The organism is Jeongeupia sp. USM3, assembly GCF_001808185.1.
Classification (GTDB): domain Bacteria; phylum Pseudomonadota; class Gammaproteobacteria; order Burkholderiales; family Chitinibacteraceae; genus Jeongeupia.
In genome coordinates this window covers 2,921,251-3,035,811 of the sequence record NZ_CP017668.1, presented here as the reverse complement: position 1 = coordinate 3,035,811, position 114,561 = coordinate 2,921,251, and the positions used below count along the sequence as shown (strand labels likewise).

The following is a 114,561-nucleotide window of genomic DNA, read 5'->3' as shown; positions in this document are numbered from 1 at the left end:
CTTCCTTGAAAGCGATGGAGCCGGCGAGTTCGAACGCGATCTGCGACGAGTCGACGTCGTGGTACGAGCCGAAGGTCAGGCGAACCTTGACGTCAACGACCGGGAAGCCCGCGAGCACGCCAGCCTTCAGCGTACCCTGGATGCCCTTGTCGACCGACGGGATGAATTCGCGCGGAATCACGCCACCCTTGATTTCGTCGACGAACGAGTAGCCATTGCCCTCGCCTGCCGGCTCAACGGTGATCACGCAATGACCGTACTGGCCCTTGCCGCCCGACTGCTTGGCGTGCTTGCCTTCGACATCTTCCGCGATGCGGGTGATGGTTTCACGGTAAGCCACTTGCGGGGCGCCGACGTTGGCTTCGACACCGAATTCGCGACGCATGCGGTCGACCAGAATTTCCAAGTGCAGTTCGCCCATACCCGAAATGATGGTCTGGCCCGACTCTTCATCGGTACGCACGCGGAACGACGGGTCTTCCTTGGCCAGGCGGTTCAGGGCAACGCCCATCTTTTCCTGGTCGGCCTTGGTCTTCGGTTCGACGGCAACGTGAATCACCGGCTCCGGGAAGACCATGCGCTCGAGGATGATCGGCGCATCAAGGGCACACAGGGTTTCGCCGGTGGTCACGTCCTTCAGGCCGATCGCAGCAGCGATGTCACCCGCGTGAACCTCGTCGATTTCCTTACGGTCGTTGGCGTGCATCTGCACGATACGGCCGATCCGTTCCTTCTTGTCCTTGACCGAGTTCAGCACCGAGTCGCCCTGCTTCACGACGCCCGAGTAGACGCGGAAGAAGGTCAGCTGGCCGACGTACGGGTCGTTCATCAGCTTGAACGCGAGTGACGAGAACGGCGCGCTGTCCGAAGCCTCGCGCGAGGTCGGCTGCTCCTTGTCGTCGGTACCTGCAACCGGCGGGATGTCGACCGGCGACGGCAGGAACTCGATGACGGCGTCGAGCATGCGCTGCACGCCCTTGTTCTTGAACGCGGTACCGCACAGCATCGGCTGGATTTCGCACGCCAGCGTACGCTGACGGATGGCGCCCTTGATCTCGTCCTCGGTGAGGTCACCCTCTTCGAGGTACTTGTTCATCAGCTCTTCCGACGCTTCCGCAGCGGATTCGACCATCTTCTCGCGCCATTCCTGGGCAACGGCCTTCAGGTCGTCCGGGATGTCGCGATATTCGAACTTCATACCCTGCGACGCTTCGTCCCAGAAGATGGCCTGCATCTTCAGGAGGTCGACGACGCCCTGGAAGTTGTCTTCTGCGCCGATAGGCACAACGACCGGCACCGGATTCGCCTTCAGACGGGTCTTCATCTGCTCGACGACGCGGAAGAAGTTGGCACCCTGACGGTCCATCTTGTTCACGAAGGCCAGACGCGGAACCTTGTACTTGTTGGCCTGACGCCAGACGGTTTCCGACTGTGGCTGAACGCCACCGACCGCGCAGTACACCATGCACGCGCCGTCAAGCACACGCATCGAGCGCTCGACTTCAATCGTGAAGTCGACGTGCCCCGGGGTGTCGATGATGTTGAAGCGGTGTTCCGGGAACTGCAGGCCCATGCCCTTCCAGAAGGTCGTGGTAGCCGCCGAGGTAATGGTGATCCCGCGTTCCTGCTCCTGCTCCATCCAGTCCATGGTGGCAGCGCCGTCATGCACTTCACCGATCTTGTGGTTGACACCGGTGTAGAACAGGATGCGTTCGGTCGTCGTCGTTTTACCGGCGTCGATGTGAGCGGAGATACCGATATTACGGTAGCGCTCAATGGGGGTAGTACGTGCCACGGTAGTTTCCTTAAACGGATTGCCGCATTAGAAGCGGAAGTGAGCAAAGGCCTTGTTGGCTTCGGCCATGCGGTGCACTTCGTCACGCTTCTTCATTGCGCCGCCACGACCTTCGGCCGCATCGAGCAGCTCACCGGCCAGACGCAGATCCATCGACTTCTCACCACGCTTGCGGGCGGCATCACGCAGCCAGCGCATCGCCAATGCCAAACGACGGCTGGGGCGGACTTCGACCGGAACCTGGTAGTTAGCGCCACCGACACGGCGGCTCTTCACTTCGACGATCGGCTTGGCGTTGCCGATGGCGGTCGTGAACACTTCGAGCGCGCTCTTGCCGGTCTTCTTTTCGATTTGTTCGAATGCACCGTAAACGATACGTTCTGCAACGGCCTTCTTGCCGTCGATCATGACCACGTTCATGAACTTGGTCAGCTCCTGCGAACCGAACTTCGGATCCGGCAGGACGTCGCGCTTCGGTACTTCTCTGCGTCTTGGCATGATTCTCTATCCTAAATATGACATTCAGTCGGGATTTTCGATCCCACGGCCGCCCAGCGGGACGACCACTTACTCGACGGTCTCGCCTGCGCGATACACCGCCGCCTGCATCCGAAATTACTTCGGACGCTTCGCGCCGTACTTCGAGCGCGACTGCTTGCGATCCTTGACGCCTGCGGTGTCAAGCGAACCGCGCACGGTGTGGTAACGCACACCCGGCAAGTCCTTCACACGACCGCCGCGGATCAGCACAACGCTGTGTTCCTGCAGGTTGTGGCCTTCACCGCCGATGTACGAAATGACTTCGAAACCGTTGGTCAGGCGAACCTTGCACACTTTACGCAGCGCGGAGTTCGGCTTCTTCGGGGTGGTGGTGTACACGCGAGTGCACACGCCACGTTTTTGAGGGCAGGATTCGAGCGCGGGAACCTTGCTCTTCACCACTTCCTTCTCGCGGCCCTTGCGGACCAGCTGGTTGATGGTTGGCATTGATTACATCCTTCGAGTTAATCACCCCTTGCGGGGCCCCACTTCGGGCGGCAGAACGGTCTGCCGCCACCGGACGTCGCGATTTGCGACGCCCAAATGAAGCCGGCGACGCGCGGAAAATCCGAGCGTCGCCAGATTGGACTTGAGATTCTAAGAAAATCAAGCCCTTGTCGTCAAGTCAGACACCGGCGCTCAGAGCGTTTCCTCGCTCTGCGCGGCTTCGAGTGCCTCGAACGCCTGGTCCAGACCCTGGGCCTGACGCTTGCGCGAACGGTGATACGCCAGACCAGTGCCGGCCGGGATCAGACGGCCGACGATGACGTTTTCCTTCAGACCGCGCAGATCGTCGACCTTACCCATGATGGCGGCTTCGGTCAGAACGCGCGTGGTTTCCTGGAACGACGCGGCCGAGATGAACGAGTCGGTCGACAGCGAGGCCTTGGTGATGCCGAGCAGCACGTTGTCGTAACCGGCCGGCTGCTTGCCGGCGGCGACCATTTCGTCATTCTTCGTCAGCACTTCGGCACGCTCGACCTGTTCGCCCGGAATGAAGCCGGTGTCGCCGTTGCTGGTGATGACTACGCGACGCAGCATCTGGCGAACGATCACCTCGATGTGCTTGTCGTTGATCTTCACGCCCTGCAGACGGTAGACCTCCTGAACTTCCTGGACGACGTAGCGCGCCAGCGCTTCGATGCCCTGCAGACGCAGGATGTCGTGCGGATCGATCGGGCCGTCGACGATGGTTTCGCCGCGGTTGACGACCTGGCCGTCGTGGACCATCACGTGCTTTTCCTTCGGGATCAGATACTCGTGACCCAGTCCTTCCAGATCGGTGATGATCAGGCGCTGCTTGCCCTTGGTGTCCTTGCCGAACGACACGGTACCGGTCACCTCGGCCAGCATGCCGGCATCCTTCGGCGAACGGGCTTCGAACAGCTCGGCCACGCGCGGCAGACCACCGGTAATGTCGCGGGTCTTGGCCGATTCCTGCGGAATCCGCGCCAGCACGTCGCCCTTGCCGACCGACTGGCCGTCCTTGACGGTAATGATCGCACCCGGCTGGAAGCCGATGGTGACCGGCGTATCGGTGCCGGCCAGCTTCACTTCCTTGCCCTGTTCGTCGAGCAGCTTCACCAGCGGACGGACGCCCTTGGCGCCGGCCTTGGTCTTCGGGTTGATCACGACGAGGGTCGACAGGCCGGTCACGTCGTCGACCTGCTTGACGACGGTCATGCCTTCCTCGACGTTCTCGAAGCGCACCTGGCCTTCGTACTCGGTGATGATCGGGCGGGTGTGCGGATCCCACGTACCCAGCACGGTACCGGCCTTGATGGTGTCGCCGTCCTTGACGGCCAGCGTCGCACCGTACGGCACCTTGTGGCGCTCGCGCTCGCGGCCCTGGTCGTCGAGCACCAGCACTTCGGCCGAGCGGGTGATGACGATCAGCTCGCCCTTGTTGTTGGCGACGTAGCGCATCGTCGAGGTGAACGCGATGCGGCCGTTCGACTTCGATTCGACCTGGCTCGCAGCGGCGGCTCGCGACGCGGCACCACCGATGTGGAAGGTACGCATCGTCAGCTGGGTACCCGGCTCGCCGATCGACTGTGCGGCGATCACGCCGACAGCTTCGCCGGCGTTGACGCGGTGACCGCGGCCGAGGTCGCGGCCGTAGCACGATGCGCACAGGCCGTAGCGGGTTTCGCACGTCAGCGGCGTACGCACCTTGACCTCGTCGACACCGATCTCGTCGATGCGGTCGACAATGTCTTCGGTCAGCAGCGTGCCGGCTTCGAACACGGTCTCCTGGCTGCTCGGATCGACGATGTCGATCGCGGCAACACGGCCGAGAATCCGGTCGCGCAGCGCTTCGATCACGTCACCGCCCTGCACCACGGCCTTCATGGTCACGCCGTTCTTGGTATAGCAATCGTCCTCGATCACGACCAGATCCTGCGTCACATCGACCAGACGGCGGGTCAGGTAACCCGAGTTCGCGGTCTTCAGCGCCGTATCCGCCAGACCCTTACGGGCACCGTGGGTCGAGATGAAGTAGTCGAGAACGGTCAGGCCTTCGCGGAAGTTCGCCTTGATCGGCGTCTCGATGATCGAGCCGTCCGGCTTGGCCATCAGGCCCCGCATACCGGCGAGCTGACGGATCTGCGCTGCGGAACCCCGCGCGCCCGAGTCGGCCATCATGTAGATCGAGTTGAACGAGTCCTGCATCAGGTCCTTGCCATTCTCGTCCTTGACGATCTTGCCGTCGGCGTCGAGCACCGGCTGCTTGCCGAGGTTGGCCATCATCGCCTTGGCGATGTCTTCACCGGCACGGCCCCAGATGTCGACGACCTTGTTGTAGCGTTCGCCCTGGGTCACCAGACCCGAGTTGTACTGCTGTTCGACGTCGCGCACTTCGGCGTTGGCGGCAGCCAGCAGTTCGGCCTTGGCAGCCGGCACCAGCATGTCGTCGACGCAGATCGAGATCCCGCCGCGGGTCGAGTAGGCAAAACCGGTGTACATCAGCTGGTCGGCGAACACGACAGTGTCCTTCAGGCCGCAGCTGCGGAACGAGGCGTTGATCAGCTTGCCGATTTCCTTCTTCTTCAGCGCCTTGTCGATGTGGCTGAAGTCGAGGCCCTTGGGCAGGATTTCCGACAGGATCGCGCGGCCGACGGTGGTGTTGCGACGCACCGACTTGACCTGCCACTCGCCGTTCTCGTCCTTGACCCACTCGTTCAGGCGGACCGAGACGCGCGTCTGCAGCGTGACGAACTTGTTGGCGTAGGCGCGCAGCGCTTCCTTGACGTCGGTGAACGCCATGCCTTCGCCCTTGGCGCGCACGGCGTCACGGGTCATGTAGTACAGACCCAGGACGATATCCTGCGACGGCACGATGATCGGCTCGCCGTTGGCCGGCGACAGCACGTTGTTCGACGCCAGCATCAGCGTGCGGGCTTCCATCTGCGCTTCGAGCGACAGCGGCACGTGAACGGCCATCTGGTCACCGTCGAAGTCGGCGTTGAACGCCGCGCAGACCAGCGGGTGCAGCTGGATCGCCTTGCCTTCGATCAGCACCGGCTCGAACGCCTGGATGCCCAGACGGTGCAGCGTCGGCGCACGGTTCAGGAGGATCGGATGTTCGCGGATCACGTCTTCGAGGATGTCCCAGACGACGGCTTCCTGCGATTCAACCATCTTCTTCGCGGCCTTGATCGTGGTCGCGAGGCCCAGCACTTCGAGCTTGTGGAAGATGAACGGCTTGAACAGCTCCAGCGCCATCAGCTTCGGCAGGCCGCACTGATGCAGACGCAGGTAAGGACCGACGGTAATGACCGAACGACCCGAGTAGTCGACGCGCTTACCCAGCAAGTTCTGACGGAAACGACCGCCCTTGCCCTTGATCATGTCGGCGAGCGATTTCAGCGGACGCTTGTTGGCACCGGTCATCGCCTTGCCGCGACGGCCGTTGTCCAGCAGCGAGTCGACCGACTCCTGCAGCATGCGCTTTTCGTTGCGGACAATGATTTCCGGCGCGCGCAGCTCGAGCAGACGCTTGAGACGGTTGTTCCGGTTGATGACGCGACGATACAGGTCGTTCAGGTCCGACGTGGCGAAACGGCCACCGTCCAGCGGCACCAGCGGACGCAGTTCCGGCGGCAGCACCGGCAGCACTTCCATGACCATCCATTCCGGCTTGATGCCGGACTTCTGGAAGGCCTCGAGCACCTTCAGGCGCTTGGCGATCTTCTTGATCTTGGTGTCGGACGAGGTCGACTCGAGCTCCGAACGCAGCTTGCTGATTTCGTTGTCGCTGTCGAGGTTCTTCAGCAGCTCGCGCACGGCCTCGGCGCCCATCAGCGCTACGAACTCGTCGCCGTATTCGTCGAGCTTGTTGTAATAGTCTTCTTCGGTCAGCAGCTGGCCGCGGTTCAGCGGGGTCATGCCAGGCTCGACCACGATGAAGGCTTCGAAGTACAGCACGCGTTCGATGTCGCGCAGCGGGATGTCGAGCACCATGCCCAGACGCGACGGCAGCGACTTCAGGAACCAGATGTGCGCAACCGGCGACGCCAGTTCGATGTGGCCCATGCGCTCGCGACGCACTTTGGACAGCGTGACTTCAACGCCGCACTTTTCGCAGATCACGCCGCGATGCTTGAGGCGCTTGTACTTGCCGCACAGGCATTCGTAGTCCTTGATCGGCCCGAAAATGCGCGCGCAGAACAGACCGTCGCGTTCCGGCTTGAACGTGCGGTAGTTGATCGTTTCCGGCTTCTTCACTTCGCCGAACGACCACGAACGAATCTTCTCGGGCGATGCGAGCCCGATCTTGATCGCGTCAAATTCTTCGTCTTGCGCGACCTGCTTGAAGAGTTCGAGTAAGCCTTTCATTCATTTAGCTCCTGTGAGGGTGAGGCGTTCGGTACGAGGCGGCCCGGGGCCGCCCCTCCTCACACAATCACTCGGTTTCCAGATCGATATCGATACCCAGCGAACGGATTTCCTTCACCAGCACATTGAAGGATTCCGGCATGCCGGCGTCGATCCGGTGATCGCCCTTGACGATGTTCTCGTAGACCTTGGTCCGGCCGTTCACATCGTCCGACTTCACCGTCAGCATTTCCTGCAGCGTGTACGCCGCGCCGTACGCTTCGAGTGCCCAGACTTCCATTTCACCGAAACGCTGGCCACCGAACTGCGCCTTACCGCCCAGCGGCTGCTGGGTGACGAGCGAGTACGGGCCGGTCGAACGCGCGTGCATCTTGTCGTCGACAAGGTGATGCAGCTTCAGGTAGTGCATCACGCCAACGGTGACCTTGCGCTCGAACGGCTCGCCGGTGCGGCCGTCGAACAGCTGCATCTGCGTCTTGCTGCTGTTGAAGTCGAGCAGCTGGGTACGTGCGTCGTCACTCGGGTAGGCCAGATCCAGCATCTGATGGATCTCGGTCTCCTTGGCGCCGTCGAATACCGGGCTGGCGAACGTCATGCCGCGGCGCAGGCCGTTGGCGAGCTGGACCACTTCGTCTTCCGACAGGCCGGCGATGTCTTCCTGCTTGCCGGCGCAGTTGTAGATCTGGTCGAGGTACTGGCGCATTTCGGCGATATTGCGCTGTTCGCGCAGCATCGCGTCGATACGCTGGCCGATGCCTTTCGCGGCCCAGCCGAGGTGGACTTCGAGAATCTGGCCGATGTTCATCCGCGACGGCACGCCCAGCGGGTTCAGCACGATGTCGACGGTCGAACCGTCGGCCATGTACGGCAGGTCTTCCACCGGCAGGATCTTCGAGACCACGCCCTTGTTACCGTGACGGCCGGCCATCTTGTCGCCCGGCTGCAGGCGGCGCTTCACCGCAACGTAGACCTTGACCATCTTGATCACGCCCGGCGGCAGTTCGTCGCCCTGGGTCAGCTTGCGCTTCTTGTCTTCGAACTTGAGGTCGAAGTCGCCCTTCATCTGGGCGATCAGGTCCTTCATCGCTTCGAGCTGGCGTGCGCTTTCCTCGTCGGCCAGACGGATGTCGAACCAGTCGTGCTTGGACGGCAGATCGGCCAGGTAGTCGTGGCTGATCTCGGTGCCCTTGGCCAGACGCTTCGGACCGCCGTTGGCGACCTTGCCGACGATCATCCGTTCGATCCGCTCGAACAGGTCGTTCTCGACGATGCGCAGCTGGTCGTTCAGGTCGGTACGGTGACGGCGCAGCTGCTCGTCGATGATCGACTGGGCGCGCTTGTCGCGCTCGACGCCTTCGCGGGTGAACACCTGCACGTCGATGACGGTGCCGGTCATGCCCGACGGCACGCGCAGCGAGGTGTCCTTCACGTCGGACGCCTTCTCGCCGAAGATCGCCCGCAGCAGCTTCTCTTCCGGGGTCAGCTGGGTTTCGCCCTTCGGCGTCACCTTGCCGACGAGGACGTCACCGGCCTCGACTTCGGCGCCGATGTAGACCACGCCCGACTCGTCCAGACGGCCGAGCATGCGCTCGGACAGGTTCGAGATGTCGCGGGTGATTTCTTCCGGACCGAGCTTGGTGTCCCGCGCCATCACCGACAATTCTTCGATGTGGATCGAGGTGTAGCGGTCTTCGGCGACGACCTTCTCGGAGATCAGGATCGAGTCTTCGAAGTTGTAGCCGTTCCACGGCATGAAGGCGATGGTCATGTTCTGACCGAGCGCCATTTCGCCGAGGTCGGTCGATGCGCCGTCGGCCACCACGTCACCCTTGGTGATGCGGTCGCCGCGCTTGAGCACCGGACGCTGGTTGATGTTGGTGTTCTGGTTCGAACGGGTGAACTTGACGAGGTTGTAGATGTCCACGCCGGTTTCGCCCGGCAGGGTCTCGTCGTCGTTCACGCGCACCACGACGCGGTTGGCATCGACATAGTCGACGATGCCGCCGCGCAGCGCGGCCACGGCCGTACCCGAGTCGACCGCGCAGGTGCGCTCGATACCGGTACCGACGAACGGCTTCTCGGCGCGCAGCACCGGCACCGCCTGACGCTGCATGTTGGCGCCCATCAGCGCGCGGTTCGCGTCGTCGTGCTCGAGGAACGGGATCAGCGAGGCGGCAACCGACACGATCTGGCTCGGCGCCACGTCCATGTACTGGACGCGGTCCGGCGTCGCGATGATGGTTTCACCGTGTTCGCGGCAGGTGACCATTTCGTCGGTCAGGCGGCCTTCGTCGTCGGTCTGCGCATTGGCCTGCGCAATCACGTACTTGCCTTCCTCGATCGCCGACAGGTAGTCGATCTCGTTGGTGGCCTTGCCGTCGATGACCTTGCGGTACGGCGTCTCGAGGAAGCCGTAGTCGTTGGTGCGGGCGTAGCACGACAGCGAGTTGATCAGGCCGATGTTCGGGCCTTCCGGCGTTTCGATCGGGCAGACGCGGCCGTAGTGGGTCGGGTGCACGTCGCGGACTTCGAAGCCGGCGCGCTCGCGCGTCAGACCGCCCGGGCCAAGGGCCGACACGCGGCGCTTGTGGGTGATTTCCGACAGCGGGTTGGTCTGGTCCATGAACTGCGACAGCTGCGACGAACCGAAGAATTCCTTGATCGCGGCCGACACCGGCTTGGCATTGATCAGGTCGTGCGGCATCAGGTTGTCGGATTCGGCTTGCGACAGACGTTCCTTGACCGCGCGCTCGACGCGCACCAGACCGGCACGGAACTGGTTCTCGGCCAGTTCGCCGACCGAACGGACGCGACGGTTGCCGAGGTGATCGATGTCGTCGACATCGCCGCGGCCGTTGCGCAGCTCGACCAGGATGCTGATGACGGCGAGGATGTCGTCGACCGACAGCACGCCCGGGCCTTCGAGGCCCATCTCGCCGACGCGCGCGTAGAACTGGTGCATCCAGCCCGGCGTCTTCTCGTCGCGCGGCGCAAGGTAGGCGCGGCTGTTGAACTTCATCCGGCCGACGGCCGACAGGTCGTAGCGGTCTTCGGAGAAGAACAGGCCGTTGAACAGTGCCTGGACCGAATCTTCGGTCGGCGGCTCGCCCGGACGCATCATGCGGTAGATCGCGACGCGTGCGGCGTACTCGTCGGCAACGTCGTCCGAACGCAGGCTTTGCGAGATGAACGCGCCCTGATCCAGATCGTTGACGTAAAGCACCTTCATCTCGGTCACGCCGGCGATGTCGAGCTTGGCCGCGAGGTCTTCGGTGATCTCTTCGTTGGCACGCGCCAGCACTTCACCGGTTTCCGGATGGACGACGGCGTGCGCGAGCAGACGGCCGTAGAGGAAATCGGCCGGCACCGGCAGCGCGGTAATGCCCGCAGCCTGGATGTCGCGGATGGTCTTGGCGGTGATGCGCTTGTCTTTCTGCGCCAGCACCTTGCCGTCGCTGGCGACGATGTCGAACTTGGCGACTTCGCCCTTCAGGCGCTCCGGCACCAGCGACATCTGCAGGCCGTCCTCACCGATGGTGAAGGTATCGGTGTCGTAGAAGCGCTCGAGGATTTCCTCCGGCGTGAAGCCCAGTGCCTTCAGCAGCACCGAGACCGGCATCTTGCGGCGACGGTCGATCCGGAAGAACAGCAGGTCCTTCGGGTCGAACTCGAAGTCGAGCCACGAACCGCGGTACGGAATGATCCGGGCCGAGAACAGCAGCTTGCCCGAGCTGTGGGTCTTGCCCTTGTCGTGCTCGAAGAACACGCCCGGCGAGCGGTGCAGCTGCGAGACGATCACGCGTTCGGTGCCGTTGATCACGAACGAGCCGTTGCGGGTCATCAGCGGAATTTCGCCGAAGTAGACGTCCTGTTCCTTGACTTCCTTCACCGTCGGCTTGGCCGCTTCACGGTCCATGATCACCAGGCGCACGCGCGCGCGCAGCGGCGCGGCAAAGGTGATGCCGCGCTGCTGACACTCGATCACGTCGAAGGGCGGATCGCCGAGCACGTAGTGGACGAACTCGAGGCGTGCATTGCCGTTGTGCGACTCGATCGGGAAAATCGAGCTGAACGCAGCCTGCAGGCCGTTGGTATTCCGCTCCGCGACCGGCACGCCCAGCTGCAGGAACTCGGTGTACGAGTTGATCTGGGTCGCAAGGAGAAAAGGAACGTCAAGAACGCTCGCCCGCTTCGCAAAACTCTTACGAATGCGTTTCTTCTCTGTGAACGAGTAATTCATACTCAAAAGCTCTCCATGGATTGGGGCGCAAAAGACAAACCGCAAAGCGCTCCGGGAACATTTTTCCGGTTTGTCATCTGTGGAGCGAAACCGTCAGGAACATCCTTCAGGTCTAGCTTACAGAACGGCAGTCAAACAAACGCAAAATGGCAGGCGGATTCCTCCGCCTGCCTATTTCGAGCAATCGCGAAAGCGATTACTTCATCTCGGCAGTAGCACCTGCTTCGACCAGCTTCTTGACCATGGCTTCAGCGTCAGCCTTGGCAATGCCTTCCTTCAGCGGCTTCGGCGCGCCGTCGACCAGGTCCTTGGCTTCCTTCAGACCCAGGCCGGTCACTTCGCGAACGACCTTGATCACGCCGACCTTGTTGGCGCCAGCGCCGGTCAGGATCACGTCGAACTCGGTCTTCTCTTCTGCAGCAGCAGCGCCAGCACCAGCAGCCGGGCCAGCAACGGCAACGGCAGCAGCCGAAACGCCGAACTTCTCTTCGAACGCCTTCACCAGGTCGTTCAGTTCCATCACGGTCAAGCCAGCAACGGCTTCGAGGATATCGTCTTTGGACAGAGCCATTTGTAAATACTCCTGAAAATCTTTTCGAAAGGGTAAGGAATCGGGAAGCGGTTACGCTTCGGCCGGAACAGCTTCGGCCGCAGCCGGTTCGCCGGCTTGCTTCTTCTCTGCCAGCGCGGCAAGGCCACGGGCGAAGCCAGCCACCGGGGCTTGCATGACGTAGAGCAGCTTCGACAGCAGCTCTTCGCGGCTCGGGATCGACGCCAGCGCGGCAACGCCGGCCTGGTCCATCACCTGACCTTCATACGAACCCGCCTTGATGACGATCTTCTCGTCCTTCTTGGCAAACGTGTTCAGCACCTTGGCTGCAGCAACCGGGTCTTCGGAAATACCGTAAACCAGCGGACCGACCATATGGTCGGCCAGGCCGGCGAACGGCGTACCTTCGACCGCACGGCGTGCCAGCGTGTTCTTCAGAACACGCAGGTATACGCCGGACTCGCGCGCTTGCTTGCGCAACAGAGTCATGCTGGCAACCCCGACACCCCGATACTCGGCAACGACGATGGTCTGAGCGCTGGCAACTACTGCCGAGATCTCAGCTACGACGGCCTTTTTGTCTTCGAGATTGAGACTCAAGGTCTACCTCCATTACGAGATGTTTGGCATGGCAGAGCCACACCTCCCAACGGCGACCTTTCCTTCAGGAAACCCGCGGCGAACGCCACGGGCCAAATCCAGATTGGGTACACCGTCTGCGTAGGCTACCGGCGAACCGGCGATTAAGCGTCGAAACGCGCCTACGGTCTTGGACTACCCTGCCCCGGCGCTAGCGCCGGAACAGGCCCAAAATTGCTTACTGCGCCAGCGAGCCAGCGTCGACGCGAACGCCAACACCCATCGTGCTCGAGACGGCAACCTTCTTCAGGTACACACCCTTGCTCGAAGCCGGCTTGGCCTTTTGCAGCGCTTCGATCAGCGCAACCAGGTTGACCTTCAGGTCCGCAGCTTCGAACGACGCACGACCGATGGTTGCGTGGATGATGCCGCCCTTGTCGGTACGGTACTGGACCTGACCGGCCTTGGCGTTCTTCACGGCCTCGGCAACGTTCGGGGTCACGGTACCGACCTTCGGGTTCGGCATCAGGCCGCGCGGGCCGAGGATCTGGCCGAGCTGACCGACGATGCGCATTGCGTCCGGCGAAGCGATCACGACGTCGAAGTCGAGATTGCCGGCCTTGATCTGTTCGGCGAGGTCTTCGAAACCGACGACTTCAGCACCAGCAGCCTTGGCGGCTTCTGCGTTTGCGCCCTGGGCGAACACAGCAACGCGCACCGACTTGCCGGTACCCTTCGGCAACACGACCGAGCCGCGAACCACTTGGTCCGACTTGCGCGCGTCGACGCCGAGGTTGACCGACACGTCGATCGACTCGTTGAACTTGGCGGTAGCGGCACCCTTGACCAGCGCGAGCGCTTCGTCAACGGCGTACAGCTTGTTGCGATCGACCGAAGCCTTCAGGGCGGCGAGACGCTTGGAAACCTTAGCCATTTACACGCCCTCCACTTCGAGACCCATCGAGCGAGCCGAACCGGCGATGATGCGCACGGCAGCATCGAGGTCGGCAGCGGTCAGGTCAGCCTGCTTGGTCTTCACGATTTCTTCGAGTTGCGCACGGCTCACCTTGCCGACCTTGTCGGTATGCGGACGAGCGGAACCCTTCTGGATGCCGGCAGCCTTCTTCAGCAGAATGGTTGCGGGCGGCGACTTCATCACGAAGGTGAAGGACTTGTCCGCGAAAGCGGTGATCACAACCGGAATCGGCAGACCCGGCTCGATGCCCTGGGTCTGGGCGTTGAACGCCTTGCAGAATTCCATGATATTCAGGCCGCGCTGACCAAGTGCCGGGCCGATAGGCGGCGACGGGTTGGCTTTACCAGCGGGCACTTGCAGCTTGATGTAGCCGACAATCTTCTTTGCCACGATTTAACTCCTGAAATGGGTCAAGCGCGGACACTCGTCCGCTCCCCTGCAACACACCGGACCGAGGTCCGGCCTTAAAACCAGATCAGACCTTCTCGACCTGGGAAAAATCCACATCGACCGGCGTGGCGCGACCGAAGATCAGCACCGACACCTTGAGACGACTCTTGTCGTAATCGACATCCTCGACCGTGGCATTGAAATCCGCGAACGGACCATCGGTCACGCGCAGGACTTCGCCCACCTCGAACAGCACCTTCGGGCGCGGCTTTTCCACACCTTCCTGCATCTGCTGCATGATCGCATCGACTTCGCGCTGCGAAATCGGCGACGGCCGGTTGCCGACGCCACCGATGAAACCGGTCACTTTCGGGGTCGACTTGACCAAGTGCCAGGTGTCGTCGGCCATTTCCATCTCGACGAGCACATACCCCGGGAAGAACTTGCGCTCGGTCAGCGCCTTGCGGCCCGCCTTGATCTCGACCACTTCTTCAACCGGCACGAGAATCTGCCCGAACATGTGCTGCATGCCCGCGCGCTCGATACGCTCTTTCAGCGCCTTCTGCACGCTCTTCTCGAACCCCGAGTACGCATGCACGACGTACCAACGCATTCCCATGTATGACTCCGCTAACCTACTTATCCGCGCCCGAGGACCAGGTCGTAGAACACCCAGGCCAAGCCCGAGTCGACCGCCCACATAAAGAGAGCCAGCACACCCACGAACAGGAAGACGATACCGGTGAGCTGCCAGGTCTCCTTGCGGGACGGCCAGACCACCTTTTGCGCCTCCTTGACCGAGTCGCGCGCATAGTCGACAAACTGTCGCCCAAGCGCAGAAAACCAGAGCATCGCCCCGGCCATTGCCAAACCCAGCACCACGCACAGCACGCGCAGCACACCTTGGTCGGCCGGCACCATGTAGTAACCGGCGATACCTACGACCACGAGCAGCAGCGCTGCCACGACCTTGATTTTGTCGACGCTTTCCATAATCCTGATTCGGACAGCAAATAAAACAGAGCCGTTTCCCTGCGGAAACGGCTCTGATTCTAGACCGTGGCAGGCGAGGAGGGTCTCGAACCCCCAACCCCCGGTTTTGGAGACCGGTGCTCTACCAATTGAGCTACTCGCCTACGGGGAAACACGGCACTTTATCAGTGCCGCGCCTTTATGTAAATACTTATTCGATGATCTTGGCAACGACGCCGGCGCCGACGGTACGACCGCCTTCACGGATGGCGAAACGCAGACCTTGTTCCATGGCGATCGGCGCGATCAGCGACACAACGACTTCAACGTTGTCGCCCGGCATCACCATTTCGATACCAGCCGGCAGCTCGACCGCACCGGTCACGTCGGTGGTACGGAAGTAGAACTGCGGACGGTAGCCGTTGAAGAACGGGGTGTGACGACCGCCCTCTTCCTTGCTCAGCACGTAGACCGAACCTTCGAACTTGGTGTGCGGGGTGATCGAACCCGGCTTGGCCAGCACCTGGCCACGCTCGACGTCTTCACGCTTAGTGCCGCGCAGCAGCGCACCGATGTTGTCGCCGGCTTGACCCTGGTCCAGCAGCTTGCGGAACATTTCCACGCCGGTGCAGGTGGTCTTGACGGTCGGACGGATACCGACGATTTCGATTTCTTCGCCAACCTTGACGATGCCGCGCTCGACACGACCGGTCACGACGGTACCGCGACCCGAGATCGAGAACACGTCTTCAACCGGCATCAGGAAGGCACCGTCGACGGCACGTTCCGGCGTCGGGATGTACGAATCCAGTGCGTCGGCCAGACGGAAGATGGCCGGCTCGCCGTATTCCGATTGGTCACCTTCCAGCGCCAGACGGGCCGAACCGGTGATGATCGGGCAGTCGTCGCCCGGGAAGTCGTACTTCGACAGCAGTTCGCGAACTTCCATCTCCACCAGCTCGAGCAGCTCGGCGTCGTCCACCAGGTCGGCCTTGTTCAGGAAGACGATGATGTACGGCACGCCAACCTGGCGCGACAGCAGGATGTGTTCACGGGTTTGCGGCATCGGGCCGTCAGCGGCCGAGCAGACCAGGATCGCGCCGTCCATCTGCGCAGCACCGGTGATCATGTTCTTGACGTAGTCGGCGTGACCCGGGCAGTCGACGTGTGCGTAGTGACGTGCTTCGGTTTCGTATTCGACGTGCGCGGTGTTGATCGTGATACCGCGGGCCTTTTCTTCCGGCGCGCTGTCGATCTGCGAGTAGTCTTTGGCTTCGCCGCCAAACTTCTTCGACAGGATGGTGGTGATCGCTGCGGTCAGCGTGGTCTTGCCATGGTCAACGTGACCGATGGTGCCGACGTTGACGTGCGGCTTCGTCCGCTCGAACTTACCTTTAGCCATGATATTTCCTTACCGGGATTTGAGAATGAAATATACAAGCGTGATTGGAGCTGATGGTGGGAATTGAACCCACGACCTCTCCCTTACCAAGGGAGTGCTCTACCCCTGAGCTACATCAGCATCAAACTTTTTGGAGCGGGTGAAGGGAATCGAACCCTCGTCATAAGCTTGGAAGGCTTCTGCTCTACCATTGAGCTACACCCGCCGGGAACTAAGCCACACTACGCAAACAACGACTCTTCACAACCGCACTACTGTATCTGGTGGTGGGGGCTGGATTCGAACCAGCGTACTCAGAGAGGGCAGATTTACAGTCTGCTGCCTTTAACCACTCGGCCACCCCACCGGATGAGCTGCGCATTATGGGTCACGAACAGAACCCTGTCAAACACGGGGACAACAAAAAACCCACAAAGATGCACACCCCGTTGAAATGAAAAGCTATTTTCATGACCAATCCGCGCCCGACTTCTTCGACCGCGGGGGGCAAACGCTTCTGGATGGGCCGCGCCGGGGGCTAAATTGCGGCGAGGTACACCCGCCCGCCCTGCGACCGGAGGCGGCCAGGCCGTGGTCGCGCCCCACATCGGAGGCACCGGCCAGAGCCGGGCGGCACTATCCCGCCAAAGCGCTGTATGGAGAGATGCCGGCGACCCCGTTCCGACGCATACGCGGCGCAGAACGGCGAGTGGATCATCGAAGGCATGAGCGGCGTGACTAGCAAAGTACAGCAACACGAGCGCGATTCTCGTCAGGCGCGCAAAGCGGCCCGTACAGATACCCTACCCCTTTATCAGTTTATTTTTTCGAAAGGTGTTGACGCCTCACGATCGATAGTGTTTAATTCGCTTCCTCGGTTGGCCAGTTAGCTCAGTTGGTAGAGCAGCGGATTGAAAATCCGCGTGTCCGTGGTTCGATTCCGCGACTGGCCACCAAGATTTCAAAAAGCCGCTTCTCACGAAGCGGCTTTTTCGTTTCCGGCTCAGCGTGCCATTTCCCAGCGGTATTGTCTCAGCGCAATCCGCCCTTCCGCATCGAAGGCGACGCCTTCTGCCTCAAGCAGATAGCGCTGCAATTCATCACTGCCGTCCAGCCCTCGCCGGCTGATCCGGCCTTCGTGGTTGACGATGCGATGCCACGGCACCTCGTTGCCCGGCTCCCGCAGCGCAACACCGACCTGGCGCGAATGACGCGGGAAGCCCGCCAGCCGGGCGATATCGCCGTAGGTGGCGACCCGCCCTTCGGGTACCGCGGCGACCACATCGAGCATCCGCGCGCGAATGGTCGCTGCGTTCACGCTTTCCATCCTTGCCCCCAATGAAAAAAGGCCGGCTGATGAGCCGACCTTCCTGTTCTACCCGGTCACTTGCGCTCGACCTGGGCCACGTCGCGTACCGCGCCGGTATCGGCGCTGGTGGTCATCGCCGCATAGGCACGCAGCGCCAGGCTGACATAGCGCTCGCGGCCGAGCGGCTTCCAGGCGTCCTTGCCGCGCGCCTCCATCGCGGCGCGGCGGCGCGCCAGTTCCTCGTCGCTGACCGCGAGGTGGATGCTGCGGTTCGGGATGTCGATCTCGATGGTATCGCCCTCCTCCGCCAGGCCGATCGCACCGCCTTCGGCCGCCTCGGGGCTGACGTGACCGATCGACAGGCCGGACGTGCCGCCCGAGAAGCGGCCGTCGGTCAGCAACGCACATTCCTTGCCCAGGCCCTTGGACTTCAGGTACGAGGTCGGATAGAGCATTTCCTGCATGCCCGGGCCGCCCTTGGGACCTTCGTAGCGGATCAGCACCAGATCGCCGGCGACGATCTGGTCGGCGAGGATGCCGGCAACCGCGTCGTCCTGGCTTTCGAAAATGCGTACCCGGCCGGTGAACTTGAGGATGCTGTCGTCGACGCCGGCGGTCTTCACGATGCAGCCGCGCTCGGCGATGTTGCCGTACAGCACGGCAAGGCCGCCATCCTGGCTGTAGGCGTTTTCCTTGTTGCGGATGCAGCCGCCGGCACGGTCGAGATCCAGCTCCGGGTAACGCATGCTCTGGCTGAACGCCACCGTCGTGGCGATCCCGCCCGGTGCGGCGCGGTAGAACAGCCGCGCGGCGCTGTCCTCGCCATTGGTGATCACATCCCACTGTGCCAGGCCTTCGCCGAGCGTTCGGGCGTGGACCGTCGGCACGTCGCGGTTGATCAGTCCGGCGCGGTCGAGCTCGGACAGGATGCCGACCACGCCGCCGGCACGGTGGACGTCTTCCATATGATATTTCTGCGTCGCCGGTGCGACCTTGGCGAGGCAGGGCACGCGACGGCTGATCCGGTCGATGTCGGTCATCTTGAAATCGACCCCGGCCTCGTTGGCCGCGGCCAGCAGGTGCAGCACGGTATTGGTCGACCCGCCCATCGCGACGTCGAGGCTCATCGCGTTCTCGAATGCCTGATAGCTGGCGATCGAGCGCGGCAGCACGCTCTCGTCGTCCTGTTCGTAATAGCGCTTGGCCAGCTCGACGATGGTGCGGCCGGCCTGCAGGAACAGCTGCTTGCGGTCGGCATGCGTCGCCAGCATCGAGCCGTTGCCCGGCAGCGACAGCCCCAGCGCTTCGGTCAGGCAGTTCATCGAGTTGGCGGTGAACATGCCCGAGCACGAGCCACAGGTCGGGCAGGCGCTGCGTTCAACCGCGGCGACTTCTTCGTCCGACACCTTGTCGTTGGCGGCCTCGACCATCGCGTCGACGAGGTCGAGCTTGCGGATTTCGCCGTGCCAGTTGACCTTGCCGGCCTCCATCGGACCGCCGGAAACGAAGATCACCGGGATGTTCAGCCGCAGCGCGGCCATCAGCATCCCCGGGGTGATCTTGTCGCAGTTCGAGATACAGACGATCGCGTCGGCGCAGTGCGCGTTGACCATGTATTCGACCGAATCGGCGATCAGGTCACGGCTCGGCAGGCTGTAGAGCATGCCGCCGTGGCCCATGGCGATGCCGTCGTCGACGGCGATCGTGTTGAATTCCTTGGCGATGCCGCCGGCCTTCTCGATCTCGCGCGCCACCATCTGGCCGAGGTTGTGCAGATGCACATGGCCGGGGACGAACTGGGTGAACGAGTTGGCGATGGCGATGATCGGCTTGCCGAAGTCGCCGTCCTTCATGCCGGTGGCGCGCCACAAGGCGCGTGCGCCGGCCATGTTGCGACCGTGGGTCGAGGTATGGGAACGATATTGGGGCATGGTGGGCTAACCTGCAGCGAACGGTTGGGTACCCGCCGATTCTAACGAATTTCGTTCGCCACGACTTCACCCCGGCGACAAGCCGTGTTGTCCCGCATTGCAGAACGGTGGCGCAAAGTTCCCGCGCACGAATCCCGCACCGGACGGCATGGGACGCAGACTATAATCGTGGCCGTTCTCAAACGTGGATGCGTTTCATGCTGATTCACCCGCAACTCAACCCGGTCGCGTTTTCGATCGGCTCCTTCGGCGTGCACTGGTACGGGCTGATGTATCTGTTCGGCTTCATGCTGTTCCTGCTGCTCGGCCGCATGCGCATTCGCAACGGCAATCCGCCGGGCTGGAAGGCCGAGGAAATGGACGACCTGCTGTTCTACGGCGTGCTCGGCGTGATCCTCGGCGGCCGGCTCGGTTATGTCCTGTTCTACAAGCCGGGTTTCTATCTCGCGAACCCGCTCGACATCCTCAAGGTCTGGGAAGGCGGCATGTCGTTCCACGGCGGTTTTCTCGGCGTGCTGTTCGCGATGATCTGGTTTGCCCGCAAGACCCACCGGCGCTTCTTCGAAGTTGCCGACTTCGTCGCGCCACTGGTGCCGATCGGCCTCGCTTTCGGCCGGCTCGGCAACTTCATCAATGGCGAACTGTGGGGCCGGGTCACTGCGCCGACGAACGTCTGGGCGATGGGCTTTCCGAGCGCCCGCGCCGAGGACCTGCGCGTCGCCGCGGACAACCCGCAGTGGCAGGAATGGCTGGCGCAGTACGGCATGCTGCCGCGTCATGCATCGCAGCTGTACGAAATGGTGCTCGAGGGCATCGTGCTGTTCGCGCTGCTGTGGTGGTACTCGGCCAGGCCGCGCCACCGCGGCCAGGTGTCGGCGCTGTTCCTGCTCGGCTACGGCGGTTTCCGCTTCATTGCCGAATTCGCCCGCGAGCCGGACGATTTCCTCGGCCTGCTCGCCGGCCAGCTGTCGATGGGCCAGTGGCTGAGCCTGCCGATGATCATTGCCGGCGGCGTGCTGTTCTGGCTGGCATCGAACCGGCCGGCCGAGGCCCCCAAGGCCTGACCCGCTCCAGCACCAGCAACAAAGGGCAGCCTTCGCTGCCCTTTTTCACGGCCGCAGCATTCGCTATCCGCCGGACAGGCGCTCGAGCGAGACCGCCAGCTCGTTGATCCGCAGCTTGGTCTCGTCGACCAGGCCGCCGATTTCGCGCGCCGAATCGGCCGAACGCGTCGCCAGATTGCGCACCTCGTCGGCAACGACAGCAAAGCCACGGCCTGCCTCGCCGGCCCGTGCCGCCTCGATCGCCGCGTTCAGCGACAGCAGATTGGTCTGCGCGGCGATGCCGTCGATCACCGCGACGATCTGGCCGATCTGGTTGCTCGACGTCAGCACCGCGCCCATTGCCGCATCGGTGGTATCGCGCGCCTGCCGCGTGACCGTGACGTCCTTGACGAAGGCCGTGTAGGCGATCTTGCCGTCGAGCCGGATTTTCGACAGCGACAGCTGCCCCCAGATCTTCGCGCCGTCCTTGCGCTCGATGCACACCTCGCGGCTGGTGCCGACGATCTTGTCCTGCCCGGTCTGGCGGTTGGCGTTGACGTAGCCGTCGTGGTTCGACTGGATTGCCTGCGGTACGAGCTTCTTGACGTTCTGGCCGATTGCCTCGGCACGCCCGTAACCCCAGAGCTTTTCCGCCGCGGCGTTGAACGAGGTGACGTTGTTGTGCTCGTCGATCGTCACCACCGCGTCGAGCGCCTGCTCGAGCGTCTGGTTCATCATCTCGCGCGCCTCGCGCTCGCGGGTGATGTCCTTGACGAAGGCGGTGTAGCTGATCTGGTCGCCCGAACGCACCTTGGACAGCGACAGCGTCGCCCAGACCTTGCTGCCGTCGCGGCGCTCGATGCACACCTCGCGCCGCGTACCGACGATCTTGTCCTGACCGGTCACCCGGTTGGCATTGACATAGTGATCATGGTTGGCCTGGATGCCCTGCGGCACCAGCATCTTGACGTTCTGGCCGATCACTTCGTTGCGGCGCAGATTCCACAGCGCCTCGGCCGCGGCGTTGAAAAAGGTGACGTTGTTGGCCGCGTCGATCGTCACCACCGCGTCGAGCGCCTGTTCGAGCGTCTGGTTGATCACCTCGCGCGCTTCGCGCTCGCGGGTCACGTCCTTGACGAAAGCGGTGTAGATGATCTTGTCATCCAGCCTGACCTTGGACAGCGACAGGCTGCCCCAGACCTTGCTGCCGTCCTTGCGCTCGACCTGCACCTCGCGGCTGGTGCCGACGATCTTGTCCTGCCCGGTATGGCGGTTGGCGTCGACGTAGCCGTCATGGCCCGCCTGGATGCCGCGCGGCACCAGCATCTTGACGTTCTGGCCGACGACTTCGCCACGGCTGTAGCCCCAGAACTGTTCGGCGGCGCGGTTGAAGAAGGTGACGAGGTTGTTCTCGTCGATCGTCACCACCGCATCGAGCGCCTGTTCAAGCGTCTGCGCGATGACCTCGCGGCTGCTGCGCTCGGCGGAGACGTCCCGGACGAAGGCGGTACAGGCGACACTGCCGGGCAGGCGCGACAGCGACACGGCGACCCAGCGCCTGCGGCCATCCTTGCATTCGATCTGAGATTCGTCGACGGCGCCATGCCGGCCCGCCGGGTCGTCGAGCTGCGACAGCAGCATCCGCCCCGGCCGCCCCAGCACCTCGTCGGGGCGGTAGCCCCACAGCCGTTCGGCCGCGGCGTTGTACAGGCCGATGCAACCGGCGGCGTCGATGCTGACAACGGCGTCGGCGGCCAGCTCGAGTGCCTGGCGGCTCTGCGTATCGACGCCGCCCAGCCTGAGCCAGCCCAGCATCGTGCGCAGCGAGCCGCGCGAACGGGAAGCGGAATGCATAAGGTCCCTCCTCACATAAAACGTACAGAGTAAGATTTATGAATGATTGGCTTAAAACTCACTCTAGCAAGCGAGGGAGATGCCGCAACGGCGGCGTCGGGCAAATCCGCTCAACGTGGCAAGGCATCGCACAGACGGGAACTCGGAGACCGGGATCGACTCCGTTGATTCATCACCCCATCCAACTGGCACAAGGAGACGCCATGACCGACGCCTACACCCTCTGGCTCCTGCTCGCCACGGCGCTGATCCTGATCGGCCTGGCCGGCAGCCTGCTGCCGATGCTGCCCGGCACACCGTTCGTTTTCGGCGGGATGCTGCTCGCGGCCTGGGCCGACGGCTTCAACCGGATCGGTTGGGTGACGCTGGGCGTGCTCGGCGCGCTGCTGCTGCTGGCGATCCTGCTCGACTTCGTCGCCGGCGCGCTCGGCGCCAAGCGGGTCGGTGCCAGCCCGCAGGCGGTATGGGGGTCGATGATCGGTGCGGTGCTGGGGATAGCCGGCGGGGTGATCGGGCTGATCATCGGGCCGTTCGTCGGCGCGGCACTCGGCGAATACCTGGCCCGACGCGACGCCATTCAGGCCGGCAGGGTCGGCCTGGCCACGTGGATCGGCCTGCTGATCGCCGCCGTCGCCAAGGTCGCGATCGCGCTGGCGATGCTCGGCGTTTTCGCGATTGCCTGGTTCTGGTGAGACAGCGGGCTATGCTGAAACGAGATGACAGACGAGGATCAGCCCCATGTCCGACTCACGCGATCAAGAGGCCGAATGCTGGCTGCCGCGCCGGCACGCCGAACGCCGCCACCGCCAGCCCGTCCAGCCGCCCTATCTCACCGAGGACGGCCTGGTGCTGGCCGACCTGCGCGAAGGACCGCGCAGGCAAGGCGAGCGGGGCTCAGAACCACCGCTTCCGGCGGAAGAAGACGATTAGTCCGCCCGCCACGACGGCCATCATCCCCAGCGCGCCGAAGTAGCCCCAGCGCCAGCGCAGCTCGGGCATCACGTCGAAATTCATGCCGTAGATGCCGGCGATCAGCGTCAGCGGCATGAACAGCGTCGTGATCACCGTGAGCATGCGCATCTGCAGGTTCATCCGGTGCGACTGCAGCGACAGGTAGGAATCCTGCAGGTTGCCGACCAGTTCGCGCAGCGCTTCGGTGCTTTCGATCAGCTGCACCGTGTGGTCGTAGACGTCGCGCAGATAGAGCTGGGTTTCCTCGCGGAAGAAGTCGGCGTCGTCGCGCTGCAGCACGTTGATCACCTCGCGCAGCGGCCACAGCCCGCGCTTGATGCCAAGCATGCTGCGCCGCAGCTCCTGAATATCGGTCAGATGGTCGGGCACCGGACCGGCGGCGATCTGGTCGTCGACGAGCTCGATCCGGTCGCCGATGGTTTCGAGCACGCTGAAGTAGCGGTCAACCAGCTTGTCGAGCAGCGAATAGACCAGATAGTCGGCGCCGAGCTTGCGGACCTGCGACTGCGCGTTCTTCAGGCTGTCGCGGATGCTGCTGAACGTGCCGGTCGGCTGCTCCTGGAAGGTCAGCACGTAGCCGCGCCCAACGACGATGCTGACCTGCTCGCTGCAGAGCATGCCGTCGGCGTCGACGCTCGCCAGCCGGGCAACGATGAACAGATAGCCCGGATAGACCTCGACCTTGGGTCGCTGCTCGGTGTGGACGATGTCCTCCATCGTCAGCGGGTGCAGGCCGAAACGCTTGCCGACGAACTTGAGCAGCTCGAGATTGGCGAGTCCGTGCAGGTTGAGCCAGAAGGTCTGGTGCGTGCGCTCGAAGACCTTGCCTTCCTCGAGCGAGGTGAAGCGGGTTTCGATGAAGTCGTTGTCGTCGGGGCCAAACTCGATCAGCGTCGCCAGCGTGTCTTCGGGACGGCGCGGGCCGACATACTGCATCGTTCCCGGGTGGCTGCCCGCCTTGTCGGCGCGCAGGTGCTGCCTCAGCTTGTTCTTGCGATGATGAACCGCGGCTTTTGCCATTGGCGGGTTTCCTCGTCGAGTGCGAATGCGGTCAGCGGATTGGCCGACAGCCAGGCGTGATCGATGTCGAGCCGGAAGCCGTCGTCCTGCGGGCACAGGCGCAGCGTCTCCGGCCAGTGCGTCTTGCGGCCGCGGCAGAACAGCACCGCCAGCCGCAGCGCGAGGATCTCCGCCCAGTCCGCCTGCCTGCGCGCGGCGCCGTCGAGCTTGGCGAGGCTGCCGCGCTGGACCAGCGCCAGTTGCGCCAGCCGGGCCTGCTCGCTGCGCGAAAAGCCCTGCATGTCGGCATGCTGCAGGATGTAGGCGGCGTGCTTGTGGTAGCCGACATGGGCGATCAGCCGGCCGATTTCGTGCAGCCGCGCCGCGTGCGACAGCGCGCGGGCGCGGTCGTCGTTGCCGTCGTGCAGTTGCCGGAACAGCAGCGCGGCCAGTTCGGCGACCCGGGAAGCCTGGGCGACATCGATATGGTAACGGCGCTGGAACGCACCGACGGTGCGCTCGCGCACGTCGAGCAGGCCGCGCCGGTCCATCAGGTCGTAGAGCACGCCGTCGCGCAGCGCGCCCTGGGTGATCGCCATCCGTTCGATGCCGAGCATGCCGAACACCGCATTGATGATCGCGAAACCGCCCGCCAGCACCGGTCGGCGGTCGGCGCGCAGCCCCTTGAGGTCGACCGCGTCGACGTGGCCGGCGTCGAGCAGGATCTGCCGCAGCCGGTCCAGCCCGTCTCGGCTGATGCCCGACTGCGTCAGGCCGTTGAGTTCGAGCACGTCGGCAATCGAGCGCGACGTGCCCGAGGTGCCGATCGCGTTGTTCCAGTGTTCCGGCGCGAACTGGCCGGCGACCGGCTCGAGCAGCTCGCGCGCGGCCAGCTCGGCGGCCTGCAGCGCGGCCTCGGTGATCCTGCCGTCGGGAAAGAAACGCTGGCTCCAGCTCACGCAGCCGACGAGCACGCTTTCCATCGTCTGCGGCTGGAATTGCCGGCCAATGATCAGCTCGGTCGATCCGCCGCCGATGTCGACGATCAGCCTGGCCTTGCGGCTGCCCGGCAGGCTGTGCGCCGCGCCGATATAGATCAGCCTGGCCTCTTCCAGGCCGGCGACGATCTCGACCGGAAAGCCGAGCGCGGCCTCGGCCAGCGGCTGGAAGGCGTCGATGTTCGCGGCGATGCGGAAAGTGTTGGTCGCAACGATGCGTACCTGCCCGGGCGCGAGCCCGGCCAGCGCCTTGCCGAAACGCCCCAGTGCCGACAGCGCTTCGTGCTGGATCTCCGGGCTCAGTCGCCCCGCCGCGTCGAGCCCGCCGGCAAGGCGCACCGTTTCCTTCAGCGTGGTCAGCGGCACCAGCGTGCCGTCCTGCACGCGGGCGATCTGCAGCCGGAAACTGTTGGAGCCGAGGTCAACGGCGGCGATCAGCGTAGCGTCGTTCATGGTCGGGACAGTCGGTTGGAAGACTCAACGGTACCGCGGTCTGCCGGGATGCGCCAAGCCGGCGTATTCCCGGGTCCGCGGCGCGGACGTGAAAACGCCCCGGCGAGCGGGGCGTTGCGGTCGGGTGCGCTGCTTACTCTTCGCGCTTAGCGTGGACGACGCTGTCGACCTCTTCCTGGCTCTTGTGGCGGACGTCCTGCCCCTTGACGAGGAAGATCACCTGCTCGGCGATATTGACCGCGAGATCGCCGATGCGCTCGATCGCCTTGGCGATCCACAGGATGTCCAGCGTCAGGGTGATCTGGCGCGGGTCTTCCATCATGATCGTGATCAGCAGCCGTTGCAGCGCCCGGTACTCGGTATCGAGCTGGCTGTCGTCGCGGATCACTTCCGACGCCGGGATGGCATCAAGGCGGGCGAAGGCGTCGAGCGCCTTGCTGAGCATGTCGAGCGCGTCTTCGGCGATATGGTCGAGCTCGGCGAAACGCGGCACCTGCAGCTTGCCGGCATCGTAGATGTTCTTGGCGCGGACACAGATGCGCGCGGCCTTGTCGCCGATGCGCTCGAGGTCCTCGACCGACTTGATCACCGTCATCACCATGCGCAGGTCGGTCGCCGCCGGCTGGCGGCGCGCGATCATGTGGATGCACATGTCGTCGAGCTGCACGTGCATCGCGTTGACCTTCTCTTCCTGCTCGATCACCTTGTTGATGATGGCGACATTGCCGGTCGACAGCGCTTCCATCGCCAGGCGCACCTGGTCTTCGACCAGACCGGCCATGCCGAGCACGCTCGAGCGGATCGCCTCGAGTTCGGCGTCGAATTGTTTGGAAATGTGTTCGGACATCATGGGCGCTCCAGCGGACAGACCCCGGATCATCGCAGAGTCTTGTTAATTTTTTGTTTCAAGTCGTCCGGGGCAGTCGGTCACGGCCTCACTTGTAGGTCTTGACGCCGTCCTCGGTACCGAGCAGCAGCACGTCGGCGCGGCGGCGCGCGAACAGGCCATTGGTGACCACACCGACGATCTGGTTGATTTCGGACTCCAGTTTAGCCGCTTCGGCGATGCGCAGCCCGTGCACGTCGAGGATGACGTTGCCGTTGTCGGTCACCACGCCCTCGCGGTAGGCCGGGTGGCCGCCGAGCTTGACCAGCTCGCGCGCGACGTACGAGCGCGCCATCGGGATCACCTCGACCGGCAGCGGGAAGTTGCCGAGCACGCCGACGTACTTGCTGGCATCGGCAATGCAGACGAACTGCTCGGCGACGGCCGAGACGATCTTCTCGCGCGTCAGCGCGGCGCCGCCGCCCTTGATCATCTGCAGCTGGTGGTTGATCTCGTCGGCGCCATCGACGTAGACCGGCAGGCTGTCGACGGTGTTGAGGTCGTAGACCGGGATGTTGTGCTTCTTCAGCCGGGCGATGCTCGCTTCGCTCGACGACACGGCGCCGCGGATCCGGCCCTTGATCTCGGCCAGCGCGTCGATGAAGTAGTTGGCGGTCGAGCCGGTGCCGACGCCGACGATGCAGTCGTCGGGCACGTAGGCGATCGCGGCGCGGCCGACGGCTTCTTTCAGTTCGTTCTGGGTCATCTCACAGCTCCTTGGGCGGTAGTTCGAATCTGTCCGGAATTCTAAACGCAAATGGCATCGGCCCTTTGCCCGGAATCAAGCGCTCACGCCAGCGAGGCGATGTAGTCGCGCACGCCGGACAGCAGCATCTCGACGGCGATCGCCGTCAGCACCAGGCCCATCAGCCGCTCGAACGCCGTGGTCACGCGCTCGCCGAGCACCTGGCCGATCTTCTCCGAGAAGCCGAGCACCAGGGCGCAGACGCCCATCGTCAGCGCCAGCGCACCGATCCACTCCCATAGCCGCTCCGGCGCGCGCGACACCAGCAGCAGCACCGTCGCCAGCGCCGACGGCCCGGCGAGCAGCGGGATCGCCAGCGGCACGATAAAGGGCTCGCCGCCCTTGATGTCGCCGAACACGCCGTCCGGGTGCGGAAACACCATGCGCAACGCGATCAGGAACAGGATCACGCCGCCGGCGATGCCGAGCGAGGTCTGCGACAGATGCATCAGCGCGAGGAACTGCCGGCCGGTGAGCATGAAGACCAGCAGCACGACGAAGGCGACCGACACCTCGCGGACGATCATCCGGACGCGCCGCTGCCGCGGCACCTGCTTGAGCATGGCAACGAACAGCGGAATGCTGCCCAGCGGGTCGGTGACCAGCAGCAGCAGCACGAAGGCGGACGCGAAGGACCAGGATTCCATCGGCCCATTATGCGCGGCGGCCTGCACGCTCGCGAGTCGGGAGTTGCAGCAACCCACTTGGCAAATAGTTGCACAAAACAACACTATCGAATACAAGGGTGTCGGGCTAAGCTGTGCCCTGTACGAACCGGAACGCGTAAAACCATGACCACAAGGACGATGCGATGAAGCCAATCCGAACCGCTGCAGCGCTGCTGCTGGCCGCATGCGCCGGCAGCGCACTGGCCGCCGATGCCGGTACCGCCAAGGCGGTCGACCCGCAGGCGGTCAAGGCACTCGAGACCATGGGCAACTACCTGCGCAGCCTGCCCCGCTTTGCCCTCCGTGCCGACACCACCACCGACTATGTCGACGACAGCGGCCAGGCGCTGCAGTTTGCCCGTCAGGCCGAGATGCAGATGGTGCGGCCGAACAAGCTCAAGGCCAGCGTCAGCGGCGAGCAGGGCGCACGGACGATGTACTACGACGGCAAGACCTTCACGCTCTACGGCAGCCAGCACAACTTCTACGCGAGCGCGGCGGCGCCGAAGACGATCGGCGAGCTGGTCGGCGACATTGCCGACAAGTACGGCATCGAAACGCCGCTGGCCGACCTGTTCTACTGGGGCAGCGACCCCAATCAGGGCAAGGACCTGACCGCCGCGCGTGTCATCGGCGACGAACGCATCGGCGGTCTGAGCTGCGCCCACTACGCGTTCCGCAAGCCCGGCACCGACTGGCAGGTGTGGATTCGCAAGGGCGCGCAGCCGCTGCCGTGCAAGCTGGTGATCACCGCGACCGACATCGAAGCCCGGCCGCAACACACGGTGCGCTTCAACTGGCAGACGCAGCCGGCCTTCGGCAACGAGGTCTTCACCTTCACGCCGCCCAAGGGTGCCAAGCGGATCGACTTCGCCCGCAACGAGGCGTCGAAGCCGGCGTCGGCCAAACAATAAGGAGACCCCACCATGCGCAAGTTCAAAGCCACGCTGGCACTGGCGGCCGCAGCCTCGATGCTGCTGGCATCGCTTCCGGCCCAGGCCTGGGTTGCCGGCCGCACCGCCGTCGGCCCGAACGGCGGCGTCTATCACGCTGCCGCGGCCGGGGCGCCACGCCCCTACTATCCGCCGCCACGGCCGTACTACCCGCCGCCGCCACGCTATGACCACCCGATCGCCGCTGCGGCAGTCGGGACCGCGGCGGTGGTTACCACGGCGGCGGTCACGTCAGCCGTCATCGGCAGCATCGTCCACTCGGTGCCGCCGAGCTGCGTCGCCACCATCGTCGGCGGCGTCACCTACCAGCAGTGCGGCAGCACGTGGTACCAGCCGCAGTACGCCGGCACCTCGGTGCAGTACGTGGTGGTCAATCCGCCGCGCTGAGGCGCTGCCAGTACGAAAAGGGCTGCCCGCGGGCAGCCCTTTTTTTCGTCCGGACGATCAGTCGATCGGCTGGCGGTACGAGAACACCGGCAGCCGCCAGCCGCGGTAGATCGCGCAAAGCCGGATCACCAGGCCGAGCGCGAACGACATCAGCACATTGACGTCGTGCTGGACCTTGAGCTCGCCGAGGCCGAGATAGCTGAGCGCGACCAGCAGCGACACGCTGGCGTACAGCTCGTGGCGGAACACCACCGGCACGCGCGAGCAGAGGATGTCGCGCAGCACGCCGCCGGCGATGCCGGTGGTCATTCCGGCCATGATCACCACGGTCGGGTGGTAGCTCATCTTCAGCGCGACCTCGCAGCCGATCAGCGTGAAGGCGATCAGCCCGAGCGCGTCGAGGATCAGGAAGATTTTGCCGAGGTGGTGCATGAAGCGCGCGACCAGCACCGTGAACAGCCCGGCCGACAGCACCAGCCAGATGTATTCGGGGTGCTGGGTCCAGCCGATCGGATAATGGCCGAGCACGATGTCGCGGACGGTGCCGCCGCCGAGCGCGGTCAGGAAGGCGATGACCAGCACGCCGAAGAGGTCCATGTTGCGCCGGCCGGCGGCGAGCGCGCCGGTCATGGCTTCGGCGGTGATGGCGATGAGGTAGATGGTGGACAGCATGGGGGCTCCGCAAGTGTTTGCGGCCTCTCCCCTTGTCCTTTTACCTGAGAGTTTGGCGCGGCGGACCGCGCATTGCCCCTTCGGTGGACCGGCGTTGCCGGCCTCTCTCCAATTGGCCTGATACTGGCTTCGCGGTTCGTTTGCCTGAGCGATTCTGGGAGCTTGCGCCTTCGGCGGACCCGCGACCGGTACTCAGGCCGGGCCACTCTCCCGCGAAGCCGCGGATTATCCCGACCGCACCGGCCACGGTCAACGGCAGCATGCGGGCCGCAGGTGTCGCGCGCATGCCTCGCATCGCACGCTGAAGGCAATCTGAAAGCCGGAGGGCGTTACGATGGCGTGTCAGATTAGTTACGGTTTTAACCATGCCGGCCACCCCGCTGCCGATCACCCCGGCCACGCTGTTCCGCACCTTCGCCCGGATGGGGCTGATCGGCTTCGGCGGCGTGCTGCCGTGGGCACGGCGAGTGCTGGTCGACGAACGCGGCTGGCTCGACGATGCCGAGTTCGCCGACCTGCTCAGCACCGGCCAGATCCTGCCGGGCCCCAACATCGTCAATCTGGCGATGATGTTCGGCTACCGCCACGCCGGCCTCAGGGGAGCGCTGAGCGCGTCGTTCGGGCTGATCGGCCCGCCGGGGCTGATCGTGCTGGCGCTCGGCCTCGGCTACCGGCACGTCGCCGGCATTCCGGCGATCCAGGGCGCGCTGCACGGAATGACCGCGGTCGCCGCCGGACTGATCATCCTCACCGCCATCAAGCTGGCGCGCACGCAACAGGGGCTCGGCCTGGCGTGGCTGACCGGTGGCGCGGCCTTCGTCGCCGTTGCGCTGCTGCGCTGGCCGCTGCTGCCGGTGCTGGCGGTGCTGATTCCGCTGTCGCTGCTGATCTGCCTGATCGGAGCGCGCCGATGACGCTGCTCCTGCCGCTGTTCGGCCACTTCGCCCAGCTGTCGCTGATTGCCTTCGGCGGTGCCAGCGCGGTGCTGCCCGACATGCATCGCGTGCTCGTCACCGAGCAGCACTGGCTGAGCGAATCGGCCTTTACCGCCAGCTACACGATCGCGCAGGTCGCCCCGGGGCCGAACCTGCTGTTCGTGCTGCTGTTCGGGCTGCAGATCGCCGGCCTGCCCGGCGCACTGGTGGCACTGCTGGCGATGTGCCTGCCGTCGTCGCTGATCGCACTGGCGGTCGAACACTACGGCCACCGCCACCGCGAGCACCGATGGCACCGGCTGATCCGCCGCGCGCTAGCGCCGCTGACGATCGCGCTGACGCTGGCGACCGGCGTCCTGCTGCTCTCGACCGGCAGCGGCAACCTGCGCATGGCGCTGCTGGCCGGGCTGACGGTGATCGTCGGGCTGAGGACCAAGCTCAACCCGCTGTGGCTGATCGCCGCCGGCGCGGTGCTCGGCGCCTTCGGCTGGATGTGAAAAAGCCCCGCATTGCGGGGCATTGACGCTTGGCGTCGCTAATGAAACCCAGTGAAACTGGTGCTGGCAAGGCACGCGAAACGCAGACAGTACAAGCAAGTACGGCAAGTACGGCAAGTGAACGCAACGCCGCCAGCAGGGTTTTGTTGGCGGTGCCTACTGCGGACGCTGTGCGGCCAGCTCGCCTTCTGCCACGAAGGCGTCGACTTCCTTGGCGCCGCTGATCATCCGCGCCAGCAGCGGCGCGGTAACGATCATCAGCACGGCGATCACGCCGGTGACGATGCCGATCTTCATGAACACGTCGCTGTAGACCGCCAGCGACTGCTGCGCGTTGCTGACGTCGCCATGCACCGCGGTCAGGCCGGCGACCATGCCGCTGACTGCCGACGCCGCCGCGGTGGTGAGGAACCACGCGCCCATGATGAAGCCCATCAGCCGTTCCGGCACCAGCTGCGCGACCATCGCCAGACCGAGGCCCGAAATCAGCAGCTCGCCGATGCTCTGCAGCGCGTAGCTCAGCACCAGCCAGTTGGCCGACACCAGACCATGCTCGTTGGCAAAGCGCGCACCGAAGGGCAGCGCCAGGAAGGCCAGCGAGCACAGCACCATGCCGATCGCGAACTTGTGCGGCATCGGCAGCCTGTCGCCGAGCTTGTTGTACGCCATCGCCAGGATCGGACTGGCGATCATGATCCAGAACGGGTTCAGTGCCTGGAACTGCTCGGGCTGGACCGCGAAGCCCAGCAGGCTGTGCTCGGTGTTGTTGATCGCGAAGAAGTTCAGCGACGTCGGCATCTGGTTGTAGAGCACGAAGAAGATCACCGCTTCGACCATCAGCACGAAGGCGACGATCATCTTGCTGCGCGCCGCGCCCTGCAGCGCGAAGGTTTCCTTCATGAAGATCGCAACGATGCCGATCGAGATCGCGGCCAGACCGTAGTTGGCGACGGTCGGGTGCTTGAGCAGCCACGATGCGGCCAGACAGACCGCGACGATGCCGACGATCACGTAAGCGAGGTACTTGAGGTTGAGCGGCTTGAAGTCCGGCTCCGAGCCGTACTGGGCGACCATCTTCTTGCACAGCAGGAAGTTGGCGATGGTGATCAGCATGCCGACGACCGACAGCGAGAACGCCACGCCCCAGCCGAACTCCTTGGCCAGCCACGGCGTCGCCAGCATCGAGAAGAACGAGCCGATGTTGATCGCCATGTAGTACATCGTGAACGCGCCGTCGATGCGCGGGTCGTCCTTGTCGTAGAGCTTGGACAGCAGCGACCCCGGGTTGGCCTTGAACAGGCCGTTACCGACGGCGACCGTGCCCATGCCGAGATAGACCCACGAAACCTGGTGATTCGAGAACGCGATCATCGCGTAGCCGACCGCCAGCGTGATCGCGCCGAGGATGATGGTCCGCTTGGTGCCGAGCACCTTGTCGCCGAGCCAGCCGCCGACGGCGATCAGGCCGTAGACAAGCGCGACAAAGGACGAGAACAGCGTGAACGAATCGGCCTCGTGCAGGCCGAGCATCTTGACGAGGTACACCGCCATGATGCCCTGCAGGCCGTAGTAACCGAACCGTTCCCACAGTTCGATCGAAAATATCAGGTAAAACGCCTTGGGTTGGCTCAGGGAAGAATTGCCGGCCACGGTTTGCCTCCAGGTTTGATTGGCCCATCCGGGGGGATAACAGCGGCACCGCGGCAAACGCGGTGCAACTCCGGGCACGGGGCTGGAGCAGTTATCGATCTCGAACTTGATGGGTATTGATCAAGGGTGCAGGGTTGCCGTGTTGGCCGTCCCCGGTGCCGGCAGCAGACATCGCTCGTGACAATGCTTGCTGATCGACAACCTTTTTTTACCGTCATCCCGTCATCATGTAACCGCAAATAGTTCCGCTACGGCCCTTGCGATTGCTTGCGCTGGATCAAGTCTGGTGGCGGTCTGCCGGTGCAATCGGCATCACGCCACGGCGAAACGGCGCCGGTAGACCGACGGCGCGACGCCGACCACCCGTCGGAAATGCGCCCGCAGGCTTTCGACCGAGCCGAAGCCGCTGGCGGCCGCCAGCCTTTCGAGGCCGGTCTCGCCGCTTTCCGGCTGGCCGGGAGCGGTGCCGATACAGCGCCTGCGATTGCGCACCGCTCTGAGCTTGCGCTCGGGACGATGGCGTTCGGCCGCATGTTTTGCCGGCGGCGGCGCTAGAATAAGGGTAACGCCCTACTCCTTCCGGCAAAGCCTGTGGCCCTGCTCCAGACCCTCAACGACATCGAACGCATCGTCTTCAGCGACCCGACCACCGCCAAGCGCCAGTGCGCGCCGGTGCTGGTGCGCGCCCGCGACGAGCACGACGTCGAAGCACTGGTCCGTGCCGCGACGATGCTCTCGCTGATCGAGGACCAGCTCGGCGAGCGCAACGAAGGCAGCGTGCTGCTCGCCGAAGCGCTGGCGTGCTGCCAGATGTACGGGCTCCGCCATCTCGAGCCGGCGGTACAGGAACGGCTCGGGCGCGACCACTACACCGGCGGCGACTACCGGCTGGCGCTGCAGCACTGGGCGCAGTGCGTGCGGCTCTGCGACGGCGAGACCCGGCATGTGCATACGCTGGCGCTGGCGCTGATCGGCCTCGGCCAGGTGTGCAGTGCCTACGGCGGGCTCGACGAGGCGGTGACCTTCCACCGCGCGGCCGACCGCCAGCTCGAATCGAGCGACGACGTGCACCTGATCGCCAAGGTGAAAATCAGCCTGGGCTGGGACCTGCATGTGCTGGGCCGCGAGGAAGAAGCCCGGCACATTCTCGTCCAGGCGCTGGATCTGTGCCGGGCCCGGCAGTTCAGCCACTTCCAGGCCGAGCTGCTGTTGCGGCTGGCCCAGGTCGACATCGAGCAAGGCGACGCCGAGGCGGCCGAGCAGAAGCTCGAGGAAGCGCTGTCGCTGCTGGTTTTCACGCCGTCGCACTGGTGCGAGACGCAGGTGCTGGGGCTGCTGGCGCAACTGCGCCACCAGCACGGCCGGCCCGATCTGGCGATCAGCATGATCCAGCGTGCGCTGCACATCGCCGAGGTCGACGGCATGCGCCATGTCGAGGCGAGGCTGCTGGCCGACCTGATCGTTTATGCCGGGGCCGACGGCAATACCGCTCTCGCCGAGGTGCAGCAGCGCCGGCTCGCGGCATTGCAGGCCTCGCTCGACGACGCCATCGGCAGCGGCGACGTGCCCGACCTCAGCCTGCTGCGCGACCTGCTCACCCTCTACGCCTGAGCGCCGAACCGCAGCACCGGGCCGTGCGGGCCTTTCGCACGCCCCGCCTTCATCAAAAAAAAACCCCGCAGCGTTGCGGGGATTTTGCGGCCGGGCCGGGGTTTACCAGACGCCCAGATACTCGAGGATGCCTTCCGCAGCCTGACGGCCTTCGTACACGGCACGCACCACCAGATCGGCACCGCGGACCTGGTCGCCGCCGGCGAAGATCTTCGGGTTGCTGGTCTGGTGCTTGTACGTTTGCTTGAGCGGCGCGACGGTACGGCTCCAGTCGTCGACCTTGATGCCTTGCGCGTCGAACCAGCTCGCCGCCTCGGCCTGGAAACCGAACGCGACGATGACATGGTCGCAGTCGAGCACGCGCTCGGAACCGGCGACGATCTCGGGCTTGCGACGACCCTTCTCGTCCGGTGCGCCAAGCGCGGTGGTCACGAGCTTGAGGCCCAGGCTGCCGTCGGCGTTCTGCTGGATGCCGACCGGCTGGCTGTTCCACTGGAACTCGACGCCCTCTTCCTTGGCGTTGGCGACTTCGCGCTTCGAACCCGGCATATTGGCTTCGTCGCGACGGTAGGCGCAGATCACCGACTCGGCGCCCTGGCGGATGCTGGTGCGGTTGCAGTCCATTGCGGTGTCGCCGCCGCCGAGCACGACGACGCGCTTGCCGGCCATGCTCTGGTACGCCTCGCCGTCCGGCAGGGTGCCCATGCTGTTGCGCACGTTGTTGATCAGGAACGGCAGCGCTTCCATCACGCCCGGCAGCGCTTCGCCGTCGAAACCGCCCTTCATGTACTTGTACGCGCCCATGCCCATGAACACGGCGTCGTAGTCGCGCAGCAGCTCGTCGATGCTCACGTCACGGCCGATCTCGGTATTCAGGCGGAACTCGACGCCCATGCCTTCCATGATCTCGCGGCGGGTGGCGACAACTTCCTTCTCGAGCTTGAACTCAGGAATGCCGAAGGTCAGCAGGCCGCCGATTTCCTCGTAGCGGTCGAACACCACCGGCTTGACGCCGTTGCGCACCAGGATGTCGGCACAGCCGAGGCCGGCCGGGCCGGCGCCGATGACGGCGACCTTCCTATCGGTCCAGACCCGGCCCGACATGTCGGGACGCCAGCCGGCCTTGTACGCTTCGTCGGTGATGTACTTCTCGACCGAGCCGATCGACACCGCACCGAAACCGCCCTGGTTCAGCGTGCACGCGCCTTCGCACAGGCGGTCCTGCGGGCAGACACGGCCGCAGATTTCCGGCAGCGAGTTGGTCTTGTGCGAGAGCTCGGCCGCCTCGAACAGCTTGCCCTCGTTGACCAGCTTGAGCCAGTCGGGGATGTAGTTGTGGACCGGACACTCCCACTCGCAATACGGGTTGCCGCAGGACAGGCAGCGGCCGGCCTGCTCGGCCGCGTCGCCCTGGTTCAGCGCCTGGTAGATTTCCTTGAACACGATCTTGCGCTTGTCGGCGGGGACTTTCTCGCCGGGGTTGCGCGCCACGTTCATGAACTGGAATACGTCGGACATTGTGGATTTCCTAATGCATCGCATGCATCGCCGGGCGGGCACCGCCCGCCCCGGCGCTGTCAGTCTTTCAGCAGATCGTCGAGCTTGGCGACCTTGGGCTTGACCAGCCAGAAGTAGTCGGTCGCTTCGTCGAAGTTCGCCAGCAGCTCTTTCGCCTTCGACGAATCCGTCAGCGCGACGTGCTGGTTCAGCTTCTCGCGCAGGAACGCGCGGACCGCGCCGTAGGCTTCGCCGTTGATCAGGTTGATGTCGATCAGCTCGTTGTTGTAGCGGTAGGCGAACTTCTCGCCGCGGTCGTAAACGAGCGCGAAGCCGCCGGTCATGCCGGCACCGAAGTTGTAGCCGGTCTCGCCGAGCACGATCACCGCGCCGCCGGTCATGTATTCGCAGCCGTGGTCGCCCACGCCCTCGACGACCGCCGTCGCACCCGAGTTGCGCACGGCAAACCGCTCGCCGCCACGGCCCGCGGCGAAGAATTCGCCGCCGGTTGCGCCGTACAGGCAGGTGTTGCCGACGATCACGCCCTCGTCCGACTTGAAGCCGCTGCCCTTGGGCGGGTAGACGACGAGCTTGCCGCCGGCCATGCCCTTGCCGGTGTAATCGTTGGCATCGCCTTCCACCTCGATCGTCAGGCCCCTGGCGTTCCAGACGCCCAGACTCTGGCCGGCCGAACCGTTGAGCTTGATGTGCAGGCAGTCATCCGGCAGGCCGTCGGCGCCGTGGGCCTTGGCGATCTCGCCGGACAGCCGCGCGCCGATCGAGCGGTTGACGTTGCGCACGTCGTACTCGAAGCGCTGCGCGGTCTTCGCCTTGATGCCGGCGAGCGCGTCGACGACCATCTGCTCGGCCAGCTCGCCCTTGTCGAACGACGGGTTGCTGTCCTCGACGCAGAAACGCGGCTCGGTCGCCGGGATCGCGCCCTGGCTCAGCAGCACGTCGAGCTTGAGCTTCTGCTGCCGTTCGGTGGCGCCGGCGGCGACGTCGAGCAGGTCGGTGCGGCCGATCAGCTCTTCCATCGTCCGGATGCCGAGCTTCGCCATCCATTCGCGCGTTTCCATCGCGATGAAGGTGAAATAGTTGACGACCATATCCGGCAGGCCGGTGAAGTACTTCGAACGCAGCTTGATTTCCTGCGTCGCGACACCGGTCGCGCAGTTGTTCAGGTGGCAGATCCGCAAGTACTTGCAGCCGAGCGCGACCATCGGGCCGGTGCCGAAGCCGAAGCTTTCGGCGCCCATCATCGCGGCCTTGATCACGTCGAGGCCGGTCTTCAGGCCACCGTCGGCCTGAACGCGGACGCGGCCGCGCAGACCGTTGGCACGCAGCACCTGCTGCGCTTCGGTCAGGCCGAGCTCGAACGGCGAACCGGCGTACTTGACCGACGCCAGCGGCGACGCACCGGTGCCGCCGTCGTAGCCCGAGATCGTGATCAGGTCGGCATAGGCCTTGGCCACACCGGCGGCAATCGTGCCGACGCCCGGTTCGGCGACGAGCTTCACCGACACCAGCGCATCCGGGTTGACCTGCTTCAGGTCGAAAATCAGCTGTGCCAGGTCTTCGATCGAGTAGATGTCGTGGTGCGGCGGCGGCGAGATCAGGCTGATGCCCGGCTTCGAGCAGCGCAGCTTGGCAATCAGCGGGCTGACCTTGTCACCCGGCAGCTGGCCGCCTTCGCCCGGTTTGGCACCCTGCGCGACCTTGATCTGCAGCACTTCGGCATTGACGAGGTAATGCGGCGTGACGCCGAAACGGCCCGACGCGACCTGCTTGATCTTGGACATCTTCATCGTGCCGTAGCGCGATGCATCCTCGCCGCCTTCGCCCGAGTTCGAGCGGCCGCCGAGGCGGTTCATGCCTTCGGCCAGCGCCTCGTGCGCTTCCGGGCTCAGGGCGCCGAGCGACATGCCGGCCGAGTCGAAGCGCTTGAGGATGGCTTCGACCGATTCGACCTCGTCGACGGCGATCGCCTTGGCGGTATCGAGCTTCAGCGACATCAGGTCGCGCAGCATCGCCACCGGGCGGTTGTTCACCAGCTCGGCGTACTTGGTGTACTCCTTGTACTCGCCGCCCTGCACCGCCTTCTGCAGCTGCATCACCACGTCCGGGTTGTAGGCGTGGTATTCCTCGCCGAACACGTACTTGAGCAGGCCGCCCTGCGCCAGCGGGCGCATCGGGTTGAACGCGAGCTTGTTGAGCTTGAGCTGGTCGGCCTCGAAGTCGGCGAAGTCGGCGCCGCCGATCCGCGACACGGTGCCCTTGAGACACAGGCCGACGACTTCCTCGCCGATGCCGACGCCTTCGAACAGCTGCGAGCCGCGGTAGGACGCGATCGTCGAGATCCCCATCTTCGAGAGGATCTTCATCAGACCCTTGTTGATGCCCTTGCGGAAGTTGTTGGTCGCCTTGGCGAGCGGGCCATCGACCTGGCCGAGATCGACCAGCTCGATGATGGTCTGGTACGCGAGGTACGGGAACACCGCGGTCGCGCCATAGCCGATCAGGCAGGCGAAGTGGTGCGGGTCGCGCGCGGTCGCGGTCTCGACGATGATGTTGGTCTTGCAGCGCAGGCCGGCCTCGACCAGCGCGTGGTTGACCGCGCCGGTGGCGAACAGCGCCGGGATCGGCAACCTGCCTTTGGCGATGTTCTTGTCCGACAGCACGACGATGACGGTGCCGTCATCGTTCACCGACCTCAGCACCGCAGCCTGCAGCGCTTCGATCGCAGCCTTCAGCGTCGTTTCGCCGGCGACGAAGCTCAGGTCGAACGTCGCCGACTTGTAGAACGGATCGGTCTGGCTGGTCAGCGTGTCGAACTTGTCGGAGGAGAGCACCGGCGAGCGCACTTCGAGCCGGCGCGCATTGTCTTCGGTTTCGACAAACAGGTTGCGCTCGGGGCCGAACACGGTGTTCAGCGACATCACGATCGCTTCGCGGATCGGGTCGATCGGCGGGTTGGTCACCTGCGCGAACTGCTGGCGCAGGTAGTCGAACGGCGAGCGGACCTTTTCGCTCAGTACGGCCATCGGCGTGTCGTCGCCCATCGAGCCGATCGCTTCGGCACCGTCGCTGGCGAGCACGCGCACGATCGCGTCACGCTCTTCGAACGTCAGCTGGAACTGTTTCTGGAACGTCAGCCGCGTTTGCGCATCCATCGCCGGCAGCACGCCCTTGTCGTCGGCGATCTCGAGCTGCTGCGCGTGGTGCTTGATCCACTCGCGGTAGGGCTTGGCGGCCTTGAGGCGGTTGTCGATGGTCTCGGTGTCGAGGAAATCACCGGTCGCAAGGTCGACGGCAACGATCTGGCCCGGTTTGACCCGGCCCTTCTTCACCACGTCCTCGGGCTTGTAGTTCCAGACGCCGATTTCCGACGCGATCGTCAGGTGGCGGTCCTTGGTGATCACGTAGCGCGCCGGGCGCAGGCCGTTGCGGTCGAGCGCGCAGCCGGCGTAGCGGCCGTCGGTCCAGACGAGGCCGGCCGGGCCGTCCCACGGCTCCATGTGCATCGAGTTGTATTCGTAGAACGCGCGCAGGTCGCGGTCGTTCGAGTCGACGTTCTGCCACGCCGGCGGCACCAGCATCCGGAAGGCGCGGAAGATGTCGACGCCGCCCATCATCAGGCCTTCGAGCATGTTGTCGAGGCTCATCGAGTCCGAACCGTTGGTCTGGACGATCGGGCGAACCGAGTCCATGTCCAGGTGTTCGGAATCCATGATCGCTTCGCGCGCCTTGGCCCACAGCCGGTTGCCGGCAACGGTATTGATTTCGCCGTTGTGCGCAAGGAAGCGGAACGGCTGCGCCAGCTTCCACTGCGGCCAGGTATTGGTCGAGAAGCGCTGGTGGTAGACCGCCAGCGACGATTCGAAGCGCTCGTCCTTCAGGTCGAGGTAGAACACCGGCAGGTTGTCCGGTGTCACCAGCCCCTTGTACGACAGCACGTGCGGATTCAGCGTCGGGATGTAGAACGAGGCGTCGGCCGCATTGGCCTTCTCGGCCAGACGGCGCGCCTGGTAGAGCTTGCGCTCGAAAACCTTGCCGTCGAGCCCGGCCGGCGCATTGACGAACACTTGTTTGATCGTCGGCAAGGTACGCAGCGCGTATTCGCCGCATGCTTCGATATCGACCGGCACGTCGCGGAAGCCGGCAACGATCAGCCCCTGGCCTTCGAGCGCGTTGCGCAGATTCGACAGCGACGCTGCGCCGAGCGCGGCATCATTGGCGTGAAACACGATACCGGCAGCATACTGCTCGGCAAGGGTCAGGCCGATCTCGGCAGCAACGGTGCGCAGGAAACCGTCCGGCTTGCGGAACAGCAGGCCGCAACCGTCACCGGACTTGCCGTCGGCGGCAACGGCGCCACGGTGGGTCAGACAGGCCAGCGAAGAGATCGCGGTCTGCACCAGCCAGTGGCTGGGCTTGTCGTCCATCTGGGCGATCAGACCGAAACCGCAACTATCCTGCTCGAATCGAGGATGGTAGAGGGTACCCCCCAACCAGCTTTGTCTATCCATGACACTACCCTTGAGTAAGCCGCACAACACAAGCGAAAAGGCGTCAATTTTAATCAGGGATTAGGGTTAACCACAACTTGAGTGAATAGACGGCGGATTCTGCTGCGTAGTTCTCGCATATTCTTTCGGTAATTCTGCCTTGCAATGGCAAACAATTACTTTGCGTGTAATTTTATTTGCCGAATTCATGACCAATGCATGGCTGCAATGCCAATAAAAAACCCCGCCTGAGCGGGGTTTTTTATTGGCCGATGCCGGATCAGCGCGGCAGCAGCGAGCTGCCCATCAGGAAGGCATCGACCTCGCGTGCCGCCTGACGCCCTTCACGGATCGCCCACACCACCAGCGACTGGCCACGGCGGACGTCGCCGGCGGCAAAGACCTTGGCGACGTTGGTCGCGTAGCAACCTTCGCCATCGGTTGTCGCCTTGGTGTTGCCGCGGCCGTCGCGCTCGACGCCGAAGCCCTCGAGGATGCTCGCAACCGGATTGGTGAAGCCCATCGCCAGGAAGACGAGATCGGCCTTGATCTCGAATTCGCTGCCGGCGACTTCGACCAGCTTGCCGTCCTGCCATTCGACACGGACGGCCTTGATCGCGGTGAGCTTGCCGTTTTCGCCGACGAATTCCTTGGTCATCACGGCGAAATCGCGTTCGACGCCTTCTTCGTGGCTCGACGACGTGCGCAGCTTGAGCGGCCAGTACGGCCACGTCATTGCCTTGTTTTCCTGCTCCGGCGGCATCGGCATCACTTCGAGCTGCGTCACCGCAACGGCGCCGTGACGGTTCGACGTGCCGACGCAGTCCGAACCGGTGTCACCGCCGCCGATCACGACGACGTGCTTGCCCGTCGCCGAAATCGGGTTGGCGCCGTCACCGGCGACGGTCTTGTTCTGCGGAATCAGGAACTCGAGCGCGTAATGCACGCCGGCGAGCTCGCGCCCCGGCACCGGCAGGTCGCGCGGTACTTCGGCGCCACCGGCGAGGATCACCGCGTCGAACTCGGCCTTGAGCTGGTCCGGCGTCACCACGGTCTTGGCGTCGTTGATGATGCCGGCCGGCAGCTTGCCGTCGACCGCGACGATGGTCGAGGTGCGGAAGCTCACGCCTTCGGCTTCGAGCTGGCCCATCCGGCGGTCGATCACGCTCTTGTCGAGCTTGAAGTCGGGAATGCCGTAGCGCAGCAGGCCGCCGACGCGATCGTTCTTTTCGAACACGGTCACCGCATGACCGGCACGCGCCAGCTGCTGCGCGGCAGCGAGTCCGGCCGGGCCCGAGCCGACGACGGCCACAAGCTTGCCGGTCTTCACCGGCGCGATCTGCGGCTTGATCCAGCCCTCTTCCCAGCCCTTGTCGACGATGTAGCGCTCGATCGACTTGATGCCGACCGGATCGGCGTTGATGCCGAGCGTACAGGCCGCTTCGCACGGCGCCGGGCAGATGCGGCCGGTGAACTCGGGGAAGTTGTTGGTCGAGTGCAGCACCGCCAGCGCGTCCTGCCAGTTGCCGCGGAACACGAGGTCATTCCAGTCCGGAATGACGTTGTTGACCGGGCAGCCGTTGTTGCAGAACGGAATGCCGCAGTCCATGCAGCGCGCGCCTTGCGTCTTCGCCGCGTCGTCGACCAGACGCGCGACGAATTCGCGGTAGTGGGTCACGCGCTCGGCAACCGGCGCATAGCTTTCCGAGACGCGCTCGAATTCGAGAAACCCTGTGGGCTTGCCCATTTATGCAATCTCCTTCTGCTGCTCTGCCTTCGCGGCGGCCAGTTCCTTGAGCGCGCGGCGGTATTCGTTCGGATAGACCTTGATGAAGCGGGCACGGCTCGCGTCCCAGTCGGCCAGGATGGCCTTGGCCCGGTTGCTGCCGGTCAGTGCGGCATGACGTTCGACCAGCGACTTGAGCTGGGTTTCGTCGGCCAGATCGCGGTGACGCGGCTCGTCCGCCGATTGCTCGCCGGCCGGCAGGACCGCTTCGAGCGCGACCTGCGCCATATTGCAGCGGTCGGCAAAACCGCCGTCCTCGTCGAAGACATAGGCGATGCCGCCCGACATGCCGGCGGCGAAGTTGCGGCCGGTGTTGCCGAGCACGACGACGGTGCCGCCGGTCATGTATTCGCAACCGTGGTCGCCGACGCCTTCGACGACGGCGGTCGCACCCGAGTTGCGCACGGCAAAGCGTTCGCCGCCGACACCGGCGAGGAAGGCCTCGCCATCGGTCGCGCCGTACATCACGGTGTTGCCGACGATGATGTTGGCCGCGGTATCGCAAACGAAACCGGCGGCCGGGCGCACGATGATCCGCCCACCCGACAGGCCCTTGCCGACGTAGTCGTTGCCTTCGCCGACCAGCTCGAAGGTGATGCCCTTGGCGAGGAAGGCCGCGAAGCTCTGGCCGGCCGTGCCGTTCAGGCGAACGTTGATCGTGTCGTCCGGCAGGCCGGCGTTGCCATAGCGGCGCGCGACCTCGCCCGACAGCATCGCGCCGACGGTCCGGTTGACGTTGATGATCGACGTCTCGATCGCCACCTTGGCGCCGGTGTCGAGCGCGGTCTGCGCCTTGGCGACCAGCACGTTGTCGAGCGACTTCTCGAGGCCGTGGTCCTGCACGTCGACGTGCAGGCGCGGCTCGGCAGCGTCGACCGCCGGCAGGTGGAACACCTTGCTGAAGTCCAGACCCTGCGCCTTCCAGTGTTCGATGCCGGCGCGCTTGTCCAGCAGGTCGGCACGGCCGATCAGTTCGTCGAAACGACGCACGCCGAGGCTGGCCATCAGCTCGCGCACCTCTTCGGCAACGAAGAAGAAGTAGTTGACCACGTGCTCGGGCTGGCCGGTAAAGCGGCGGCGCAGCTCCGGGTCTTGCGTCGCGACGCCGACCGGGCAGGTGTTCAGGTGGCACTTGCGCATCATGATGCAGCCTTCGACGACCAGCGGCGCGGTCGCGAAGCCGAACTCGTCGGCGCCGAGCAGCGCGCCGATGACAACGTCGCGGCCGGTCTTCATCTGGCCGTCGACCTGGACGCGGACACGGCCGCGCAGGCGGTTCAGCACCAGCGTCTGCTGGGTCTCGGCCAGGCCGAGTTCCCACGACGAACCGGCATGCTTGATCGACGATTGCGGGCTGGCACCGGTGCCGCCGTCATGGCCGGCGATCACCAGATGGTCGGCCTTGGCCTTGGTCACGCCGGCGGCAACGGTGCCGACGCCGACTTCCGAGACGAGCTTGACCGAGATCGACGCCTGCGCATTGACGTTCTTCAGGTCGTGGATCAGCTGCGCCAGATCCTCGATCGAGTAGATGTCGTGGTGCGGCGGCGGCGAGATCAGCCCGACGCCCGGCACCGAGTGGCGCAGGAAGCCGATGTATTCGGACACCTTGTGGCCCGGCAGCTGGCCGCCTTCGCCCGGCTTGGCGCCCTGCGCCATCTTGATCTGGATCTGGTCGGCGTTGACGAGGTATTCGGCGGTGACGCCGAATCGGCCCGACGCGACCTGCTTGATCGCCGAGCGCAGGCTGTCGCCTTCCTTGAAGGTGTAGTCGCGCTCGATCCGGCTCTTGCCGATCACTTCGGACAGCGTCTGGCCGGCCTTGAGCGGGATGAAGCGCTTGGCATCCTCACCGCCTTCGCCGGTATTGCTCTTGCCGCCGATCCGGTTCATCGCCAGTGCCAGCGTGCTGTGCGCTTCGGTCGAGATCGAGCCAAGGCTCATCGCGCCGGTGGCGAAACGCTTGACGATCTCCTTGGCCGACTCGACTTCGTCGAGCGGCACCGGCGCACCGACCGGCCTGATTTCGAACAGGCCACGCAGCGTCAGGTGCCGCTTGGTCTGGTCGTTGATCAGCGCCGCGTATTCCTTGTACGTCGAATACTGGCCCGAGCGCGTGGCGTGCTGCAGCTTGGCGATCGAGTCCGGCGTCCACAGGTGGTCTTCGCCACGGATGCGGAACGCGTAGTCGCCGCCGGCGTCGAGTGCGTCGGCGAGCACCGGGTCGGTGGAGAACGCAGCGGTGTGCAATTTGAGCGCTTCTTCGGCGACTTCGAACAGGCCGATGCCTTCGACGTTCGAGCTGGTGCCGGTGAAGTACTTGTCGACCAGCGCCTTCTGCAGGCCGACCGCTTCGAAGATCTGCGCACCGGTGTACGACATGTAGGTCGAGATGCCCATCTTGGACATCACCTTCATCAGGCCCTTGCCGACCGCCTTGATGAAATGCTTCTGGTAACGGCTCGCGAGTTCGGCATCACCGCCCGCGAAATCGGCCAGCGTGGCCATCGCCAGATACGGGTGGACCGCTTCGGCACCGAAACCGCCGAGCAGTGCGAAATGGTGCGTTTCGCGCGCCGAACCGGTTTCGACGACGAGGCCGGTGCTGGTGCGCAGGCCCTGCTTGACCAGATGCTGGTGCACCGCCGACGTCGCCAGCAGCGCCGGAATCGCGACATTGGCCGCGTCGAGCTTGCGGTCCGACACGATCAGGATGTTGGCGCCGCCCTTGACCGCGTCTTCGGCTTCGGCCGCGAGCGACGCAAGGCGTGCCTCGATGCCGGCCTTGCCCCACGCCGCCGGGTAACAGATGTTCAGCTCGTGCGAACGGAACTTGCCGCCGGTGTACTTGCCGATGTGGCGGATCTTCTCGATGTCGGTCGCCGACAGCACCGGCTGCGACACTTCGAGGCGGATCGGCGGGTTGATGTCGGCCGGGTTCAAGAGGTTCGGCTTCGGGCCGATGAACGACACCAGCGACATCACCAGGTCTTCGCGGATCGGGTCGATCGGCGGATTGGTCACCTGGGCGAACAGCTGGCGGAAATAGTTGTACAGCGGCTTGGCCTTGCCCGAGAGCACGGTCAGCGCCGAGTCGTTGCCCATCGAGCCGGTGGCTTCTTCGCCGTTCTCGGCCATCGGTTTGAGGATGACCTTGATGTCTTCCTGCGTGTAGCCGAAGGCCTGCTGGCAGTCGAGCAGGCTGCTACAGGGCGACTTCGGTGCCTCGAGCGCGTCCTGCACCTCGTCGAGCTTGATGCGGATCTTGTCGACCCACTCGCGGTACGGCTTGGCGTTGGCGAGGCCGTCCTTGATTTCCTTGTCGTCGATGATGCGGCCCTGTTCCATGTCGATCAGGAACATCTTGCCCGGCTGCAGACGCCACTTCTGCGCAATGCGCTCGTCAGCGATCGGCAGCACGCCCGATTCGGACGCCATCACGACGAGGTCGTCCTTGGTCACGAGGTAACGCGCCGGGCGCAGGCCGTTGCGGTCCAGCGTCGCGCCGATCTGGCGGCCGTCGGTGAATGCCACGGCGGCCGGGCCGTCCCACGGTTCCATCATTGCGGCGTGGTATTCGTAGAAACCGCGGCGGTTTTCGCCCATCAGCGTGTGCTTTTCCCACGCTTCCGGAATCATCATCATCACCGCCTGCGCGAGCGAGTAGCCGCCCATCACCAGCAGTTCGAGCGCGTTGTCGAACGACGCCGAGTCGGACTGTCCCGGGTAGATCAGCGGCCAGACCTTGTTCAGGCTGTCGCCGAGCACCGGCGAGCTGATTGCGCCTTCGCGCGCACGGATCCAGTTGACGTTGCCGCGTACGGTGTTGATTTCACCGTTGTGCGCGATCATCCGGAACGGATGCGCCAGATCCCATGTCGGGAAGGTATTGGTCGAGAAACGCTGGTGGACCAGCGCCAGCGCCGAGACGCAGCGTGCATCGGCGAGGTCGTGGTAGTAGACGCCGACCTGGTCGGCGAGCAGCAGGCCCTTGTAGTTGACGGTGCGCGCCGAGAACGACGGCACGTAGAACTCGTGGCCGTGAGTCAGCTTCAGGCGGCGGATCGCATGGCTGGCGTCCTTGCGGATCACGTAGAGCTTGCGTTCGAGCGCGTCGGTAACCAGAACGTCCGGACCGCGGCCGATGAAAATCTGCCGGATCACCGGCTCCTTGGCCTTGACCGCCGGCGACATCGGCATCGTCGCGTTGACCGGGACGTCACGCCAGCCAAGGACGACCTGGCCTTCGGCGCGCGTCGCACGTTCGATTTCTTCCTGACAGGCTGCACGCGACGCGGCTTCCTGCGGCAGGAACACCATGCCGACGCCGTATTCGCCGACCGGTGGCAGTACCACGCCCTGCTTTGCCATTTCCTCGCGATAGAGCACGTCCGGAATCTGGATCAGGATGCCCGCGCCGTCGCCGGCGAGCGCGTCGGCACCGACGGCGCCGCGGTGGTCGAGGTTCTTCAGGATCAGCAAACCCTGCTCGACGATCGAATGACTCTTCTGCCCCTTCACATGGGCGATAAAGCCGACGCCACAGGCGTCGTGTTCATTGGCAGGGTCGTACAGCCCCTGCTGCTCGGGCTTTGCCGGGTCCATCACGCTCGTTTCCTTTCCAGCGCACGCTGGCCTAATGCGATAAATGAATGCAATCCGCGAAAAAAAAGCCGGCCACAGGCCAGCTTTTCGAGGTGTTCGGGCAGTTTGCGGGACCATGTCTTGTGGACTGGCGCGGCGCGCGCATCGGGTAGGGCCGACATCTGCACATTCCGCCGGGGGCAAGGGCTGCACCGACCACAAACCGGTACTAATTGGCTTGGTCGGATGATCGAGTGTGCCAGAAAAAAACGGCGCTGCATTGTTTGAAACGCAAAAAACTTAATGTAGGTCAGTAGCTTGTGACTACAAGTACCCTGGGGTGGCGTCGAGCCTTGCCCGGTACGCCCGCAATGCAGCATCGCCGAACGGCACGAAGTGCACTTCGGCCACGCTGCCGTGCCCGGCGCACGCCGTCACCGTGGTCACGGCGATGTCGACCGCCGCGTCGAGCGGATAGCCGTAGACGCCGCAACTGATCGCCGGAAACGCGATGCTGGCGATGCCGTTGGCCGCCGCCAGTTTCAGGCTTTCGCGATAGCAGCTCGCCAGCAGCGCCGCCTCGCCGTGACCGCCGCCACGCCAGACCGGGCCGACGGTGTGGATCACGAATCGCGCCGGCAGCCCATGGCCGCCGGTGATCCGCGCCTGCCCGGTCGGGCAGCCTTTCAAACTCCGGCATTCGGCCAGCAGGCCCGGACCTGCGGCACGATGGATCGCGCCATCGCCGCCGAGCAGCGATTCGTTTGCCGCGTTGACGATGGCATCGATGGCCAGCGTGGTGATGTCGCCCGGCGTGATCCGCAGTTTCATGGTCATTCTCCTGCCCTTACCGAGCGGGCGATGCCCCGCCCAGCCAGTCGCGCACCGGCAGGAAGTCGCTCAGCAGGCGCGCCTCTTCGGAGCCCGCCGGCGGTTGCCAGTCGTAGCGCCACTTGGCCGACGGCGGCATCGAGCAGAGGATGGACTCGGTGCGGCCGCCCGACTGCAGCCCGAACAGCGTGCCGCGGTCCCAGACGAGGTTGAACTCGACGTAGCGACCGCGCCGGTAGGCCTGCCAGTCGCGCTCGCGCTCGCCCCAGGCCAGTTCACGCCGGCGCTCGACGATGGTCGTGTACGCCGGCAGGAAGGCGTCGCCGACGGCGCGGATCATCGCGAAGCCGCCGTCGAAACCGAGCTCGGTCAGATCATCGAAGAAGATGCCGCCGATGCCGCGCGCCTCGTTGCGGTGTTTGAGGAGGAAGTAGCGGTCGCACCACGCCTTGAACTTCGGGTGGTACGCGTCGCCGAACGGTGCCAGCGCATCGCGGCACGTGGCGTGGAAGTGGACGGCGTCGTCCTCGAAGCCGTAGTAAGGCGTGAGGTCCATCCCGCCACCGAACCAATAGACATCGTCGACGCCGTCGGCGTAGGCACGGAAGAAACGCACATTCAGGTGCACGGTCGGCACGTACGGGTTCTTCGGGTGCAGCACCAGCGATACGCCCATCGCCTCCCAGCTTCGACCGGCGAGTTCGGGCCGGTGTGCGGTCGCCGAGGCCGGCATCGCGTCGCCGAGCACGTGCGAGAACAGCACGCCGCCGCGCTCGAACAGCGCCGAATCCTCGATCACCCGGCTGACACCGCCGCCGCCGGCCTGCCGTTCCCAGCGGTCGGCGATGAAGGTGCCGCCGTCGTAGGCTTCGAGGGTGGCGACGATGTTCTGCTGCAAGGAAAGGAGGTAGTCCTTGACGGCGATCGGGTTCATGCGGGTTCCGGTGACAATGGCAATGCCCCGAATGATACGCCTGTGCCGCCGCGGCTTTGCATGCCGGCACCATGCAAAACGGCCCGGTACACGGGCCGTTTACGACGGTCGCTCGCCTCGGTAGGCGAACGGGCCAAGCGTTCACGCCCGATGCAGGGGAACATCCATCAACGTGGAGTCCATGAGGACGCACCGAAGGAAGTGCCCTTAGGTTACGCCCCGAAGGCAGCACCCTTGCGGGGCTCCGGGCACCGGTCGAGGACGCGCAGTCGGCTAACGAGCTTGAGCTCAGTGCTGGTGCATCGTCTCGGCCTTGGCCCCCATCGCCTCGACCTTGATGTCGACCTTGACGTTGCCGGCGCGCTTGAACCTGAGCGTCAGCGGGAACTTGTCGCCCTCCCTCAGCGGCGCCGCGAGCTTGAACAGCATCACATGGTAGCCGCCGGGCTTGAGCTCGACCTCTCCCCTGGCCGGAATGTCGATCGCGGTCACGGCGTTCATTTTCATCACGCCGTTGTCGAGCTTCATCTGATGCAGTTCGGCCGTGGCCGCCGCAGCGGTCTCGACGCCGACGAGCTGGTCGGCGGCATCGCCGCTGTTCTTCACCAGCAGGAACACGCCGCCGCTTTGTGCGCCGGGCGGCGTTGCACGCGCCCACGGGTGGTGGATGAACAGGTCGCCGGCCTTGTATTCGTGCGCGTTGGCGGTCAGCGACAGCGCGGCCAGGGCAAGGCCGCAGCAGAAATTGCGAAGGGAAATCATCGTTGGGTCCTGGGTAGTCAAAGGGAGACGGCTCGGGAAATCGCCTCCTCCGGCGGATCGCGTGCGCACCAGGCCGGCGCATCGCTGCCGCAGCCCGGGCGGTGGCATGCGGCGACCTCGACCGGGCGATGCGGCATCGGCGGCACGCTCGCCGGCGTCGCCGGCAAGGCGGCCGGCATGCAGCACGGTGCATCGTGGCAGTCCGGCGCGTCGCCGGCCGGCACCGTGCCCGCCACCGTGCAGACGACGGGCTTGGCCGCCGCCGCATAGACGGCCGGCAATCCTCGCCCGGTCAGCGCAAGGCAGAACAGCAGCAGCGTCAGCAGGCGAACGCGCATCGGGGCCCGGTCGGAACGAGAATGGGACGGATTGTACGGACGAGTGCCGGCAACAAAAAGGCCAGGCTTAGGTGCCTGGCCTTGGTGCATGCATCGCACAGCGTGCTCTGAATCAGATATCGGTAATATTTACCGGAACCGCAAGAAATGACCGCCGGTCGGTGCCGACCGGCATTTACGCCATCTGCGCCGGCGTGCTGTGTTTGACGCTGACGATGCGGTTGGCTTCGTTGACGAAGACCAGCGACGGCTCGTGCTTCTTCAGCTCGGCCTCGTCGTAACGGGCGAAGGTTGCGATGATCAAGAGGTCGCCGACCTGCGCCTGGCGCGCCGCCGAACCGTTAACCGAGATGATGCCCGAACCGCGCGCGGCCCTGATCGCGTAGGTCGCCAGACGCGCGCCGTTGGTGACGTTCCAGATCTCGATTTCTTCGTATTCAAGGATGTTTGCCGCGTCCAGCAGATCCTCGTCGATCGCACACGAACCCTCGTAATTGAGTTCCGAGTGCGTCGTCGTGACGCGGTGGATCTTGGACTTGAGCATCGAACGTTGCATGGCGAACCTCGGCCTGACCGAAACGGGTAAACAGGGCTCAGGATTATAGACCTCGTACCCGGCAATCCAAGCGGTATTTTCGCCGAGCGGCCGGTTTGATGCCCAAGCCCGCCCTGCTACGACCTTTCCCACTGCCGATCGCTCCCCGCAGCCGAAAAAAAACCGGGCACAAGGCCCGGCCAACGAGTGCTCCGGTGTACTGACGGATCAGTAGAAGCTGTACTTGATGTTGCTGTCGCGGTTCTCCCAGATCGGCGCCGATAGCGGCTGCAGCGCCATCGTCGCCAGCGCTGATTTCGTCGCCGCCTCGACCGGGATGCCCCAGCGCTCGAAGAAACCGGTCAGGTCGTAACCGGCGGCACGACTGGCCTCGATCACGAAAGACTGTTTCTTCGCCGCATCGGTCGTTGGCCGCTGCGCCGCCGGCATGTTGCGGTATTGGGTACCGAGCCGGGCGTAGAAGTCGCGGCCGAACGCCAGGTCGAGCTGCCAGAACATCGTCGCCCGCACGAACAGGTCGGACTGCGCGGCGAAATCGCGGCTCGGCTGCGCCAGGTAGGCGAAGGTCTTGGTCCATGTGCCCTGCGTTTCGTAGCGCGAAGGCTGGCCGAGCGCGCGCTGCACATAGGACGACGACAGGTTGACCGTCACCTCGGTCTGGTCGGCCCAGGTCATCGCCGACATCTGGTACTGGTGCCCGAGTTCGTGCCAGGACCCCCAGCCACCGGTCCTGAGCATTTTCGGGTTGAGGACCGCGCCGATCGCGCCGTCGTCGGACGCGCTTGCCATCCGGTACTGCCACGAATACATCCAGCCGTCGTACGGCGGCAGCTCGACAAAGTGGAAACGGTGCGGCGTCGGGTTGTGCGGCCAGGCGTTGCCCAGCTTGATGCCGTACTGCTCGTCCTCGAGATCGACGATCCGGTCCCACAGCTGGAGCAGCGCCACCGGGTCGTCGACGTGCTGCTTCGCCTTGGCCAGCGTCGCCGTCAGCATCGTCCGCCTGCCGACGAGCTCGGCGTACGGCGCGTTGCCGTAGCTGGCGAGCATCTGCGTCCAGTCGGCTGCGCTGTGCTGGCCGAGCACGAAGCGCGGCATCACCCGGCCGCCGGAGACGATCTCGACATTCATCTCGCCACCGGTCGGCTCGTTGAACACCGAGACGTAGACGGCACCGGTCTTCGTCGCGGTGATCGTCGTCGAGCCGGTGGCCAGCTTCACCTTCTGGTCGCTGTCGTAGTTCCAGCTGTCGTCGTCGATTGAGTGAATCCAGATCTCCGGCGCGCGGTTCGGCGCGGCGCCGGTGACGTAGTAACTGACGACGAGTACGTCTCCCGGCTGAACCCAGTATCCGGTCGACTGGAACGGCGTGTGGTTGAACGAGCGCAACTGCGCCGAACGCAGCTTGCCGATGTCGCCCGGCTGCTCGAGCAGCAGCTTGCGCGCCGGAACAAGGCTGCCGGCCGGGGTTGAAGCTGGCGTTGGAGCCGGTGTCGGTGTCGGTGTCGGTGTCGGTGCCGGCGTTGGCGTTGGCGTTGGCGTTGGCGTTGGCGTTGGCGTTGGCGTTGGCGTTGGCGTTGGCGTTGGTGCGGGCGTCGGCGTTGTCGAGCCGACCGGCAGCCAGACCTTGCCCGAGCCGGCGGCGCCGGAACTGGTTGCCGGACTGTCGCCGCGCGTCCACCACTGGTTCTCGTAGACCTTGCCGTTGAAGCTGACCCGCTGTCCCGGGGTGTCGTAGGTTCTGGCCGCATCCCAGGCCGGGTACTGTCCGGCCGGCGTCGGAGCCGGAGCCGCTCCGGCGATTTCCCACGGCCCCCATTGCTCGGCGCCCGGCGTGTTGCCCCGCGTCCACCACTTGGCGCGCCAGGTCTTGCCGGCGTAGTCGGCGGTGTCACCGGCCACGTAGACCTGGCTGTCGCTCCACGCCGCGGCCCATGCCGGCGACGTCAGCGCCAGCATCAGTGTTGCCGCGATCGTCCGCTTCGTCCTCATCCCGCCCGCCCTTGATCGTTGTGGTCGTCCCCGTCGGGAAACGGAGGCAGGCGATTCTTGCTTCAAAGGAATGGCAAGGCAATCGTCAGAATGGCTTAAATATCATCAAAGCAACATATTCTAATGGATCGTGTTTCTGGCAAGAGGGCGGCCCCGTCATCCGTCCGCCCGGCGCCGCCGGTTGTCGTCTTGCAGCCGCAGCGAGCCCGCATGCCGGGCATGAAAAAACCGGCCTCCCGGGCCGGTTTTTTCATGCGGGGCGACTCAGGCCGCGCGGTAGACGAGGCACCCGTCCAGCAGGAACTCGCCCGGCGCAACGCGGTTGCCAAGCTCGACACGCTCGAAATTGAGCTGCGCGCCGTCGACGACGACCCAAGCCGGGATCGGCTTGTCGCCGTAGCGGCCGACGAGCTCGTCGGCGCGGACGACGTTGCGGTGCTCGACCCGGTGATGGGGCGCCGGCGGCGCCTCGTTCTCGGCCTGCAGCCGCTCGGGCTGCGGGCGTTCGGGGGCCGACGCCGGGTTCAGCTCGCCGGCCTGCGTCGGCAGGTTGCGCAGGTAGAGGCCGAACGCCCACGCCGGAATGATCACGCGCCGGACGCGCTTGCTGTTGTCGACGACGCAGGCAATGCCGAACGAATCGCCGCACTTGGGGCAGCGTGCCGTTGCGGCGATCGCCAGATGGTCCTCGACCAGCCGGGCCGCGCCTTCCATGTCGCGCGCCTGCAGCATGTTGCCGCAGCGCACGCACGGTTTGGAGAATTGCTTGACCTGCTCGCCGTTGCGGAAGCGCACCGGCAGCAGTTCATCGAGTTTTCGTTTGGGCAACATGGTCGGACCTTACATCGTCGCCAGTCGGCATTCGACGGTCAGTTCAAGGAAATCGATCGCCAGCCTCTGCAGTTTGACCGTCGATCCGGCCGGCAATTCCGGCAGCCCCGGCACGCGCATCACCAGCGGCAGGCCGTCGATGCGAACAAGGTTTTCCTTGATCAGCGTCGCGGAGAGTTCGGTCAGGTTCTCCTGTTCAAGGTAGCGCAGGCACCAGTAGCGTTCCATCTTGTCCTGAAACTCGCCGTATGCGGCGTAGGCGGTGTCGAACGCGCCGATCGCGCCGAACAGCTCGGCGTCGTTCCTGGCGAAGCGCGGCGTTTCGCCCCGGATCATCGCAACGATCTGCGACTGGTTGACGAAGTCGACCGCGCGCCTGAGCGGCGAACTCGACCACGCGTAGCAGTCGACGCCGAGGCCGACGTGCGGGCCGAACTGTGTCGTCATCCGTACCCGGCCCTGCCCCTGCACGCGGTAGATCGCGGCGATCTCGGCCTTGTGCAGGTCCATCCCCCAGGTGCTGTTGACGAAGATCATCAGTTCGGCAACGAGCTTGTCCATCGGTGCGCCGCGTTTGCGCGGCAGGATGCGGACCTTCTTCGCGCCGTCGGCAAGTCGGTCGACATAGAAGCTGTAGTCGAGCCTGACCGGTGCGTTCGGGTCTTCCGCCTTGCCGCGGCGCGCCTCGAGCGCATTCGCGAGTTGCCAGAGGAAGTTGAGTTCGCGCTTGTACGGGTAGTCGCCGCCGTCCTGGCCGGCGGTGTCCTCGTTGAAGTGCGCTTCGATCTGGTCGTGCCGCAGGTTGGCGACGATCGGCACGCGCTCGACGACCGATCGGTGACCGACGACGTCGAAGCCCGGGGTCAGCTCGACGTACATGCTCACCGCCGGGCGCGCACTGCCGGTTTCGAGCGTGAACACGTCGACCGCCGAGTCCGGCAGCATGGTGATCTTGTCGCCGGGAAAGTACACCGTCGACAGCCGCTCGAACACCTGCGCGTCGAGCGGGCTGCCGGGCGCGATGCCGAGCACCGGCGCGGCGATGTGGATGCCAACCTGCCAGTTGCCGTTGGCCAGCGCCCTGATGCTGAATGCGTCGTCGATTTCGGTCGTCGTCACGTCGTCGATCGAGAACGCCTCGACCGCGGCAACCGGCAGCTCGTCGGGTGCGGCGACACCTGCGTCGGTGACGCCGTCGCGGCCCTTGGGGAAGTATTCGAGCTCGAAGCCGTCGAGGAAGTACTGCTCGATGTCGGCGATCGCGCCGACGCGTTCGAGCAGCCGCAATACGCTGGTCTGCTGCGCGTCGGCCGCGGCGGCCAGCGCCTTGTACTCGAGGCCGTTCTTGTCCGGCCGGTGGATCAGCCGCTTCAGCCCCGCGCCGAACGCCTCGGGCAGCGTGCCGGCTTCGAGCTCGGCCTGCCACGCGGCCATCTGCTCGGCCTCGCGCTTCTTGCGCTCGATGCCGGCCAGCGCGGCCTTGACGTTCTCTTCCGGCGCGGCCTTGTAGCGGCCGCGGCCCTTCTTGTAGAAGTACATCGGCGCCTGGGCGATGCGGATCAGCGCCGCCGCCTGCTGCTGCGGCGACGGGCCGGCGCCGAAGTATTCGGCGGCGATGTCCTCGAAACCGAATTCGTCGGCACCGCAGACTTCCCACAGGAAATCGACGTCGATCTCGGCGGCGAGCGCTTCGGCCTCGGCCAGCAGCGCGGCCGGGTCGGGCCGCTCGAACTTCAGCAGCACGTTGGCCGCCTTGATCTTGCCGCGCTTGCCGCGCACGTCCTCGATCATGAAGCTGGCGGCCTGCGCCTCCTTCACCGTGGCGACCTTGAAGCCGCCATCCTCATCATAAAAAACGTGCATACACCGCGCAGCCCGAACAAAACGGCCGATTATACAGCAGCGGCATGGCCGGGCGCGGATGAAACCGTTTGCAAATCAAGGCCCGGGGCCTGTCGTCGCGCATGTCGCGACCGCGTTCGGGGCAGTTCGGGACGGCGTGCGCAAAACCGGTCACGCCGCGCTGCGCGCACCGCAAGCAGGCGACACCGCGCGGCGCCGGAAATGTCCCGAACCCGCAGGGCCGGGCCGAAAAGAGACCGTCCGCTGCGTTGCGCACCCTGGCAATAACTTGTTACTACTAGCCTCGCAAGGGCATGTCGCGCGCTTGTGACCGCCATCCCCTTGCGGGGTGCTGGCCTTTTTCGGCACGGCACAGCCGCGAAATGCGTGACGACGGGGCCTGCGCATCATCGGAGGCGGCTCGCTGTATCATGGCCGTCCAATGCGACAAACCGGTACAACCGTGAACGACGAGCAGCGAAAACCCACCATTTCCGACGTTGCCCGGCTCGCCGGCGTTTCGCGCGCGGTTGCGTCGCGCGCGCTGGCGAGCGAACCGCGGCCGGTCGCCGCCGACAAGCGCCAGCGCGTGCTCGACGCCGCGCGCCAGCTCGGCTTCAAGCCCAATCTGCTCGCGCGCAGCCTGACGACGCGTTCGGTCAACCTCGTCGCCATCGTCGTCAACCACATCCACGACCTGAGCGACCTCGACCTGTTCGACCTGCTGCTTTCCGAGATCCAGGGGCTGGGCAAGCAGGTGATCCTGCTGCGGGTCGGCTCGGTCGACCGGGTCGAGGACTTCCTGCGCAGCGGCATCGCCTGGCATGTCGACGCGGTACTGGTGTTCTCCGACTTTGCCGACGCAGCCACGGTGCGCCGGATGTTCGATACCCGGCTGACGCTGATGCTCAACGGCCGCGGCGACGCCGACTCGCCGGCGGTGCTCACCGACGACGCCTGCGGCATTGCCGAAGCGGTCGCCGACGCGGCGGCCAAGGGCGTGCGCGACGTGGTGCTGGTGACCGGCCGCGCGACGTCGAGCGTCGAGGCCGCGCGGATCGCCAGCTACCACGCCGCGTTCGCCTGCCACGGCCTGCGGTTGCTGCAGACGCTGCAGGGCGACTATTCGTACGAGAGCGGCCACGCCGCCGCACCGGCGCTGTTCGACGCCGGCGAACCGGACGCGGTGTTCTGCACCGCCGACGCGATGGCGATGGGCATCCTCGACGTCCACCGCGCGTCCTTCGCCGACGGCCGGCCGGCGCGGTTCCGGCTCTACGGTTTCGACGACCTGTCGCTGACGCGCTTCGACGCCTATCCGGTCGCGTCGATCGGCTACGCCAAGCGCGATTATGTGCGTGAAATCCTGCAGATACTGAGCGAGCCCGAGCGCTTCCGCCCCGGCATGCCGCCGGTGCGCGTACCAACGCGCTTCGTGCCGCGCAGCAGCGCCGGCTGAGCCGGCCGATGAAAAAAGCCGCGCAATGCGCGGCTTTGTCGTGTGCGGCGGACCGGCTTATTTCGCGTCGGTCAGCGACGGCGGGTTGGCACTCTTGCCCCACCACTTCTTGTAGTTGGCCGCGTAAGCGCCGGACTTGACGTAGTCGTCGACGAAGCCGTTGATGAAGCCGAGGAACTTCGCGTCGCCCTTGGCGATGCCGATGCCGATCGGGTCGTTCGAGTACAACCCCGGCAGCGTCACCAGCGCGTTGTTCTTGGTCGCCAGATAGTCGAGCAGCGACGAATCCTCGATGCCGGCTTCGACGCGCTTCTGTTGCAGCAGCAACACGCCTTCGGGCGCGAAATTGTCGGTGTAGACGAGCTTGGCGCCCGGGACTTCGCGCTTGATGAACGTTTCGCCGGTGCTGCCGCGGCCGACGACGATGCTCTTGCCGCTCAGGCCCTTCAGGTCCTTGATGCCGGCGCTTTTCTGCACGATCAGCCGCAGCCCGGCGCGGTTGTACGGGTGCGAGAAGTCGATCGCCTTGGCGCGCTCGGGCGTGATCGAGACGTTGGCGACGACGAGGTCGAGCTGGCCCGACATCAGCATCGAGATCCGCGCGTCACCGGAGACGTCGGTGAACTCGGGCTTCACGCCGAGCTTGGCGGCGATCTTGTTGGCGACGTCGACATCGTAGCCGACCGGGTTGTTGCGGGCGTCGCGAAAGCCCACGGGCTCGCCGCCGAGCGACACGCCGATGCGCACGGTGCCGCGCGCCTTGATGTCCTCGAGTTTGCCGGCGACGGCCGAGGCTGCGGTGAAGGTCATCCCGGCCGCGAGGGCCAGAACGGTGAAGCCGGAGAAGAGACGTTTTTTCATGGTGTTTCCCTGTCAGCGATCGGTTGAGGTTTGAAGTCTGAACGGAAGACTAAGGACCTGCTTCAGCAGGCGGCTGCACCGGTTCGTTTCCGCACGAAGCAAGGGCGCCCCGCTGGAAGCCCCCTTGGGGGAGACCGCAGTGGACACGAAGTCCATGAGGATCCCGAGCATCGAACGGGGACGAAATACGCAGGCGCGGCCGCCCAGCAGGTTCAGGCACGCAATGCCGTGCGCAGCTCCGGCTGCGCCATCGACGGTTCCCACAGCCAGTACTTGATGTCGCCCTGGCAACGGAAATTGACCACCCGGTGGTCGCCACTGGCGTCGATCGCGTGGATCACGACGCCGGCAAGGAAACCCGTGGTGAGTTCGGACAGCTCTTCGACGGCAAGCGCGACCGCATCTTCGAGCGAGCGGCCGAGCTTCATCGCCAGCACGATGCTGCGCGCGGTACTGCAGCGTACTGTCATTTCGCCGGTATGGGTACACGCGGCGGCGCCGTAACGGCTGTCGGCGTAGAAGCCGGCACCGGCGATCGGCGAATCGCCCAGGCGGCCCGGGTATTTCCACGCCCAGCCCGATGTCGACGTCGCGCTGTGGATGCCCTGCGCACTGTCGCGGCAAAGGAACACCGTGGTGTCGCGGACGCGCTCGGGGTCGGTGATGGTTCGGGACAGCGGGATCAGCGGCACGTCGGGGAAACGCGCGATGTCGGCGCCGAGTTCCTGCTCCAGCCTCTCCCACCAGACGCGCTTGCTGTCGTCGAGCAGCGTCTCTTCCGGAGAGAAACCGGTTTCAATCGCAAACCGCTTTGCCCCTTCGCCGGTGAGCATCACGTGCGGCAGCCGCTGCATCACCTGCTGCGCGACCGCGCACGCCGGCAGGATGTCGGGCAGCGCGCCGACGGCACCGACGTCGCGGGTCGTGCCGTCCATCACCGCGGCGTCGAACTCCATCCGCCCCAGCATGTTCGGCCAGCCGCCGTAGCCGACGCTGCGCACGCCGGCTTCGCGTTCGACCCTGCCGATGCCGGCAACCATGGCGTCGAGTCCGTGCGCGCCCTGTTTCAGCAGCTCGACCGAGGTGGCAAAGCCGGGCCAGGCTTCGGAATTGGCCAGCAGAATCATCGTGTCATCCCTTGCTCATATTGGAGAGAAACTGCCGGACGCGCGGGTTCGCCAGCCCGCCGTCGTCGGCGAAAAATTCGGCGGTCGGCAGGTCGACCAGCAGGCGGCCTTTTTCCAGAAACACCACGCGGCTCGAGATCGTCCGCGCGAACTCGACTTCGTGGGTGACGAAAACCATGGTCGTACCCTCGTCGGCCAGCCGCGCGAGGATGCGCAGCACTTCGGCCGTCATTTCCGGGTCGAGCGCGCTGGTGACTTCGTCGAGCAGCAGATAGCTCGGGTTCACCGCAAGCGCCCGGGCGATGCCGACACGCTGGCGCTGGCCGCCGGACAGTTGGGCCGGATAGGCATCGGCACGCTCGCTGAGGCCGACCGAGGCCAGCAGCGCGCGCGCATCGGCTTCGGCTTTTGCCTTCGGCACCTTGAGCACTTCGACCGGCGCGAGCATCAGGTTCTGCACCGCGGTCATGTGCGGATAGAGGTTGAAGAGCTGGAACACCGTCGCCGAGCGCTTGCGCGCCTCGGCCAGCTCCTTCGGCCGCGAGACGTCGAAACCGTCGACGGTGATACCGCCGCCGTCGAGCCTCTCCAGCCCGTTGATGCAGCGGAGCAGCGTCGACTTGCCCGAGCCGGACGAGCCGAGGATGGACACCACTTCGCCCTTCTCGACCGTCAGGTCGATATGGTCGAGCACGGTGACGCCGTTGAATACCTTGCGTACACCTTCGATCTTGATCATGTCACAGCCCTTTCCAGTCGCTGTGGGCGCGCAAGCGGGCCTCCAGCTTGCCGCCCAGCCGCGCAATCAGCTTGGCGCACAGGTAGTAGAGCACGCCGACCGCCGTCCAGACGATGAACGGTTCGAGCGTGCGCAGATTGAGGATGTTGCCGATCTTGGTCAGGTCGACGACGCCGATCACCGACACCAGCGACGTAACCTGCAGCTGGTTCACCGCCAGGCCGATCAGCGGGCCGATGGCGAAGGCGGTCGCCTGCGGCGAGACCACGCGGCGCAGCGTCTGCCAGCGGCTCAGCCCGAACACCCGCGCCGCCTCGATCTGGTCGCGGCCGACCGACTCGATCGCCGACACCGCGATCACGTAGATGAACGCCGCGGTATTGCCCGACAGCGTGATCACCGCCGCCTGCACCGGTGTGACGTTGATCTGCGCCAGCACCGGCAGGCCGAAGAACACCAGGAAGAGCTGCACCAGCACCGGCGAGTTCTTCAGCGTCTCGGCAACCAGCGTCACCAGCTGCATCAGCACCGGAATCCGGTAGAAGCGCACCGTCGCCCACGCGACGCCGAGCACCAGCCCGATCGCCGAAGTGGCGAGGAAGACCAGCACCGACACCGACAGGCCCTGAGCGAGCAGGACGAGGTCGTACCAGGTAAAGCTGCCGTATTGCATCAGGACACGACCTCCACGATGTCGCGGTTCAGCCGCCGGTGCAGCGCGCCGATCGCCAGCGACACGCTCCAGGTCAGCGCGGCGTAGACGACGAGCAGCACGAAATAGACCTCGAACGGCCGGAAGGTATCGGACGCGACGATCTTGGCCGAGCCGGTCAGCTCGTTCAGGGTGATCGTCGACAGGATCGACGAGGTCAGGATCAGGTTGACCAGCACCGCGCCGAGCGGACGGATCGACGTGCGCAGCGCGACCGGCATGACGATCTTCAGGAAGACGGTGCGCTTGTGAAGGCCGAACACCTGCGCGGCCTCGATCACGCCCGGGTCGATCGCGAGGATGCCCGAGCGGATCACGTTCGACGTGAACGCACCGCCGGCGATCGACAGCGCGACCACGCCGGTGGTGAAGGCGTCGATGTAGAGGCCGAGCACCGGCAGGCCGAAGTAGAAGAAGAACATCTGCACGATGAACGGCACGTTGCGGAAGATGTCGACATAGATGTCGGCCGCCCGCCGCAACGGTTTGGACGCCGACGTCGACGCCATCGCCACCAGCGCGCCGGTGACGACGCTGCCGACCAGCGCCAGCGCACAGGCCTGCGCCGTCAGCACGGCCCCGTCGCGCAGCACGTCCAGGTGCGGAAGCAGCACCGAAAGGTCAAACTGCATTGGTCTGAACCCGAAAGTGAAATCGGTTTCAATTTAGTGAACGATGCGTCCCAGCGTCAATACCCCCAGCATATTTGCGACAGCGGGATTTGCCCAGCGCCGGCTGCGCGCGCGGCGGCCGGGTGAAAAAAAACCGCCGCGAATGCGGCGGTTTGTCTCCGTGATGGTGGTGATCAGAAACCGGCGAGGACAATCTTGCCGATGGTCTGCCCGGCCTCGAGCGTCGCGTGTGCGCGCCTGAGGTTGGCGGCGCTGATCGCGCCGTAATGCGCACCGACCGTCGTGCGCAGCGTGCCGGCGTCGACCAGCTTCGCCACCTCGGCCAGCAGCTCATGCTGCTTGATCATGTCCGGCGTCTGGTACATCGCCCGGGTGAACATGAACTCCCAGACGAAGGTCGCGCTCTTGGACTTCAGCAGGTTCAGGTCGAGCAGGGTCGCGTTCTCGACGATGCTGACGATCCTGCCCTGCGGCGCGATCACCTGCGCCATCGTCGCGAAGTGCTGGTCGGTATCGTTGAAGCACAGGATGAAATCGACCGTATCGTGGCCGAGCGCCCGGAGCTGCGCGGCGATGTCGCCACGGTGGTCGACCGTCGCGTCGGCGCCGAGCGCGGTCACCCAGTCGCGCGATTCGGGCCGCGACGCGGTCGCGATCACCGTCAGCCCGACGAGCGCCTTGGCGAGCTGGATCGCGATCGAGCCGACGCCGCCGGCGCCGCCGATGATCAGCGCGGTCCTGCCCTTGTCCTCGCCGTTGCGGCCGACGCCGAGCCGGTCGAACAGCGCCTCCCACGCGGTGATCACCGTCAGCGGCAGGGCGGCGGCATCGGCGGCGTTCAGCGTGGCCGGGCGGACAGCGGCAATGCGTTCGTCGACGAGCTGGTATTCGGCATTGCAGCCGGGCCGGGTGATGTCGCCGGCGTAGTACACCGGGTCGCCGACGCTGAACAGCGTCACGTCCGGGCCGACGGCCTCGACCACGCCGGCGGCGTCCCAGCCGAGCACGCGCGGGCTGGCCTCGACCTTGTCCTTCGGCGCACGGACCTTGGTGTCGACCGGGTTGACGGCGATCGCCTCGATTTTCACCAGCAGGTCACGACCGGTGGCGACCGGCTTGGGCAGATCGACGTCGAGCAGCGCATCGGCATCGGTGATCGGCAGGTAACGGTCCAGGGCAACGGCTTTCATGCGGGTTCTCCAGTTTCGGCAAATGTCGGGGCATCGGCGTCACAGGCGGCGGCTCGTTGCTACGCGCCCTGCGTGAAACGGCTGATGCCTCGCTGCGACGCCAGTCGACCGATTCCAGCCGGCATCATGCGCGCGCTTTTCCAATGGAAAAACCCCATAATCTTCAAAACATTTTCAATGTTTTGTTGAAAACAAGGAGGCCGCAATGGCCAGCGATTTACCCGGCTGGGACTGGTTTCTGCGCATCGTCGAACGCGGCTCGCTCTCGGGCGCCGCGCGCGACCTCAACCAGACGCCGGCGGCGCTGTCGGTGGCGCTCAAAAGGCTGGAGGCCCAGCTCGGCGCACGGCTCTTCCTGCGCAGCACGCGGCAGCTGTCGCTGACCGCCGAGGGCGAGATCTGGTACCGCAGCGCGCTGGCGGCGCAGCAGGCGCTCGACGCCGGCCGCGACGCGCTCGCCGCGCATCGTGGCGAGCTGGCCGGGCCGTTGCGCATCTCGGCGCCGTCGGATTTCGGCCGCCGCTTCGTGTTCGACTGGCTCGACGAATTCTGCGCCATGCACCCGGCGGTGGTGCCGCACCTGCGGCTGTCCGACCGGGTCGACGACCTCGTCGCCGGCTCGATCGACCTCGCCTTCCGGGCCGGCACGCAGCAGGACGGCAGCGTGATCGCCACGCCGCTGGCACCGGACAGCCGCCGGGTGCTCGTCGCCAGCCCCGCCTACTGGGCGCGCCACGGCATGCCGGACACCCCGGCCGATCTGGCCCGCCACCGCTGCCTTGCGTTCAGCATCCGCGACAGCGCCCACGTCGTCTGGCGCTTCTGCCTAGCCGACGGCGGCGACACAAGCGTGCCGATCCGGCCGGCGCGCTACGCCAACGACGGCGCGGTCGTGCGCGAATGGGCGCTGCGCGGCGACGGCGTCGCGTACAAATCGGCGCTCGACGTCGCCGACGATCTGGCCGCCGGCCGGCTGGTCGCGGCGCTGCCGGACTGGCTCGGCGAGCCGACGCCGCTCTATCTGGTCCGCCCGGGCGGGCGGCAGCCGACGCCGCGGGTCCGCGCCTTCCACGACTTCTGCCTCGGCCGGCCGCTGCCGCCCTGACACCGGACACGAAAAACCCGCCGGGCGGCGGGTTGGAGGCTTGGGGCGGCGAATGCCCCGGGGGCACTGCCTGCGGGGCGTTGCAAGCCGCTTACTTGATGATCTCGACCAGCTTGACGTCGATGTCCTCGAAGCCGGTGAGCTTGCTGCGGTCGACCTTGCCGGACAGGCGCACCTTCATCTGCGGCGTGATGTCCTGCGCCGGCCACTTGTCGTGGTCGATCTCGACCTTGATCGTGCCGGTGTTGTCGCGGAACTCGTACTGGTCGTTACCCAGCGACTTGACCACGTAACCTTCGAGCACCACCGGCACGTCGTCGGCGGCCTTGGCCGCGCCGGCCGCGGTCGTCATCAGCGGCGCGCTGTTCGGGCCGACGAAGGCGGCGGCGGCGAAACCGGTGCTCAGCGCCAGTGCGCCGGCGAGAATGATTTTCTTCATGGTCGCTCCTTGTTATTGAGCCGCATTCGACCGGAAACCGCCCAGCCCGGTTCCGGCAACTATTTACGATCGTGCCAAGCGTGGCTAATGCCCCAAGGGCACTTCCTGCCGGTCGGAAACCCGGTGAAACGGTGCTGGGCGCGCAAGACGCAGCCAGCAGGATAGTCGCTCTACGATGCCTGACGCAGCGTCACCAGCTCCTCGGCCGCACTCGGGTGCAGCGCCATCGTCATGTCGAACTGCGCCTTGGTCGCACCGGCGGTCTGCGCCACGCCGGCAAGCTGGATCATCTCGGCCGCGGCATCGCCGAGCACGTGCACGCCGACGACGCGGTCGGTCGCGCCGTCGACGAGCAGCTTCATCAGCATCCGGTCGTCGCCGTCGGCGAACGCCGAGCGCATCGTCCTGAACCCGGTGCGGAACACCCTGAGCTGCGGATAACGCTCGCGCGCCGCCGCCTCGGGCAGGCCGACGGTGCCGAGTTCGGGCGTCGAGAACACCGCGGTCGGGATGAGGTCGTAGTCGATCGGCTGCGGCACGCCGCCGAACTCGCGGTCGGCGAACGCATGGCCCTCGCGGATCGCCACCGGCGTCAGGTTGACGCGGTCGGTGACATCGCCGACGGCGAACACCGACGGCACGCTGGTCCGCGACTCGCCATCGACGAGGATCGCACCGGACTGGGCCAGCGCGACGCCGGCCTCGGCCAGCCCGAGCCCGCCGGTATACGGCCGGCGGCCGGTGCACAGCATCACCACGTCGGCGTGCGCGATGCTGCCGTCGGACAGCGTCACCGCCAGCCCGCTTTCATCGCTGTCGCGGACGATGCGCTTCACCGTCGCGCCGAGCCGCAGCCCGATGCCCTGCCGGCCGTAGGCGCTCGCCAGCGCGTCGGCGAGTTCGGTGTCGAAACCGCGCAGCACCCGCTCGCCGCGGTGGACCAGCGTCGTCTCGCTGCCGAGGCCGGCAAAGATGCCGGCGAACTCGACCGCGATGTAGCCGCCGCCGACGATGACGATGCGCCGCGGCAGCGCGCGCAGGTGGAAGGCTTCGTCCGAGGTGATCGCCAGCTCCTGCCCTTCGAACGCTGGACCGCGGTAGGGGCGCCCGCCGCTGGCGATCAGGATCTTGCCGGCGCGGATGCGCGTACCGTCGGCAAGCCGCACGGTGTGCGCGTCGTCGAGCACCGCGCGCTGCGCATGGATCGCGACGCCGGCCTTGTCGAGATTGCGCCGGTAGACCGCCTCGAGCCGGGCGATCTCGCGGTCCTTGTTGGCGATCAGCGTCGCCCAGTCGAACGCCGTTTCGCCGACCCGCCAGCCGAATGCCGCCGCCTCGTCGAAATCGCCGCGGTAGCGGCTGGCGTAAACGAGCAGCTTTTTCGGCACGCAACCGCGGTTGACGCAGGTGCCGCCGAAGTTCGCCTCTTCGGCAATCGCCACTCTCGCGCCGTATCCGGCGGCTATCCGCGCCGCGCGCACGCCTCCCGAACCGCCACCGATCACGAACAGATCCACTTCGTTCATTGCTTCAGCCATTTCCTCTCCTGATGCCACCCGGCTCAACCCTTGAAACCGACCTTCAGATGCGACCCGTCGCAGAACGGTTTGTTCGCCGATGCGCCGCAGCGGCACAGCGCGGTGCGCGGCCCGTCACAGATCTGCTCATCGCCGTTGGCCAGCCGCAGCGTCACCGGACCGTGCACCAGCAGCGGCCCGTCGGGCTGCAGCGCGATACAGGGGATGTCCGGCTTCGGCGCATCGGCGGCAGGATGGCGCTCGTCGACAAGACTCAGCGCGCCCGACGGGCACTCGCCCACCTGCCTCACGACGTCGGCGCTCGCCGCCGCGTTGATGCGGATCCACGGCCGGCTCTTCGGATCGAACACCGCCGGCAGGCCGTGGAAACAGCGCTTCGAATGAATGCATTTCTCCGGCTGCCACAGGATCGTGACGTCGCCGTTGCTGTAGCGTTTGCCTTGTCCGCTCATCGCTCTTCTCCCGAGAGGTCGTCATTCAAATCTAGGCGACGTCGATCGTGCACGGCAAAACGGCCCGCGAGGCGGGCCGTTCCTTACTCTCCAAGCTGAGCCAGCAGCTCGGCCTGTTGCTCGTTGACGAGCGCCTGCGTCAGCTCGTCGAGGTCGCCGTCCATGATCGCGTCGAGCTTGTACAGCGTCAGGTTGATCCGGTGGTCGGTCATCCGCCCCTGCGGGAAGTTGTAGGTGCGGATGCGCTCGCTGCGGTCGCCCGAGCCGATCAGGCTCTTGCGCTCGGCGGCTTCCTTGCTCTGGCGCTCGCGGTCCTGCACGTCCTTGATCCGCGCCGCCAGCACCGCCAGCGCGCGCGCCTTGTTCTTGTGCTGCGAACGGTCGTCCTGGCACTCGACGACGATGCCGGTCGGCAGGTGGGTGACGCGCACCGCCGAGTCGGTCTTGTTGATGTGCTGGCCGCCGGCACCGCTGGCGCGGAAGGTGTCGATGCGCAGGTCGGCCGGGTTGATGTCGACCTCGCCGACCTCGTCGGCCTCGGGCATCACCGCAACGGTGCACGCGCTGGTGTGGATGCGGCCCTGGGTTTCGGTTGCCGGCACGCGCTGGACGCGGTGGCCGCCCGACTCGAACTTGAGCCGCGAATACGCGCCGAAGCCGGCGATGCGCGCGATCACTTCCTTGTAGCCGCCAAGGTCGGATTCGCTGGCCGAGACGATCTCGACCTGCCAGCGCTGGCGTTCGGCGTAGCGCGTGTACATCCGGAACAGGTCGGCGGCGAACAGCGCCGACTCGTCGCCGCCGGTGCCGGCGCGGATTTCGAGGAAAAGGTTGCGCTCGTCGTTCGGGTCCTTGGGCAACAACGCCTTCTGCAGCTCGGTTTCAAGCTCGGCGATGCGCGCCTTGCCCGAGGCGATTTCGTCCTCGGCCATTTCCTTCATGTCCGGGTCGGACAGCATGTCCTCGGCCGCCGCGATGTCGGCCTCGGTGGCGCGGAAGGCGTTGAACAGCGCTACCACCGGCTCGAGCTCGGCGTGTTCGCGCGTCAGCTTGCGGTAGCGGTCCATGTCGCGCGTCGCGTCTTCGGACGCGAGCAGCGCGCCCACTTCTTCGAGCCGGTCGCACAGTTGCGAGAGTTTGGTCTGGATCGACGGTTTCATGTCTGGTCGGGTAGGCGGAACAGCCGCCGCGTACAGGCGGCCAGCGGTTCCTGGTCTTGGGGAGATGCGGCGTTCAGGCTCGCGAGCGGCGCATGCAGGATTTTGGCGGCAACCTGTTCGGCCAGGCGCTCGAGCACGTCGTCGACGTCGTCGCCGGCGGCCAGGCGTTTCTTTGCCCGCGCCAGTTCGTTGCGGGCGATCCGGTCGGCGTGGTCCTTGAGCTCGCGGATCGTCGGCACCAGCGCGCGCGTCGCCTGCCACTGCTTGAAGGCGGCCACGCCTTCGGCGACCAGCGCCTCGGCCGCATCGACTTCGGCGGTGCGCGAGGCCAGCCCCTGGCGGACGACTTCGGACAGGTCGTCGACGGTATACAGATAGGCGTCGGCCAGATCGCCGACCTCGGCCTCGACGTCGCGCGGCACGGCGAGGTCGACGAAGAAGATCGGCTTGCGGCGGCGCGCCTTCAGCGCCCGCTCGACCATGCCCTTGCCGATCAGCGGCAGCGGCGCGGCGGTCGAACTGACGACGATGTCGAATTCGGCCAGCCGCACGCCGATGTCGGTCAGCAGCATCGCCTCGCCGCCATACTGCGCCGCCAGCGTCTCGCCGCGCTCGAGCGTGCGGTTGGCGATGACGATGCCGCGCGGCTTGTGCGCGGCGAAGTGCGCGGCGCACAGCTCGATCATTTCGCCGGCGCCGACGAAGAGCACCTTGCATTCGGACACGCTGGTGTAGATCCGTTCGGCGAGCCGGACCGACGCCGCGGCCATCGACACCGACGACGCGCCGATCTTCGTTTCGGTACGCACGTCCTTGGCGACCTGGAACGCGCGCTGGAACAGCCCGTTGAGCAGCACGCCCAGGCTGCCGGCGCTGCGCGCGGCGCGTTCGGCGTCCTTGAGCTGGCCGAGGATCTGCGTTTCGCCGACGACCATCGAATCGAGGCCGCAGGCGACGCGGAAGGCGTGGCGCACGGCGTCGTCGTGCTCGTAGCGGTACAGGTGGGCGGCGATGTCGTCGACGCTGCGGCCGCGGCTGGCGGCAAGCCAGCCGAGTACCGCGTCGACGTCGCGCGCATTGCAGTACAGCTCGGTCCGATTACAGGTCGAGACGATCGCGGCTTCCTGCACGCCGCGCACCTGCGTCAGCTCGGCCAGCGCCTTGGGCAGCTCGGCGTCGCCGAAGGCCAGCCGCTCGCGGACCGCCAACGGCGCGGTCTGGTGATTGAGGCCAAGGACAAGCAGATTCATTGAGGCTGGCGGGGCACGATCGGATGCGAACCCGTCATTTTAGCGCGCGGGCCCGGTCCCGTCTTGCATGCGGGCAAGATTGCCAAACGGCAACAGCCCGGTTCCAGCCGTCGCAGCCGGACGGCACGCAGGCTGCCACCACCTAGCATGGGGACATCGCGTGTTCCGAGAGCCGGACGATGACCGAAACCCTGCGCCTGCTGCTGCTCTACCCCCATCTGCTCGCCTGTTGCGTTGCGATCGGCGCCACCGTGCTCGCCGACCTGAAGATCATGGGCCGCCGCACCGGCGCCGGCGACCGGGCCTTGCTGCAGCTCGTCAGCCGCACGGTGCTGGTCGCGCTGGCGCTGCTGTGGGGGACCGGGCTGGCGATCATCCTGCTCGATTTCGGCCACTGGCCGGGCTGGGCCGAACTGGCCGCGCACCCCAAGCTCGCCAGCAAGCTGATCGTCGTCATGGTGCTGACGCTCAACGGCGCGGCGCTGCACCATTACGCGCTGCCGCGGCTGCTGCCGGCCGTACCGGCGCCGCTTGGCCGTGGCCAGCGGCTGCGGCTGGCGTGCATCGGCGGCGTCTCGGCGGCATCGTGGGGTTTCGCCGCCTTCCTCGGCATCGCCCGGCCGCTCGCGGGCAAGCTCGGCACCGGCGCCTTCCTCGGCCTCTACCTCGCCGCGCTGCTGATCGCGCTCGGCGTCGGCCTGTGGTCGGCACCGCGGGTTCGCGCGCTGCCGCTGTGAACCGCGCTCAGAAGCCGAGTGCCCGCGCGCCCTGGTAGAACACGAAGGACAGCACCCACGCCAGCAGCAGCGACCAGACGACCGAGAATGCGGTGAAACCCGCGCTTTTCGATTCCTTCTTCATCGCCGCGATCGTCGCAACGCAGGGCACGTAGGTCAGCGCGAACAGCATGAAGCTGTACGCCGAGACCGGATCGAACGAATGGGCGAGGTGCGTGGCGAGCTGCGCGCCGTCGACGCCGACGATCACCGCCAGCCCGCCGAGCACGACCTCCTTGGCCACAAAGCCGAACAGCAGCGCAATCGACAGCTCGGCCCGGATGCCGATCGGCGACAGCACCGGCTGGAAGAAATTGCCGACGACTTCGGCATAGCTGTGTTGCGGGCTCGGGTAGTTGGTCAGCAGCCAGACGGCGATGACGCCGAACACGATCATCGTCGTCGCGAGCTTCAGGAAGGAGCGGCACTCGTTCCAGCCGCGGAAAACGATGTGCTTGAACACCGGCAGCCGGTAAGGCGGCAGCTCGAGCGCGAACGGCTCGCGCGACGGGAAGTACCGGCGGAACAGCAAGGCGGTGCCAAGCGCGATGAGGATGCTGACAAAGTACAGCGACAGCAGTACCCACGGTGCCTGGCGCGGGCCGAACAGCGCGCCGGCGAAGAACAGGAATATCTGCAGCCGCGCCGAACACAGCGAGAACGGAATCGTCAGCATCGTCAGCAGCCGCGCCTTGTGGTCGCGGATCACCCGCGTGCCCATCAGCGCCGGCACATTGCAGCCGAAGCCCATCATCAGCATCACGAAACCGCGGCCGTCGAGGCCGACGCGCGCCATGATGCCGTCCATCATGAAGGCCGCGCGGGCGAAGTAGCCCGAGTCCTCGATCACCGCCATCAGGCAGAAGAACACGAAGATCAGCGGCGCGAACGTCAGCACCGTGGTCACGCCGTCCCAGATCCCGCTGAGGATCAGCCCGGACAGGAAGTCGGGCAGGCCGGACGTCAGCGGCACCAGCCAGGCGTCCCTGACGCTGCCGAGCAGCGCCTCGAAGCCGTCCTGCAGCGGCGTGCCGATCGCGTAGGTGAGCTGGAACAGCAGCGCCATCATCACCACGAACAGCGGCAGCCCGGCGAGCGGGTGCAGCAGCCAGCCGTCGAGCTTCTGCGTCGGGCCCGGCGGCAAGGTCGGTGGACGATGCACCGTACGCGCATACAGCGCTGCCTCGGCGTCGCGGCTGGCGTCGGCCGGCCTCAGGCTGGCGAAATCGAGCCGGGACGCCTCGCCGTTGAGACTGGTGGCCAGCAGCGCCTTGAGGCCGTCGACACCGTGACCGTACTTGGCGCTGATCTTCAGTACCGGGCTGCCGAGCGCCTCGGCCAGCGCGTCGGTGTCGATGTCGAAACCGCCGCGCTTGGCCTCGTCGGCCATGTTCAGCGCGACGATCAGCTTCGCGCCGACCGATTTGAGCTGCAGCGCCAGCGCCAGTTGCCGGTCGAGCTGGGTCGCGTTGAGCACCAGCAGCACCGCGTCGAGCCCGGTGTCGGCGAGGAAGCGCTGCGCGACCTGCTCGTCCTCGGCACCGCCGGTCAGGTCGTAGACCCCCGGCAGGTCGACGAGCTGCACCATGCTGCCACCGAGCAGCACCCGGTGGCTGGCCAGCTCGACCGTCAGCCCCGGCCAGTTGGCAACGCGGGCGTTGCCGCCGGTGATCCGGTTGAACAGCGTGGACTTGCCGGTGTTCGGCATCCCGACGAGGGCGACGCGCCTCATGTCGCATCCCCCAGCGCTGCCACCGCCCGCGACGGCGCAACGGCCGCGGCCGACGGTTCGATGACCTCGATCAGCGCCGCCTCGGCCCGGCGCAGCATGAACTCGGTGCCGCCAACCTTCAGTTGCAGCGGGCCGCCGAGCCAGCCACGGCGGATCACCTCGACGTCGCGCCCCGGGCGCAGCCCGAGTGCGGCCAGCCTTTGCGCCAGTTCGGCCGAGGTGCCGACCGCCTTCACGCGCGCCGGCTGTTGCGCTTGCAGTTGAGCGAGATTCAGGATCACGGCGTGCCTCGGCATCGAAAGGAGAATGATTCCGAATTATCCGCCGCAAGTCGGTCAATTGGTTGATGATCATCAACTTTCACGGTGCCATTTTTTACGGCAGCACCGGACCGTGGCGCCGGCTGGCGGCCGTCACGACGGCGCGAATCGCATAGAATGCGACCCGACCCGATCCGCCCTTCAGCCCATGCTCGCCTTCACCCTGCCCGTCGCGCTCGTCCTCGTCCTCGCCGCCACCCGGCTCGGCGGTGTCCTTGCACGCGCCTGCGGCCAGCCGGCAGTCATCGGCGAAATCGCCGCGGGCATGCTGCTCGGGCCGACGCTGCTGACCGGCGCGTTGCCGGCACTCGGTACGCTCGCGTTCACGCCGGAAACGGTTTCGCTGATCGGCAGGATCGGCGATGTCGGCGCGGTGCTGTTCCTGTTCCTGCTCGGCGCCGAGTTCGACCTGGCCGCCTTGCGCCATCGTCCGCGCGCGGTGCTGCTGGCGAGCAAGCTCGGCATGGCGCTGCCGGTCGCGCTCGGTGGTCTGGCCGCGTGGGCTGCGTCGCACTGGCTGGCCGCACCGCTGCCGGCGATGTCGCTCGCCTTCATCGCGCTGGCCAGCGGCATGACGGCGCTGCCGGTGCTCGCGCGCATCGTCACCGAACGCGGTCTGGCCGGCACCGTGATCGGCAACCAGGCGATCGCCTGCGCGGTGCTGACCGACGCGCTGAGCTGGGCGCTGCTCGCCGCGCTGGTTTTCGCGTGGCTGCCGCAGCACGGCGCCCACGGCCCGGCACAGCTGGCCGCCGCCGCCGTCTACGCCGTCGCGCTGTTCGGCCCGCTGCGTCGCCGGCTCGCCGCCATGGCGCCGGCGCTGGCAGCCGGGCGCGCGGCCGCCCTGCTCGAGGTGCCGCTGTATGTCGCCGCATCGGCGGCCACCAGTGCCTGGCTGGGGCTGCACGCGCTGCTCGGCGCCTTCGCCGTCGGTCTGCTGCTGCCGCGCAACCCGCAAATCGTTGTACGATTGCAACAGCTGTTGTCGGCGCCGTGCCGCTGGCTGCTGCCGTGCTTTTTCGCCGCGATCGGCCTGTCGACCGACCTTGGCGTGCTGCTGGCCGGCGGGCTCTGGTGGCTGGCGCTGCTGATGACCGCGGTGGCGGTGATCGGCAAGGTCGGCGGCTGCCTCGCCGCCGGCGCCCTGAGCCGGATGCCGCGCCACGACGCGTGGATGCTCGGCATCCTGATGAACACGCGCGGGATGATGGAGCTGGTCGTCCTCAACCTCGGCCGCCAGCTCGGCCTGATCGCCGAACCGTATTTCTCGGCGATGCTGCTGATGGCCATTGCGACGACGGTGATGACGTCGCCATGGCTGCGGGCCATCGAGAAAAAAGAAAGCCTGCTGAAAGCGTAAGCCACCCGCCGCCGGCATGGCCGCGCGTTGAGCATCGTCACCGCGCCGCGATACCATAGAAATCCTTATTTTGCTTACGAATGCCATGTCCACTCCGCCCGCCACCGCACTGCACTTCAGCCTGAAGCAGTGGTCGGCGTGGGCGCCGGGTCTGGAGTCGCGCAATGCCTGGCTGGCCTGGGACGGCAAGCCGCCCGGCGGCGAGACGGCGCCGAAGGTCGAGGCGATGCCGGCGATGCTGCGCCGCCGCGCCGACCGGCTTGGCAAGATGGCGCTCGAAGCGCTCTATGCGCCCGAGATCGCTTACCACGGCCAGCCGCTGATCCACGCCAGCCGCCACGGCGAAGCAACGCGCACCGTGCCGCTGCTGCAATCGCTGGCCGCCGAAGGCAAGGTGTCGCCGCAGGCGTTCAGCATGGCCGTGCACAACGCCACCGCCGGGCTGTTCACGATCGCGACGAGGACGCATACACCGGTTTCGGCGATTGCCGCGGGCGCCGAGACCGCGCTGGCCGGTCTGGTCGAGGCGTGCAGCCAGCTCGCCGACGGCGCCGCCTCGGTGCTGCTGTGCTACAGCGACGAGCCGCTGCCCGCGCTGTACCGGCGCTACGCCGACGCGCCCGAAGCGCCGTTCGCGATGGCGCTCGACCTCGTACCCGGCGACGACTTCCGGCTCGAGCCGGGCCACGCCGGCGGCCGCGACGCAACGCCGCTCGAGCTGCTGCACTTTTTCCTGAGCGGCGCCGCTGTGCTGCCGCTCGCCGTGCGCGGTGGCTGGACCGTCGTCCGTTCCGGGGAAGCCGCCTGATGAATCTCGACCGCGCGTGGCGGATCGCCGCCACCGGCTTCTGCTTTGCCGTGTTCGGCCTCGGCGGGCTCGTCATCCTCTGCGTGCTGCTGCCGCTGCTGCAGCTGGTACCGGGCAAAACCCGGCGGCTGCACGCTGCCAAGAACACGCTGCATTACGGCATGCGGCTCTTCACCGGACTGATGGCCTTCGTCGGCGTGATCAGCTACGAGGTCCGCGGCGGCGAGAAGCTGCGCCGCAACGGGCTGTTCGTGCTCGCCAATCACCCGTCGCTGATCGACGTCGTGCTGCTGATGTCGCTGGTGCGCCGGCCGGACTGCGTCGTCAAGGCGGCGCTGTGGGACAATCCCTTCACCTGCGGCCCGGTGCGTTTCGCCGGCTTCATCAGCAATGCCGGCGGCCCGGGCGTCGTCGACGACTGCGTCGCGTCGGTCCGCGCCGGCAACAACCTGATCGTGTTTCCCGAAGGCACGCGCAGCGTGCCGGGCCGGCCGCTCGCGCTGCAGCGCGGTGCGGCCAACATCGCCGTACGCGGCCCGCTGGCCATCACGCCCGTGGTCATCTCGGTGTCCGAGCCGATGCTGACCAAGGGCAGCAAGTGGTACCGTGTGCCGCAACGCAAACCGCATTTCATCCTGACGGTGCACGATGACGTGCACCCCGAACGGCTGTTCGACCACGAACCCGCACTGGCCGCGCGCCGGCTGACCGACTGGCTGGCGCAGTTCTTTTCACGGAGTTAGTACCGCATGTCCGACCTGGCTGCTGAAATCAAGGCGCTCATCATCGAGAGCCTCAACCTCGAAGACCTGACCCCGGGCGACATCGACACCGATGCGCCGCTGTTCGTCGAAGGCCTCGGCCTCGATTCGATCGACGCGCTCGAACTCGGCGTTGCGCTGCAAAAGCGCTACGGCCTGTCGCTGTCGGCCGAATCCGAGGAAACCCGCAAACACTTCGGCTCGGTCGCGAGCCTCGCCGCCTTCGTCGCGGCCAACCGCAGCAAGTAAGGCCACGCCATGCAAAAGCAGGACATCTACGACTGGATCGCCAAGACCCTCGAAGAAACCTTCGAGATTGCCCCCGAGCGCATTTCGCTCGACGCCCGGCTCTACGACGACCTCGACATCGACAGCATCGACGCGGTCGACCTGATCGTGAAGCTGCAGAAGCACACCGGCAAGCGCATGCAGCCCGACGCGTTCAAGAGCGTCCGTACCGTCGGCGATGTCGTCGACGCGGTGCACGCGCTGCTCGAGGCCTGAATGAAGCAGGAAGCCTGATGAACCGGGTGTTCGGCCTCGCCGCCGGCGTGGCGCTGCCGCTGCTGTTCTGGCTGTGCCAGTGGCAGGGCTGGCCGTTCTGGCTCGCCGGCCTCGTGCTGCTGCCGCTGGCCGTTGTCGGCCTGGGCCGCCTCGGACCGGCTGGCGGGGCGAGGCGCTCGGGGCTGATCGGCCCGGCCACCGGCCGCTGGCTCGGGCTCGCCGCCGCGCTGCTCGGCGTTGCCGCGCTCGTCTCGCGCTCGGCACTGCCGCTGACCTTCTACCCGGTCCTCGTCAATGCCGTGCTGTTCGCCGTTTTCGCCGCCAGCCTCGTCAGGCCGCCACCGGTGATCGAGCGGCTGGCGCGGCTGACCACGCCCGACCTGCCCCCCGAAGGCGTCGCCTACACCCGGCGCGTCACCCGGGTCTGGGCCGGCTTCTTCGTGCTCAACGGCGGCATCGCGCTGTGGACGACGACCCAGCCGCACGCCACCTGGGCGCTCTACAACGGCCTGATCGCCTATGTGCTGATCGGCACGCTCGGCGCCGGCGAGTACCTCGTCCGCCGTGTGGTCATGCATCGTCATGGAATTCGCAATGCCTGATTCTTGGCCGGGCCCGTGGCCCCTGGTCGATCACGCCGCCGGGCCGGCCGTCATCGCCTGGCGTGGCGATGCGCCGATCACCGGTGCAACGCTGCTCGCCGACGTCGCCGCCGCAGCGCGGGCCGTTGCGGCGCTCAACGCACCGCAGGTGGTCGTGTTCGACAGCGACAGCTACCGCTTTGCCGTCTGGCTGCTCGCCGCCTGGCAGGCCGGCCTCGCCGTCACGGTGCCCGGCGACGCGCTGCCGGCAACGCGCGCCGCGCTGCCCATGCCGTGGATCGGCGACATCGCCGCGGCAGCGCTGTCCACTTGGCCCGCGGCTGCACCGGCCGGCCGGACCGCCGCCGCGCCGCGCGGCACACCGTCGCTGCAGGTGTTCACGTCGGGATCGACCGGCCAGCCCTGCGCGATCACCAAGACCATTGCCCAGTTGCGCAACGAGACCGATGCGCTCGAAGCGGCGTTCGGCGCGCGCATCCCGAAGGGCGCGCGCATCGTCGCGACCGTGCCGCACCAGCACCTGTACGGCCTGCTGTTCCGCGTGCTGTGGCCGCTGGCCGCCGGCCGCGCCTTCGAGGCAGAGACGATCGCCTATCCCGAGCCGCTCTGGGCGCTGCCTGCCGGACCCGAACGGGTGCTCGTCGCCAGCCCGGCCATCCTCAAGCGCATTCCGACCGTGCCCGACCGCGGCGCGATCGCCGCGCGCTTTGCCGCGGTGTTCTCGTCGGGCGGGCCGCTGCCTGCGGACGCCAATCTCGCCGCGCGCGCGCTGCTCGGGCAGCGGATTACCGAGGTCTACGGCAGCTCCGAAACCGGCGGCATTGCCCACCGTCACGAACCGTACGATGCCTGGACGCCGCAGCCCGGCGTCGAGATCGCGCTCGACGACGACGGCCTGCTGCGGGTGCGCTCGCCCTTCCTCGCCGACGACGGCTGGCATCCAACCCACGACCGCGCCGCGCTCGACGCGGGCCGGTTCACCTTGCTCGGCCGTGCCGACCGCATCGTCAAGGTCGAGGAAAAGCGCGTGTCGCTGAGCCGGATCGAACGGCTGCTGGCCGGATGCGCCGAGGTCGACACCGCGCGGGCGCTGCCGATCAGCCGGCAGCGCGACGAAATCGCCGCCGTCGTCGTCCTCAGCGCCGCCGGCCGCGATGCACTCGAACGCGACGGCAAGGCGCTGCTGGACAGGCGGCTGCGCGACGCGCTCGCCGCCGACATCGAGCGTGTCGGCCTGCCCCGGCGCTGGCGCTACGTCGCCGAGCTGCCGCACGACGGCATGGGCAAGACACCCGAAGCGCTGCTCGCCGCGCTGTTCGCGCCGCCGACCGGGCCCCGTCCGACCGAGCCCATCGTCGTCGAGACCACCGCCGACGCTGCGGGCGCAACGCTGACCCTGAATATCGACGCGCGACTGGCGCATTTCGACGGCCATTTCGACCAGACGCCGGTGCTGCCCGGCGTCGCGCAGGTCGACTGGGCGGTGCTTTACGGCCGCCGGCATTTCGCCATCGAAGGCAGCTTCACCGGCATGCGTGCGCTGAAGTTCCAGCGCATCATCCAGCCGGGCATGAGCGTCACGCTGACGCTGGGCTGGGACGCCACCAAGCGCCAGCTCGCCTTCGCCTATGCATCAAGCGCCGGCGCGCATTCGAGCGGCAGGCTGCTTTTCGACGGGATCGTCGACGGAGCCGGGGCATGAGCTGCATTGCGGTAATCCCGGTCTACAATCACGGCGGCGCGATCGGCGCCGTCGTCGACGCATTGCTGGCGCACGGCCTGCCGGTGCTGCTCGTCGACGACGGCAGCGAAGCCGGCTGCGCCGCGGTGCTCGACGCGCTGGCCAGTCGTGAACGCGTCACGCTGCTGCGCCACGCGGCCAACCAGGGCAAGGGCGCGGCCTGCGCCAGCGGCTTTCGCCAGGCGGCGGCGCTCGGCTACAGCCATGCGCTGCAGATCGACGCCGACGGCCAGCACGACACCGGCGATGTGCCGCGCTTCCTCGCCGCAATGGCGGCCCGCCCCGACGCGGTGATCGCCGGCTGCCCGGTCTACGACGACTCGGTACCGAAGGGCCGACTCTACGGCCGCTACGCGACCCACGTCTGGGTGTGGATCAACACGCTGAGCCTGCGCATCACCGATTCGATGTGCGGCTACCGGATCTACCCGCTGGCGCCGACGCTGCCGGTGCTCGACCGCATGCCGCAGGCACGGCGCATGGACTTCGACCCCGAGGTGCTGGTGCGGCTCGACTGGGCCGGCGTGCCCGTCGTCAACCTGCCGACGCGGGTGCGCTATCCGGCGGACGGCGTCTCGCACTTCGACTACTGGCAGGACAACGTGCGGATCAGCAGGATGCACGCGCGGCTGTTCTTCGGCATGCTCCGGCGCTCGCCGCGGCTGCTCGCGCGGCTCGCGGCCGGCGGCGCACGCTGATGGCCAGGCACTGGGCGTCGGTCGGCGAGGCCGGCTTCGCCGGCGGCATCCGGCTGCTCGTCGGCATCTACAAGTTGTTCGGCCGCTGGCCGTTCCGGCTGGTGCTCTACCCGATCCTGAGCTGGTACGTGCTGAGCCATGCGCTCGCCCGCAACGCGTCGCGCGACTACCTGCGCCGGCTGCATGCGCGCAGCGGCGGCCGCACACCGGCGCCGACACTCGCCAACGTGCTGCGGCACTTCGCCGCCTTCGGCGAAACGGTGCTCGACAAGCTGCTGGTCTGGCGCGGCGACCTCGACGACACCGAGATCCGCCGCGACGGCGCCGCGACGATGCAGGCGGTGATCGACGCCGGCCGCGGCGGCGTGATCATGACCGCGCACATCGGCAACTTCGAGATGCTCCGCAAGCTCGGCGAAACGCGCCGCGGCATCCGGCTCAACATCCTCGTCCACACCAAGCACGCCGAGCGCTTCAACCGGCTGCTGCGCGAAACCAATCCGGACGCTCACATCCGGCTGATCCAGGTCACCGAGATCAGCGCCGCTACCGCGGTCATGCTGGCCGAACGCGTCGAGGCCGGCGAGTTCGTCGTGATCGCCGGCGACCGCGTGCCGGTGTCGCTGCAGCCCGATACCGTCGGCGTGCCTTTCCTCGGCGCGCCGGCGCCGTTCCCGGTCGGCCCCTACGTGCTTGCGGCCATCCTCAAGTGCCCGCTGGTCGCGCTGGTCGCCAGCCGCCGTGCCGACCATTTCCACATCACCGTGCGCCTGCTGGCCGAACGCGTCGTGCTGCCGCGCGCCGACCGCCGTGGCGCGATCGCGCTGCTCGCCACCGGCTATGCGGCGCTGCTCGAGGCCGAATGCCTCGCCGCGCCGCTGCAGTGGTTCAACTTCTATCCTTTCTGGTCCGAACGATGACGAACAAATCCGGCTCCCCTCTTCAGGATGCGACCCGCACCGGCCCGGTCACCTTCGGCGCAGGCCGTCTCGGCATCGCCGACATTGCCAAACTGGCGCGTCGCGAAGCCCGCCCGGTGCTATCCGGCAACGCGGCGTTCACCGGCCGCATCGCCCGCGGCGCGGCCTTCCTCGACAAGCTGCTCGACGTGGACGGCGTGATCTACGGCGTCACCACCGGCTACGGCGATTCGTGCACCGTTGCCGTGCCGGTCTCGCTCGCCTACGAGCTGCCCCAGCACCTGTACACCTATCACGGCTGCGGCTACGGCGAGGTGTTCGGCGATGTCGAAACCCGGGCGATCCTCGCCGCGCGGCTGGCATCGCTGTCGCAGGGTTACTCGGGCGTCAGCGCCGGCCTGCTCGAACAGCTCGCCGCGCTGCTCGAGCACGACATCCTGCCGCGCATTCCGCAGGAAGGCTCGGTCGGCGCCAGCGGCGACCTGACGCCGCTGTCCTACGTTGCAGCCGTGCTGTGCGGCGAACGGGAGGCACGTCTCGACGGCCAGCCGCTGCCGGCTGCCGAGGCACTGGCGCGTTTCAATCTCACGCCGCTGAAGCTGCGCCCCAAGGAAGGGCTGGCGATCATGAACGGCACTGCGGTGATGACCGGGCTGGCGTGTCTGGCGTGGGAGCGCGCCGAGTACCTGGCACGGCTCGCGACACGGATCACCGCGCTGGCGGTCGCCGCCAGCGACGGCAACCCGCAGCACTTCGACGAAACGCTGTTCGCCGCCAAGCCGCATCCGGGCCAGCAGGGCGTGGCCGGCTGGCTGCGCTTTGATCTCGGCGACAACAAGGCTGGCCGCAACGACCACCGCCTGCAGGACCGCTATTCGCTGCGCTGCGCGCCGCACGTGATCGGCGTGCTGGCCGACGCGCTTCCGTTCCTGAGGAACGTGATCGAGAACGAACTCAACAGCGCCAACGACAATCCGCTGGTCGATCCGGACGGCGAACGCGTGCTGCACGGCGGCCACTTCTATGGCGGCCACATCGCGTTCGCGATGGACAGCCTGAAGAACCTCGTCGCCAACGTCGCCGACCTGCTGGACCGGCAGATGGCGCTGCTGGTCGACGCGCGCTACAACCATGGCCTGCCGGCCAACCTGTCGGGCGCCACCGGCCCGCGCGCGGCGATCAACCACGGCCTGAAGGCGCTGCAGATCAGCGCGTCGGCGTGGACCGCCGAGGCGCTGAAAAACACCATGCCGGCGTCGGTGTTCAGCCGCTCGACCGAATGCCACAACCAGGACAAGGTGAGCATGGGCACGATCGCCACCCGCGATGCCTTGCGCGTGCTGCAGCTGACCGAGCAGGTCGCCGCGGCGATGCTGATCACCGTGCGCCAGGGCCTCGCGCTGCGTCAGGCCACCGCGGACGGCGCAATGCCGCTGCAACCCGGTGCCGACGATTTTGTGAGGCAGCTCGCGGACGACATCGCCTTCATCAACGAGGATGTCGCACTCGAACCCACGCTGCGACGCCTCGTCGACGGCATCCAGCAGCAGCAATGGAAACTATATGAGTAACCCGATCGTTGACCCGGCGCCGGCGAGCGCCGCTGACACGCGAAGCGAGGAGCGCCGTGTACGTTCAAGTACACCGCAGCGACCAAGCGAGCGCGCAGCCAAGCCGCCCCGCGGCACAAGCGTGGTCTGGCAGGTGCCTTTCCACGACCTCGACCCGATGGACGTCTGCTGGCACGGCAACTACGTGCGCTACTTCGAGTACGCGCGCACCGCGCTGCTGCAGGCGCTCGATTACGACTACCCGCAGATGCGCGACTCCGGCTACGCGTGGCCGGTGATCGAGCTGAACATCCGCTATGCCAGACCGCTCGTCTACCAGCAGCGCATCGAGATCTGCGCCGAAATCGTCGAGTGGGAAAACCGGCTGAAGATCCGCTACGAGATCCGCGATGCCGATACCGGCGCCCGGCTGACCCGTGGCTACACGGTGCAGGTCGCCGTCGAGATCGCGACGCGCGAAATGTGTTTCATGTCGCCGCCGGTGCTGTTCGACAAACTCGGAGAACCCGTCCCATGCTGAAACGCCTGCTTGCGCTGACGCTGCTGCTCCCGGCGCTGTTGCCGATCGGCGCGCATGCCGACACCAATGGCCAGCTGCTGCAGGACGTGCAGAAGCGCCTCGTCGACGCACCGGTGATCCGCGGCGAATTTGTCCAGGAGCGGCAACTGGTCGGCGTGAAGAAGACGCTGACCGCGAACGGCCATTTCGTCGTCGAGAAAAAGCGCGGCGTCGTCTGGCATACGGTCAAGCCGTTCGACCAGCGGCTGCAGGTTGCCCGCGACGAAATCGTCCAGAAGGACGGCAAGGAGACGCTGATGAAGCTGACCGCCGACAAGGAACCGGTGGTGCGCACCGTCGGCGGCGTGCTGTTCTCGCTGTTCTCGGGCGACCTGTCCGGGCTGGCCAAGCATTTCGACGTCAAGGGCGACGCCAGGGGCGCGCGCTGGAATCTGGTGCTGAGCCCGAAGGACGCCGGCATGGCCAGGCTGATCGGCAATCTCAAACTCGCCGGCGACAGGACGATCGAACAGGTCGAGATGAATGCCGCCAGCGGCGATGTGACGCGGATCAGGATGAGCAAGGTGACGACATCCACACAAATGTCGGCCGAGGACGAGGCCGACTTTGACTGATCCGCGACCATGACCGAAACCCGCCTCTGGCGCGCACTGGCGCTGGGCTGGCTGATCGTGCTGCTGGGCTGCGCCGGCTGGCTCGCGAGCCAGCACCGGCAGCTCGCCAACCGGCTCGATACCGACCTGTTCGCGCTGCTGCCGAAAAACGAGCGCGACCCGGTCGCCGAGCGGGCGATGGCCTCGCTCGCGCAGGCGTCGGAGCGCCAGCTGGTGCTGCTGGTCGGCAGCGCCGGCCGCGAGACGGCGGCAGAAGCCGCCGGCACGCTCGCCGCCGCGCTCAGGCCGCTGCCGATCCGGCCGCAGACGCAGGCGCTCGACCTCGACGCGCTGCGCGACTTTTATGCACCGTACCGCATGGTCACGCCGGCCGATGCCGCCGCGCTGGCGCAAGGCCCGGCCGCATGGCAGGCGCGCGCACTGCAGCAGGCGTACGCGACGGTATCGACCAGCGGGCTGGCCTGGCGCGACGATCCTTTCGGCACCTTCGGCCGCTGGCTGCAAGGGCTGGGCGAGCTGACCCGCGTCCGCCCCGACGGCGGCCGGCTGAGGGTCGACGCGGACGGACGCCACTACACGGTGCTGATGTACACGCTGAACGACAGCGCCTTTTCGCTGTCGGCGCAGAAAACCGTCGCCGACGGGCTCGACCGTGCGATTGCCGGCCTGAAGGCCGCTTCACCCGACGTCAGCGTCCTGCGCGCCGGCGTCGTATTGCACGCGGCCAAGGCCGCGCAGCAGGCCGAGCGCGAGATGTCGACGATCGGCGCAGGCTCCTTGCTCGGCATCCTGCTGCTGGTGCTGCTGACCTTCCGCGGCTGGCGCGCGCTGCCGCTGGTCGCGCTGTCGATCGCCACCGGGATGACGATCGCGCTGGCGCTCACCTTTGCGCTGTACGGCCGTGTGCACATGCTGACGCTGGTGTTCGGCACCAGCCTGATCGGCGTCGCCGTCGACTACAGCCTGCTGCTGCACAGCACCAGCCTCGGCGCGGCGGTCGGCGCCGGCAAGCGGCTCGAGCGGCTGCTGCCCAGCCTGCTGATCGCCACGCTGTTCACCGCGCTCGCCTACCTGTGTCTGGCGCTGACGCCGTTCCCGGGGCTGGCGCAGATGGCCGTGTTCGCCGCCACCGGTATCGCCTCGGCGTGGCTGTCCGAGCTGTTCTGGTATCCGCGCCTTGCCCCGAGCAAGCTCGAACCCGGCGTGCTCGGCGCACCGCTGCTGCGGTGGCTGGCGCGCTGGCCGCGCCTCGGCCGTCGTGGCGCACTGATCGCGCTGGCGGTCGCCGCGCCGGTCATCGTCGCCGGCTTGCTGAAACTCGACGCCAGCGACGACGTGCGCAGCCTGGTCAGCACCGACGCCACCTTGATGAAAGAGCAGATCGCCACGGCCAGACTGCTCGGCCTGCCGAGCCCGGCGCAACTGTTCATCGTCAGCGGCCCGGATGCGCAGACCGTGCTCGAGCGCGAACGTGCGCTCACCCGGGCGCTCGACGGCTTCGTCGCCGGCGGCGCGATTGCCGGCTACCAGAGCGTCAGCCGCTGGCTGCCGCCGCTGTCCGAACAACGCGCGCTGCAAACCCGTGCGGCGGTATTGCGCGATCCCGCGTTGCTGCGCTCGCTGGCCGACGACATCGGCGTCGACGACGACTGGATCAAGCAACAGGCCGCGCCAGCGCCATTACTGACGCCCGAGACCTGGCTCGCATCAAAGGCGTCGCTGCCGGCGCGCCACCTGTGGCTTGGTGACACCGGCCACGGCTATGCAAGCATCGTGATGCTGACCGGCCTTGCCGGCGCCACCAACGCCGCAGCGCTGGCGAAGGTGTCGCTGCCCGGCGTGCGCTGGGTCGACAAGCCGGCCGAGATTTCCGCCGTGCTCGACCGCTATCGCGACCGGCTGGCGGCCGTACTCGCCGCCGCCTACATCGTCACCGCCGCGCTGCTGTGGCGCCGTTACCGCCGCGACACCTGGCGGGTGCTGGCGCCGTCGCTGATCGCCAGCATCGCCACGCTGGCGATCTTCGGCTGGCTCGGCATTCCGCTGCAGCTCCTGACCGTGCTGACCCTGCTGCTGCTGCTCGGCATGGGCATCGACTACGGCATTTTCGTCAACGAACACCCGGGCGAGGTGCGCATGGTGCTGGCGATCTCGCTCGCCGCCTGCTGTACCTTGCTGTCGTTCGGCCTCCTGGCGTTCAGCCACACGCCGGCGCTGGCGACCTTCGGCACCGCGACGCTGTCCGGCGTCGGCCTGGCCTGGCTGATCGCCCCGCTCCTGCGCCGCCCGTCCCCTCCCCAACCGCTGTTCCAACCGGATCACGCCTCATGAGTACCCGTCAAAGCACCGATATCGTCATCATTGGCGCCGGCCCGTCCGGCAGCGTCGCCGCCGGGCTGTTGCGCAAGGCCGGCCGCGACGTCGTCATCATCGAACGCGAAACCTTTCCGCGCTTCTCGATCGGCGAGAGCCTGCTGCCGCAGTCGATGGCATACATCGAGAAGGCCGGTTTCCTGCAGGACGTGGTCGAGGCCGGCTTCCAGTACAAGAACGGCGCAGCCTTCGCCCGCGGCGCCGACCGCACGGCGTTCGACTTCCGCGAGAAGTTCTCACCGGGCTGGGGCACGACCTACCAGGTACAGCGCGGGCATTTCGATCATGTGCTCGCCAACGGCGCGGCGAAGGCCGGCGCCGACATCCGCTACCGCCACACCGTGCTCGCCGCCGACGTGAGCGGCGCGAAGCCGGTGCTGACGGTGCGCGGCGCCGACGACCACGTCTACGAGATCGAAGCGAACTTCCTGCTCGACGCCAGCGGCTTCGGCCGCACGCTGCCGCGCCTGCTCGATCTGGAAACACCGTCGGACTTCCCGGTCCGCGGCGCGATCTTCACCCATATCGAGGACGGCATCCCGACCGGCACGTTCGACCGCAACAAGATCCTGATCACCGTCCACCCGCAGCACCACCACGTCTGGTACTGGCTGATTCCGTTCTCGAACGGCCGCTGCTCGATCGGCGTCGTCGCCGAGCGCGACTTCCTCGCGCAATACCAGGGCGAGGATACCGAACGGCTCAAGGCCATCGTGTTCGAGGACGCCGGCCTCGCCGAACTGCTGAAAAACGCCCGCTGGGATACGCCGGCGCGTACGCTGACCGGTTACTCGGCCAACGTGACATCGCTGCACGGCAACCGCTTCGCCCTGCTCGGCAACGCCGGCGAGTTCCTCGACCCGGTGTTCTCGAGCGGCGTCACCATCGCGGTCAAGTCGGCCGACCTCGCCGTCAACGCGCTGCTGCGCGAGGCCGCCGGCGACACGGTCGACTGGGAGCGCGATTACGCGAAGCCGCTGAAGAAGGGCGTCGACACTTTCCGCGCCTTCGTCACCGCGTGGTACGACGGCCGCTTCCAGAAGATCATTTTCCACAAGGACAAGAACCCGCAGATCGAGGCGATGATTTCGTCGATCCTCGCCGGCTACGCGTGGGACGAAGCCAACCCCTACGTCGCCAAGCCCGAGCGCCGGCTGTCGTCGCTGGAAGCCGCATGCGCACTCTTCGATTGATTGCCTTTGGACAACGCTGCCCGGAGCACACTCGAGCCGCAAGGCGAGGCTTCCTCGCTGGGCGAGGACGGGAGGAGCGGGAGGACAACGGGCAAGGCTGCGGCACACGAGCAATGGTGCAAACGCTTGGCCGGGCGCTCCGCGTACTGATGTCCCTCGCCATCATTGGCAGCCTCGCCGGCTGCGCGACGCTGCTCTCGGGCGGCCTGCCGCTGCTGCAGATCGCACCGGGTGCGTTCGGCGGCGAGCGCGTGCTCGAGCAGCGGCTGACGATGCGCTGGCCCGGCGAGACGCGCACGCTCGACGTCGTCGCCAGCATCGACGACAGCACGGTTTCGCTCGTCGGGCTCGCGCTCGGCGTCCGGCTGTTTTCGATAGACTACGACGGCAAGGCGGTGCAATCGACCGAGAACGTGCCGATGGCGCTGCCCGCCGAGCGGATGCTCAACGATTTCCTGATCGTCCACGCGCCGCTGCCCGCGCTGCAGGCCGCGCTGCCGGCGGGCTGGCAGGTCAACGACACCGCACGCCAGCGCGTTGTCCGGCACGACGGCCAAAACGCCATCGTCGTCGATTACAGCAATGACGACCGGCTCGCCGGTCGGGCACAGCTCACCAATCGACCCTTGCATTACCAACTGACCATCGACACCGCGCCATGATTGAGCTGCACTTCCAACCGACGACCAACATAGCGCCATGATTTACCTGCATTCCCCCGGCCTGATCTGCGCGCTCGGCAGCGGCGTCGACACCGTCCGCGAGCGGCTGTTCGCCGCCGACAGTCCCGGCATGGACGTCACCGACCGCTACAGCCCGGGCCGGCCGCTGATGCTCGGCACCATCACCGAAGCGCTGCCGGCGATTGCCGCGCCGCCGCAGCACCGCTCGCGCAACAACGCCCTGCTGGCCGCCGCGTTCGCGCAGATCGACGTGCCGTACCGGGCGCAGTCCGCCGGGCTCGATCCGGCCCGCATCGCCGTCGTGCTCGGCACCAGCACCTCGGGCATCGTCGAAGGCGAAGTCGCGATGGCGGCACGCGACGCCGACGGCGCGCTGCCGGCCGGCTACCACTACGGCCAGCAGGAACTCGGCTCGCCGGCGCAATGGCTGGCGGACGAGCTCGGCCTTGCCGGCCCGGCTTACTGCATTTCGACCGCCTGTTCGTCGAGCGCCAAGGCGCTGGCTGCCGGTGCGCGGCTGATCGGGACCGGCGTAGCCGACCTGGTGATCGCCGGCGGCGTCGACACGCTCGCGGCCTTCACCATCGCCGGCTTCTCCGCGCTCGAATCGGTCAGCGCCGCACGCTGCAATCCATTCTCGCGCAACCGCAACGGCATCAATATCGGCGAAGGTGCGGCGCTGTTCCTGATGAGCCGGACACCGTCGCAGGTCGCGCTGACCGGCTGGGGCGAAAGCTCCGACGGACACCATGTGTCGGCACCGGCGCCGGACGGCAGCGGCGCAAAACGGGCGATCGCCGCCGCGCTGGCCCGCGCCGGCAAAACAGCGGACGAGATCGGCTACGTCAACCTGCACGGCACCGCGACACGGCAGAACGACGCGATGGAAAGCCTTGCCGTCGCCGCCCTGCTGCCCGGCGTGCCGGCAAGTTCGACCAAGCCGCTGACCGGCCACACGCTCGGCGCCGCCGGCGCGATCGAGGCCGCGCTGTGCTGGATCACGCTGACCGACGCGGACCGCCGCTTGCCGCCGCACGTCTGGGACGGCGACGCCGATCCGGACATCGCGCCGCTGCCGCTCGTTGCCCCCGGCACCCGCGCCGGCACCCGCGCCGGCGTCGGCGCCGCGCTGTCGACGTCGTTCGCCTTCGGCGGCAACAATATCGCGCTGATCCTGGAGCGCACATGAGCGACCTGCCCATCAATGACTATCTGCCGCACTCGGGCCGCATGGTGCTGCTCGACCGGGTCGTCTCGGCCGCGCCGGACACGCTGACCGCGGCAACGACGATCCGCGCCGATTCGCCGTTCTGCGACGGCCTCGAGGTCGGCGGCTGGGTCGGCGTCGAATACATGGCGCAGACGATCGCGGCGCTCGCCGGCTTCGAGGCGCGAGCGCGCGGTGACGCGGTCAGCGTCGGCTTCCTCGTCGGCACGCGCCGCTACGACAGCGAGGTGCCGGCGTTCCGCGTCGGCCAGACGCTCACCGTCACCGCAAGGCGCGAGTTCCAGGCCGACAACGGCGTTGCGGTGATGGACTGCACGATCGCGATCGACGGCAAGACCGTCGCCCGCGCCCAGCTCTCGGCCTACCAGCCGGACAATCTCGACGAATACCTGAAACAGGCATGAACACACTCAAGCACACCGTCCTCGTCACCGGCGCATCGCGCGGCATCGGCCGCGCCATTGCCACCCGCCTCGCCGCCGACGGCTACGACCTGATCCTGCACTGCCGGTCGCGCCGCGATCAGGCCGACGCACTCGCCGCCGATCTGGCTTCGCAATACGGCACCACCGCCCGCGTGCTGCAGTTCGACGTCGCCGACCGCGCCGCCTGCCGCGCGGCGCTCGAGTTTGAGCTCGACGAGCACGGCGCACCGTACGGCGTCGTCTGCAACGCCGGCATCGCCGCCGACGCGGCCTTTCCGGCGATGACCGAGTCCGACTGGGACGGCGTGGTCCACACCAATCTCGACGGTTTCTACAACGTGCTGCATCCGCTGGTGATGCCGATGGTGCAGACCCGCAAGCCCGGCCGCATCGTCACGCTGTCGTCGGTGTCCGGGCTGATCGGCAACCGCGGCCAGGTCAACTACTCGGCCGCCAAGGCCGGCATCATCGGCGCGACCAAGGCGCTGGCGCTCGAGCTCGCCAAGCGCAAGATCACCGTCAACTGCGTCGCACCGGGTCTGATCGACACCGACATGGTCAGCGACGAGGTCCGCGAGCACGCGCTCAAGGCGATTCCGGCCCAGCGCATGGGCCGGCCCGAAGAGGTCGCCGCCACGGTCGCCTTCCTGCTGTCCGCCGACGCGGCCTATATCACCCGGCAGGTGATTTCGGTGAACGGAGGTCTCGCATGACCCTGCGCTACTGCGAAGCCCGATCACTGCGTTGTCCCCTCGTTCGTTCCGCACCACACGCTGCGTACGATCTCTTCACTCGCTCCGGGACGCCTTGTGCTCGGGCTTCTCGCTACGCGCAGGGGGCCATATGAATCGACGCGTCGTCGTCACCGGCATGGCCGGCATCAGCCCGATCGGCTGCGACTGGGCTACGATCGAGGCCGCGCTGCGCGCCGAGCGGAATGCGATCCGCTACCTGCCCGAGTGGGACGAATACGCCGGCCTCAACACCCGGCTCGGCGCACCGGCGGCGGCGTTCGCGCTGCCGGGTGACACCTACACGCGCAAGCGCACCCGCAGCATGGGCCGGATCGCGCTGATGGCGTGCCGTGCCAGCGAGCTGGCCTTGCTCGATGCCGGCCTGCTCGACAATGCCGAATTGCTCGGCGGCGGCCGCGTCGGCGTCTCCTACGGCTCGTCGGCCGGCTCGCCGCCGGCGATCGGCGATTTCGGCCGGATGATCCACGAAAAGACCACCGAGGGCGTCAACGCCAACAGCTACATCAAGATGATGGCGCACACGACACCGGTGAACATCGCGGTGTTCTTCGGCCTGACCGGCCGGGTGATCACGACGTCGAGCGCGTGCACCTCGGGCAGCCAGGGCATCGGCTATGCGTACGAGGCGATCCGCTACGGCGCGGCCGACGTGATGATCGCCGGCGGCGCCGAAGAGCTCTGCGCGACCGAGGCCGCCGTCTTCGACACGCTGTTCGCGACCAGCACCCGCAACGACGAGCCCGGCCTGACGCCGCGCCCCTACGACGCCGGCCGCGACGGTCTGGTGATCGGCGAAGGCGCCGGCACGCTGATCCTCGAGGAGTACGAGCACGCGAAGGCGCGCGGCGCGACCATCCACGCCGAACTCGTCGGTTTCGGCACCAATTGCGACGGCACCCACGTGACCCAGCCGCAGGCGGCGACGATGGCGCAGGCGATGCGGCTGGCGCTGAAGGACGCCGGCCTGCCGGCGGACGCGATCGGCTACGTCAACGGCCACGGCACGGCGACCGAACAGGGCGACATTGCCGAGACGCAGGCGACGCATGCGGTCTTCGGTGCCCGGATGCCGATCTCGTCGCAGAAGAGCTACGTCGGCCACACGCTCGGTGCCTGCGGCGCGCTCGAGGCATGGTGGAGCATCGCGATGATGAACGGCGGCTGGTTTGCGCCGACGATCAACCTCGAGACTGTCGACCCGCGTTGCGCACCGCTCGACTACATCGGCAGCGGCGGCCGGCAGATCGCCTGCGATTATGTGATGAGCAACAACTTCGCCTTCGGCGGCATCAACACCTCGCTGATCTTCCGCCGCCCGGACTGACGCGCCGGCCGGGCCCTAGCGCCCGGCCAGCCGGTCGGCGGCGACCGCCTGTTCAAGCGCCCGGTTGATCTCGCCGCCGACATCGCGGCTGCCGAGGATCGACGTGTGCGTTTCGTCGAAACCGGTCACCCGCACCGCGCCCTGCTGCACCGGCATCGCCAGCTGGCTGGCGAGCGCGATCGTGCCGTCGCTGTTGCCCTGCACCAGCATGCTGCTGCCGCGATAGCCGAAGAACAGCTGGTGCGGCACCGGCAGCGGCGACTTGAGCAACTGGCGCAGGAAGTCGCTGTCCGGCGCGATGTCCTGCCACGACGGAATCGTCACCGGCGAACGGCTGACACCGAGTTGCGCCAGCGCATCGCCTCCCCACGGCGTCGACAGCGTGACGAAGAGCATCACCGGCTGCTGTGGATCGGTCTTCGCCAGCCGGCGGATCGCCTGCCGCGACACCAGTCCGCCGACGCTGTGCGCGACGACGATCATCCGGCTGAAGCCGTATTCGCGCTGCAGCGTCTGCAGCAGATCGGCCAGCGTGTCGCCGCTGTGCGCCAGGCGCATCCCGCTCGGGTACTGGTAGACCCACGGCTGGAAGCGCTTTCGGTCGAGCCCGGCGACGATCTGCTTCCATTGCTGCGGATAGCCGCCGACGCCGTGGACGAACAGCACCGGAATCCGGTCGGCGCGGTAGGGCTCGAGGAAATAGACGCCGATCCCCAGTTCAGAGACGAAATCGAGCGGCGCCCACAGGCCCTTGGCGCCGAAGGCGCGGCCGAAGCGCGCGTCGTCAATCGCGGCCGTGCGGCCCGCGAAGAGCTGCAGCCTGCTGCGCATACCGGCCGGCACGTCGGCCAGCCGGCTGCGGAGGTCCGCATGAAGTGGCCGCGCCTCCTTGCCGAGCGCAAAGCACGGCATGTACTCGTCGCCGGGGCCAACCTCGACCCCGGCCGGCAGCCCGATACCGGCCGACGCCTCGTCGCCGTCGGCGCGGCCGTTGCCGTTGCGGTCGTGATACGCGACCAGCGCATAGCGCCCCTGCTGCGGTACCAGAAAGGCGAAGTAGCCGCCTTCGCCGACGTGGCTCGACGCCACAGCCTGCACGCCGTCGTACTCGACCCGCAGCAGCACGACTTCGACCTGCTCGATCGGAACGCCGTCGAGCTGCACCGCGCCGGCGACGACACCGTTGCGCGCGATCTCGCTGCGGTTCTCCTCGAGCCTGACCACGCGGCGGGCAAAGCCGCAGGCGCCCAGCGCGGCGATCAGCACCAGCAGCAACGCGGTTCTCAGCCCCTTACGCGCGTCCATTCTCCCTCCTGTCGGGCCGGATCGTCCCATGCCTGCAGCATAACCGTGGGCCAGCAGAAAGGCCGCCCGAAGGCGGCCTTTCCGAGGGGCACGACGCTTACTTACGCGTGATCGCGCGCCAGCCGATATCGCGGCGGAACTGCGCGCCGTCGAAATGCACACCATCGAGAATCTCGTATGCGCGCTTCTGCGCCTGTCTGAAGCCCTCGCCGAACGCCGTCACGCACAGCACGCGCCCACCGCTCGTCACCGGGCGGCCTTGTTCGTCGAGCCTGGTACCGGCGTGGAACACGTGGCCGTCTTCCAGCTCACCGGGCAGGCCGGTGATCACATCGCCGGCGCGCGGCGTTTCGGGGTAGTTGGCCGCGGCCATGACGATGCCGAGCGCCGCACGCCGGTCCCATTCGGCCTCGGTCTGGTCGAGCGTACCGTCGATGCCGTGCTCGAGCAGCGTCACGAGGTCGCTCTTCAGCCGCAGCATGATCGGCTGCGTTTCCGGATCACCGAAGCGGCAGTTGAACTCGACGACCTTGACCGAACCGTCTTCGCCGACCATCAGGCCCGCGTAGAGGAAACCGGTGTAGACGACGCCATCCTTGGCCATGCCGGCCACGGTCGGCAGGATCACTTCGCGCATTGCCTTGGCATGGATTTCCGGCGTCACCACCGGCGCCGGGCTGTACGCGCCCATGCCGCCGGTGTTCGGACCTTCGTCGTTGTCGAGCAGGCGCTTGTGGTCCTGGCTGGACGCCATCGGCAGCACGTTCTTGCCGTCGACCATGACGATGAAGCTTGCTTCCTCGCCGGTCAGGAACTCCTCGATCACGACGCGGGCGCCGGCGTCGCCGAACTTGTTGCCCTCGAGCATCATGTCGACCGCCGCGTGCGCCTCATCGAGCGTCATCGCAACGACGACGCCCTTGCCGGCGGCGAGGCCGTCGGCCTTGATGACGATCGGCGCGCCTTTCGCGTCGATATAGGCGTGCGCCTGACCGGCGTCGCCGAAGGTTTCGTAGTCGGCGGTCGGAATGCCGTGGCGCTTCATGAACGCCTTGGCAAAGTCCTTCGACCATTCGAGCTGCGCACCGGCCCTGGTCGGGCCGAAGATCTTCAGCCCTTCGGCGCGGAACGCATCGACGATGCCCTTGGACAGCGGCGCCTCGGGGCCGACGACCGTGAACGCGACGTTCTCGCGCTTGGCGAACTCGATCAGCACCGGAATGTCGGTGATCGGCACGTTGGTCAGGTTCGGCTCGAGCGCCGTACCGGCGTTGCCCGGTGCGACGAAGACCTTGCCGACGCGCGGCGACTGGGCGATCTTCCACGCCAGCGCATGCTCGCGGCCGCCGTTACCGATGACGAGAATATTCATTGCTTAACTCCAAACCCGCTTATTTGAATTCGTAGCGGCCGAACACGAAACCGACATTGCCGCTGTTGAGGCCGCTGCTCAGCGACGGGATGAACGTGCCCAGCAGCGACACGCGCCAGACGCGCAGCGAGACCGCCGGCAGGATGTACGGAAACGGAATGCCGTTGATGATGTCGCGCCGCGACGTCAGGCCGACCGTATAGCCGGCGCCGACCGACACGGTGCTGTGCGACGGCCAGAACCAGATCCTGGCGTAGCCGAGCATCAGCTCCGGGTCCTTGTGCGAATCGGCAAACACCAGACCGTACAGCATGTCGTGGTTGCCGTTCTCGTCGACGAGGTGCTTGCCGATCCCGCCGCCCCAGGCCTTGTCGTTGAGCTCGTCGAGCTTCTCGTCGGTCCAGGTGCTCGGGTCGTGCCAGGTAAAGCCGGTGACGTACGCGTCCCAGCTCCCCTCGTCGGCGATCTTGCCCAGATGGCTGCAGGCACTGCCGAGCCATTCGCCCATATTGCCGCAATCGGCCTGCGCCGGCGATGCCAGCGCAAGCGTGGAGGCGGCGGTTGCCAACCAGCGTTTCATCGGGCCTCCGGCTCAGTGACGGAAATGGCGCACACCGGTGACGACCATCGCGATGCCGTGCTCGTCGGCCGCGGCGATCACTTCGTCGTCACGCACCGAGCCGCCCGGCTGGATGATCGCCGACACGCCGTTCTCGGCGATCACGTCGACGCCGTCGCGGAACGGGAAGAACGCATCCGACGCGGCAACCGAACCGCGCAGCTCGAGACCGGCGTTGCGCGCCTTGATCGCGGCGATCTTGGTGCTGTCGACGCGGCTCATCTGGCCGGCGCCGATGCCGAGCGTCTGGCCCTTGCCGCAGAACACGATGGCGTTCGACTTGACGAACTTGGCGACATTCCACGCGAACAGCAGGTCCTTGAGCTGTTCCGGCGTCGGCTGCTTCTTGGTGACGACCTTGAGGTCGGTCAGCTTCAGCGCATGGGTGTCCGGCGTCTGCACCAGCAGGCCGCCGCCGACGCGCTTGAGGTCGAACTTGTTCTCGCCCGATTCGATCGCGACTTCGAGCACGCGCACGTTGACCTTTTTCGACAGCAGCTCGAGCGCGGCCGGCGTGTACGCCGGAGCGATCAGCACTTCCATGAACTGCTTGCTGACCGCTTCGACGGTATCGACGTCGATCGGCTTGTTGAAGGCGATGATGCCGCCGAAGGCGCTGGTGGTGTCGGTCGCGAACGCGAGGCGGTACGCGGCGTACGAGTCGCTCGCGACGGCGACGCCGCACGGGTTGGCGTGCTTGACGATGACGCAGGCCGGTTCTTCGAACTGCTTGACCGCTTCCCACGCCGCGTCGGCGTCGGCGATGTTGTTGTAGCTCAACTCTTTACCTTGCCACTGCTTGTAGCCCGCCAGCGTGCCGGCGGCCGGGTGCAGGTCACGGAAGAACGCCGCGCTCTGGTGCGGGTTCTCGCCGTAGCGCATGTCCTGCACCTTGACGAACTGCAGGTTCAGCCGGTTCGGATACGCGGCCTTCTCGCCGTCGTCGTTCAGCGCGGTCAGGTAGTTCGAGATCGCGCCGTCGTAGGCTGCGGTGTGGCTGAACGCCTTCTTGGCCAGATTCTTGCGCGTCGCCAGCGTCAGCGCGCCGGCGTTCGCCTTCATTTCGTCGATCAGCGCCGCGTAGTCCTCGGCATCGGTGACGATCGCCACGTGGGCGTGGTTCTTCGCCGCCGAGCGTACCATCGCCGGGCCGCCGATATCGATGTTCTCGATCGCGTCTTCGAAGCTGCAGTCGGGCTTGGCGATCGTCGCCTCGAACGGGTAGAGGTTGACGCAGACGAGGTCGATGTTGCCGATCTCGTGTTCGGCCATCTTGGCGACGTGCGACTCGAGGTCGCGACGGCCGAGGATGCCGCCGTGGATCTTCGGATGCAGCGTCTTGACGCGGCCGTCGAGCATTTCCGGGAAACCGGTGTAGTCGGCGACTTCGATTACCGGCACGCCGGCGTCAAAGAACAGCTTGGCGGTGCCGCCGGTCGAAAGGATCTCGACGCCCTGCGCCGCCAGCGCCTGGGCAAACTCGAGGACACCGGTCTTGTCCGATACGCTGATCAGCGCACGCTGAATCTTGCTCATACTGCTCTCCTGAAGGTCATTCCGAATGGTCGCGGCTAACACTGCTGGCCGTGCTCACTTGCCGTATGTACTGTCTGCGTGTCGCACGCCTTGCCAGCACCGCTACGCTGGGATTTAGTTAGCCGTTTTTGCTCTTACAGCAGATCGTAGGTCTGCAGTTTTTTTCTGAGGGTGTTGCGATTGATGCCGAGCACTTCGGCCGCCCGCGTCTGGTTGCCGCCGACGCGCTCGAGCACGAGCAGCAGCAAGGGTTTTTCGACGCGCGCCAGCACCATGTCGTAAACGGCGCACGGTGCCTCGCCGTCCAGATCGTCGAAATACTGCGTCAGCGACGCGTGGATCACCGCGGCGATCGGATCGCTTGGATCTTCCCGGTTCATACTTCCCCCTGTTCTTCTGGTTCGGTCGCGACGTAAACGAGCCGTTCGCCGCCGGCCAGCAGGCCGTCGAAGAACGCCCGGGTCGCGTTTTTTTGTTCGTGGGTTGTTTCCAGCCCGTACATGCGCTGGCGGAAATCGTTGCCGCCGGCGAGGCCCTTGGTGTACCAGGCAATGTGCTTGCGGGCGATCCGGCAGCCCGAGTACTCGCCGTAGAACGCGTACAGCGCGTCGAGATGCTCGAGCAGCACGTCGCGGATCTCGACGACCTGCGGCGGCGGCAGCAGCTCGCCACTTGCCAGATAGTGGCCGATCTCGCGAAACAGCCACGGCCTGCCCTGCGCGGCACGGCCGACCATGATCGCGTCGGCGCCGGTCGCCCTCAGCACCTCGGCCGCCTTGTGCGGGCTGTCGATGTCGCCGTTGGCGATCACCGGAATGCGCAACTGCTGTTTGACTTCACGGATCAGCGCATAGCGCGCGGCGCCGTTATACATGTCCTCGCGCGTGCGGCCGTGGATCGCCAGCGCCGCGATCCCCGCATCCTCGGCACGCCGGGCGACGCGCAGGATGTTTTCCTCGCCGTTGCAAAAACCCAGCCGGGTCTTCAGCGTTACCGGCACATCGACGGCGGCGACCACCGCGTCGAGAATCCGGCCGACAAGGTCCTCGTCCTTGAGCAGCGCCGAGCCGGCGAGCTTGTTGCACACTTTCTTGGCCGGGCAGCCCATGTTGATGTCGACGATCTGCGCACCGTTCTCGACCTGGTAACGCGCCGCCTGCGCCAGCTGCTCCGGATCGGAACCGGCGATCTGCACCGAGATCGGTGCGAGTTCGCCGTCGAAGTCGGCGCGTTTGAGCGTTTTCTTCGTCAGCCGCAGGCTCTGGTCGGCGGTGATCATCTCCGACACCGCGTGGCCGGCGCCGAAGCGCTTGCACAGCATGCGGAACGGCCGATCGGTAACGCCGGCCATCGGCGCAACGATCAGATTGTTCGCAAGGGTGTACGGGCCGATGTGCATGGGCGGGCGGGTGATCGACGAAGGGCGGGATTCTACGTCCTGCCTAATTTTTAGGCAAGCCCTTCCGGCGGCCGCTCAGCCGTGGCGCGTTTCGCGCCCGGCAGCCGCTTCCCAGTCGAGAAAGGCCGGCAGCGCCAGCAGGGTGTCGGCGTACGCCTGCACGGCCTGTGGTACCGGCAGGCCGTAACTGCGGATCCGCGTCGCGACCGGCGCGAAAAACGCATCGGCATGGCTGAACGCGCCGAACAGGAAATCGCCGCCGGCGCCGAAGCGCTTCCGGCAATCGGCCCACAGCGCGGCCAGCCGGTCGAGCTCGGCGGCCAGCGCGGCATCGACGTCGGTCCGGGTCCGCAGCTGCACGTTCATCGGGCATTGCGTGCGCAGGACGGTGAAACCGGCGTGCATCTCGGCACAGACGGCGCGGGCGACGGTGCGCGCGGCACGGTCGGCCGGCCACAGCGCCGGCTCGGCCTCGGCGAGGTATTCGGCGATGGCCAGCGACTCCCACACGGTAATGTCGCCGTCGATCAGCACCGGCACCTTGCCGGTCGGGCCGTGACGCAGGCGCTCGGCCAGTGCACCGTCGGCGTAGAGGTCGTGGTTGATCTCGTCGAAGTGCAGGCCGGCGACCTTCATCGCCAGCCAGGGTCGCAGCGACCACGAGGAATGGTTCTTGTTGCCGATGACGAGTTTCATTGTGCCCTCATTTCGTTGCCGGTCCGCGACAGCACCAGCCGTGGCGACGCCTGCAGCAGCGCCTCGAACTCGTCCTGCGGCAGCGGTTTGCTGAACAGATAGCCCTGGATCGCGTCGGTGCCGGCGCGGCGGAGGAAGTCGAGCTGCTCCGGCGTCTCGACGCCTTCGGCGAGCACGCTCATGCCGAGCGTCTTGCCGAGGCCGATGATCGCCAGCACGATCGCCGCATCGTTCTGGTCGGTGGTCAGGTCGCGCACGAAGCTCTGGTCGACCTTGAGCTTGTCGAAGGCAAAGCGCTTCAGGTACGAGAGGCTCGAGTAGCCGGTCCCGAAATCGTCGACCGACAGCTTGACGCCCAGCCGCTTGATGCCCGACAGCATCGTCATCACGTGCTCGACCTCCTGCATCACCACCGACTCGGTGACCTCGAGCTCGAGACAGTGCGGCGGCAGCTCGGCGTCGGCGAGCGCATCGGCGACGATGTCGAGCAGGTTGGACTGATGCAGCTGCAGCGGCGACAGGTTGACGGCGATCGTCATCGCCTGGCCGGTCTCGCGCATCCACACCGCGGCGCGGCGGCAGGCCTGGCGCAGCACCCAGTTGCCGATCGGCACGATCATCCGGCTTTCCTCGGCGATCGGAATGAACTTGGCCGGCGAAATCAGCCCGTGCTCGGGATGGCGCCAGCGGATCAGCGCCTCGGCGCCGGTGATCCGGCCGTCCTTGAGGCTGACCTGCGGCTGGTAGTAGAGCTCGAACTCGTTCTCGTTCAGCGCCTGGCTCATGCTGGTCTCGAGCACCAGCCGCTCGGACACCCGCGCGTTCATGTCGGCGGTGAAATACTGGTAGTTGTTGCGACCGGCGCTCTTGGCCTGGTACATCGCGACGTCGGCGCTGCGGATCAGCGTGTCCGAATCGTGGCCGTCGTCCGGGTAGACGCTGATGCCGATCGACGTCGTCGTCGCGAAGCCGCCGGCCTCGAGCACGAAAGGCTCGGCGAACGACGCGAGAATCTGCTCGGCGACGAGGCCCGGGTGCATCGCATTGTCGATCTCGGTCAGCACGATGACGAACTCGTCGCCGCCGAGCCGCGCGAGGATGTCGCCCTTGCCGGCGATGCGCTTCAGCCGCTCTGCGACCTGCAGCAGCATCTGGTCGCCGGCGGTGTGGCCGAGCGAATCGTTGATCGTCTTGAAGCGGTCGAGGTCGAGGAAGAGCAGCGCCAGCTGCCGGCCGTGGCGCTCGGCGCCGGCGACGGCCAGCCGCAGTTCGTCGCGCAGCAGGTTGCGGTTGGCAAGGCCGGTCACCGTATCGAAGTTCGCCAGTTCGATGATCCGGTCCTGCGCGACCTTGCGCTCGGTGATGTCGGTGACGGTGCCGATCAGCCGGGTCGGCCGCTCGCGGTGATCGAACTCGACGAACTTGCCGCGCGACAGGAACCAGCGGTATTCGCCGGCCTTGACCCGCCGCCGGTACTCGATGACGAACTGCGGCGCGGTGCCGGCGTAGCAGTCGCGGAAAGCGCTGAGCGCGACATCGCGGTCACCCGGGTAGATCTGTTCCTTCCATTTGTCGAAGGTTTCGACGAGCTCGCCCGGCGCAAAGCCGAGCAGCCGGTCGTACTCGGGGCTGGTGATCGCGTTCTGGCGGCGGTCGAGCGGCATGTCGAAAAGACCGGTGTTCGACGCGTCGAGCGCCAGCCGCAGTTGCTGCTCGCTCTTGACGATCGCCTCCTCGGCCAGCCGCCGCTCGGAGATGTCGCGCACCACCGCGCAGTTGTACTCGTCGCCCTTGAAGACGATGTAGTTCGAGTACGCCTCGATCGGAAACGCCTCGCCGCTGCGGGTCTTGAGCACGAACTCGTCGAACAGGTGCTTCTGCTCGCGCAGGCGCTCCCAGAATGGCCCCCAGGCGTCCGGATCGAAGCCCGGATTGACATCCTTGAGCCGCATGCCGAGCAGTTCGCGCTCGCCGTAGCCGAGCCGGTGGCAGGCGGTCGCGTTGACGTAGCGGATGATGCCGTCCGGATCGAGCCAGATCGCCATGTCGGCACCGCGCTCGACGGCGACCCGGGTCAGGTAGAGCGCGTCCTCGGTGCGCTCGAGCCGGCGCAGTTGCCGCAGCACGTAGACGACGAGCAGCGCGGCCAGTGCCAGCACGCTCGCGGTCACGCCGCCGTTGACGAGGCTGTCGTGACGCCACGGCGCAAGCACCTGGTCGCGGTCGACGCCGACCATCACCCCGAGCGGCCAGCCGCCGACGTGGCGCCAGCCGTAGATCCGCGTCACGCCGTCGCGCGTGCTGTGCTCGGTGAACGTGCCGCTCTGCGCGGCGCCGAAGTCGCTGCCGAAGAAGGGCCGCTGCGACAGGTCGTGGCCGACGTCGAAAGCGCTGTCCGGGTAATGCGTCAGCGAGATGCCGTCGTCGCGGAACATCTCGATCGACAGGCCGGCGCGCGACGAGATGCTGCGGTAGAACTGGCGGAAATAGCCCGGATCGATCCCGGCGAACAGCACGCCGGTGAAATCGCCCTGGCGGCCGGTGATCGCGGTGACGACGGGAATGACCGGCCGGTCGCCGGTCGGATCGGCCTGCTGTTCGGCAATGTAGAACGGCGCCGCCGGACGCGAGCGGGCGATCTTGAAATACGGATACTGGCCGACGTTGTGCGCCGGCGGCGGATACTGCAGCGTGCTCGCCAGGAGCGAGCCGTCGGCGCGCGCGACGGCGAAAGTCGCCATCTGCGGCGCCTGGCCGAGTTGCCGCTGCAGGTAGGCGTGCAGGCAGGCCGAATCGCCGGCATCGACGCACATCTTGAACAGGTCGTCCCGCTGGAGGGTCAGCAGGGTGTTGATGCTGGCGTCCATCGTCCGGCCGACATGCTCGTCCATCGTCCGCGCCAGCGTGAGCATCTGCTGCTCGGCGCCCGCGAGCGTTTCCTTGTAGCTGCGCCAGATCGACCAGCTGACCGCAGCCAGCGCGAACAGCACCACGCTGATCGACAGGGCGATCAGCATCCGGCGGATCAGGCCGAACGAACGGCCGTTGTCGCCGTCCTGCAAGGTGACCGGCACGCTGGTCAAGGCTGTTTCCTAGGAAGCGAAAATCTGCGGAGCCTCATTCTTGGGGCAAAGCCCGAGCCTTGGCAAGCCGGAGTCCGGGGCTGTTTCCTGGCCGACGCACTCGGCCGGCCGGGGAGGCCGGAAGTTTCGCGCCGACGTCCGGACAGACGCGGGCGTGAAAGTGATTTTCACGCCACCCCGCCGGACCGACGCCGGAAAAGCCGGGCCGGTCGCCCGCCTCAGCGGGCGATCACCGCCTGCAGGTTGTGCTGGCCGGTCAGCGTCTCGGCCGCGGCCAGTGCGCTCTGCCTGTCCGGATACGGGCCGATGCGGACGCGGTGGATGGCGCCGCTCGACTGGATCACCAGCTTGGCGCTGTTGCCGTCGAGCATGCTGGCGTAGCGGTCGCGGAACGACTCGGCGTTGGCGAGGCTGCCGAACGCCGCCAGCTGCAGGTAGACCCCGGCGGCGGTGTTCGCGACCGGGACCGGCTTGGGTTCGCCGTCGAACGGCAGCGGCGCGTCGACCTGCTGTTTGGCCTGCGCGGCGACGACGGTCGGCGCGTCGGCCGGCAGCAGGCTCTCGACCTTGAGCTGGGCGCTGCCCTTCTGCGCGTAGCCGAGCCGGCAGGCGGCAAGGAAGGACAGGTCCATCACCCTGCCCTTGTGGAACGGGCCACGGTCGTTGACGCGGACGACGACGCTGCGGCCGTTCTCGAGATTGGTGACGCGCGCGTAGCTCGGCAGCGGCAGCACCGGGCTGGCCGCGGTCATCGCGAACATATTGTAGCTTTCGCCGATCGACGTTTTCTGGCCGTGGAACTTGCGGCCATACCACGAGCCCATGCCGGTCTCGACCGAGTTGCCGGGCTGCGCCAGCGGCGTGAACGACAGGCCGAGCACCGTGTACGGCCGGTTCGCCCACTTGTGCAGCGGCTCCCAGCGCGGCACCGGCTCGGGAATCAGGTTGATGTTGGCCGGGATCTCGGCCATCGGGCCGTCGTCCTTGTAGAACGCCCCGCCGTTGTCGAGCGCCTTGTAGTCGCAGCCGTAGGCCGACGGCGTGCCCGCGGCCGGCGGTGTCGCCGGTCTGGCGTCGCCGCCGGTCTTCGTCGGCGTCGTGCTGCACGCAGCCAGCCCCATGATCGCCGTCAGCCCAAGCCATGCACGCAGCTTCATCCTTAGCCCTTCATCAATTTGCGGTCCCGGCTCACGCTCATCAGCAGGCCGAACGTCGCCAGAATCGACACCATCGACGTGCCGCCGTAGGAAATCAGCGGCAGCGGCACGCCGACCACCGGCAGAATGCCGGACACCATGCCCATGTTGACGAAGGCATAGGTGAAGAAATTCAGTGCGATCGCGCCCGCCAGCAGCCGGCCGAACAGCGTCGGCGCGCGGCTGGCAATGGTCAGCCCGCGCCCGATCACCAAGAGGTAGAGCACCAGCAGCAGGCCGTTGCCGATCAGGCCGAATTCCTCGCCGAACACGGCGAAGATGAAGTCGGTCGTCCGTTCCGGAATGAAATCAAGGTGGGTCTGCGTGCCGTTCAGCCAGCCCTTGCCGAGCACGCCGCCCGAGCCGATCGCGATCGTGCCCTGGATGATGTGGTAGCCGGCGCCGAGCGGGTCCTGCATCGGATCGAGCATCGTCGCGATGCGGCGGCACTGGTACTCGTGCAGGATGTTGATGCACAGGTCCCAGTGCGTCACCGTGTACGCCAGCGCGCCGCCGGCGACGGCCATCAGCGCAAGGAAGCGCCAACTGAGCCCGGCGAGAAAGAGCACGTAAAAGCCGCTCGACGCGATCAGCAGGCCGGTACCGAGGTCGGGCTGCTTGAGGATCAGCCCGACCGGCACCAGCATCAGCAGCGCGGCAGCGACGAAATGCCGCCAGTTCAGCGACGTTTCGAAGTGGTGGAAATACCAGGCGAGCATCAGCGGCAGGGCGATCCGCATCAGTTCGGACGGCTGGATCCGGGTGATGCCGATATTGAGCCAGCGTGTCGCGCCGTGACTGGTGACCCCGAACAGCTCGACCGCCACCAGCAGCGCCACGCCGACGACATAGCCCGGCAACGCCAGCCGCATCCAGGTCTGCTGCGAAATGTTCGCGAAGAACCACATCACGCCAAGCGAGATGCCCATGAAGGTGACCTTGTCCATCACCTTGTCGAAGTCGCGGTTCGACGCCGAGTACAGCACGATCGCCGATACGGTGAAGATCAGCAGCGTGAACAGGAACAGCCACGGATCGATCGGCTGCTTGATCCGGTTCCAGATCGTCTTAATCACTGATGTCCTCCTGCACCGCCGCCGGTGCCGAGGCGACCGCGGACGCGTTGGCGGCCAGCGCCGCCGGCAGCTTGCCCAGCAGGTAGTAGTCGAGCACCTGGCGCGCGATCGGCCCGGCGGCGGCGGCGCCGAAGCCGCCGTTCTCGACGATGACGGCAAACGCGATCGTCGGCTTGTCGGCCGGCGCGAACGCGACGAACCACGAGTGGTCGCGCAGGCGTTCGTTGATCGCCTTGGCGTTGTACTTGCCGCCGCGCAGGCTGAATACTTGGGCGGTACCGGTCTTGCCGGCCGCAACATACGGTGCGCCGGCGAAGATGCGCGCGCCGGTGCCGTACTGGGTCACGCCGACCATGCCCTGGACGACGCGCTCGATGTTCTGCGGTTTCCAGGTCAGGGTCTTTTCGGGCCGAGGCTCGATCTGCGTCTTCTTGCCGGAGGCCGGGTCGACGACGGTCGCCACCACATGCGGCCGGTACATCACGCCGCGGTTGGCGATCGTCGCGATGCCGTGCGCCATCTGCAGCGGCGTGTACGAGTTGTAGCCCTGGCCGATGCCGATCGACACGGTCTCGCCCGAGTACCACTTCTGCTGCGCCGGGGTCTTGAAGCGCTTCTTCTTCCACTCGGGGCTCGGCAGCACGCCGGGACGCTCGCCGGGCAGGTCGATGCCGGTCAGCTGGCCGAGGTCGAGCGTCGCCATGAATTTGGAGATGTAGTCGATGCCCATCTGCACGGCGAGCTGGTAGTAGTAGGTGTCCGACGACAGCGGCAGCGAGCGGTCGAAGTTCATCGAACCGTAGCCGCCCTTGTGCGAGTCGCGGAAGCGGTTGTTGCCGTAGATGAAGTAGCCCGGATCGGAGATCGTCTGCCGGGTCAGCGGGAAGTTGCCTTCCAGCGCGGCAATTGCCATGAACGGCTTGAACGTCGACCCTGGCGGATACTCGCCGCGCAGCGCCCGGTTGAGCAGCGGCTTGTCGGGCGATTCGTTCAGTTCCTTCCAGCTGTCCGGGTCGATGCCGTCGACGAACAGGTTGGGATCGAAGCCGGGCTTGGAGACGAAGGCGAGCACGCCGCCGTCGCGCGGGTCGATCGCGACCAGCGCGCCGCGGCGCTCGCCGAACAGCTTTTCGACCATCTCCTGCAGCTTGATGTCGACCGACAGCGTCAGGTCCTTGCCCGGCTGCGGCGGCGTCCGCCGCAAGGTGCGGATCGCCCGGCCGCCCGAATCGATCTCGACTTCCTCGAAACCGGTGACGCCGTGCAGCTGCGTCTCGTAGCTCGACTCGACGCCGAGCTTGCCGATATGGTCGGTGCCGCGGTAGTTCGCGAGCTGGCCGTCCTCGTCGAGCGCGGCGAGGTCCTTGTCGTTGATCCGGCCGATGTAGCCGACCAGGTGGCTGGCGACGTCCTGGTACGGGTACTGGCGGAACAGCCGCGCCTTGATCTCGACCCCGGGGAACTGGTAGCTGTTGGCGGCAAAGCGCGCCACCTCCTCGTCCGACAGCCGGGTACGGATCGGCAGCGACTCGAAGTCGCGCGTTTCCTCCATCAGCTTGCGGAAGCGGCGCTTGTCCTTGCCGCTGATGTCGACGATGTGCGACAGCCGGGCGATTGTCTCGTCGAGGCCGTCGGCCAGCTTGGACGGCGTGATCTCGAGCGTATACGCGGAAAAGTTGTGCGCCAGCACCACGCCGTTGCGGTCGCGGATGATGCCGCGCGCCGGCGTCACCGGCACCAGCGAGATCCGGTTGGCTTCGGCCAGCGTCCGGTACTTGTCGTGCTGGGCGACCTGCAGCCAGACGAAACGGGCGAACAGCAGGCCGAACAGCGCGAACACGAACAGCACGGCCGTCGCAACGCGCAGCTGGAACGCGTAGCGCTCGGCCAGCGAGTTTTTCAGTTCATTGCGCGCCATCAGGCCTCCGCGCGCAGCGGCCGGGCGTTCATAGCTCGTCCGGTACCGATTTGCGCTGATGCATCAGCATCAGGTTCGACAGCGGCGGCCACAGCAGCGCGGCCGGCAGGCTGCCGGCGAAATAGGCCCACCCGACGAAGGGCGCACCGAGCAGGCCGCGCACGATCATCATGATCGCCTGCGCCAGCGTCAGCAGGCCGAAGACGATCAGCGCCTGCTGCCAGAACGCGAACAGCGCCATCTGCCGCTGGCGGATCAGCACGAAGTAGGCGATCACCGAATAGGCCAGCGCATGCTGGCCGAGCACGTTGCCGTCGCCGACGTCCATCAGCACGCCAAGCACGAAAGCGGTCGCAACTCCGACGCGACGCGGCTGGTTCAGCGCCCAGTAGATGATGAACAGCGCGACGAAATCGGGCGCGAAATTGGCGATCGACACCTGCCACGGCAACAGGTTGATCAGCAGCGCAGCGATGAAGCTCAGCACGATGAAGCCGACGCTCACCGGCCGCAGCAATTGGTGGGAAATGGGCATCAGCGACCCTTCTTGTTCTTGGCGGCCGCCGGCTGCGACGCAGCCTGCGGGTACGGCGGCATTTCGCGCCGGTGGTCGAGCAGCAGCAGGAAGCGGTGCTGGTCGATCGCGGCGACCGGCTCGCAGATCACCCGCGCAAACGACGAACCGCGCTCGACCTTGACGACCCTAGCGACCGGCAGGCCGACCGGATACAGCCCGTCGATGCCCGAAGTCACCAGCGTGTCGCCCTGCTTGATGTCGACGTTCGGCGCCATATTGCGGACTTCGAGCGGCTGGTGCGCGCCCATGCCGTAGACGACGGTACGCAGCTGGTTGCGCTCGACCAGCACCGGCACCATCTGGTTGCGGTCCGAGATCAGCCTCACCTCGGCCGTCAGCGGCTGGACCCGGACGACCTGGCCGACCACGCCCGATGCGTCGATGGCGATCTGCCCGCCGCTGACGCCCTGCTGCTCGCCACGGTCGACGATCAGCCTGGCCGTGAACGGATCGCGGCCGCTGTAGAGGATTTCGGCAAGCTGCGAGGGCTGGCCGACGATCTCGCGCTGCGTGTTCAGGCCGCGCAAGGTGGCGTTCTCGGCTTCGAGCGCCTTGAGCTTCATCGCCTGCGCGCGGGCAGCGAGCTGCGCATCGTTGAGCTGGCGGTTCTCGGCCATCAGCTCGGTCTGGCGCGACAGGAAGTCGGCGGTATTGCGCAGCGTGGCGAACGGTGCGGTCGCTGCCCACTGCAACGGGTACAGGAGCACCGAAACCTGCTCGCGGATGCGGCCGAGCATCGCGTACTGCGCATCGCCGACGATCAGCGCGATCGACAGCGACGAGAAGATCAAAAGCCGCGTCAGCGGCTTCGGACCCTGTTTGAAAAAAGCGGGAGGGCTGGTTTGCATGACCGGTCGGGCGCGGAATCTACTGAAAGGACGCCAGGCAGTGCCCGGCGCCCGCTACGCCTTGTCCTCAGTCGCGGGTGAAGATCGCCGTGACCTTGTCGAGCTTGTCGAGCGCCTTGCCCGAACCGCGCACGACGCAGGTCAGCGGATCTTCGGCGACGATCACCGGCAGGCCGGTCTCTTCCATCAGCAGACGGTCGAGATCGCGCAGCAGCGCGCCGCCGCCGGTCAGCACCATGCCCTTGTCGGCGATGTCGGCACCGAGTTCCGGCGGGGTCTGTTCGAGCGCCTGCTTCACCGCCGAAACGATCTGGTTCAGCGGCTCGGTCAGCGCCTCGAGGATCTCGTTGCTCGAGATCGTGAACGAGCGCGGAATGCCCTCGGCCAGGTTGCGGCCCTTGACTTCCATTTCGCGCACTTCGGCGCCCGGGAAGGCCGAGCCGATGCGCTTCTTGATTTCCTCGGCGGTCGTTTCGCCGATCAACATGCCGTAGTTGCGGCGGATGTAGTTGATGATCGACTCGTCGAACTTGTCGCCGCCGACGCGGACGCTGCTGGCGTAGACGATGCCGCCGAGCGAGATCACGCCGACTTCGGTCGTGCCGCCGCCGATGTCGACGACCATCGAACCCGTCGCCTCTTCGACCGGCAGGCCGGCGCCGATTGCCGCAGCCATCGGCTCCTCGATCAGCTCGACCTTGCGCGCGCCGGCGCCGAGCGCCGATTCCTTGATCGCGCGGCGTTCGACCTGGGTCGAACCGCAGGGCACGCAGATGACGATGCGCGGAGGCGAGGAGAACAGCCGGCTCGGGTTCACCTTCTTGATGAACTGCTTGAGCATCTGCTCGGTGATGGTGAAGTCGGCGATCACGCCATCCTTCATCGGCCGGATCGCGGTGATGCTGCCTGGCGTGCGGCCGAGCATCTTCTTGGCTTCGGCGCCGACGGCAAGGATGGTTTTCTTACCCGACGGGCCGCCTTCCTGCATGATCGCGACGACCGAAGGTTCGTCGAGGACGATGCCCTTGGCCTGCATGTAGATCAGCGTATTGGCGGTGCCGAGGTCGATCGCGATGTCGTTGGCGAAGTAACCGGAGAGAAGACCGAACATTAGTTTACTCGCAGTGGAATTGGGGTCGTGTACAGGGCGCCGGCCAAGCCGTCGCCAAAGAATAGGTTTTAAAGCCAGAACGGGCTGCGGGCGATAAGTTCCGCCAACGTCCATACCCGGGGCCAGCTTGGGTGAAACAAACCCGGCATGATACCCTAAGGCGCTGATGACCATAAGGACTTAGCAGGGGGAAAATGCTCATGTCTCTCTCCTTGGACGACGTACGGCGCATCGCCAAACTGGCCCGCATCGCCGTTACCGACACCGAGCTTGCTGCAACGCAACAACAGCTCAACAAAATCTTTACGCTGATCGAGGAAATGCGCGCCGTCGACACCACCGGCATCGCGCCGATGGCCCACGCGCAGGACGTCCACCTGCGGCTGCGCGACGACGTCGCCACCGCCCCCGATCGTCGCGACGCCTTCCAGGCGATCGCCCCGGCCGTCGAGAACGGCCTCTACCTCGTCCCGAAGGTGATCGAATGAGCATCAGCACCGTTGCGCAGCATCTGCGCGAAGCCCAGCAGGTCCTCGAACGCGTGCTCGCCGACGATGCCTTCCTCGCCTCGGTCGACGCCGCGGCGCAACTGCTGGTGAGCAGCCTCAAGGCCGGCGGCAAGGCGATCTCGTGCGGCAACGGCGGTTCGCACTGCGACGCGATGCACTTCGCCGAAGAACTCTCGGGCCGCTACCGCGACAACCGCCCGGCACTGGCGGCGATCGCCGTGTCGGACCCGTCGCACATCACCTGTGTCGGCAACGACTACGGTTTCAACGACATTTTCTCGCGCTTCGTCGAAGGCCTCGGCCGCGACGGCGACGTGCTGGTCGGCATCACCACCAGCGGCAATTCGGCCAATATCATCCGCGCGGTCGAAGCCGCTCGGGCACGCGGCATGAAAGTGCTGCTGCTGATGGGCAAGGACGGCGGCAAGCTCAAGGGCCAGGCCGACGTCGAGATCATCGTGCCGCACTTCGGCTATGCCGACCGCATCCAGGAAATCCACATCAAGGTCATCCACACGCTGATCGACCTCGTCGAACAGGGCATGGGCTACCGCCCTGCCGATCCAGCCTGAGTCACCCATGATCGAAAAATCGCTCAAGCAACTGTCCGGCATGCTGGCGGCCAAGGAAGTCTCGGCCGTCGAGCTCGCCACCGAATACCTCGGCCGCATCAAGGCCCAAGCCGGCCTGAACGCCTTTATCGCCACCGACGAGGCGAAGACGCTGGCACAGGCGCAGGCCGCCGACAAAGCGCGCGCCGCCGGCAACGCCGGGCTGCTTGCCGGCATCCCGGTCGCGCACAAGGACATCTTCTGCCAGCAGGGCTGGGCCGCGACCTGCGGCTCGAAGATGCTGGAGAACTTCGTCGCGCCGTACGATGCCCACGTGATCGAGCAGTGCGACAAGGCCGGCCTTGTCACGCTCGGCCGCACCAATATGGACGAGTTCGCCATGGGCTCGTCGAACGAGAACAGCGCCTTCGGCGCGGTGCTGAACCCGTGGGACCGCCAGGCGGTACCGGGCGGCAGCTCGGGCGGCTCGGCCGCGGCCGTCGCGGCACGGCTGGCACCGATCGCCACCGGTACCGATACCGGTGGCTCGATCCGCCAGCCGGCGAGCTTCTGCGGCGTCACCGGCATCAAGCCGACCTACGGCATCGTCAGCCGTTTCGGCATGATCGCGTACGCCAGCTCGCTCGACCAGGGCGGCCCGTTCGGCAAGAGCGCCGAGGACTGCGCGCTGCTGCTGAACGTGATGGCCGGTTTCGATGAACGCGACGCGACCAGCCTGCAGCACGACAAGGAAGACTACGCCCGCGACCTCGAGCAGCCGCTGGCCGGGCTGCGTATCGGCCTGCCGCGCGAGTACTTCGCCGACGGCCTGGCCGCCGACGTCGCCCGCGCGGTCGAAGCCGCCATCGCCGAGTACCGGAAACTTGGCGCGACCGTCGTCGACATCAGCCTGCCGAATACGAAGCTCGCGATCCCGGCCTATTACGTGATCGCGCCGGCCGAAGCGTCGAGCAACCTCAGTCGCTTCGACGGCGTCCGCTACGGCCACCGCGCCGCCGACTACGACGGCCTGACCGAGATGTACGAGAAGAGCCGCGCCGAGGGCTTCGGCTGGGAAGTGAAGCGCCGCATCCTCACCGGCACCTATGTGCTGAGCCACGGCTATTACGACGCCTACTACCTGCAGGCGCAGAAGATCCGCCGCATCATCGCCGACGATTTCCAGAAGGCCTTTGCCGACTGCGACCTGATCATGGGTCCGGTCGCACCGGGCACCGCGTGGAACCTCGGCGAGAAGAACGCCGACCCGGTGGCGATGTACCTCGAGGACATCTACACGCTCGGCGTCAACCTTGCCGGCCTGCCCGGCATGAGCGTGCCGGCCGGCTTCGACGCCAGCGGCCGGCCGATCGGCCTGCAGATCATCGGCAACTACTTTGCCGAGGCGAAGATGCTGAACGCCGCGCACCAGTTCCAGCGCGCGACCGACTGGCACAGCAAGGCACCCGCCCTTTAATCCGGCACGAGGACACGAATATGAAGTGGGAAGTCGTCATCGGGCTGGAAGTGCATACCCAGCTCACCACGCAATCGAAGATTTTCTCTCCGGCGAGCACGGCGTTCGGCGCAGCGCCGAACACGCAGACCGCCGTCGTCGACATCGCCCTGCCCGGCGCGCTGCCGGTGATGAACCGGGCCGCCGTCGAAAAGGCGATCCAGTTCGGTCTGGCGATCGGCGCCAGGGTCAACCAGCGCTCGGTGTTCGCGCGCAAGAACTACTTCTACCCGGATCTGCCGAAGGGCTACCAGATCAGCCAGTTCGAGCTGCCGGTGGTCGAGGGCGGCGCGATCACGATCAATGTCGACGGCGTCGACAAGACGATCAACCTGACCCGCGCCCACCTCGAAGAAGACGCCGGCAAGTCGGTGCACGAGGACTTCCACGGTCTGTCCGGCATCGACCTGAACCGCGCCGGCACGCCGCTGCTCGAGATCGTGTCCGAACCCGAGATGCGCTCGGCCGCCGAGGCCGTCGCCTACGCCAAGGCGCTGTATTCACTGGTGACGTGGATCGGCATCTGCGACGGCAATATGCAGGAAGGCTCGTTCCGCTGCGACGTGAACGTCTCGGTGCGGCCGGAAGGCCAGAAGGAATTCGGCACCCGCCGTGAGGTCAAGAACCTCAACAGCTTCAAGTTCATCGAACAGGCGGTCAAGGCCGAAGTCCAGTACCAGATCGAACTGATCGAAGACGGCGGCAAGGTCCAGCAGGCGACGGTGCTGTTCAACCCGGACACCGGCGAAACCCGCGCGATGCGCAGCAAGGAAGACGCGCACGACTACCGCTATTTCCCGGACCCCGACCTGCCGCCGCTGGTGATCAGCGACGAATGGGTGGCGCGCGTGAAGAGCGAGTTGCCGGAACTGCCGGCGGCGATGCAGGTGCGTTTTGTCGAGCAGTACGGCATTCCGGCCTACGACGCGGCCACGCTGACCAGCTCGAAAGCGCTGGCCGGTTACTACGAGGCCACGGTCGCCGCCGGTGCCGACGCCAAGCTCGCCAGCAACTGGATCATGGGCGACGTCTCGGCAACGCTGAACCGCGAGGAAAAGGACATCGTCGATGCGCCGGTTTCCGCAGAGCTGCTGGCTGGACTGATCAAACGGGTGATGGACAGCACAGTAACCAACAAGATCGCCAAGGAAGTGCTGAAGAAAATGTGGGAGTCGGGCGACAGTGCCGACACCATCATTGAGCGGGACAACCTGAAAACAGATACCGACACTGGTGCGATCGAAGCCATCGTCGATGCTGTGCTTGCGGCCAACCCCAAGGCCATCGAGGAATACCGTTCCGGCAAGGAAAAAGCCCTCAATGCGCTGGTCGGCCAAGTCATGAAGGGCTCGGGTGGCAAAGCCAACCCGGCCATGGCACTGGATTTGTTGAAAAAGAAGGTAGGATAGAAACAAAGCCGGCAAAAGCCGGCTTTTCTCAACTCTAAAGAGAGTGCGGCAATGGGCACCAGTCTCCGAACATAATTCTCTGCCCTATCCTCCCCCTCGCTATCTAGGGCGCCGCCGCTTGGTTGGCGAAAGGGTGTCCCATTGGAATCATGACGTCCGATTGCAGCCTTGGGGGATAGAATTCGGAAACAGGGAAGCAAAGGCGCGAAATCGCCCGCAGCCGAATCTGATCGAAAGAAGGCATGCCTATTGCTGGGCTTTAGAAAGAAGTAGCTTCGGCGAGGCTGGTTTCTCAACCGTCTGTTATGCCGGAAGAAGGAAAGCGCAGTGGAGCTGATCATTTTTGTCGGCCCGCAGGGGGCGGGCAAAAGTACGTTTTATCAAAGCAGGTTTGCCGATACCCACATCCGCATCAACCGCGACATGCTGAAGACACGCCACCGCGAGAGCCTGCTGTTCCAAGCCTGCCTAGAGATGAAACAGTCGTGCGTACTCGACCGAACCAATCCGACGATCAAGGAGCGTGCGCCCTTCATTCAGACGGCGAAGGCGCAGCATTTTCGGGTGCAAGCCTACCACTTCGTCACCAGCTATGACGCTGCCTTGCAGCGCAACAACCAACGCGAAGGCAAGGCCCGGGTTCCCGAGGTAGGGTTGAAATCCGTATTCAAGCAATTGTGCCCACCAACGCGAATGGAAGGCTTTGACGCCGTGTTCGAGGTGCGTTGCCTGCCCGCAGGGCAATTTGATGTGGTAAGAGTTGACGATGCGATTTGATGAACTCGATAACCAGATGCGGGTCTATGAGACAACCCACGATCACTGTGTATTGCCCGGTATCTATATGGTGGTGCGCCTTGATGGCCGGGGCTTCACTCGCAATACCAAGGATATCTGGCAGTTTGAAGCACCGTTCGACGAGCGTTTTCGCGATCTCATGCTGGAGACGACCAGCCATTTGATGAACTGCGGCTTCAACGTCGTCTACGGTTATACCGAAAGTGACGAGATTTCGCTGCTGTTGCGCCAGGATGAGGATGCTTTCAATCGTAAGGCTCGCAAGTTCATTTCAATTCTGGCGGGTGAGGCCAGCGCGCGCTTCTCGCTTAGCCTTGGACAGATGGCCTGTTTCGACGCAAGGATCTGCGAGTTGCCGAACCGCAATCTGTTGCTGGATTACTTCCGCTGGCGACATGAGGATGCACACCGAAATGCACTCAATGCGCACTGCTATTGGCTTCTACGTAAGCAGGGCGAGTTGCCGAATGTGGCCAGTAATCGGATCTCCGGTATTTCTATAGCGGACAAAAATGAACTGCTATTCCAGAGCGGCATCAACTTCAACGATCTGCCAGCCTGGCAGAAACGGGGTATGGGTGTGTACTGGGAAACCTATCAGAAGCCAGCCGTGAACCCGCAGACCGGTGAGGCGACACTTAGCGGGCCGCGCCGGCGTCTGGCCACCAATCTATCCTTGCCGCTGGGCGATGCCTATGCTGACTTCGTCAAAGGCATGATCGAGGCAGCAACTGTGGTGTAAGTCCATTAAAACCGGCCATCTGGCCGGCTATAGTGGGCTTACCGCAATTTAGCGCTGCAGGGCTGCGATATCGCGGTGCCGAGTGGCTACATGCGGGTGCTTGAGGCTGAGCACGTAATGGGTTGGCACCGGCGCGATGCTGGACCAGAGGCCATAGTGATCGATCAATGAAAAAGCCACGATACGTCGTGGCTTTTTTTTTCGGCGGATTCAGGAATCGTTGCGCTTGAGTTCTTCGACCAGGTCGATGTACTGCTGCTTCGCGCCGTCGCTGCTCACGCCCTTGAGCTTGGCCCAGGCGTCATACTTGGCCTGGGCGACGAAGTTGATCGCGCCGGGACGATCGCCGCTGACGTCGCCTTCGCTCGCCTGCTTGAACAGCGCGTAGAGCTTGAGCTTGGTCTGCACATCCGGTGCATCGTTGAGCTTCACCACTTCATCCTGAGCGGTCTGGAACAGGCTGGCCAGATCGGACATGTAATCTCTCCTCTCAAATTTCAAACACACGTTTGAAAAACAATTCCGAGTATAGCGGGGCCATTGCACGCCGCCAAGCACCGGCGCAAAAACGCCCGTCACCGGGACGGGCGTCTGTTGGTCCGGTCGCTCAGATTGCGTACACGCACTTGCCCTTCACAAAGGTATAGCGCGCTCGGCCCTTCACTTCCATGACGGCAAACGGCGTGTTCTTGCCCTGGCTCTTCAGCGCTTCACGCGTCACCGTCCACGCCTCGTCCGGGTCGAACACGACGAGGTCGGCACGGCTGCCGACGTTCAGGTCGGCGCTGAAGCCGATCTTGGCCGCCGGTACGCTGGAGATCTTCGCCAGCGCGGCCGGCAGTGCGATGCGGTTGCGTTCGGCCCACGCCAGCGTCAGCGGCAGCAGCAGCTCCAGACCGGTGGCGCCGCGTTCGGCCTCGGCGAACGGCAACAGCTTGCCGTCGTCGTCGACCGGGCTGTGGTCGGAGCAGATCGCGTCGATCGTGCCGTCGTTCAGGCCGGCAACGATCGCGTCGCGGTCGCGCACGCCGCGCAGCGGCGGGTCGAAGCGGTAATGGCTGTCGAAATAGCCGATGTCGACGTCGGCCAGATGGACATGGTTGATGGCGACGTCGCACGACAGCGGCAGGCCTTCGCGCTTGGCTTCGCGAACCAGCTCGATGCCGGCGCCGCTCGACAACCGGGCGATGTGCACCTTGCAGCCGGTCGCGCGCATCAGCTGGACGATCTGTGCAATGGCGATCGTCTCGGCGATCACCGGAATGCCGGTCAGCCCGAGCCGCGACGCGTATTCGCCGTCGTGGGCAACGCCGTCATTGACGAGGCTGGCCTCTTCCGGACGCAGCCGCAGCTCGAAGCCGAACGTTGCCGCGTACTGCATCGCCCGGTACAGCACCTGCAGGTCGGCGATCGGCACGTCGCCCTGCGAGAACGCGACGCAGCCGGCTTCGCGCAGCAGCGCCATCTCGGTGATTTCCCGGCCCTTCAGGCCAACGGTCAGTGCGCCGACCGGATAAAGCCGCGCCAGATCGTGCTTGCGTGCGCGCTGGCGCAAATTCATCACCAGACCCGGTTCGTCGAGCGGCGGATCAGTATCGGGCGGGCAGACGATGCTGGTCACGCCGCCGGCGACCGACGCGGCCATTTCGCTCTGCAGCGTCGCCTTGTACTCATTGCCCGGCTCGCGCAGCCGCGCGCACAGGTCAACCAGCCCCGGCGCGACGACGAGGCCGCTGGCGTCGATGTCGAGTTCGGCCACGAAACCGGCCGGCGCGCTGCCGACGCCGACGATCTTGCCGCCGGCCAGATACAGATCACCCTGCGTATCGGTGCCGTGCGCCGGGTCGATCAGGCGGCCATTGCGGATGACGGTGTTCTTGGTCTCGATCATGCTTGCGCCCCCCGGCCGCGCTGGTTTTCGGAAACGATGGCCATCACCGCGGTGCGTACGGCGATGCCGAAGGTCACTTGCGGCAGGATCACCGCCTGCGCACCGTCGGCAACCGCCGAGTCGATCTCGACGCCGCGGTTCATCGGCCCCGGATGCATCACGATCGCATCGGGCTTGGCCAGCGCGAGCTTTTCCGGCGTCAGGCCGTAGTACTTGAAGAATTCGTGCGTGCTCGGCAGGAAGGCACCGCTCATCCGCTCGTTCTGCAGCCGCAACATGATCACGACGTCGACGTCCTTCAGCCCCTCGGCCATGTCGTGGTAGACGTGGGCGCCCAGGCTTTCCATGCCGGTCGGGATCAGCGTCTTCGGGCCGATCACGCGCACTTCCGGGCAGCCGAGCGTCGTCAGCGCGTGGATGTCCGAGCGCGCGACGCGCGAATGCAGGATGTCGCCGACGATGGCGACGCGCAGCCTGGTGAAGTCGCCCTTGAAGTGGCGGATCGTATACATGTCGAGCAGCGCCTGCGTCGGGTGCGCGTGGCGGCCGTCGCCGGCGTTGACGACGGCAATGCCCGGTTTGACATGCTGGGCGATCAGGTGCGCCGCGCCCGATTGCGCGTGGCGCACGACGAAGAGGTCGGCGCCCATCGCCTCGAGGTTGTGGATGGTGTCGAGCAGCGTCTCGCCCTTGGCCGTGCTCGACGCCTGGATGTTCAGGCTGGTGACGTCGGCCGACAGCCGCTTGGCGGCGATCTCGAACGTCGTGCGCGTGCGGGTGCTGTTCTCGAAGAAGAGGTTGAACACCGAGCGGCCGGCCAGCGTATCGAACTTCTTGTTGCCGGCCTCGCCGGCGGCGACGTATCCGGCGGCGCGGTCGAGGATCTGGGTGAGGATGCGCTTGGGCAGCCCCTCGGTCGTCAGCAGGTGGATGAGCTCACCCTGCGCATTCAGTTGCGGGTTGTACATGATGCTCCCTGGAAGATGGATGCGATAAAGCCACGCCGCTGCGGCGGCCGGACGGCGCGCTGCGGGAGGAATGCGGGAAAAATCCGGGCCGGCTGGCCCGGCAGGACAGGAAGATGGGCGATGGTGCCGTGCGGGCGCACCGCTACCGCGCCCCGCCCTGTTCGGCCGCTTGATCGAAATGGGCCTGCAGGATCTGCATGGCCGCGACCTGGTCGAGCATCGGCTTCTGCCGGCGGCCGCGCAGGCCGGTGTCGTCGAGCGCCATCGACGCCGACTTCGACGTGTAGCGTTCGTCGACCAGCGTAACCGGCACGCCGAAGCGCCCGGTCAGCCGGTTGGCGAACTTGCGCGCCAGCCGGCTCGCCAGTTGCTCCTCGCCGTCGAGGCCGAGCGGCAGGCCGACGACGAACAGGCTGGGCTGCCACTGGGCAATCAGTGCTTCGATGCGGGCAAAGCGCTTGTCGGTTTCGACCGTGGCGATGGTTTCGAGCGGATGAGCGATACCGAGCTCGGTACTGCCCATGGCGACGCCGATACGCGCCTCGCCGAAATCGAAAGCCAGAATCGTGCTCATGCTTTTGGG

General features: G+C 66.1%; 102 protein-coding genes, 5 tRNA genes and 2 riboswitches (1 of these 109 only partly in view). Of the genes, 37 read left to right on the top strand and 70 right to left on the bottom strand.

Features of this window, described 5'->3' with window-relative positions; translation table 11 throughout:
* From fusA to BJP62_RS14230, 16 genes are all read right to left on the bottom strand, one after another.
* Positions 1-1,795: the 5' portion of an elongation factor G gene (gene fusA / locus BJP62_RS14305; protein WP_070530646.1), read on the bottom strand. 305 nt of this gene lie to the left of the window's left edge; only the first 1,795 of its 2,100 coding nucleotides appear in the window; the start codon lies at positions 1,793-1,795; the stop codon falls past the left edge of the window.
* A 27-nt stretch (positions 1,796-1,822) separates the two neighbouring features.
* Complete coding sequence (gene rpsG / locus BJP62_RS14300) at positions 1,823-2,293, bottom strand: 30S ribosomal protein S7 (protein ID WP_070530643.1); 471 nt, start codon at positions 2,291-2,293, stop codon at positions 1,823-1,825.
* A gap of 117 nt (positions 2,294-2,410) precedes the next feature.
* Complete coding sequence (rpsL, locus tag BJP62_RS14295) at positions 2,411-2,782, bottom strand: 30S ribosomal protein S12 (RefSeq protein WP_070530641.1); 372 nt, start codon at positions 2,780-2,782, stop codon at positions 2,411-2,413.
* A gap of 192 nt (positions 2,783-2,974) precedes the next feature.
* Complete coding sequence (gene rpoC / locus BJP62_RS14290) at positions 2,975-7,174, bottom strand: DNA-directed RNA polymerase subunit beta' (RefSeq protein ID WP_070530639.1); 4,200 nt, start codon at positions 7,172-7,174, stop codon at positions 2,975-2,977.
* A gap of 67 nt (positions 7,175-7,241) precedes the next feature.
* Positions 7,242-11,414 carry a DNA-directed RNA polymerase subunit beta gene (rpoB, locus tag BJP62_RS14285; protein ID WP_070530637.1) on the bottom strand — a complete coding sequence of 1,391 codons (4,173 nt, stop codon included), beginning with the start codon at positions 11,412-11,414 and terminating at the stop codon, positions 7,242-7,244.
* Positions 11,415-11,610: 196 nt separating this feature from the next.
* Positions 11,611-11,985, bottom strand: coding sequence for a 50S ribosomal protein L7/L12 (gene rplL, locus BJP62_RS14280; protein WP_070530635.1), 375 nt, complete (start codon positions 11,983-11,985; stop codon positions 11,611-11,613).
* Positions 11,986-12,036: 51 nt separating this feature from the next.
* Positions 12,037-12,564: a 50S ribosomal protein L10 gene (gene rplJ / locus BJP62_RS14275; protein WP_070530633.1), complete on the bottom strand. Its 528-nt coding sequence runs from the start codon at positions 12,562-12,564 to the stop codon at positions 12,037-12,039.
* 217 nt (positions 12,565-12,781) lie between these two features.
* On the bottom strand, positions 12,782-13,477 hold the full coding sequence (gene rplA / locus BJP62_RS14270) for a 50S ribosomal protein L1 (RefSeq protein WP_070530631.1): 696 nt from the start codon (positions 13,475-13,477) through the stop codon (positions 12,782-12,784).
* Positions 13,478-13,909, bottom strand: a complete 432-nt coding sequence (rplK, locus tag BJP62_RS14265) for a 50S ribosomal protein L11 (RefSeq protein ID WP_070530629.1) — start codon at positions 13,907-13,909, stop codon at positions 13,478-13,480.
* A gap of 85 nt (positions 13,910-13,994) precedes the next feature.
* Entirely contained in the window at positions 13,995-14,528 is a 534-nt protein-coding gene (gene nusG / locus BJP62_RS14260; RefSeq protein WP_070530627.1) for a transcription termination/antitermination protein NusG, read from the bottom strand.
* A 20-nt stretch (positions 14,529-14,548) separates the two neighbouring features.
* Entirely contained in the window at positions 14,549-14,902 is a 354-nt protein-coding gene (secE, locus tag BJP62_RS14255) for a preprotein translocase subunit SecE (protein ID WP_070530625.1), read from the bottom strand.
* A gap of 67 nt (positions 14,903-14,969) precedes the next feature.
* A tRNA-Trp gene (locus tag BJP62_RS14250) sits at positions 14,970-15,045 on the bottom strand.
* Between the two features lie 47 nt (positions 15,046-15,092).
* Positions 15,093-16,283: an elongation factor Tu gene (tuf, locus tag BJP62_RS14245; protein ID WP_070530623.1), complete on the bottom strand. Its 1,191-nt coding sequence runs from the start codon at positions 16,281-16,283 to the stop codon at positions 15,093-15,095.
* A gap of 45 nt (positions 16,284-16,328) precedes the next feature.
* Positions 16,329-16,403: transfer RNA gene (locus BJP62_RS14240), tRNA-Thr, on the bottom strand.
* Between the two features lie 11 nt (positions 16,404-16,414).
* Positions 16,415-16,488: transfer RNA gene (locus BJP62_RS14235), tRNA-Gly, on the bottom strand.
* Positions 16,489-16,544: 56 nt separating this feature from the next.
* Positions 16,545-16,629: transfer RNA gene (locus tag BJP62_RS14230), tRNA-Tyr, on the bottom strand.
* Between the two features lie 513 nt (positions 16,630-17,142).
* On the opposite strand from BJP62_RS14230, the gene BJP62_RS14225 reads away from it, so the two are divergent.
* A tRNA-Phe gene (locus BJP62_RS14225) sits at positions 17,143-17,218 on the top strand.
* A gap of 47 nt (positions 17,219-17,265) precedes the next feature.
* On the opposite strand, the gene BJP62_RS14220 is transcribed toward BJP62_RS14225, so the two are convergent.
* Positions 17,266-17,580, bottom strand: a complete 315-nt coding sequence (locus BJP62_RS14220) for an MGMT family protein (RefSeq protein ID WP_374749720.1) — start codon at positions 17,578-17,580, stop codon at positions 17,266-17,268.
* A gap of 65 nt (positions 17,581-17,645) precedes the next feature.
* Positions 17,646-19,502, bottom strand: coding sequence for a dihydroxy-acid dehydratase (ilvD, locus tag BJP62_RS14215; RefSeq protein ID WP_070530617.1), 1,857 nt, complete (start codon positions 19,500-19,502; stop codon positions 17,646-17,648).
* Between the two features lie 197 nt (positions 19,503-19,699).
* Between ilvD and lgt the strand changes: the two genes are divergently transcribed.
* Positions 19,700-20,566: a prolipoprotein diacylglyceryl transferase gene (gene lgt, locus BJP62_RS14210; RefSeq protein WP_070532773.1), complete on the top strand. Its 867-nt coding sequence runs from the start codon at positions 19,700-19,702 to the stop codon at positions 20,564-20,566.
* Between the two features lie 63 nt (positions 20,567-20,629).
* Here the strand turns inward: lgt and BJP62_RS14205 are convergent, their stop codons facing one another.
* A complete protein-coding gene (locus tag BJP62_RS14205; protein WP_205700908.1) occupies positions 20,630-22,399 on the bottom strand; it encodes a PAS domain S-box protein in 1,770 nt (589 codons plus the stop codon).
* 203 nt (positions 22,400-22,602) lie between these two features.
* Here BJP62_RS14205 and BJP62_RS14200 point away from each other — a divergent pair, with 203 nt between their 5' ends.
* Both BJP62_RS14200 and BJP62_RS18500 read left to right on the top strand, forming a co-directional pair.
* Positions 22,603-23,091, top strand: coding sequence for a DUF456 domain-containing protein (locus tag BJP62_RS14200; RefSeq protein ID WP_070530611.1), 489 nt, complete (start codon positions 22,603-22,605; stop codon positions 23,089-23,091).
* Positions 23,092-23,137: 46 nt separating this feature from the next.
* Positions 23,138-23,329, top strand: coding sequence for a hypothetical protein (locus BJP62_RS18500; protein WP_145927213.1), 192 nt, complete (start codon positions 23,138-23,140; stop codon positions 23,327-23,329).
* On the opposite strand, the gene corA is transcribed toward BJP62_RS18500, so the two are convergent.
* From corA to BJP62_RS14175, 5 genes are all read right to left on the bottom strand, one after another.
* Positions 23,294-24,391, bottom strand: coding sequence for a magnesium/cobalt transporter CorA (gene corA / locus BJP62_RS14195; RefSeq protein ID WP_236943611.1), 1,098 nt, complete (start codon positions 24,389-24,391; stop codon positions 23,294-23,296). The genes BJP62_RS18500 and corA overlap by 36 nt on opposite strands.
* Positions 24,352-25,821, bottom strand: coding sequence for a Ppx/GppA phosphatase family protein (locus BJP62_RS14190; protein ID WP_205700907.1), 1,470 nt, complete (start codon positions 25,819-25,821; stop codon positions 24,352-24,354). The genes corA and BJP62_RS14190 overlap by 40 nt, the downstream gene beginning before the upstream one ends.
* Positions 25,822-25,954: 133 nt before the next feature.
* Positions 25,955-26,671 (bottom strand): phosphate signaling complex protein PhoU, encoded by a 717-nt coding sequence (gene phoU / locus BJP62_RS14185; protein ID WP_308417867.1) that lies wholly within the window; start codon positions 26,669-26,671, stop codon positions 25,955-25,957.
* An 85-nt stretch (positions 26,672-26,756) separates the two neighbouring features.
* Positions 26,757-27,413: a ribose-5-phosphate isomerase RpiA gene (rpiA, locus tag BJP62_RS14180; protein WP_070530610.1), complete on the bottom strand. Its 657-nt coding sequence runs from the start codon at positions 27,411-27,413 to the stop codon at positions 26,757-26,759.
* Between the two features lie 83 nt (positions 27,414-27,496).
* Positions 27,497-28,099, bottom strand: a complete 603-nt coding sequence (locus BJP62_RS14175; RefSeq protein ID WP_070530608.1) for a MarC family protein — start codon at positions 28,097-28,099, stop codon at positions 27,497-27,499.
* Between the two features lie 164 nt (positions 28,100-28,263).
* Between BJP62_RS14175 and BJP62_RS14170 the strand changes: the two genes are divergently transcribed.
* Entirely contained in the window at positions 28,264-29,034 is a 771-nt protein-coding gene (locus BJP62_RS14170) for a DUF2092 domain-containing protein (RefSeq protein WP_070530606.1), read from the top strand.
* Between the two features lie 12 nt (positions 29,035-29,046).
* A complete protein-coding gene (locus BJP62_RS18860; protein ID WP_205700906.1) occupies positions 29,047-29,460 on the top strand; it encodes a hypothetical protein in 414 nt (137 codons plus the stop codon).
* Between the two features lie 57 nt (positions 29,461-29,517).
* Here the strand turns inward: BJP62_RS18860 and BJP62_RS14160 are convergent, their stop codons facing one another.
* The gene (locus BJP62_RS14160) at positions 29,518-30,132 is read right to left on the bottom strand and encodes a trimeric intracellular cation channel family protein (RefSeq protein ID WP_070530605.1); all 615 of its coding nucleotides are present in this window, start codon (positions 30,130-30,132) and stop codon (positions 29,518-29,520) included.
* Positions 30,133-30,154: 22 nt separating this feature from the next.
* A riboswitch (glycine riboswitch) is annotated at positions 30,155-30,254 on the bottom strand.
* A riboswitch (glycine riboswitch) is annotated at positions 30,255-30,355 on the bottom strand.
* A gap of 142 nt (positions 30,356-30,497) precedes the next feature.
* Between BJP62_RS14160 and BJP62_RS14155 the strand changes: the two genes are divergently transcribed.
* Positions 30,498-31,046 (top strand): chromate transporter, encoded by a 549-nt coding sequence (locus BJP62_RS14155; RefSeq protein ID WP_070530603.1) that lies wholly within the window; start codon positions 30,498-30,500, stop codon positions 31,044-31,046.
* The gene (locus BJP62_RS14150; RefSeq protein WP_070530601.1) at positions 31,043-31,564 is read left to right on the top strand and encodes a chromate transporter; all 522 of its coding nucleotides are present in this window, start codon (positions 31,043-31,045) and stop codon (positions 31,562-31,564) included. Before BJP62_RS14155 ends, BJP62_RS14150 begins: the two co-directional genes overlap by 4 nt.
* 156 nt (positions 31,565-31,720) lie before the next feature.
* Here the strand turns inward: BJP62_RS14150 and dtpA are convergent, their stop codons facing one another.
* The gene (gene dtpA / locus BJP62_RS14145) at positions 31,721-33,214 is read right to left on the bottom strand and encodes a dipeptide/tripeptide permease DtpA (RefSeq protein WP_070530599.1); all 1,494 of its coding nucleotides are present in this window, start codon (positions 33,212-33,214) and stop codon (positions 31,721-31,723) included.
* Positions 33,215-33,526: 312 nt separating this feature from the next.
* Positions 33,527-33,706: a hypothetical protein gene (locus BJP62_RS14140; protein WP_070530597.1), complete on the bottom strand. Its 180-nt coding sequence runs from the start codon at positions 33,704-33,706 to the stop codon at positions 33,527-33,529.
* A gap of 99 nt (positions 33,707-33,805) precedes the next feature.
* Between BJP62_RS14140 and BJP62_RS14135 the strand changes: the two genes are divergently transcribed.
* Positions 33,806-34,825, top strand: coding sequence for a tetratricopeptide repeat protein (locus tag BJP62_RS14135; RefSeq protein ID WP_070530596.1), 1,020 nt, complete (start codon positions 33,806-33,808; stop codon positions 34,823-34,825).
* A 102-nt stretch (positions 34,826-34,927) separates the two neighbouring features.
* On the opposite strand, the gene BJP62_RS14130 is transcribed toward BJP62_RS14135, so the two are convergent.
* The 12 genes from BJP62_RS14130 to BJP62_RS14075 all read right to left on the bottom strand — a co-directional run bounded on the left by BJP62_RS14130 (position 34,928) and on the right by BJP62_RS14075 (position 55,307).
* A complete protein-coding gene (locus BJP62_RS14130) occupies positions 34,928-36,343 on the bottom strand; it encodes an FAD-dependent oxidoreductase (RefSeq protein WP_070530595.1) in 1,416 nt (471 codons plus the stop codon).
* A 59-nt stretch (positions 36,344-36,402) separates the two neighbouring features.
* Positions 36,403-40,851 (bottom strand): glutamate synthase large subunit, encoded by a 4,449-nt coding sequence (gene gltB / locus BJP62_RS14125; RefSeq protein WP_070530592.1) that lies wholly within the window; start codon positions 40,849-40,851, stop codon positions 36,403-36,405.
* Between the two features lie 259 nt (positions 40,852-41,110).
* Positions 41,111-42,577 carry a glutamate synthase subunit beta gene (locus tag BJP62_RS14120; RefSeq protein ID WP_070530591.1) on the bottom strand — a complete coding sequence of 489 codons (1,467 nt, stop codon included), beginning with the start codon at positions 42,575-42,577 and terminating at the stop codon, positions 41,111-41,113.
* Positions 42,578-47,221 carry a glutamate synthase large subunit gene (gene gltB / locus BJP62_RS14115; protein ID WP_070530589.1) on the bottom strand — a complete coding sequence of 1,548 codons (4,644 nt, stop codon included), beginning with the start codon at positions 47,219-47,221 and terminating at the stop codon, positions 42,578-42,580.
* A gap of 303 nt (positions 47,222-47,524) precedes the next feature.
* Complete coding sequence (locus BJP62_RS14110) at positions 47,525-48,037, bottom strand: O-acetyl-ADP-ribose deacetylase (RefSeq protein WP_070530585.1); 513 nt, start codon at positions 48,035-48,037, stop codon at positions 47,525-47,527.
* Between the two features lie 10 nt (positions 48,038-48,047).
* Entirely contained in the window at positions 48,048-48,965 is a 918-nt protein-coding gene (gene hemF / locus BJP62_RS14105) for an oxygen-dependent coproporphyrinogen oxidase (protein ID WP_070530583.1), read from the bottom strand.
* Positions 48,966-49,253: 288 nt separating this feature from the next.
* The gene (locus tag BJP62_RS14100; protein ID WP_070530581.1) at positions 49,254-49,727 is read right to left on the bottom strand and encodes a copper chaperone PCu(A)C; all 474 of its coding nucleotides are present in this window, start codon (positions 49,725-49,727) and stop codon (positions 49,254-49,256) included.
* 17 nt (positions 49,728-49,744) lie between these two features.
* Entirely contained in the window at positions 49,745-50,065 is a 321-nt protein-coding gene (locus BJP62_RS14095; RefSeq protein WP_070530579.1) for a hypothetical protein, read from the bottom strand.
* A 175-nt stretch (positions 50,066-50,240) separates the two neighbouring features.
* Complete coding sequence (gene panD / locus BJP62_RS14090) at positions 50,241-50,621, bottom strand: aspartate 1-decarboxylase (RefSeq protein ID WP_070530577.1); 381 nt, start codon at positions 50,619-50,621, stop codon at positions 50,241-50,243.
* A gap of 207 nt (positions 50,622-50,828) precedes the next feature.
* Positions 50,829-52,613 (bottom strand): M60 family metallopeptidase, encoded by a 1,785-nt coding sequence (locus BJP62_RS14085; RefSeq protein WP_070530573.1) that lies wholly within the window; start codon positions 52,611-52,613, stop codon positions 50,829-50,831.
* A gap of 264 nt (positions 52,614-52,877) precedes the next feature.
* Complete coding sequence (locus BJP62_RS14080; RefSeq protein ID WP_070530571.1) at positions 52,878-53,444, bottom strand: hypothetical protein; 567 nt, start codon at positions 53,442-53,444, stop codon at positions 52,878-52,880.
* 9 nt (positions 53,445-53,453) lie between these two features.
* Positions 53,454-55,307 carry a ribonuclease catalytic domain-containing protein gene (locus tag BJP62_RS14075; protein ID WP_070530570.1) on the bottom strand — a complete coding sequence of 618 codons (1,854 nt, stop codon included), beginning with the start codon at positions 55,305-55,307 and terminating at the stop codon, positions 53,454-53,456.
* A 442-nt stretch (positions 55,308-55,749) separates the two neighbouring features.
* On the opposite strand from BJP62_RS14075, the gene BJP62_RS14070 reads away from it, so the two are divergent.
* The gene (locus BJP62_RS14070) at positions 55,750-56,745 is read left to right on the top strand and encodes a LacI family DNA-binding transcriptional regulator (protein WP_205700905.1); all 996 of its coding nucleotides are present in this window, start codon (positions 55,750-55,752) and stop codon (positions 56,743-56,745) included.
* A gap of 57 nt (positions 56,746-56,802) precedes the next feature.
* On the opposite strand, the gene BJP62_RS14065 is transcribed toward BJP62_RS14070, so the two are convergent.
* The 6 genes from BJP62_RS14065 to BJP62_RS14040 form a co-directional block, all read right to left on the bottom strand.
* Positions 56,803-57,606, bottom strand: coding sequence for a transporter substrate-binding domain-containing protein (locus BJP62_RS14065; protein WP_070530566.1), 804 nt, complete (start codon positions 57,604-57,606; stop codon positions 56,803-56,805).
* Between the two features lie 212 nt (positions 57,607-57,818).
* Positions 57,819-58,733, bottom strand: coding sequence for a N(4)-(beta-N-acetylglucosaminyl)-L-asparaginase (locus BJP62_RS14060; RefSeq protein WP_070530564.1), 915 nt, complete (start codon positions 58,731-58,733; stop codon positions 57,819-57,821).
* 4 nt (positions 58,734-58,737) lie between these two features.
* Entirely contained in the window at positions 58,738-59,472 is a 735-nt protein-coding gene (locus BJP62_RS14055) for an amino acid ABC transporter ATP-binding protein (RefSeq protein ID WP_070530562.1), read from the bottom strand.
* A 1-nt stretch (position 59,473) separates the two neighbouring features.
* Complete coding sequence (locus BJP62_RS14050; protein ID WP_070530560.1) at positions 59,474-60,145, bottom strand: amino acid ABC transporter permease; 672 nt, start codon at positions 60,143-60,145, stop codon at positions 59,474-59,476.
* Complete coding sequence (locus BJP62_RS14045; protein ID WP_070530556.1) at positions 60,145-60,816, bottom strand: amino acid ABC transporter permease; 672 nt, start codon at positions 60,814-60,816, stop codon at positions 60,145-60,147. Before BJP62_RS14045 ends, BJP62_RS14050 begins: the two co-directional genes overlap by 1 nt.
* Positions 60,817-60,989: 173 nt before the next feature.
* Positions 60,990-62,006, bottom strand: a complete 1,017-nt coding sequence (locus tag BJP62_RS14040) for a zinc-binding alcohol dehydrogenase family protein (protein WP_070530554.1) — start codon at positions 62,004-62,006, stop codon at positions 60,990-60,992.
* 205 nt (positions 62,007-62,211) lie between these two features.
* Between BJP62_RS14040 and BJP62_RS14035 the strand changes: the two genes are divergently transcribed.
* On the top strand, positions 62,212-63,111 hold the full coding sequence (locus BJP62_RS14035; RefSeq protein ID WP_070530552.1) for a LysR family transcriptional regulator: 900 nt from the start codon (positions 62,212-62,214) through the stop codon (positions 63,109-63,111).
* 91 nt (positions 63,112-63,202) lie between these two features.
* On the opposite strand, the gene BJP62_RS14030 is transcribed toward BJP62_RS14035, so the two are convergent.
* From BJP62_RS14030 to hemA, 5 genes are all read right to left on the bottom strand, one after another.
* The gene (locus BJP62_RS14030; protein WP_070530551.1) at positions 63,203-63,550 is read right to left on the bottom strand and encodes a YgiW/YdeI family stress tolerance OB fold protein; all 348 of its coding nucleotides are present in this window, start codon (positions 63,548-63,550) and stop codon (positions 63,203-63,205) included.
* A 170-nt stretch (positions 63,551-63,720) separates the two neighbouring features.
* Entirely contained in the window at positions 63,721-65,088 is a 1,368-nt protein-coding gene (gene gorA / locus BJP62_RS14025; protein ID WP_070530549.1) for a glutathione-disulfide reductase, read from the bottom strand.
* 23 nt (positions 65,089-65,111) lie between these two features.
* Complete coding sequence (locus BJP62_RS14020; protein ID WP_070530547.1) at positions 65,112-65,540, bottom strand: (4Fe-4S)-binding protein; 429 nt, start codon at positions 65,538-65,540, stop codon at positions 65,112-65,114.
* Positions 65,541-65,623: 83 nt separating this feature from the next.
* Positions 65,624-66,700 carry a peptide chain release factor 1 gene (gene prfA / locus BJP62_RS14015; protein WP_070530545.1) on the bottom strand — a complete coding sequence of 359 codons (1,077 nt, stop codon included), beginning with the start codon at positions 66,698-66,700 and terminating at the stop codon, positions 65,624-65,626.
* A complete protein-coding gene (gene hemA, locus BJP62_RS14010; protein WP_070530542.1) occupies positions 66,697-67,950 on the bottom strand; it encodes a glutamyl-tRNA reductase in 1,254 nt (417 codons plus the stop codon). The genes prfA and hemA overlap by 4 nt, the downstream gene beginning before the upstream one ends.
* Positions 67,951-68,129: 179 nt before the next feature.
* On the opposite strand from hemA, the gene BJP62_RS14005 reads away from it, so the two are divergent.
* Positions 68,130-68,687, top strand: a complete 558-nt coding sequence (locus tag BJP62_RS14005) for a hypothetical protein (RefSeq protein WP_070530540.1) — start codon at positions 68,130-68,132, stop codon at positions 68,685-68,687.
* 7 nt (positions 68,688-68,694) lie between these two features.
* Here the strand turns inward: BJP62_RS14005 and feoB are convergent, their stop codons facing one another.
* Positions 68,695-70,458 carry a ferrous iron transport protein B gene (gene feoB, locus BJP62_RS14000; protein ID WP_070530538.1) on the bottom strand — a complete coding sequence of 588 codons (1,764 nt, stop codon included), beginning with the start codon at positions 70,456-70,458 and terminating at the stop codon, positions 68,695-68,697.
* Positions 70,455-70,754 carry a FeoA family protein gene (locus BJP62_RS13995; protein ID WP_070530536.1) on the bottom strand — a complete coding sequence of 100 codons (300 nt, stop codon included), beginning with the start codon at positions 70,752-70,754 and terminating at the stop codon, positions 70,455-70,457. The genes feoB and BJP62_RS13995 overlap by 4 nt, the downstream gene beginning before the upstream one ends.
* Positions 70,755-70,926: 172 nt before the next feature.
* Here BJP62_RS13995 and BJP62_RS13990 point away from each other — a divergent pair, with 172 nt between their 5' ends.
* From BJP62_RS13990 to BJP62_RS13900, 19 genes are all read left to right on the top strand, one after another.
* Positions 70,927-72,138, top strand: a complete 1,212-nt coding sequence (locus BJP62_RS13990) for a cation:proton antiporter (protein ID WP_070530534.1) — start codon at positions 70,927-70,929, stop codon at positions 72,136-72,138.
* A gap of 85 nt (positions 72,139-72,223) precedes the next feature.
* A complete protein-coding gene (locus BJP62_RS13985) occupies positions 72,224-72,946 on the top strand; it encodes a beta-ketoacyl synthase chain length factor (protein ID WP_083300930.1) in 723 nt (240 codons plus the stop codon).
* A complete protein-coding gene (locus tag BJP62_RS13980; RefSeq protein WP_070530530.1) occupies positions 72,946-73,689 on the top strand; it encodes a 1-acyl-sn-glycerol-3-phosphate acyltransferase in 744 nt (247 codons plus the stop codon). The genes BJP62_RS13985 and BJP62_RS13980 overlap by 1 nt, the downstream gene beginning before the upstream one ends.
* Positions 73,690-73,695: 6 nt before the next feature.
* Complete coding sequence (locus BJP62_RS13975; RefSeq protein ID WP_070530528.1) at positions 73,696-73,956, top strand: phosphopantetheine-binding protein; 261 nt, start codon at positions 73,696-73,698, stop codon at positions 73,954-73,956.
* 9 nt (positions 73,957-73,965) lie between these two features.
* Complete coding sequence (locus BJP62_RS13970) at positions 73,966-74,211, top strand: acyl carrier protein (RefSeq protein ID WP_070530526.1); 246 nt, start codon at positions 73,966-73,968, stop codon at positions 74,209-74,211.
* 17 nt (positions 74,212-74,228) lie between these two features.
* Positions 74,229-74,813, top strand: a complete 585-nt coding sequence (locus BJP62_RS13965) for a hypothetical protein (protein ID WP_070530524.1) — start codon at positions 74,229-74,231, stop codon at positions 74,811-74,813.
* Positions 74,806-76,515: an AMP-binding protein gene (locus BJP62_RS13960; protein WP_070530522.1), complete on the top strand. Its 1,710-nt coding sequence runs from the start codon at positions 74,806-74,808 to the stop codon at positions 76,513-76,515. Before BJP62_RS13965 ends, BJP62_RS13960 begins: the two co-directional genes overlap by 8 nt.
* A complete protein-coding gene (locus tag BJP62_RS13955; RefSeq protein ID WP_070530521.1) occupies positions 76,512-77,252 on the top strand; it encodes a glycosyltransferase family 2 protein in 741 nt (246 codons plus the stop codon). The genes BJP62_RS13960 and BJP62_RS13955 overlap by 4 nt, the downstream gene beginning before the upstream one ends.
* A complete protein-coding gene (locus BJP62_RS13950) occupies positions 77,252-78,172 on the top strand; it encodes an acyltransferase (protein WP_070530520.1) in 921 nt (306 codons plus the stop codon). The genes BJP62_RS13955 and BJP62_RS13950 overlap by 1 nt, the downstream gene beginning before the upstream one ends.
* Positions 78,169-79,743, top strand: a complete 1,575-nt coding sequence (gene hutH, locus BJP62_RS13945) for a histidine ammonia-lyase (protein WP_070530518.1) — start codon at positions 78,169-78,171, stop codon at positions 79,741-79,743. The genes BJP62_RS13950 and hutH overlap by 4 nt, the downstream gene beginning before the upstream one ends.
* 133 nt (positions 79,744-79,876) lie before the next feature.
* On the top strand, positions 79,877-80,263 hold the full coding sequence (locus BJP62_RS13940; protein WP_236943610.1) for a thioesterase family protein: 387 nt from the start codon (positions 79,877-79,879) through the stop codon (positions 80,261-80,263).
* Positions 80,257-80,877, top strand: coding sequence for an outer membrane lipoprotein carrier protein LolA (locus BJP62_RS13935; RefSeq protein ID WP_070530514.1), 621 nt, complete (start codon positions 80,257-80,259; stop codon positions 80,875-80,877). Before BJP62_RS13940 ends, BJP62_RS13935 begins: the two co-directional genes overlap by 7 nt.
* 9 nt (positions 80,878-80,886) lie before the next feature.
* Positions 80,887-83,208: an MMPL family transporter gene (locus BJP62_RS13930; RefSeq protein WP_070530513.1), complete on the top strand. Its 2,322-nt coding sequence runs from the start codon at positions 80,887-80,889 to the stop codon at positions 83,206-83,208.
* Positions 83,205-84,443 (top strand): NAD(P)/FAD-dependent oxidoreductase, encoded by a 1,239-nt coding sequence (locus tag BJP62_RS13925; protein WP_070530511.1) that lies wholly within the window; start codon positions 83,205-83,207, stop codon positions 84,441-84,443. Before BJP62_RS13930 ends, BJP62_RS13925 begins: the two co-directional genes overlap by 4 nt.
* A 149-nt stretch (positions 84,444-84,592) precedes the next feature.
* Positions 84,593-85,105, top strand: a complete 513-nt coding sequence (locus BJP62_RS13920; RefSeq protein ID WP_168163839.1) for a DUF3261 domain-containing protein — start codon at positions 84,593-84,595, stop codon at positions 85,103-85,105.
* 37 nt (positions 85,106-85,142) lie between these two features.
* Positions 85,143-86,315 carry a beta-ketoacyl-ACP synthase gene (locus BJP62_RS13915; protein WP_070530507.1) on the top strand — a complete coding sequence of 391 codons (1,173 nt, stop codon included), beginning with the start codon at positions 85,143-85,145 and terminating at the stop codon, positions 86,313-86,315.
* Positions 86,312-86,758: a hotdog family protein gene (locus tag BJP62_RS13910; protein WP_070530505.1), complete on the top strand. Its 447-nt coding sequence runs from the start codon at positions 86,312-86,314 to the stop codon at positions 86,756-86,758. Before BJP62_RS13915 ends, BJP62_RS13910 begins: the two co-directional genes overlap by 4 nt.
* The gene (locus BJP62_RS13905; protein WP_070530503.1) at positions 86,755-87,492 is read left to right on the top strand and encodes a 3-ketoacyl-ACP reductase FabG2; all 738 of its coding nucleotides are present in this window, start codon (positions 86,755-86,757) and stop codon (positions 87,490-87,492) included. Before BJP62_RS13910 ends, BJP62_RS13905 begins: the two co-directional genes overlap by 4 nt.
* 130 nt (positions 87,493-87,622) lie before the next feature.
* Entirely contained in the window at positions 87,623-88,858 is a 1,236-nt protein-coding gene (locus tag BJP62_RS13900) for a beta-ketoacyl-ACP synthase (protein WP_070530502.1), read from the top strand.
* A 15-nt stretch (positions 88,859-88,873) separates the two neighbouring features.
* On the opposite strand, the gene BJP62_RS13895 is transcribed toward BJP62_RS13900, so the two are convergent.
* The 14 genes from BJP62_RS13895 to BJP62_RS13830 all read right to left on the bottom strand — a co-directional run bounded on the left by BJP62_RS13895 (position 88,874) and on the right by BJP62_RS13830 (position 105,594).
* Positions 88,874-90,163, bottom strand: a complete 1,290-nt coding sequence (locus BJP62_RS13895; RefSeq protein WP_070530500.1) for an alpha/beta fold hydrolase — start codon at positions 90,161-90,163, stop codon at positions 88,874-88,876.
* A 97-nt stretch (positions 90,164-90,260) separates the two neighbouring features.
* Complete coding sequence (gene purD, locus BJP62_RS13890) at positions 90,261-91,535, bottom strand: phosphoribosylamine--glycine ligase (RefSeq protein ID WP_070530498.1); 1,275 nt, start codon at positions 91,533-91,535, stop codon at positions 90,261-90,263.
* Positions 91,536-91,554: 19 nt separating this feature from the next.
* On the bottom strand, positions 91,555-92,115 hold the full coding sequence (locus BJP62_RS13885) for a hypothetical protein (RefSeq protein WP_070530496.1): 561 nt from the start codon (positions 92,113-92,115) through the stop codon (positions 91,555-91,557).
* A 12-nt stretch (positions 92,116-92,127) separates the two neighbouring features.
* The gene (gene purH, locus BJP62_RS13880; RefSeq protein WP_070530495.1) at positions 92,128-93,690 is read right to left on the bottom strand and encodes a bifunctional phosphoribosylaminoimidazolecarboxamide formyltransferase/IMP cyclohydrolase; all 1,563 of its coding nucleotides are present in this window, start codon (positions 93,688-93,690) and stop codon (positions 92,128-92,130) included.
* A 134-nt stretch (positions 93,691-93,824) separates the two neighbouring features.
* Positions 93,825-94,070 carry a helix-turn-helix domain-containing protein gene (locus tag BJP62_RS13875; RefSeq protein ID WP_070530493.1) on the bottom strand — a complete coding sequence of 82 codons (246 nt, stop codon included), beginning with the start codon at positions 94,068-94,070 and terminating at the stop codon, positions 93,825-93,827.
* Complete coding sequence (gene dusB / locus BJP62_RS13870) at positions 94,067-95,089, bottom strand: tRNA dihydrouridine synthase DusB (RefSeq protein ID WP_070530491.1); 1,023 nt, start codon at positions 95,087-95,089, stop codon at positions 94,067-94,069. The genes BJP62_RS13875 and dusB overlap by 4 nt, the downstream gene beginning before the upstream one ends.
* 75 nt (positions 95,090-95,164) lie before the next feature.
* Positions 95,165-95,785: a glutathione S-transferase family protein gene (locus tag BJP62_RS13865; protein WP_070530490.1), complete on the bottom strand. Its 621-nt coding sequence runs from the start codon at positions 95,783-95,785 to the stop codon at positions 95,165-95,167.
* On the bottom strand, positions 95,782-98,859 hold the full coding sequence (locus BJP62_RS13860) for an EAL domain-containing protein (RefSeq protein WP_236943714.1): 3,078 nt from the start codon (positions 98,857-98,859) through the stop codon (positions 95,782-95,784). Before BJP62_RS13860 ends, BJP62_RS13865 begins: the two co-directional genes overlap by 4 nt.
* 227 nt (positions 98,860-99,086) lie before the next feature.
* Positions 99,087-100,025, bottom strand: a complete 939-nt coding sequence (locus tag BJP62_RS13855) for a septal ring lytic transglycosylase RlpA family protein (protein ID WP_070530486.1) — start codon at positions 100,023-100,025, stop codon at positions 99,087-99,089.
* Positions 100,026-100,027: 2 nt separating this feature from the next.
* A complete protein-coding gene (gene rodA, locus BJP62_RS13850) occupies positions 100,028-101,140 on the bottom strand; it encodes a rod shape-determining protein RodA (protein ID WP_070530485.1) in 1,113 nt (370 codons plus the stop codon).
* A complete protein-coding gene (gene mrdA / locus BJP62_RS13845; protein WP_070530483.1) occupies positions 101,133-103,058 on the bottom strand; it encodes a penicillin-binding protein 2 in 1,926 nt (641 codons plus the stop codon). Before mrdA ends, rodA begins: the two co-directional genes overlap by 8 nt.
* A 28-nt stretch (positions 103,059-103,086) precedes the next feature.
* Positions 103,087-103,593: a rod shape-determining protein MreD gene (gene mreD / locus BJP62_RS13840; protein WP_070530481.1), complete on the bottom strand. Its 507-nt coding sequence runs from the start codon at positions 103,591-103,593 to the stop codon at positions 103,087-103,089.
* On the bottom strand, positions 103,593-104,483 hold the full coding sequence (gene mreC, locus BJP62_RS13835) for a rod shape-determining protein MreC (RefSeq protein WP_070530479.1): 891 nt from the start codon (positions 104,481-104,483) through the stop codon (positions 103,593-103,595). The genes mreD and mreC overlap by 1 nt, the downstream gene beginning before the upstream one ends.
* Before the next feature lie 67 nt (positions 104,484-104,550).
* Entirely contained in the window at positions 104,551-105,594 is a 1,044-nt protein-coding gene (locus tag BJP62_RS13830; RefSeq protein ID WP_070530477.1) for a rod shape-determining protein, read from the bottom strand.
* 200 nt (positions 105,595-105,794) lie between these two features.
* Between BJP62_RS13830 and gatC the strand changes: the two genes are divergently transcribed.
* The 6 genes from gatC (at position 105,795) to BJP62_RS13800 (ending at position 111,119) form a co-directional block, all read left to right on the top strand.
* On the top strand, positions 105,795-106,082 hold the full coding sequence (gatC, locus tag BJP62_RS13825) for an Asp-tRNA(Asn)/Glu-tRNA(Gln) amidotransferase subunit GatC (protein WP_070532751.1): 288 nt from the start codon (positions 105,795-105,797) through the stop codon (positions 106,080-106,082).
* Positions 106,079-106,675, top strand: a complete 597-nt coding sequence (gene lpcA, locus BJP62_RS13820; protein WP_070530475.1) for a D-sedoheptulose 7-phosphate isomerase — start codon at positions 106,079-106,081, stop codon at positions 106,673-106,675. The genes gatC and lpcA overlap by 4 nt, the downstream gene beginning before the upstream one ends.
* 7 nt (positions 106,676-106,682) lie before the next feature.
* A complete protein-coding gene (gatA, locus tag BJP62_RS13815; protein WP_070530473.1) occupies positions 106,683-108,131 on the top strand; it encodes an Asp-tRNA(Asn)/Glu-tRNA(Gln) amidotransferase subunit GatA in 1,449 nt (482 codons plus the stop codon).
* 20 nt (positions 108,132-108,151) lie between these two features.
* A complete protein-coding gene (gene gatB / locus BJP62_RS13810) occupies positions 108,152-109,579 on the top strand; it encodes an Asp-tRNA(Asn)/Glu-tRNA(Gln) amidotransferase subunit GatB (RefSeq protein WP_070530471.1) in 1,428 nt (475 codons plus the stop codon).
* 327 nt (positions 109,580-109,906) lie between these two features.
* Positions 109,907-110,356 (top strand): ATP-binding protein, encoded by a 450-nt coding sequence (locus tag BJP62_RS13805; RefSeq protein WP_070530469.1) that lies wholly within the window; start codon positions 109,907-109,909, stop codon positions 110,354-110,356.
* On the top strand, positions 110,346-111,119 hold the full coding sequence (locus tag BJP62_RS13800) for a tRNA(His) guanylyltransferase Thg1 family protein (RefSeq protein WP_070530467.1): 774 nt from the start codon (positions 110,346-110,348) through the stop codon (positions 111,117-111,119). Before BJP62_RS13805 ends, BJP62_RS13800 begins: the two co-directional genes overlap by 11 nt.
* Positions 111,120-111,329: 210 nt before the next feature.
* Here the strand turns inward: BJP62_RS13800 and BJP62_RS13795 are convergent, their stop codons facing one another.
* From BJP62_RS13795 to ruvX, 4 genes are all read right to left on the bottom strand, one after another.
* The gene (locus BJP62_RS13795) at positions 111,330-111,596 is read right to left on the bottom strand and encodes an acyl-CoA-binding protein (protein ID WP_070530466.1); all 267 of its coding nucleotides are present in this window, start codon (positions 111,594-111,596) and stop codon (positions 111,330-111,332) included.
* Positions 111,597-111,726: 130 nt separating this feature from the next.
* Positions 111,727-113,010 carry a dihydroorotase gene (locus BJP62_RS13790; protein WP_070530464.1) on the bottom strand — a complete coding sequence of 428 codons (1,284 nt, stop codon included), beginning with the start codon at positions 113,008-113,010 and terminating at the stop codon, positions 111,727-111,729.
* Positions 113,007-113,978 carry an aspartate carbamoyltransferase catalytic subunit gene (locus BJP62_RS13785; RefSeq protein WP_070530461.1) on the bottom strand — a complete coding sequence of 324 codons (972 nt, stop codon included), beginning with the start codon at positions 113,976-113,978 and terminating at the stop codon, positions 113,007-113,009. Before BJP62_RS13785 ends, BJP62_RS13790 begins: the two co-directional genes overlap by 4 nt.
* 142 nt (positions 113,979-114,120) lie before the next feature.
* Positions 114,121-114,552 carry a Holliday junction resolvase RuvX gene (gene ruvX / locus BJP62_RS13780; RefSeq protein ID WP_070530459.1) on the bottom strand — a complete coding sequence of 144 codons (432 nt, stop codon included), beginning with the start codon at positions 114,550-114,552 and terminating at the stop codon, positions 114,121-114,123.
* Between the last annotated feature and the right edge of the window lie 9 nt (positions 114,553-114,561).

Excerpts from the sequence above, each read along its gene's own strand:
- rpsG (WP_070530643.1), bottom strand. The coding sequence starts at position 2,293 with ATGCCAAGACGCAGAGAAGTACCGAAGCGCGACGTCCTGCCGGATCCG.
- rpsL (WP_070530641.1), bottom strand. The coding sequence starts at position 2,782 with ATGCCAACCATCAACCAGCTGGTCCGCAAGGGCCGCGAGAAGGAAGTG.
- rpoC (WP_070530639.1), bottom strand. The coding sequence starts at position 7,174 with ATGAAAGGCTTACTCGAACTCTTCAAGCAGGTCGCGCAAGACGAAGAA.
- rpoB (WP_070530637.1), bottom strand. The coding sequence starts at position 11,414 with ATGAATTACTCGTTCACAGAGAAGAAACGCATTCGTAAGAGTTTTGCG.
- rplL (WP_070530635.1), bottom strand. The coding sequence starts at position 11,985 with ATGGCTCTGTCCAAAGACGATATCCTCGAAGCCGTTGCTGGCTTGACC.
- rplA (WP_070530631.1), bottom strand. The coding sequence starts at position 13,477 with ATGGCTAAGGTTTCCAAGCGTCTCGCCGCCCTGAAGGCTTCGGTCGAT.
- nusG (WP_070530627.1), bottom strand. The coding sequence starts at position 14,528 with ATGGGAATGCGTTGGTACGTCGTGCATGCGTACTCGGGGTTCGAGAAG.
- secE (WP_070530625.1), bottom strand. The coding sequence starts at position 14,902 with ATGGAAAGCGTCGACAAAATCAAGGTCGTGGCAGCGCTGCTGCTCGTG.
- tuf (WP_070530623.1), bottom strand. The coding sequence starts at position 16,283 with ATGGCTAAAGGTAAGTTCGAGCGGACGAAGCCGCACGTCAACGTCGGC.
- ilvD (WP_070530617.1), bottom strand. The coding sequence starts at position 19,502 with ATGCCCCAATATCGTTCCCATACCTCGACCCACGGTCGCAACATGGCC.
- lgt (WP_070532773.1), top strand. The coding sequence starts at position 19,700 with ATGCTGATTCACCCGCAACTCAACCCGGTCGCGTTTTCGATCGGCTCC.
- BJP62_RS14205 (WP_205700908.1), bottom strand. The coding sequence starts at position 22,399 with ATGCATTCCGCTTCCCGTTCGCGCGGCTCGCTGCGCACGATGCTGGGC.
- BJP62_RS14200 (WP_070530611.1), top strand. The coding sequence starts at position 22,603 with ATGACCGACGCCTACACCCTCTGGCTCCTGCTCGCCACGGCGCTGATC.
- BJP62_RS18500 (WP_145927213.1), top strand. The coding sequence starts at position 23,138 with ATGTCCGACTCACGCGATCAAGAGGCCGAATGCTGGCTGCCGCGCCGG.
- corA (WP_236943611.1), bottom strand. The coding sequence starts at position 24,391 with ATGGCAAAAGCCGCGGTTCATCATCGCAAGAACAAGCTGAGGCAGCAC.
- BJP62_RS14190 (WP_205700907.1), bottom strand. The coding sequence starts at position 25,821 with ATGAACGACGCTACGCTGATCGCCGCCGTTGACCTCGGCTCCAACAGT.
- phoU (WP_308417867.1), bottom strand. The coding sequence starts at position 26,671 with ATGATGTCCGAACACATTTCCAAACAATTCGACGCCGAACTCGAGGCG.
- rpiA (WP_070530610.1), bottom strand. The coding sequence starts at position 27,413 with ATGACCCAGAACGAACTGAAAGAAGCCGTCGGCCGCGCCGCGATCGCC.
- BJP62_RS14175 (WP_070530608.1), bottom strand. The coding sequence starts at position 28,099 with ATGGAATCCTGGTCCTTCGCGTCCGCCTTCGTGCTGCTGCTGCTGGTC.
- BJP62_RS14170 (WP_070530606.1), top strand. The coding sequence starts at position 28,264 with ATGAAGCCAATCCGAACCGCTGCAGCGCTGCTGCTGGCCGCATGCGCC.
- BJP62_RS18860 (WP_205700906.1), top strand. The coding sequence starts at position 29,047 with ATGCGCAAGTTCAAAGCCACGCTGGCACTGGCGGCCGCAGCCTCGATG.
- BJP62_RS14160 (WP_070530605.1), bottom strand. The coding sequence starts at position 30,132 with ATGCTGTCCACCATCTACCTCATCGCCATCACCGCCGAAGCCATGACC.
- BJP62_RS14155 (WP_070530603.1), top strand. The coding sequence starts at position 30,498 with ATGCCGGCCACCCCGCTGCCGATCACCCCGGCCACGCTGTTCCGCACC.
- BJP62_RS14150 (WP_070530601.1), top strand. The coding sequence starts at position 31,043 with ATGACGCTGCTCCTGCCGCTGTTCGGCCACTTCGCCCAGCTGTCGCTG.
- BJP62_RS14130 (WP_070530595.1), bottom strand. The coding sequence starts at position 36,343 with ATGTCCGACGTATTCCAGTTCATGAACGTGGCGCGCAACCCCGGCGAG.
- gltB (WP_070530592.1), bottom strand. The coding sequence starts at position 40,851 with ATGGATAGACAAAGCTGGTTGGGGGGTACCCTCTACCATCCTCGATTC.
- BJP62_RS14120 (WP_070530591.1), bottom strand. The coding sequence starts at position 42,577 with ATGGGCAAGCCCACAGGGTTTCTCGAATTCGAGCGCGTCTCGGAAAGC.
- gltB (WP_070530589.1), bottom strand. The coding sequence starts at position 47,221 with ATGGACCCGGCAAAGCCCGAGCAGCAGGGGCTGTACGACCCTGCCAAT.
- BJP62_RS14110 (WP_070530585.1), bottom strand. The coding sequence starts at position 48,037 with ATGACCATGAAACTGCGGATCACGCCGGGCGACATCACCACGCTGGCC.
- hemF (WP_070530583.1), bottom strand. The coding sequence starts at position 48,965 with ATGAACCCGATCGCCGTCAAGGACTACCTCCTTTCCTTGCAGCAGAAC.
- BJP62_RS14100 (WP_070530581.1), bottom strand. The coding sequence starts at position 49,727 with ATGATTTCCCTTCGCAATTTCTGCTGCGGCCTTGCCCTGGCCGCGCTG.
- BJP62_RS14095 (WP_070530579.1), bottom strand. The coding sequence starts at position 50,065 with ATGCGCGTTCGCCTGCTGACGCTGCTGCTGTTCTGCCTTGCGCTGACC.
- panD (WP_070530577.1), bottom strand. The coding sequence starts at position 50,621 with ATGCAACGTTCGATGCTCAAGTCCAAGATCCACCGCGTCACGACGACG.
- BJP62_RS14085 (WP_070530573.1), bottom strand. The coding sequence starts at position 52,613 with ATGAGGACGAAGCGGACGATCGCGGCAACACTGATGCTGGCGCTGACG.
- BJP62_RS14080 (WP_070530571.1), bottom strand. The coding sequence starts at position 53,444 with ATGTTGCCCAAACGAAAACTCGATGAACTGCTGCCGGTGCGCTTCCGC.
- BJP62_RS14075 (WP_070530570.1), bottom strand. The coding sequence starts at position 55,307 with ATGCACGTTTTTTATGATGAGGATGGCGGCTTCAAGGTCGCCACGGTG.
- BJP62_RS14065 (WP_070530566.1), bottom strand. The coding sequence starts at position 57,606 with ATGAAAAAACGTCTCTTCTCCGGCTTCACCGTTCTGGCCCTCGCGGCC.
- BJP62_RS14060 (WP_070530564.1), bottom strand. The coding sequence starts at position 58,733 with ATGATTCTGCTGGCCAATTCCGAAGCCTGGCCCGGCTTTGCCACCTCG.
- BJP62_RS14055 (WP_070530562.1), bottom strand. The coding sequence starts at position 59,472 with ATGATCAAGATCGAAGGTGTACGCAAGGTATTCAACGGCGTCACCGTG.
- BJP62_RS14050 (WP_070530560.1), bottom strand. The coding sequence starts at position 60,145 with ATGCAATACGGCAGCTTTACCTGGTACGACCTCGTCCTGCTCGCTCAG.
- BJP62_RS14045 (WP_070530556.1), bottom strand. The coding sequence starts at position 60,816 with ATGCAGTTTGACCTTTCGGTGCTGCTTCCGCACCTGGACGTGCTGCGC.
- BJP62_RS14040 (WP_070530554.1), bottom strand. The coding sequence starts at position 62,006 with ATGAAAGCCGTTGCCCTGGACCGTTACCTGCCGATCACCGATGCCGAT.
- BJP62_RS14035 (WP_070530552.1), top strand. The coding sequence starts at position 62,212 with ATGGCCAGCGATTTACCCGGCTGGGACTGGTTTCTGCGCATCGTCGAA.
- BJP62_RS14030 (WP_070530551.1), bottom strand. The coding sequence starts at position 63,550 with ATGAAGAAAATCATTCTCGCCGGCGCACTGGCGCTGAGCACCGGTTTC.
- gorA (WP_070530549.1), bottom strand. The coding sequence starts at position 65,088 with ATGGCTGAAGCAATGAACGAAGTGGATCTGTTCGTGATCGGTGGCGGT.
- BJP62_RS14020 (WP_070530547.1), bottom strand. The coding sequence starts at position 65,540 with ATGAGCGGACAAGGCAAACGCTACAGCAACGGCGACGTCACGATCCTG.
- prfA (WP_070530545.1), bottom strand. The coding sequence starts at position 66,700 with ATGAAACCGTCGATCCAGACCAAACTCTCGCAACTGTGCGACCGGCTC.
- hemA (WP_070530542.1), bottom strand. The coding sequence starts at position 67,950 with ATGAATCTGCTTGTCCTTGGCCTCAATCACCAGACCGCGCCGTTGGCG.
- BJP62_RS14005 (WP_070530540.1), top strand. The coding sequence starts at position 68,130 with ATGACCGAAACCCTGCGCCTGCTGCTGCTCTACCCCCATCTGCTCGCC.
- feoB (WP_070530538.1), bottom strand. The coding sequence starts at position 70,458 with ATGAGGCGCGTCGCCCTCGTCGGGATGCCGAACACCGGCAAGTCCACG.
- BJP62_RS13995 (WP_070530536.1), bottom strand. The coding sequence starts at position 70,754 with ATGCCGAGGCACGCCGTGATCCTGAATCTCGCTCAACTGCAAGCGCAA.
- BJP62_RS13990 (WP_070530534.1), top strand. The coding sequence starts at position 70,927 with ATGCTCGCCTTCACCCTGCCCGTCGCGCTCGTCCTCGTCCTCGCCGCC.
- BJP62_RS13985 (WP_083300930.1), top strand. The coding sequence starts at position 72,224 with ATGTCCACTCCGCCCGCCACCGCACTGCACTTCAGCCTGAAGCAGTGG.
- BJP62_RS13980 (WP_070530530.1), top strand. The coding sequence starts at position 72,946 with ATGAATCTCGACCGCGCGTGGCGGATCGCCGCCACCGGCTTCTGCTTT.
- BJP62_RS13975 (WP_070530528.1), top strand. The coding sequence starts at position 73,696 with ATGTCCGACCTGGCTGCTGAAATCAAGGCGCTCATCATCGAGAGCCTC.
- BJP62_RS13970 (WP_070530526.1), top strand. The coding sequence starts at position 73,966 with ATGCAAAAGCAGGACATCTACGACTGGATCGCCAAGACCCTCGAAGAA.
- BJP62_RS13965 (WP_070530524.1), top strand. The coding sequence starts at position 74,229 with ATGAACCGGGTGTTCGGCCTCGCCGCCGGCGTGGCGCTGCCGCTGCTG.
- BJP62_RS13960 (WP_070530522.1), top strand. The coding sequence starts at position 74,806 with ATGCCTGATTCTTGGCCGGGCCCGTGGCCCCTGGTCGATCACGCCGCC.
- BJP62_RS13955 (WP_070530521.1), top strand. The coding sequence starts at position 76,512 with ATGAGCTGCATTGCGGTAATCCCGGTCTACAATCACGGCGGCGCGATC.
- BJP62_RS13950 (WP_070530520.1), top strand. The coding sequence starts at position 77,252 with ATGGCCAGGCACTGGGCGTCGGTCGGCGAGGCCGGCTTCGCCGGCGGC.
- hutH (WP_070530518.1), top strand. The coding sequence starts at position 78,169 with ATGACGAACAAATCCGGCTCCCCTCTTCAGGATGCGACCCGCACCGGC.
- BJP62_RS13935 (WP_070530514.1), top strand. The coding sequence starts at position 80,257 with ATGCTGAAACGCCTGCTTGCGCTGACGCTGCTGCTCCCGGCGCTGTTG.
- BJP62_RS13930 (WP_070530513.1), top strand. The coding sequence starts at position 80,887 with ATGACCGAAACCCGCCTCTGGCGCGCACTGGCGCTGGGCTGGCTGATC.
- BJP62_RS13925 (WP_070530511.1), top strand. The coding sequence starts at position 83,205 with ATGAGTACCCGTCAAAGCACCGATATCGTCATCATTGGCGCCGGCCCG.
- BJP62_RS13920 (WP_168163839.1), top strand. The coding sequence starts at position 84,593 with ATGTCCCTCGCCATCATTGGCAGCCTCGCCGGCTGCGCGACGCTGCTC.
- BJP62_RS13915 (WP_070530507.1), top strand. The coding sequence starts at position 85,143 with ATGATTTACCTGCATTCCCCCGGCCTGATCTGCGCGCTCGGCAGCGGC.
- BJP62_RS13910 (WP_070530505.1), top strand. The coding sequence starts at position 86,312 with ATGAGCGACCTGCCCATCAATGACTATCTGCCGCACTCGGGCCGCATG.
- BJP62_RS13905 (WP_070530503.1), top strand. The coding sequence starts at position 86,755 with ATGAACACACTCAAGCACACCGTCCTCGTCACCGGCGCATCGCGCGGC.
- BJP62_RS13900 (WP_070530502.1), top strand. The coding sequence starts at position 87,623 with ATGAATCGACGCGTCGTCGTCACCGGCATGGCCGGCATCAGCCCGATC.
- BJP62_RS13895 (WP_070530500.1), bottom strand. The coding sequence starts at position 90,163 with ATGGACGCGCGTAAGGGGCTGAGAACCGCGTTGCTGCTGGTGCTGATC.
- purD (WP_070530498.1), bottom strand. The coding sequence starts at position 91,535 with ATGAATATTCTCGTCATCGGTAACGGCGGCCGCGAGCATGCGCTGGCG.
- BJP62_RS13885 (WP_070530496.1), bottom strand. The coding sequence starts at position 92,115 with ATGAAACGCTGGTTGGCAACCGCCGCCTCCACGCTTGCGCTGGCATCG.
- purH (WP_070530495.1), bottom strand. The coding sequence starts at position 93,690 with ATGAGCAAGATTCAGCGTGCGCTGATCAGCGTATCGGACAAGACCGGT.
- BJP62_RS13875 (WP_070530493.1), bottom strand. The coding sequence starts at position 94,070 with ATGAACCGGGAAGATCCAAGCGATCCGATCGCCGCGGTGATCCACGCG.
- dusB (WP_070530491.1), bottom strand. The coding sequence starts at position 95,089 with ATGCACATCGGCCCGTACACCCTTGCGAACAATCTGATCGTTGCGCCG.
- BJP62_RS13865 (WP_070530490.1), bottom strand. The coding sequence starts at position 95,785 with ATGAAACTCGTCATCGGCAACAAGAACCATTCCTCGTGGTCGCTGCGA.
- BJP62_RS13855 (WP_070530486.1), bottom strand. The coding sequence starts at position 100,025 with ATGAAGCTGCGTGCATGGCTTGGGCTGACGGCGATCATGGGGCTGGCT.
- mrdA (WP_070530483.1), bottom strand. The coding sequence starts at position 103,058 with ATGGCGCGCAATGAACTGAAAAACTCGCTGGCCGAGCGCTACGCGTTC.
- mreD (WP_070530481.1), bottom strand. The coding sequence starts at position 103,593 with ATGCCCATTTCCCACCAATTGCTGCGGCCGGTGAGCGTCGGCTTCATC.
- mreC (WP_070530479.1), bottom strand. The coding sequence starts at position 104,483 with ATGCAAACCAGCCCTCCCGCTTTTTTCAAACAGGGTCCGAAGCCGCTG.
- BJP62_RS13830 (WP_070530477.1), bottom strand. The coding sequence starts at position 105,594 with ATGTTCGGTCTTCTCTCCGGTTACTTCGCCAACGACATCGCGATCGAC.
- gatC (WP_070532751.1), top strand. The coding sequence starts at position 105,795 with ATGTCTCTCTCCTTGGACGACGTACGGCGCATCGCCAAACTGGCCCGC.
- lpcA (WP_070530475.1), top strand. The coding sequence starts at position 106,079 with ATGAGCATCAGCACCGTTGCGCAGCATCTGCGCGAAGCCCAGCAGGTC.
- gatA (WP_070530473.1), top strand. The coding sequence starts at position 106,683 with ATGATCGAAAAATCGCTCAAGCAACTGTCCGGCATGCTGGCGGCCAAG.
- gatB (WP_070530471.1), top strand. The coding sequence starts at position 108,152 with ATGAAGTGGGAAGTCGTCATCGGGCTGGAAGTGCATACCCAGCTCACC.
- BJP62_RS13800 (WP_070530467.1), top strand. The coding sequence starts at position 110,346 with ATGCGATTTGATGAACTCGATAACCAGATGCGGGTCTATGAGACAACC.
- BJP62_RS13795 (WP_070530466.1), bottom strand. The coding sequence starts at position 111,596 with ATGTCCGATCTGGCCAGCCTGTTCCAGACCGCTCAGGATGAAGTGGTG.
- BJP62_RS13790 (WP_070530464.1), bottom strand. The coding sequence starts at position 113,010 with ATGATCGAGACCAAGAACACCGTCATCCGCAATGGCCGCCTGATCGAC.
- BJP62_RS13785 (WP_070530461.1), bottom strand. The coding sequence starts at position 113,978 with ATGTACAACCCGCAACTGAATGCGCAGGGTGAGCTCATCCACCTGCTG.
- ruvX (WP_070530459.1), bottom strand. The coding sequence starts at position 114,552 with ATGAGCACGATTCTGGCTTTCGATTTCGGCGAGGCGCGTATCGGCGTC.